General features: G+C 52.9%; 112 protein-coding genes, 3 tRNA genes and 1 CRISPR repeat array. Of the genes, 24 read left to right on the top strand and 91 right to left on the bottom strand.

The window, feature by feature from the left end:
• Positions 1–314 (top strand): hypothetical protein (locus HPY52_10965; protein ID NPV80779.1); only part of this gene is annotated, 314 nt, incomplete at its 5' end.
• Positions 315–351: 37 nt separating this feature from the next.
• Positions 352–2,543: direct repeats of the CRISPR family, unit length 37 nt; unit sequence ATTTCAATCCCCTCGTCATCGGGTCAAGGACTGCAAC.
• 543 nt (positions 2,544–3,086) lie between these two features.
• Here HPY52_10965 and cas4a read toward each other — a convergent pair.
• From cas4a to HPY52_10905, 12 genes are all read right to left on the bottom strand, one after another.
• Positions 3,087–4,004: a type I-A CRISPR-associated protein Cas4/Csa1 gene (gene cas4a / locus HPY52_10960; protein NPV80778.1), complete on the bottom strand. Its 918-nt coding sequence runs from the start codon at positions 4,002–4,004 to the stop codon at positions 3,087–3,089.
• An 18-nt stretch (positions 4,005–4,022) separates the two neighbouring features.
• Positions 4,023–4,628, bottom strand: coding sequence for a CRISPR-associated protein Cas4 (cas4, locus tag HPY52_10955; protein NPV80777.1), 606 nt, complete (start codon positions 4,626–4,628; stop codon positions 4,023–4,025).
• Between the two features lie 9 nt (positions 4,629–4,637).
• A complete protein-coding gene (cas2, locus tag HPY52_10950; GenBank protein ID NPV80776.1) occupies positions 4,638–4,970 on the bottom strand; it encodes a CRISPR-associated endonuclease Cas2 in 333 nt (110 codons plus the stop codon).
• Between the two features lie 35 nt (positions 4,971–5,005).
• Positions 5,006–6,040: a CRISPR-associated endonuclease Cas1 gene (gene cas1, locus HPY52_10945; GenBank protein ID NPV80775.1), complete on the bottom strand. Its 1,035-nt coding sequence runs from the start codon at positions 6,038–6,040 to the stop codon at positions 5,006–5,008.
• A 52-nt stretch (positions 6,041–6,092) separates the two neighbouring features.
• On the bottom strand, positions 6,093–6,884 hold the full coding sequence (locus tag HPY52_10940; protein ID NPV80774.1) for a hypothetical protein: 792 nt from the start codon (positions 6,882–6,884) through the stop codon (positions 6,093–6,095).
• A gap of 11 nt (positions 6,885–6,895) precedes the next feature.
• Entirely contained in the window at positions 6,896–7,894 is a 999-nt protein-coding gene (gene cas7d / locus HPY52_10935) for a type I-D CRISPR-associated protein Cas7/Csc2 (GenBank protein ID NPV80773.1), read from the bottom strand.
• A gap of 2 nt (positions 7,895–7,896) precedes the next feature.
• Positions 7,897–8,592 carry a hypothetical protein gene (locus tag HPY52_10930; GenBank protein ID NPV80772.1) on the bottom strand — a complete coding sequence of 232 codons (696 nt, stop codon included), beginning with the start codon at positions 8,590–8,592 and terminating at the stop codon, positions 7,897–7,899.
• A 1-nt stretch (position 8,593) separates the two neighbouring features.
• A complete protein-coding gene (locus tag HPY52_10925; GenBank protein NPV80771.1) occupies positions 8,594–10,729 on the bottom strand; it encodes a hypothetical protein in 2,136 nt (711 codons plus the stop codon).
• Positions 10,729–11,496, bottom strand: coding sequence for a hypothetical protein (locus tag HPY52_10920; protein NPV80770.1), 768 nt, complete (start codon positions 11,494–11,496; stop codon positions 10,729–10,731). The genes HPY52_10925 and HPY52_10920 overlap by 1 nt, the downstream gene beginning before the upstream one ends.
• On the bottom strand, positions 11,477–14,224 hold the full coding sequence (locus HPY52_10915; GenBank protein ID NPV80769.1) for a DEAD/DEAH box helicase: 2,748 nt from the start codon (positions 14,222–14,224) through the stop codon (positions 11,477–11,479). The genes HPY52_10920 and HPY52_10915 overlap by 20 nt, the downstream gene beginning before the upstream one ends.
• A 104-nt stretch (positions 14,225–14,328) precedes the next feature.
• Positions 14,329–15,546 (bottom strand): CRISPR system precrRNA processing endoribonuclease RAMP protein Cas6, encoded by a 1,218-nt coding sequence (cas6, locus tag HPY52_10910; GenBank protein NPV80768.1) that lies wholly within the window; start codon positions 15,544–15,546, stop codon positions 14,329–14,331.
• Positions 15,533–15,709, bottom strand: a complete 177-nt coding sequence (locus tag HPY52_10905) for a hypothetical protein (protein ID NPV80767.1) — start codon at positions 15,707–15,709, stop codon at positions 15,533–15,535. The genes cas6 and HPY52_10905 overlap by 14 nt, the downstream gene beginning before the upstream one ends.
• A gap of 576 nt (positions 15,710–16,285) precedes the next feature.
• Here HPY52_10905 and HPY52_10900 point away from each other — a divergent pair.
• Together HPY52_10900 and HPY52_10895 are read left to right on the top strand one after the other, a co-directional pair.
• Complete coding sequence (locus HPY52_10900; GenBank protein ID NPV80766.1) at positions 16,286–16,999, top strand: hypothetical protein; 714 nt, start codon at positions 16,286–16,288, stop codon at positions 16,997–16,999.
• A 193-nt stretch (positions 17,000–17,192) separates the two neighbouring features.
• Positions 17,193–17,345 (top strand): hypothetical protein, encoded by a 153-nt coding sequence (locus tag HPY52_10895; GenBank protein NPV80765.1) that lies wholly within the window; start codon positions 17,193–17,195, stop codon positions 17,343–17,345.
• 272 nt (positions 17,346–17,617) lie between these two features.
• Here the strand turns inward: HPY52_10895 and HPY52_10890 are convergent, their stop codons facing one another.
• From HPY52_10890 to HPY52_10875, 4 genes are all read right to left on the bottom strand, one after another.
• Positions 17,618–18,175 (bottom strand): adenine phosphoribosyltransferase, encoded by a 558-nt coding sequence (locus HPY52_10890; protein ID NPV80764.1) that lies wholly within the window; start codon positions 18,173–18,175, stop codon positions 17,618–17,620.
• Between the two features lie 135 nt (positions 18,176–18,310).
• Entirely contained in the window at positions 18,311–19,393 is a 1,083-nt protein-coding gene (locus HPY52_10885) for an NCS2 family permease (protein NPV80763.1), read from the bottom strand.
• Complete coding sequence (locus HPY52_10880) at positions 19,393–19,761, bottom strand: hypothetical protein (protein NPV80762.1); 369 nt, start codon at positions 19,759–19,761, stop codon at positions 19,393–19,395. The genes HPY52_10885 and HPY52_10880 overlap by 1 nt, the downstream gene beginning before the upstream one ends.
• Before the next feature lie 4 nt (positions 19,762–19,765).
• Positions 19,766–20,152 carry a helix-turn-helix transcriptional regulator gene (locus HPY52_10875; protein ID NPV80761.1) on the bottom strand — a complete coding sequence of 129 codons (387 nt, stop codon included), beginning with the start codon at positions 20,150–20,152 and terminating at the stop codon, positions 19,766–19,768.
• 190 nt (positions 20,153–20,342) lie between these two features.
• Between HPY52_10875 and HPY52_10870 the strand changes: the two genes are divergently transcribed.
• Positions 20,343–20,534 (top strand): hypothetical protein, encoded by a 192-nt coding sequence (locus tag HPY52_10870; protein NPV80760.1) that lies wholly within the window; start codon positions 20,343–20,345, stop codon positions 20,532–20,534.
• Between the two features lie 463 nt (positions 20,535–20,997).
• On the opposite strand, the gene HPY52_10865 is transcribed toward HPY52_10870, so the two are convergent.
• The 7 genes from HPY52_10865 to HPY52_10835 form a co-directional block, all read right to left on the bottom strand.
• The gene (locus HPY52_10865) at positions 20,998–21,672 is read right to left on the bottom strand and encodes a hypothetical protein (protein NPV80759.1); all 675 of its coding nucleotides are present in this window, start codon (positions 21,670–21,672) and stop codon (positions 20,998–21,000) included.
• 9 nt (positions 21,673–21,681) lie between these two features.
• On the bottom strand, positions 21,682–21,966 hold the full coding sequence (locus tag HPY52_10860) for a hypothetical protein (GenBank protein NPV80758.1): 285 nt from the start codon (positions 21,964–21,966) through the stop codon (positions 21,682–21,684).
• Between the two features lie 13 nt (positions 21,967–21,979).
• Entirely contained in the window at positions 21,980–22,477 is a 498-nt protein-coding gene (locus HPY52_10855) for a hypothetical protein (GenBank protein ID NPV80757.1), read from the bottom strand.
• 13 nt (positions 22,478–22,490) lie between these two features.
• On the bottom strand, positions 22,491–22,739 hold the full coding sequence (locus HPY52_10850; protein NPV80756.1) for a hemolysin XhlA family protein: 249 nt from the start codon (positions 22,737–22,739) through the stop codon (positions 22,491–22,493).
• A 90-nt stretch (positions 22,740–22,829) separates the two neighbouring features.
• A complete protein-coding gene (locus HPY52_10845) occupies positions 22,830–23,420 on the bottom strand; it encodes a hypothetical protein (GenBank protein NPV80755.1) in 591 nt (196 codons plus the stop codon).
• On the bottom strand, positions 23,417–23,623 hold the full coding sequence (locus tag HPY52_10840; GenBank protein NPV80754.1) for a hypothetical protein: 207 nt from the start codon (positions 23,621–23,623) through the stop codon (positions 23,417–23,419). The genes HPY52_10845 and HPY52_10840 overlap by 4 nt, the downstream gene beginning before the upstream one ends.
• 16 nt (positions 23,624–23,639) lie before the next feature.
• Positions 23,640–26,927: a hypothetical protein gene (locus HPY52_10835; protein NPV80753.1), complete on the bottom strand. Its 3,288-nt coding sequence runs from the start codon at positions 26,925–26,927 to the stop codon at positions 23,640–23,642.
• A 73-nt stretch (positions 26,928–27,000) separates the two neighbouring features.
• Between HPY52_10835 and HPY52_10830 the strand changes: the two genes are divergently transcribed.
• Positions 27,001–27,183, top strand: coding sequence for a hypothetical protein (locus HPY52_10830; GenBank protein NPV80752.1), 183 nt, complete (start codon positions 27,001–27,003; stop codon positions 27,181–27,183).
• Positions 27,184–27,229: 46 nt separating this feature from the next.
• Here the strand turns inward: HPY52_10830 and HPY52_10825 are convergent, their stop codons facing one another.
• The 53 genes from HPY52_10825 to HPY52_10565 all read right to left on the bottom strand — a co-directional run bounded on the left by HPY52_10825 (position 27,230) and on the right by HPY52_10565 (position 60,928).
• Positions 27,230–27,508, bottom strand: coding sequence for a hypothetical protein (locus HPY52_10825; protein NPV80751.1), 279 nt, complete (start codon positions 27,506–27,508; stop codon positions 27,230–27,232).
• The gene (locus tag HPY52_10820) at positions 27,499–28,593 is read right to left on the bottom strand and encodes a hypothetical protein (GenBank protein NPV80750.1); all 1,095 of its coding nucleotides are present in this window, start codon (positions 28,591–28,593) and stop codon (positions 27,499–27,501) included. The genes HPY52_10825 and HPY52_10820 overlap by 10 nt, the downstream gene beginning before the upstream one ends.
• A 98-nt stretch (positions 28,594–28,691) precedes the next feature.
• Entirely contained in the window at positions 28,692–29,783 is a 1,092-nt protein-coding gene (locus HPY52_10815) for a hypothetical protein (protein ID NPV80749.1), read from the bottom strand.
• Entirely contained in the window at positions 29,783–36,133 is a 6,351-nt protein-coding gene (locus tag HPY52_10810) for a phage tail tape measure protein (protein ID NPV80748.1), read from the bottom strand. Before HPY52_10810 ends, HPY52_10815 begins: the two co-directional genes overlap by 1 nt.
• A 27-nt stretch (positions 36,134–36,160) precedes the next feature.
• Positions 36,161–36,418 carry a hypothetical protein gene (locus tag HPY52_10805; GenBank protein ID NPV80747.1) on the bottom strand — a complete coding sequence of 86 codons (258 nt, stop codon included), beginning with the start codon at positions 36,416–36,418 and terminating at the stop codon, positions 36,161–36,163.
• Complete coding sequence (locus HPY52_10800; protein NPV80746.1) at positions 36,384–36,836, bottom strand: hypothetical protein; 453 nt, start codon at positions 36,834–36,836, stop codon at positions 36,384–36,386. The genes HPY52_10805 and HPY52_10800 overlap by 35 nt, the downstream gene beginning before the upstream one ends.
• Before the next feature lie 22 nt (positions 36,837–36,858).
• Positions 36,859–37,443: a hypothetical protein gene (locus tag HPY52_10795; GenBank protein ID NPV80745.1), complete on the bottom strand. Its 585-nt coding sequence runs from the start codon at positions 37,441–37,443 to the stop codon at positions 36,859–36,861.
• Between the two features lie 6 nt (positions 37,444–37,449).
• Complete coding sequence (locus HPY52_10790) at positions 37,450–37,839, bottom strand: hypothetical protein (protein ID NPV80744.1); 390 nt, start codon at positions 37,837–37,839, stop codon at positions 37,450–37,452.
• On the bottom strand, positions 37,836–38,171 hold the full coding sequence (locus tag HPY52_10785; protein NPV80743.1) for a hypothetical protein: 336 nt from the start codon (positions 38,169–38,171) through the stop codon (positions 37,836–37,838). The genes HPY52_10790 and HPY52_10785 overlap by 4 nt, the downstream gene beginning before the upstream one ends.
• 1 nt (position 38,172) lies before the next feature.
• Positions 38,173–38,538, bottom strand: a complete 366-nt coding sequence (locus tag HPY52_10780) for a head-tail adaptor protein (protein ID NPV80742.1) — start codon at positions 38,536–38,538, stop codon at positions 38,173–38,175.
• A complete protein-coding gene (locus HPY52_10775) occupies positions 38,539–38,892 on the bottom strand; it encodes a hypothetical protein (GenBank protein NPV80741.1) in 354 nt (117 codons plus the stop codon).
• 16 nt (positions 38,893–38,908) lie between these two features.
• Positions 38,909–39,235, bottom strand: a complete 327-nt coding sequence (locus HPY52_10770; protein ID NPV80740.1) for a hypothetical protein — start codon at positions 39,233–39,235, stop codon at positions 38,909–38,911.
• 5 nt (positions 39,236–39,240) lie between these two features.
• A complete protein-coding gene (locus tag HPY52_10765) occupies positions 39,241–39,501 on the bottom strand; it encodes a hypothetical protein (GenBank protein NPV80739.1) in 261 nt (86 codons plus the stop codon).
• Between the two features lie 18 nt (positions 39,502–39,519).
• Positions 39,520–40,542, bottom strand: coding sequence for an aspartate ammonia-lyase (locus HPY52_10760; GenBank protein NPV80738.1), 1,023 nt, complete (start codon positions 40,540–40,542; stop codon positions 39,520–39,522).
• Between the two features lie 22 nt (positions 40,543–40,564).
• Entirely contained in the window at positions 40,565–40,993 is a 429-nt protein-coding gene (locus tag HPY52_10755) for a DUF2190 family protein (GenBank protein NPV80737.1), read from the bottom strand.
• A 14-nt stretch (positions 40,994–41,007) separates the two neighbouring features.
• Positions 41,008–42,486: a hypothetical protein gene (locus HPY52_10750; GenBank protein ID NPV80736.1), complete on the bottom strand. Its 1,479-nt coding sequence runs from the start codon at positions 42,484–42,486 to the stop codon at positions 41,008–41,010.
• 69 nt (positions 42,487–42,555) lie between these two features.
• Positions 42,556–42,939, bottom strand: coding sequence for a hypothetical protein (locus tag HPY52_10745; protein ID NPV80735.1), 384 nt, complete (start codon positions 42,937–42,939; stop codon positions 42,556–42,558).
• A 2-nt stretch (positions 42,940–42,941) separates the two neighbouring features.
• Positions 42,942–43,157 carry a hypothetical protein gene (locus HPY52_10740; GenBank protein ID NPV80734.1) on the bottom strand — a complete coding sequence of 72 codons (216 nt, stop codon included), beginning with the start codon at positions 43,155–43,157 and terminating at the stop codon, positions 42,942–42,944.
• Between the two features lie 12 nt (positions 43,158–43,169).
• Positions 43,170–44,183, bottom strand: a complete 1,014-nt coding sequence (locus HPY52_10735) for a hypothetical protein (GenBank protein ID NPV80733.1) — start codon at positions 44,181–44,183, stop codon at positions 43,170–43,172.
• On the bottom strand, positions 44,131–45,024 hold the full coding sequence (locus HPY52_10730) for a hypothetical protein (GenBank protein NPV80732.1): 894 nt from the start codon (positions 45,022–45,024) through the stop codon (positions 44,131–44,133). Before HPY52_10730 ends, HPY52_10735 begins: the two co-directional genes overlap by 53 nt.
• A 2-nt stretch (positions 45,025–45,026) precedes the next feature.
• Complete coding sequence (locus tag HPY52_10725) at positions 45,027–46,559, bottom strand: phage portal protein (GenBank protein ID NPV80731.1); 1,533 nt, start codon at positions 46,557–46,559, stop codon at positions 45,027–45,029.
• Complete coding sequence (locus HPY52_10720; GenBank protein NPV80730.1) at positions 46,537–46,854, bottom strand: hypothetical protein; 318 nt, start codon at positions 46,852–46,854, stop codon at positions 46,537–46,539. The genes HPY52_10725 and HPY52_10720 overlap by 23 nt, the downstream gene beginning before the upstream one ends.
• A gap of 10 nt (positions 46,855–46,864) precedes the next feature.
• Entirely contained in the window at positions 46,865–48,124 is a 1,260-nt protein-coding gene (locus HPY52_10715; protein ID NPV80729.1) for a PBSX family phage terminase large subunit, read from the bottom strand.
• A 34-nt stretch (positions 48,125–48,158) separates the two neighbouring features.
• Positions 48,159–48,587 (bottom strand): hypothetical protein, encoded by a 429-nt coding sequence (locus HPY52_10710; protein NPV80728.1) that lies wholly within the window; start codon positions 48,585–48,587, stop codon positions 48,159–48,161.
• A 254-nt stretch (positions 48,588–48,841) separates the two neighbouring features.
• Complete coding sequence (locus HPY52_10705; GenBank protein NPV80727.1) at positions 48,842–49,150, bottom strand: hypothetical protein; 309 nt, start codon at positions 49,148–49,150, stop codon at positions 48,842–48,844.
• Entirely contained in the window at positions 49,147–49,365 is a 219-nt protein-coding gene (locus HPY52_10700; protein ID NPV80726.1) for a hypothetical protein, read from the bottom strand. Before HPY52_10700 ends, HPY52_10705 begins: the two co-directional genes overlap by 4 nt.
• Positions 49,362–49,583 carry a hypothetical protein gene (locus HPY52_10695; protein ID NPV80725.1) on the bottom strand — a complete coding sequence of 74 codons (222 nt, stop codon included), beginning with the start codon at positions 49,581–49,583 and terminating at the stop codon, positions 49,362–49,364. The genes HPY52_10700 and HPY52_10695 overlap by 4 nt, the downstream gene beginning before the upstream one ends.
• A gap of 10 nt (positions 49,584–49,593) precedes the next feature.
• A complete protein-coding gene (locus HPY52_10690) occupies positions 49,594–49,899 on the bottom strand; it encodes a hypothetical protein (protein NPV80724.1) in 306 nt (101 codons plus the stop codon).
• Positions 49,900–49,984: 85 nt separating this feature from the next.
• Positions 49,985–50,155: a DUF2292 domain-containing protein gene (locus HPY52_10685; protein ID NPV80723.1), complete on the bottom strand. Its 171-nt coding sequence runs from the start codon at positions 50,153–50,155 to the stop codon at positions 49,985–49,987.
• Positions 50,156–50,271: 116 nt separating this feature from the next.
• Positions 50,272–50,766 carry a DUF1599 domain-containing protein gene (locus tag HPY52_10680; GenBank protein ID NPV80722.1) on the bottom strand — a complete coding sequence of 165 codons (495 nt, stop codon included), beginning with the start codon at positions 50,764–50,766 and terminating at the stop codon, positions 50,272–50,274.
• A 42-nt stretch (positions 50,767–50,808) separates the two neighbouring features.
• Positions 50,809–51,072 (bottom strand): hypothetical protein, encoded by a 264-nt coding sequence (locus HPY52_10675; GenBank protein NPV80721.1) that lies wholly within the window; start codon positions 51,070–51,072, stop codon positions 50,809–50,811.
• 1 nt (position 51,073) lies between these two features.
• Positions 51,074–51,688, bottom strand: a complete 615-nt coding sequence (locus HPY52_10670) for a hypothetical protein (GenBank protein ID NPV80720.1) — start codon at positions 51,686–51,688, stop codon at positions 51,074–51,076.
• Positions 51,689–51,884: 196 nt separating this feature from the next.
• Positions 51,885–52,184 (bottom strand): hypothetical protein, encoded by a 300-nt coding sequence (locus tag HPY52_10665; protein NPV80719.1) that lies wholly within the window; start codon positions 52,182–52,184, stop codon positions 51,885–51,887.
• Positions 52,159–52,377, bottom strand: coding sequence for a hypothetical protein (locus HPY52_10660; GenBank protein ID NPV80718.1), 219 nt, complete (start codon positions 52,375–52,377; stop codon positions 52,159–52,161). Before HPY52_10660 ends, HPY52_10665 begins: the two co-directional genes overlap by 26 nt.
• Positions 52,374–52,739 (bottom strand): hypothetical protein, encoded by a 366-nt coding sequence (locus HPY52_10655; GenBank protein ID NPV80717.1) that lies wholly within the window; start codon positions 52,737–52,739, stop codon positions 52,374–52,376. Before HPY52_10655 ends, HPY52_10660 begins: the two co-directional genes overlap by 4 nt.
• The gene (locus tag HPY52_10650) at positions 52,736–53,050 is read right to left on the bottom strand and encodes an ASCH domain-containing protein (protein NPV80716.1); all 315 of its coding nucleotides are present in this window, start codon (positions 53,048–53,050) and stop codon (positions 52,736–52,738) included. The genes HPY52_10655 and HPY52_10650 overlap by 4 nt, the downstream gene beginning before the upstream one ends.
• On the bottom strand, positions 53,047–53,277 hold the full coding sequence (locus tag HPY52_10645) for a hypothetical protein (protein ID NPV80715.1): 231 nt from the start codon (positions 53,275–53,277) through the stop codon (positions 53,047–53,049). The genes HPY52_10650 and HPY52_10645 overlap by 4 nt, the downstream gene beginning before the upstream one ends.
• On the bottom strand, positions 53,252–53,512 hold the full coding sequence (locus HPY52_10640) for a hypothetical protein (GenBank protein ID NPV80714.1): 261 nt from the start codon (positions 53,510–53,512) through the stop codon (positions 53,252–53,254). Before HPY52_10640 ends, HPY52_10645 begins: the two co-directional genes overlap by 26 nt.
• The gene (locus tag HPY52_10635; GenBank protein NPV80713.1) at positions 53,475–53,708 is read right to left on the bottom strand and encodes a YgiT-type zinc finger protein; all 234 of its coding nucleotides are present in this window, start codon (positions 53,706–53,708) and stop codon (positions 53,475–53,477) included. The genes HPY52_10640 and HPY52_10635 overlap by 38 nt, the downstream gene beginning before the upstream one ends.
• Positions 53,708–53,929: a hypothetical protein gene (locus HPY52_10630; protein ID NPV80712.1), complete on the bottom strand. Its 222-nt coding sequence runs from the start codon at positions 53,927–53,929 to the stop codon at positions 53,708–53,710. The genes HPY52_10635 and HPY52_10630 overlap by 1 nt, the downstream gene beginning before the upstream one ends.
• Positions 53,929–54,084 carry a hypothetical protein gene (locus HPY52_10625; GenBank protein ID NPV80711.1) on the bottom strand — a complete coding sequence of 52 codons (156 nt, stop codon included), beginning with the start codon at positions 54,082–54,084 and terminating at the stop codon, positions 53,929–53,931. Before HPY52_10625 ends, HPY52_10630 begins: the two co-directional genes overlap by 1 nt.
• A 2-nt stretch (positions 54,085–54,086) precedes the next feature.
• Positions 54,087–54,920 carry an ATP-binding protein gene (locus HPY52_10620; GenBank protein ID NPV80710.1) on the bottom strand — a complete coding sequence of 278 codons (834 nt, stop codon included), beginning with the start codon at positions 54,918–54,920 and terminating at the stop codon, positions 54,087–54,089.
• Positions 54,850–55,734 (bottom strand): hypothetical protein, encoded by an 885-nt coding sequence (locus tag HPY52_10615; GenBank protein NPV80709.1) that lies wholly within the window; start codon positions 55,732–55,734, stop codon positions 54,850–54,852. Before HPY52_10615 ends, HPY52_10620 begins: the two co-directional genes overlap by 71 nt.
• A 6-nt stretch (positions 55,735–55,740) precedes the next feature.
• Positions 55,741–56,151 (bottom strand): LysM peptidoglycan-binding domain-containing protein, encoded by a 411-nt coding sequence (locus tag HPY52_10610; GenBank protein ID NPV80708.1) that lies wholly within the window; start codon positions 56,149–56,151, stop codon positions 55,741–55,743.
• On the bottom strand, positions 56,148–57,044 hold the full coding sequence (locus tag HPY52_10605) for a radical SAM protein (GenBank protein NPV80707.1): 897 nt from the start codon (positions 57,042–57,044) through the stop codon (positions 56,148–56,150). The genes HPY52_10610 and HPY52_10605 overlap by 4 nt, the downstream gene beginning before the upstream one ends.
• A gap of 2 nt (positions 57,045–57,046) precedes the next feature.
• Positions 57,047–57,280 carry a hypothetical protein gene (locus HPY52_10600; protein NPV80706.1) on the bottom strand — a complete coding sequence of 78 codons (234 nt, stop codon included), beginning with the start codon at positions 57,278–57,280 and terminating at the stop codon, positions 57,047–57,049.
• Positions 57,273–57,878 carry an RNA methyltransferase gene (locus tag HPY52_10595; protein ID NPV80705.1) on the bottom strand — a complete coding sequence of 202 codons (606 nt, stop codon included), beginning with the start codon at positions 57,876–57,878 and terminating at the stop codon, positions 57,273–57,275. Before HPY52_10595 ends, HPY52_10600 begins: the two co-directional genes overlap by 8 nt.
• Positions 57,879–58,010: 132 nt before the next feature.
• Complete coding sequence (locus tag HPY52_10590; GenBank protein NPV80704.1) at positions 58,011–58,817, bottom strand: hypothetical protein; 807 nt, start codon at positions 58,815–58,817, stop codon at positions 58,011–58,013.
• 1 nt (position 58,818) lies between these two features.
• On the bottom strand, positions 58,819–59,853 hold the full coding sequence (locus HPY52_10585; protein NPV80703.1) for a hypothetical protein: 1,035 nt from the start codon (positions 59,851–59,853) through the stop codon (positions 58,819–58,821).
• Between the two features lie 192 nt (positions 59,854–60,045).
• Entirely contained in the window at positions 60,046–60,261 is a 216-nt protein-coding gene (locus HPY52_10580) for a hypothetical protein (GenBank protein ID NPV80702.1), read from the bottom strand.
• Positions 60,236–60,433 carry a hypothetical protein gene (locus HPY52_10575; GenBank protein NPV80701.1) on the bottom strand — a complete coding sequence of 66 codons (198 nt, stop codon included), beginning with the start codon at positions 60,431–60,433 and terminating at the stop codon, positions 60,236–60,238. Before HPY52_10575 ends, HPY52_10580 begins: the two co-directional genes overlap by 26 nt.
• 104 nt (positions 60,434–60,537) lie before the next feature.
• Positions 60,538–60,741 (bottom strand): hypothetical protein, encoded by a 204-nt coding sequence (locus HPY52_10570; GenBank protein ID NPV80700.1) that lies wholly within the window; start codon positions 60,739–60,741, stop codon positions 60,538–60,540.
• Positions 60,698–60,928: a helix-turn-helix domain-containing protein gene (locus HPY52_10565; protein NPV80699.1), complete on the bottom strand. Its 231-nt coding sequence runs from the start codon at positions 60,926–60,928 to the stop codon at positions 60,698–60,700. Before HPY52_10565 ends, HPY52_10570 begins: the two co-directional genes overlap by 44 nt.
• Before the next feature lie 87 nt (positions 60,929–61,015).
• Between HPY52_10565 and HPY52_10560 the strand changes: the two genes are divergently transcribed.
• Positions 61,016–61,204, top strand: a complete 189-nt coding sequence (locus HPY52_10560) for a hypothetical protein (GenBank protein NPV80698.1) — start codon at positions 61,016–61,018, stop codon at positions 61,202–61,204.
• Positions 61,205–61,221: 17 nt separating this feature from the next.
• Here the strand turns inward: HPY52_10560 and HPY52_10555 are convergent, their stop codons facing one another.
• The 3 genes from HPY52_10555 to HPY52_10545 form a co-directional block, all read right to left on the bottom strand.
• On the bottom strand, positions 61,222–61,488 hold the full coding sequence (locus tag HPY52_10555; protein NPV80697.1) for a hypothetical protein: 267 nt from the start codon (positions 61,486–61,488) through the stop codon (positions 61,222–61,224).
• A 49-nt stretch (positions 61,489–61,537) separates the two neighbouring features.
• Positions 61,538–62,077 carry a helix-turn-helix transcriptional regulator gene (locus tag HPY52_10550; protein ID NPV80696.1) on the bottom strand — a complete coding sequence of 180 codons (540 nt, stop codon included), beginning with the start codon at positions 62,075–62,077 and terminating at the stop codon, positions 61,538–61,540.
• A 105-nt stretch (positions 62,078–62,182) separates the two neighbouring features.
• Positions 62,183–62,374 carry a helix-turn-helix transcriptional regulator gene (locus tag HPY52_10545; GenBank protein NPV80695.1) on the bottom strand — a complete coding sequence of 64 codons (192 nt, stop codon included), beginning with the start codon at positions 62,372–62,374 and terminating at the stop codon, positions 62,183–62,185.
• 110 nt (positions 62,375–62,484) lie between these two features.
• Between HPY52_10545 and HPY52_10540 the strand changes: the two genes are divergently transcribed.
• Positions 62,485–62,793 carry a helix-turn-helix transcriptional regulator gene (locus HPY52_10540; protein NPV80694.1) on the top strand — a complete coding sequence of 103 codons (309 nt, stop codon included), beginning with the start codon at positions 62,485–62,487 and terminating at the stop codon, positions 62,791–62,793.
• 23 nt (positions 62,794–62,816) lie between these two features.
• A complete protein-coding gene (locus HPY52_10535; GenBank protein ID NPV80693.1) occupies positions 62,817–62,954 on the top strand; it encodes a hypothetical protein in 138 nt (45 codons plus the stop codon).
• A 1-nt stretch (position 62,955) separates the two neighbouring features.
• Here the strand turns inward: HPY52_10535 and HPY52_10530 are convergent, their stop codons facing one another.
• The gene (locus HPY52_10530) at positions 62,956–63,180 is read right to left on the bottom strand and encodes a hypothetical protein (GenBank protein NPV80692.1); all 225 of its coding nucleotides are present in this window, start codon (positions 63,178–63,180) and stop codon (positions 62,956–62,958) included.
• Positions 63,181–63,343: 163 nt separating this feature from the next.
• Between HPY52_10530 and HPY52_10525 the strand changes: the two genes are divergently transcribed.
• Complete coding sequence (locus HPY52_10525) at positions 63,344–63,643, top strand: hypothetical protein (GenBank protein ID NPV80691.1); 300 nt, start codon at positions 63,344–63,346, stop codon at positions 63,641–63,643.
• Positions 63,644–63,819: 176 nt separating this feature from the next.
• Here HPY52_10525 and HPY52_10520 read toward each other — a convergent pair whose 3' ends face one another.
• The gene (locus HPY52_10520; protein NPV80690.1) at positions 63,820–64,107 is read right to left on the bottom strand and encodes a helix-turn-helix transcriptional regulator; all 288 of its coding nucleotides are present in this window, start codon (positions 64,105–64,107) and stop codon (positions 63,820–63,822) included.
• 153 nt (positions 64,108–64,260) lie between these two features.
• On the opposite strand from HPY52_10520, the gene HPY52_10515 reads away from it, so the two are divergent.
• The 9 genes from HPY52_10515 to HPY52_10475 all read left to right on the top strand — a co-directional run bounded on the left by HPY52_10515 (position 64,261) and on the right by HPY52_10475 (position 69,565).
• Complete coding sequence (locus HPY52_10515) at positions 64,261–64,692, top strand: helix-turn-helix domain-containing protein (protein NPV80689.1); 432 nt, start codon at positions 64,261–64,263, stop codon at positions 64,690–64,692.
• 30 nt (positions 64,693–64,722) lie between these two features.
• On the top strand, positions 64,723–64,974 hold the full coding sequence (locus tag HPY52_10510) for a hypothetical protein (protein NPV80688.1): 252 nt from the start codon (positions 64,723–64,725) through the stop codon (positions 64,972–64,974).
• Entirely contained in the window at positions 64,946–65,221 is a 276-nt protein-coding gene (locus tag HPY52_10505; GenBank protein ID NPV80687.1) for a type II toxin-antitoxin system RelE/ParE family toxin, read from the top strand. Before HPY52_10510 ends, HPY52_10505 begins: the two co-directional genes overlap by 29 nt.
• Positions 65,222–65,307: 86 nt before the next feature.
• Entirely contained in the window at positions 65,308–65,538 is a 231-nt protein-coding gene (locus HPY52_10500; protein NPV80686.1) for a type II toxin-antitoxin system HicB family antitoxin, read from the top strand.
• Positions 65,535–65,762: a type II toxin-antitoxin system HicA family toxin gene (locus HPY52_10495; GenBank protein ID NPV80685.1), complete on the top strand. Its 228-nt coding sequence runs from the start codon at positions 65,535–65,537 to the stop codon at positions 65,760–65,762. Before HPY52_10500 ends, HPY52_10495 begins: the two co-directional genes overlap by 4 nt.
• Before the next feature lie 31 nt (positions 65,763–65,793).
• A complete protein-coding gene (locus HPY52_10490) occupies positions 65,794–66,216 on the top strand; it encodes an ImmA/IrrE family metallo-endopeptidase (GenBank protein NPV80684.1) in 423 nt (140 codons plus the stop codon).
• Positions 66,217–66,293: 77 nt separating this feature from the next.
• Complete coding sequence (locus HPY52_10485) at positions 66,294–66,785, top strand: hypothetical protein (GenBank protein NPV80683.1); 492 nt, start codon at positions 66,294–66,296, stop codon at positions 66,783–66,785.
• 264 nt (positions 66,786–67,049) lie between these two features.
• Positions 67,050–67,538, top strand: coding sequence for a hypothetical protein (locus HPY52_10480; GenBank protein NPV80682.1), 489 nt, complete (start codon positions 67,050–67,052; stop codon positions 67,536–67,538).
• Positions 67,535–69,565 carry a hypothetical protein gene (locus HPY52_10475; protein NPV80681.1) on the top strand — a complete coding sequence of 677 codons (2,031 nt, stop codon included), beginning with the start codon at positions 67,535–67,537 and terminating at the stop codon, positions 69,563–69,565. Before HPY52_10480 ends, HPY52_10475 begins: the two co-directional genes overlap by 4 nt.
• A 1-nt stretch (position 69,566) precedes the next feature.
• On the opposite strand, the gene HPY52_10470 is transcribed toward HPY52_10475, so the two are convergent.
• Complete coding sequence (locus HPY52_10470; protein NPV80680.1) at positions 69,567–69,962, bottom strand: hypothetical protein; 396 nt, start codon at positions 69,960–69,962, stop codon at positions 69,567–69,569.
• A gap of 282 nt (positions 69,963–70,244) precedes the next feature.
• Between HPY52_10470 and HPY52_10465 the strand changes: the two genes are divergently transcribed.
• Positions 70,245–71,405, top strand: coding sequence for a site-specific integrase (locus tag HPY52_10465; GenBank protein NPV80679.1), 1,161 nt, complete (start codon positions 70,245–70,247; stop codon positions 71,403–71,405).
• Positions 71,406–71,498: 93 nt separating this feature from the next.
• Here HPY52_10465 and HPY52_10460 read toward each other — a convergent pair.
• The 3 genes from HPY52_10460 to HPY52_10450 form a co-directional block, all read right to left on the bottom strand.
• Positions 71,499–71,573 (bottom strand) — tRNA-Thr (locus HPY52_10460).
• Between the two features lie 35 nt (positions 71,574–71,608).
• A tRNA-Glu gene (locus HPY52_10455) sits at positions 71,609–71,684 on the bottom strand.
• A gap of 5 nt (positions 71,685–71,689) precedes the next feature.
• Positions 71,690–71,765: transfer RNA gene (locus tag HPY52_10450), tRNA-Lys, on the bottom strand.
• A 325-nt stretch (positions 71,766–72,090) separates the two neighbouring features.
• Here HPY52_10450 and corA point away from each other — a divergent pair.
• Both corA and HPY52_10440 read left to right on the top strand, forming a co-directional pair.
• On the top strand, positions 72,091–73,197 hold the full coding sequence (corA, locus tag HPY52_10445) for a magnesium/cobalt transporter CorA (GenBank protein ID NPV80678.1): 1,107 nt from the start codon (positions 72,091–72,093) through the stop codon (positions 73,195–73,197).
• A 199-nt stretch (positions 73,198–73,396) separates the two neighbouring features.
• On the top strand, positions 73,397–74,899 hold the full coding sequence (locus tag HPY52_10440) for a hypothetical protein (protein ID NPV80677.1): 1,503 nt from the start codon (positions 73,397–73,399) through the stop codon (positions 74,897–74,899).
• Between the two features lie 128 nt (positions 74,900–75,027).
• Here HPY52_10440 and HPY52_10435 read toward each other — a convergent pair whose 3' ends face one another.
• The 5 genes from HPY52_10435 to HPY52_10415 all read right to left on the bottom strand — a co-directional run bounded on the left by HPY52_10435 (position 75,028) and on the right by HPY52_10415 (position 80,620).
• Positions 75,028–76,410, bottom strand: a complete 1,383-nt coding sequence (locus HPY52_10435; protein ID NPV80676.1) for an HD domain-containing protein — start codon at positions 76,408–76,410, stop codon at positions 75,028–75,030.
• 76 nt (positions 76,411–76,486) lie between these two features.
• Positions 76,487–77,788, bottom strand: coding sequence for an MBL fold metallo-hydrolase (locus HPY52_10430; GenBank protein NPV80675.1), 1,302 nt, complete (start codon positions 77,786–77,788; stop codon positions 76,487–76,489).
• 45 nt (positions 77,789–77,833) lie between these two features.
• Positions 77,834–78,118 carry a hypothetical protein gene (locus tag HPY52_10425; GenBank protein NPV80674.1) on the bottom strand — a complete coding sequence of 95 codons (285 nt, stop codon included), beginning with the start codon at positions 78,116–78,118 and terminating at the stop codon, positions 77,834–77,836.
• 65 nt (positions 78,119–78,183) lie between these two features.
• Complete coding sequence (locus tag HPY52_10420; GenBank protein NPV80673.1) at positions 78,184–78,435, bottom strand: nucleotidyltransferase domain-containing protein; 252 nt, start codon at positions 78,433–78,435, stop codon at positions 78,184–78,186.
• 415 nt (positions 78,436–78,850) lie between these two features.
• Positions 78,851–80,620 carry an FAD-dependent oxidoreductase gene (locus tag HPY52_10415; protein NPV80672.1) on the bottom strand — a complete coding sequence of 590 codons (1,770 nt, stop codon included), beginning with the start codon at positions 80,618–80,620 and terminating at the stop codon, positions 78,851–78,853.
• Positions 80,621–80,961: 341 nt separating this feature from the next.
• Here HPY52_10415 and HPY52_10410 point away from each other — a divergent pair, with 341 nt between their 5' ends.
• From HPY52_10410 to HPY52_10400, 3 genes are all read left to right on the top strand, one after another.
• Positions 80,962–81,504 (top strand): hypothetical protein, encoded by a 543-nt coding sequence (locus tag HPY52_10410; protein ID NPV80671.1) that lies wholly within the window; start codon positions 80,962–80,964, stop codon positions 81,502–81,504.
• 135 nt (positions 81,505–81,639) lie between these two features.
• Positions 81,640–85,710, top strand: coding sequence for a hypothetical protein (locus HPY52_10405; protein NPV80670.1), 4,071 nt, complete (start codon positions 81,640–81,642; stop codon positions 85,708–85,710).
• A gap of 116 nt (positions 85,711–85,826) precedes the next feature.
• Positions 85,827–86,927 (top strand): hypothetical protein, encoded by a 1,101-nt coding sequence (locus HPY52_10400; GenBank protein NPV80669.1) that lies wholly within the window; start codon positions 85,827–85,829, stop codon positions 86,925–86,927.
• Positions 86,928–86,972: 45 nt separating this feature from the next.
• On the opposite strand, the gene HPY52_10395 is transcribed toward HPY52_10400, so the two are convergent.
• Positions 86,973–87,413: a hypothetical protein gene (locus HPY52_10395; GenBank protein NPV80668.1), complete on the bottom strand. Its 441-nt coding sequence runs from the start codon at positions 87,411–87,413 to the stop codon at positions 86,973–86,975.
• Between the last annotated feature and the right edge of the window lie 23 nt (positions 87,414–87,436).

Raw genomic sequence — 87,436 nt, 5'->3', positions numbered from 1 at the left:
GGAAAGTGGACGAGTCGATAGACAGACTGCGTACTCTACTGCCCGAGCCGCGGAATCCGGAGCGGTTTGAGGAGTTGCTCTCGTATCTTGAGGCGAGGAAGCCAGCCATAAAGGACTATAATACACGGAGGATAAACCGCGAATATAACGGAAATGGCGTTGTAGAGAAAGCAAATGACATTTTGGTAGCGAGGCGCCAGAAGGGGGCTGGGATGAGTTGGTCCATAGAAGGTTCAAATACCCTTTGCGCTTTGACTACTCTTTGGCATAACGGTGAATGGAATGGTTACTGGACCCGTCAAGCGGCCGCTTAATGACCGGTCATCCCAGACCTTATGCGTGCTAAGAAAAATTTCAATCCCCTCGTCATCGGGTCAAGGACTGCAACATATAGCTGATCCCGCTCCGAACTCCCTACGGGTAAGGATTTCAATCCCCTCGTCATCGGGTCAAGGACTGCAACTAACTGCCCTCGTACAGCCTCCACCGCCTTGGGGAGGATTTCAATCCCCTCGTCATCGGGTCAAGGACTGCAACGAACGCGCAGGCACTCGCGCCACATATCCACGTTGTATTTCAATCCCCTCGTCATCGGGTCAAGGACTGCAACAACCGCAAGGAAGTGGGGAATGACCCTAAGCTCCGGCATTTCAATCCCCTCGTCATCGGGTCAAGGACTGCAACTTTTGGCGGCGCTCAGAAGTGAGGCGGCGGGACACTACATTTCAATCCCCTCGTCATCGGGTCAAGGACTGCAACCAACATGGATAGCGATATCGGAAAGCCATGTAGTACATATTTCAATCCCCTCGTCATCGGGTCAAGGACTGCAACCAGCCTTATTCCTATCTCGCCGCCATCAGAATCAGGGAATTTCAATCCCCTCGTCATCGGGTCAAGGACTGCAACGAGGATCGTAAGGCGTTGATAGTGCCGCTGCGGGAAGCATTTCAATCCCCTCGTCATCGGGTCAAGGACTGCAACGTTGTATATCTCCCATTCAGACTTGCCTCTGTAGGGACATTTCAATCCCCTCGTCATCGGGTCAAGGACTGCAACCGGCCTTATTCCTATCTCGCCGCCATCAGAATCAGGGAATTTCAATCCCCTCGTCATCGGGTCAAGGACTGCAACTCTTTCGCGATCGTATCTTCGGATGGGCTTCGTTTCGATTTCAATCCCCTCGTCATCGGGTCAAGGACTGCAACTTGAAATATCGCGCCTTGCATGTCACTCCGTCCAATTATTTCAATCCCCTCGTCATCGGGTCAAGGACTGCAACCAAGAAAGCCCTGGGATTGTGACAGACCGCCATATGCAATTTCAATCCCCTCGTCATCGGGTCAAGGACTGCAACTGGACATCTCTTTTTACCGAGGCAATGACATAGAGTTAATTTCAATCCCCTCGTCATCGGGTCAAGGACTGCAACACTTGATCGGTCCTAGCTGGCTGGGGCTGAGGATAAAATTTCAATCCCCTCGTCATCGGGTCAAGGACTGCAACCGCCATAGCTTTAAATATCCTCGGCAGCGCAGGGGAATTTCAATCCCCTCGTCATCGGGTCAAGGACTGCAACATGAGGAATCTCCCCACGCATTACCTGTTGATAGCATTTCAATCCCCTCGTCATCGGGTCAAGGACTGCAACTGAGCCGCGCCACTCATACCAACATCGAGGAGCAGCAGAATTTCAATCCCCTCGTCATCGGGTCAAGGACTGCAACTCATCGAGTCATTGGTCTATTTACTGGGGCTAGGAAAGATTTCAATCCCCTCGTCATCGGGTCAAGGACTGCAACATCGTGCCGGAGATTATCCAATCCGGCCCGGAGCGATTTCAATCCCCTCGTCATCGGGTCAAGGACTGCAACCGGTTAAATTAGCCGGGGAATTGCAGGAGAGGTTGACTATTTCAATCCCCTCGTCATCGGGTCAAGGACTGCAACCATCAATCCAGGTCTGGGTGTCTTCCTTCCATGCTATTTCAATCCCCTCGTCATCGGGTCAAGGACTGCAACAGAATGCTGAGATCGTACTATCGGCAACGATTGATAATTTCAATCCCCTCGTCATCGGGTCAAGGACTGCAACTCCTCCCGAAGGATACTGCCGACATCTACGAGGAAATTTCAATCCCCTCGTCATCGGGTCAAGGACTGCAACGTTTCCCGTGATATTATGGTATTGGGCAGAATTGACAAATTTCAATCCCCTCGTCATCGGGTCAAGGACTGCAACTTGTAATAATGCCGGCGCAGATGAATAACCTCCGAGTAATTTCAATCCCCTCGTCATCGGGTCAAGGACTGCAACCCGGCGCTGTATGGGGTTGGGAAAGCACAGTTGGCGGCATTTCAATCCCCTCGTCATCGGGTCAAGGACTGCAACACGCATCTCAAAATCGCAATAGTCTCCGACACTCAACTATTTCAATCCCCTCGTCATCGGGTCAAGGACTGCAACTCCCCTTAACAGGTAGTGCAATGCTTCGGCGATAATAATAATTTCAATCCCCTCGTCATCGGGTCAAGGACTGCAACCGACCTCGGTGCCTCGGTGCGCCTCGCACCATTATTGCGTTTCGCCTTCTTCCAATCATAGCTGCCCGTCTCCTCTATGTCAAAATCGGTTTTCGGGATAAAAACCCCGGGGATTTTAACATTTGAATACCTCTCCCCTGCTCCTTGTGTCACAAGGGATTGGGACACATTCTCCATATATTGCTATGGATGCGCTGAGTGTCATTCAGTACGAAATCAGAGGGATTTTAGCATATTTGATACAGATATTACCATACAATACACTATGATATACTACTGAATTTACATATTCTACTTTGAGCGGGATTCTCCTCCACAATTGCAGGTATTTGTACAAGATATCACACCATTAGAGCCGGCAGTCTCAGCCAATTCCATTAAACCGTATGAACCCGCACCACGCGAGGACCATAGTCCACCCCCGATACCCGCCCTTTAACTATCGTCTGGTGAAGGCGGCGATACCACTTATAATTATAAGCCCATCCGCGCTCCACAACAATGATGGTAAGGGTGTCACAACGTAAATGCCTGCATGAGCAATTATTTACAGTGCTTTCTAAATGGACAGGCTGGGTAGCAGTCCTTCGCGACGCCGGGGTCAATTTCTTCATAAATCATGCGTGCTTTTTGGTCACGTTCCTCCATGAACCGTTGGCGAAGTTCGTCATCAATAATATGGATGTCCTTTGACACCGTAATACGGTCACCATTGAAATTGAGGTAAACGACACATCCCAGATTGACAGGGTATTCATAAAGGGACTCCATTACAAGTGCATACCCGGCTGTCCCAAGCTTATGGAATTGTCTAGGTTCACCATATTTCAAATCCATGATCATTGGCTCAGGCAAAACAAATGCGTCCGCGCTGAGCATCTGGCTTAATCCCAGGAAAGAGCCATCAAGTCTCTGCTCGATCATCACCGGGATGGCGGTGGCAACAAGGGAATCTTCCTTGATGTAAGGTTGCTTTGCCACAGTATCCTGGATCCGGGTAGAGAGCCGGGCAACCTCAAACTCATGTATAGTGCTGACCCGACGTTCGAGCTCGGTACAATCCTCAGTCGAGAGATCGTGCTTGCGTCTTTCGACAATGCCTTGGGGAGGCTCTGGAAGCTCTTTTAGAATCTGACGCAGATTATCTACACCATGTAGATATATCAGACGTTTAGCCCTTACGAGGATGCTCGCAAGAGTCTCATGGAAGGCTGAGCCCATGATCATGTCCTTGTTTGGTGCAGCACGCAGGTGCTGAATCCGCCGGAGGTAGATATCCCGGCCTGTGGAACAATATTTACCGGCGATCTCGTAGACGGCAAGAGGTATATCATACACTGGTTCGAGCGGCGGCTGATGCCAATTCCAGCCGCGCAATTCTTGGGCGATTTCAAGTGACCTTGACTTAGGAAGAATACCCTTGAGGAGTCTCTGGCGCTCCTCATCGGTCAGAAAATACATCCATCTCACCTCGCAGTTTCACTCAATGTCGTTACAAAACCGGCGAAACTCACAGTCCACGCATTTCTTTTTTTGGCGGGCTCGGTGAGGCATCTGCTCGCGTTTGATCATCTCCCGAATAGAGGCGAGAATCTCACGGACAAATTTGCGCATATTCGGCGTGAAGTCTATCGGGTAGGCGATCCTATCCTCACTCACATACACGAACCCTGCCCGCACCGGCTTCCCTACAGTATCCTCCAGGAGCATTGCATAGGCCATGAGCTGGTACTTATGATTCAGTTCAGGGGGACGGCGGGTATATTTGAACTCTACGGGGTAATAGGCGTTTCCCTGTACCAGGAGCATGTCTAGGACCCCTGAGAGCGCCAGCCTCTCGGAACTTAGGTTGACATGGAATCTTCGCTCAGCGTCATCCGTGAGCTCGTACGCGCGGAACGTGCGCCGCTTTTCTAGCCGGTCGAGCTCGATGTGCTCTTCCTTACCGTACTCCATCTTACGGGTGACTTTCTTTTCGATTGGCAGGAGATAAGAGAAGTACACGACTCTCGGACAGTAGACGAATTGTTTTACGTCGGTCACGCGCAGTTGAAGTTGCCCGGGCCTTTCAAGCTCAGATAACACGGCAGGTGATCACTCTTCCTTTTGTTTCTCGTCAGGTCTATCTTTGCACTTCCGACGCTTTCGTGACTTGCTGTCGGCCCCAATCCTCTCGTCTTCTTTTCGGACTTCTATGATGACGCGCAAGCCCAGGTCTTTTTCACATACCGGAAAAATTTGGATATTTCCTGCCCGTCTGCCGAGGACTTTTTTCAGCCTGGCCTCAAGTTCCTCACGACGATTATGATTAATGTCTCCAAGGAATGCACTCCACTGGATCCGGTCAAGGCCATAGTCCATGCACGCCTCGGCAATCTTGTTGCGGATCTTTGTGCTTGGGATATCGTAAATCACCAGGGTGTTCAGGACTGACCCCCCTCTGGTGGAGATATTTTGTAGGCCTACCAGCGTCCAATGAATGGCTTATAGTCCGTCTCGCCTCTAAGATAACTGGCGATCCGGCGGGCCTGAAGCTGAATGATGGTTTTCAGCTTGTGCTGCTTCCCACGATATGTTTCCTTTGCCTCGAGTCGTTCCTGGATGTTTTCGATGAGCTTTCTCCTGATCTGGTCCGTAAGCAGGCCTTCCTGCAACTTGATTGTCGATCCTCGATTTACGAGACTCACCACGGTGCGGTCCACGACTCGCTGGCGAAACTCCTCGACGAGATCCAGGCAGAGGCTGGGCTTGCCGGGGCGGTCGGTATGGATGAATCCGGCAAAGGGCTCGAGACCGGCGAGCACAATAGCTCCCCATACGGTCGAGTAGAGGATACCGTACCCATAGTTGAGTAACGAATTGAAAGGGTCGTTGGCCCCACGGTGCTCTCGAGTCTCGAACTCGATATTACTTGCCAGTAGTTTTTTAATACCGCCCCAGTAAATCGCCCCGGCACGGCCCTCAACGGACAGGAGCTGCTCTCGCACGTCATCCACACATTTGCCGTCGATGGTTTCAAGTTCTTTCACCATGTCGGCTATCTGGTTTTCCATATTGGATAGCACATCAAACGTCTCGCAGTTTTCAGATTTCCGGTATCTTGCGAAGTAATGAAGTAGGCCCTGCTGATTGCGGAGCTTGCCTTCGATGAAAGCCTTCGCTAGCCTTAATCCGCGCTTTTCATAATAAGCCAGGAGTTGTTCACGGCGCGTGATCACGGTCCCGGACAGGCCCGGTGAAGTTAACTTTGCGTAGGGTTTCCCCGAAAATGTCAAAAAATCGATTTGGATACCGTGCTCCATACACTCCTGGATGACGTCAGCAGAGATGGAGATTCCGGAACCACTGATTATGAGAGATTGGAGGTTGTGGAATGGGACCTGCTCGATAATCTCCTTACCTTGTTTGATGATCAGTCTTTCGCTTTTCTTCCCGACGAAAGCTCCGAAGTCTGAGATAATAATCTGACCGGAACTCGATCCTGACTCTGCTGGCATAGGCTTCAATACCCCCCGGACATGTGCAACGGTCTAATGTAATCTACGGTACCTAGGGCCGGTTCGCGTCCCATAGAGTTCGTGGCAGCGGTGTGCTGTTGAGATAGAACTCTGGCAATATGAGTTCCCCGAAAGGCAAACCGTCGTAAAACTTCCAGCACGGCACAGAATCGCGGGTCTCGCCCTGGAGGAGAATATATCGGGCCGTTACGGCCAGCACGCTGAAACTCGCGAACCTTTGAGAATCGGCAGGGGGAAGTTCAAGGTAGGGCACATTGCATTTTTCATTCGTTCGTTGTCCATCCACTATATTCCCCATACTGACGATCTGAAACATGGTGCGTTTCTTGCCCAGGAGGAAGACCTGACCACGGATGTATCCTTCAAGTTCTGTGCGGGACGGAGAAAGTGCCCAGGTAAACAACCGGTGGTCCGGTAGTACTCCTTCGATAGTTCCATAGGTCGGGACGAAATAAGGCCGCCCATTGGCTCCGGTGCTTGGATAGCCCTCGTCTACGACATTGAAGTAGTGACTATCCACCGCTTGATGTGACTTGCCAAGTACCTGGAGGCCTTCGTCTACGAACAGGCCAGGGGTGAACCATACAGGCATGCGACTTACATCATAATCGCAGTGGAAATAATCCCTCCCAAGACCCTTGGCCGCGTCGAGGGTCAGGTCTACATATCTATCTGTGTGACGCCATGTCGCTCCTCGGGTCAGACCGGCATGCAGGGCCTCGCTCGTGACGAATATGTGCGTATGATACTGCGAGCCAAAATCTGAACTCACATGGGTAAACCGACCGCAGTTGCGGAGCAGTAGCGCTCTAGCATAGAGCATCAACAATCACCTCATCTGGTGCCCCTTCTCCGTGGTTCCCTATCCCTAGGCGGAACGCTTAATGCAGCGATGTAGGCTTTAAATTCCTCATTGAGCCTGCTACCCAATTCATCAATGTCGGTTCCAAATAGGGTCACTGGTTTGTCAATCGCAGCTTCGAACTTGAGCCTATCTTGAACATTGGATAGGTTACCTTCGTCCAGCCAGACAAGCATATCAAGGATCGAAAAGAGGGGGTACCCAGTTGATACGGCTATAAAATCTGTAGTAAACTTTCCATGGTTCGCTGAATACTTCCCATAGCCGTGCTGATCTGCGAGCTTGACAGCAGCCAGATAACCTGCTATATCTAGTAAAGCTGGGCTTTCGATGATGGTTATAAATGGGAAATGGGTGCCAGTCTTGACATACTCATAACGATGGAAGGACGCCTCACCTCGCTCGACGCTTAGGTCCTCGCCTACCGTGTTGCCTATTGCCATTTGCTCTGGTGATTCGTCGCTCTGAATGCACTCAGTGGCATCTTCAATAGAAAATGTGTCGAAATAGCGTACCCTCGAGAAAGTCGCGCCTTTACCGGTCTCAAGGCCGCCAAAGAGGGAGCAATTCCAGCACGCAATACATAGACCATCCGGGATGGTGCATTCCTTGCCGAACTTCTCAGAGAAGAATTCGCCCCATTTGGCGCCGGTTTCTGCCTCCGTCATCTCGCGAAACAATGCCATATGGGCCCGCCGTTCGATTCCTTTCAGCTTGCGGCCAATGAACTCGGCGCGCTTTTTACCCAGCAAGTCAATCTTGTCCACATAAGTTTCATTAGAATATCCTGCGTGCGAGACCGGGAGAAAGCGGCTCGCCGCAATCTTTACGCCAACAATCGTCACGACCTGTCTGGTATAAATCGCCTGGGCAATTTTTGTTGTTTTATTCCCCTTGGTGATTTCCCGCGGCAGCAGGGTATCGACGCCAACCAGCTGCTCAGCAAACCGGTCTATTCTCTCGTCTGCCATGGTTATTCCTCCTCAGCCTTTTCATAGTTTTCGATTTGAGCTCCCGCCTCTGATGAAACAGGCGCCTGTTCACCGGTTAGTACCTTGTGGTAATACCTGGCCCCGGCCATCACATTTCTCTTTACATCGTTGATAATTGTTTTCCAATCGTCGGCATATGCGGTCATCAGGTTCGCGACTGCCGGCTCGACCGATTGTTGAAAATCGGTGTCAAGAAGCTGCTCCAACTCTACCTTTGCAGCTTGCCTTGTCTCTCCATCTCTCGCGTCAACAAATCTCTTAAACCTGCTTAGGACCTCTGGTTCGCCCCTATGTTTTAGGCAATATGCATTAGCCAGCACCCTGCGAGGGTAAAGATACTGGAATAATCTTGCATATAGACTGGTGGAGAGATGTTGGATATTTGACTTCTTTGCAAATGCCTCGCCATGGGCAAGCATCCACTGCCTTAAGGCTTCGATTTCAAGATAATACTCGTCCTTATATGCGGTTTCGCGGAGGATACGGCTTTCCCACTCCTTGAAACCTGCCTCTACGTCGTTGTACCGCTGGATGCACCCAAAAAGTAGACGCGGATATTTCTCGAATTCATTTGGTTTCGCCGATAAACGGCGGGGGAGCAAATCCAGGTTGTCAAGCAATCGGAATAACCGAGGACAAAAGTCATCAATGACTTCGCGGTCAACCTGCATCGCCACTTTATTTCACCTCCTGAAGTCTCCAGAGCTTGTTGATGAACTTTGCATATTCTGTCATGTTATATGCGCCCCAATCCTGCCGGTAGTTTCCCGGGAGCCGTTTGTACGATCCTTTCGTCTGCCCTAGTACCGGGCTATCTCGCATCACCTCCGCAAAAGTGGCTAATGGATCTTCGAGCAGTCTCTCGGCAAGCACCACCTTTCGAACAAACCCCTCGCTTCCACGCTGGTGGACAAGTTTCCAGGCCAATTGGGTGACGACCTCATATTCATCATGTACCTGCGCAATATCAATTGGTTCATTTCGGACGTAGAACGTGTCGCGCCGGAATGCATCGAGACTGAGCGTCGGGAGCGACTGGTAATAAAATGGACCGTCACAGCCGCATAGCTCTCGCAGAAATGACAGGAGCACGGTCACGGTGATACGGCTATTGGAAAATCGGCGCTGCGCGAAATCGTGTTCCTTGGCATCGCGTGGCGCGCGGATCTGAGGGAGCACAAAGAGTATCATTCGATAGCCGTCAATTCCCAGCCCCAACACATGCCTTTCCACTCTGGTCTCCGAAATTTGCAGATTGGCCATTATATCGAGAAAACAATTTTCAGCGGGAACAAGCGACCCGCCCATTTCCTTCAGCCATGGGAAACTATGTGTTATGTCTTGTTCGGCATTGGCAAGGTTGGCCTGCACCACTTCCAGATCGGACTTCTTGGAAGCGAGCTCTTCTGCCAGCTTTGACCTTCTCGCGGCATCTCGTTCATGGTCCATTTTCTCAGCCAGCGCCTGAACCTGCCTTACGTTCTCTCGTCTTATCTGTTCTATGTCACGGTGTCGCCGTATCAGATCCCAGAGTTGGTCGATCCGGGAGGCCAGGAGCTGTATTTCATCATTGGTATGCATGCCATAATGAAAAATGAGGTTATAGGTCTTTGGAACCTGCGGCAGCTTGCCACCTGCCGATACCATCTCGGTGCCCAGCAGCTTTTGAGCGAGGTATGAATATAGCGCGCACCTTGGGCATACTTTTGCTGCCTGATGTCGGACACTTTGGTTGTTGAACTTGAATGAGTTGAGGCCCATTGTCACGTACCGATCCTCGACAAGAGCCTCTGCTATGTTGCATAGCCGGCAGGGTACCCGCTTTGCGACGGTTATTCGTCGAAATAGATGGTATCCAAGCTGGATGTCGGCAAGGAGCAAATCAACATAATCATGTGCCGGCAGGGCTATGAATTTTTCCTTCTTATGTAAGAACCCCATAAACCATTTGCCCGAGCCACTATCAATACTTGTCGCGAAGGAGTCCAGTAGCCCCGAGAGCAGGGCTCTTAATTCCTGCCTGCTATACCTTTCAGTGTCGATGCTTTCCTTTATAGCGGCCTTGGTAACCTCAGGAATATTGAATGCTCGCCTTACCTCATCCGCCTTAAGCAACCCATCGTAACCGGCGTCATTTACAAGATGGTCGGCGAAATTGGGGAAGCTTTGAGCGTCACCGCTGCCGCTGCTCGTGCGACCGTAAAAAAATGCAATTGCAGCAAGTATCGTTCTGATAGAATTGGCGGATTGATCTCCTGTCAGCAGCTTCCGTACCTGCTCGCGAACCGCCTTTTCGAGATTAGGCGCAAGGAAATGTGGTATAGCATATACAGGGAATGGCTCAAAGTCGCTCTTACGAAAAGTAAACATGCGGCCCAGGTCTCCATAGATCCCCTGCGACTCGCTGGGGGCGCCGAAGAATAGATCCGGCAAGCTGCGCTCTACCTCGGCGCGCAGCGCGCCTGCAAGCTCTTCTATGCCGCCTGTGGTGCGCGCCAGGAAGTAGTAATTCTCGAGGTCGTTTGCCACCAGCTCCATGTGGCCCAGATTTCTCTCCGAGACCGCCCGCAGAAACGCCTTACTCAAGAATGCATTAAAGAGAATATTCCCGAGGAAAGTCTCCTCTCGTTGGACGACACCTGAGAAGAGCCGGATAAACAGCAAACGCTCGCCGGTCGGCATGGGCTTCTCCCAATATGTGGACCGACTGGTTATGCTGCGGGCAACCTCTTCAGGTGAAACGATATCTCTTACTCCCAACTTCTTGACAGCATTTTCCGCCTGACTCAGGATAATATCGCCAATATCGTCCATTATGTTAGCCCTCCCGCTAATAAAGTGAGTATATCATGCAGGCCTCCGGTGCGTGGTTCATACTCCTGAATGCTGCGCTCAACCACCTGATCCGCTCCTTCCCGGAGCAAGAGATCCACCAATTCCCTCAGAGAATGAGCCTTATTGATGATTTCATCGGCATCGTCAATCTGTCGCTCATGGCAAAAGGAGGCAAGCAGATCCGAAATCATCACCAGACCGCCCATTGGGTGATAGTCGAAAAGTAGGTCCGCCAATGTAATGCGGGCCACTTCGCCATAGTTGAACACCGTCCATTCGCGACGGATACGTCGGACTATTTGATCGTCCCGCTTCTCGAAGGAGATATAGAATAATCCGTGGTGTGTGACCGCGAATGCAAACACCTCGTTGAGGTCAATCGTCGACGTGAAACGGTACCCAAAAATAGCGCGCAGATGGTCTTTCACTTCCTCTTCCGTTTCGATGATCAGCGATTCAAAGTCGAGGGTACTCGCTTCATGCTTTACTCGCTTTGAGGGTAACGGTTGCCCGCTTCGGGCAGCCTCCAACATAGCCCCGAATGCAGGGTCGAGTTTACCCACATCGTGCATGAATATCGCGAACAGGATCTGGTCGCGTTTCTGGCTTGGGAACCAATCGGGCGCAAATCGGCTGTCGGTAAGCACCCGGCATGCGATCCTCGCGGAAGCCATGGAATGATCATAGAGTGTTTGGCCTCCATGCGCCGACTTGCCCAGCATACCCTTAAACTTTTCGACCAACATGATTCACCAACTCCCTGTATGCGGCAAAGCATGCACCTGTGGCGTTTTCCAGGATGACCATGCCTCCTGGCATGCCGGCCCCCGAGGCGTATTTGAGTTGGTTCCAATCGTAATACAATTCCTCCCAATCTGCCACTCTCGTTTCCTCTAGAAGACGGCGCGTCTCGTCCGCATTGGTCCAGCCAAATAAGAAGAGGTAAGTTTGATTCGGAATGAATACCGGGTCCTGATCGCTGTTCCGCACTGGCATAAGATCCTGTATTTCACGGTCGACGCGGGATAGATAAACATCGCCATAAAGGAGCATGAAGTTGCCGGGATGTGTCTTGTTCCAAGCGCCGACCCGGCCAAAGTACGCGAGCATTTTCTCCAGATAAGTCCAGCCCACTGCGGGTTGTGAGAGAACGCAAACATTGGACCCTTCCAATACGAAAAGATACTTACTCGCCTTAAGAGTCTCTTCCAGGTCCACTAATATATCAGACGACGCCGGCTTGAAAATCAATGAAGTAAACCAGGTCTTTGCCCGCGCCGCCAAAAATGGCGAATCAGAAGGACGGAGATCTTCATCGTTTATGTAGCGGAGTAGATAAAACGCGTCCTTGGCGACCCCATCTCGGAGCGCAATCTGTGGCATAGTGCCTCGTAGCCCAAAACTGAGCTCAATGTCTGCTGCGCGCACCTTTTCGGCAATTGGCCTGACCTTCAAGAATTCTGCCATTTCATTAAGCCTCCGGCCGGTCCGCCCCAGCTGCTCATTGACAAGGTAGTGGCTTGCGTCAAGAAGCTGCGAACCATCCGTGTAGTTTCGTTGGGGGAAAACTTCTCTGATCTTAGAGGAGAATCTTTCTCTATCCATACTTGTCCCGTCAAGAGGGCTGAGGATGGAATATGAATCACCATCCACCAGCGTGATCACCTTGCTGGCATCTTCATGCCGTCCAACTCGCCCGAAGCGCTGGAGGAAAGAGCTACTCTCACATTCCTCAGTGATGAGCGTATCTGCATAAAAGTCAACGCCCACTTCGACGGCTGACGTAGATATCAACACCGCCTGCTCCAGATCCCTGAATACATCTATCAGGCCCGTGCGCGCCTGCTTCGCCATACTACCTGAATAAACGATGACGGGGATGCCTGCATCTTTCCATACCCCGATGTGCCGGCATTCTACATCAAGTTCACCCGATTGCAGACCTTGTGCGGCGGCACGCCGTATTGCCTCTGCGGCTTCGGTCCCTACCGCTTGATCAAGCCAGCGCAAATATACGGGGCGGTGGCTCATGCCACGCACAGGGACTTGCGCTGGGTCAGCTTTCATTTCAAGAACCAATCGTTTTACCATGAGAAATGCCAGGTTTTTATCGATACCTACGGATACAAATGCATCCCCCAATTCTTTGAACTCAGGCGCCTCGCAGTGAATGGGATCCTGCTGAATGCCGCTTATCTTATCTCCGGTGTCAGCAAGCCACTGGTCTATGATGGTCTGCTGTTCCTTGATGTCTGTTGCGGCTTCCAGCTCTCTACGTACTACGGCGATTATGCGACAAGGCAAAGGACGGTTGTTCAGCAGGGACTCGCAGGTCTCACCCGGGCGCTGGGCACGTTCCCAAAGTGCCCTCTTGATGCGCCAACACTGCCGTTCTAGTGCCTCCATAGCGTGCGCAACCAGATCCTGGAGCGGGACTTCCAGGTGTGTTCCGCCAGGGACATCCGCGAGAACCACATCCTCCTCTTTAAATAGCCGCTGGCCCAGCTCATTCATGAGCTGTCTGTCAGCGCCGATCCTGTCCAGCCATGCGCTGAGAGCACCGAGAGGAAGCTTTCCAAACCTCAGCTTGTGTTGAACCGGTATCGCGGCGGTGTCTTCGACCTTATACTTCTCAAACAATTGGTGTGCTGTGCGAGCAGAGTTGCACACGACGAGCACTTTCTTCCCGCCCTCCACGAGCGCCTCGTCGACCGTATGCGCCAAATCTTGCGCACGTTCACGGCGACCGCTCACACGGAATTCAACCTGCACATCACCGCATTTTGACTTTCCTACGATGGGATGTGCGTCGTTGAGCCGCTCTAGACCTTCTGTGGGAGTTGCTGTAAGAATATGCAACCTCGGCGATTTACCTAGGTTACCCGCCAGGAACCTTATGCGCTTCCATAGATGCTCAAAATTCCTCAACATTAGCCCGTTGAAGAGGTGAGCCTCATCCAGGACGAACTCGTCGACCTGGCACAGGCCATATATGAGCAAGCCGCTATACTTGATATTCCTCCGAAAGAACCAGTATATCTCGTCAGGTGTCGCCAGGATCACTGGTTTGATAAGTGCCGCTATCAACCGGGAGCGGCTCATGCCGCCGCGCAGCTCGCCAGCTTCTAGCCCTGATATTTCCGCGAGGCTATCCATGACGCGCCGCTGGTCTTCAAGCAGGGCGACCGTCGGATACATGAAAAGCGCGTGGCGAATCTCGCTAGCCTTGAGCTTGGCGAAAAGAGGCACAGCGACGGCCAGAGTCTTCCCCGAGGCGGTCCCGGCGATGAGGCGAACTTCCTGGTCCTTCTCTATACGTTCAAACACCGAGGCTTGATGCTCGAAAGGGCATAGGGCCTGACCGTATTCCTTGGAAGCATATGCTTGGAACAGCGCGAGAGATCTCGACGGGATGCGCTCCGCGGGTTTTGGCGCAGTGTTGGTTACGCATATGTTTATGGTATTTGTGGGCATCGGCGATCTCCCCCTGTATTCTTTCCCCTGGTGATATCACTATTGATGATATCACCATGTCGCGACACACGATAAATGTCGCTGCCCGGCGATGATGGCTGGATTTAGCCATTGGCTGCCTGTGGAGAATGGGACATAACGGCGAGTTGACCAAGTCCGAAAGTCGCTCCCTTCCCCGCGTGAACATACTGCCCGAGAACAAGCCACGGTAGGAAGAGTACCACGGAGCCCATATCCTTGAACTCATAAACCGCAGTACCGACAATCCCGCCTAGTTTCATCCGGGCATCCTGCCTGCTTGAGTACCTCTCCCAGTCAACCCAGTGCGTGTCATGTGCTACCAGGTGGACCCCCTCCGCGCGGGAGATAAATCCGCGAAAGTCTATGTCCAGCCTGGTCTCGTGATGGAAGTAGAGAAGTGATGAGATCCGCCGGAGCAAGCTGCGGACCAAGATATGAAACTCCGGGCGATCCTCGAACCCCCCCTGGAACTTCAGACGTGTCATGGTCTGAAATACAACCATTACGCGGGGGGCCATTACATGGGGGCCGCTATTGGAAATAGTAGGATCACCGTGGGCCAGCTGTCGTCCGGTATCTCCGGAGATATGTGTCAGGAGCGCGGTTGCGGTCTCCTGGATGTCGTCCCAGCTAATGACTGTATCACGGGTATAGACCTTGTTCTCCTGGCCGTCGAATATGAGCGGGCCGTGGGCTGCATCGAGGCGCCTCTCAATAGTGGTCGACGATAAGCTGCCGGATTCATCGCGGTCATCCACGGCAGCCGCCAGTGGCGGGCTGGCAAGGCTATTGAGGCTCCTTCCTATAGTAGAATAAATCCGTGCCAGTCGAAATCTTCCTCGACCCCGCCCGATCCCCGTCCTCCCAAATTCCTGGAAGGCCACGATAAAATAGGGGAGAAACTCGATTCCTCGACCGATGAGGACCAGCCCGAAAGGAATCTCCTCACCCGGGGCGAATTCCCGTTTTCGAGTTTGAGGCGGCTCCAGGACAAAGGGATGAGGCACATGCTCGAATTTTTTCAATACCTCTGATCCTTCAGGTGGCGCGGTCTCGAAAACATAAGCATATGGACATGCAGGCTTGAGTACACATGTCCGGCAATCGCTTTTCCGAGCTGAACAGGAGACATTTCTGAATGCCGCTCCAAACCCGCCTCTCAATGTGGAGCCCTTATAATCGGGCAAGGAGAGGGTCTCAAGAGCTTCAATGACAAACTCATACCTGGCAACCCTGAAACCCTCGATACCCCTGGCCGGGATGGTTTCAGGAAAAGCTGACTCATAATCACATGTGTTCATGGGCCCCATCCCTTTCGTGATAGCTTGCGCTATACTCTCTTGATGCACTTTGCTGTACCCATTCCGGCACAAGCGTCAGGCCAGTCGCGTCGGTCGCCACAAATTTCCGCCGCTTCGTCCGGCGTATTTCCACCCGCCGCGACGCTTTACCACACTCAATCAACCGTGTCACCCCCTCGTCATCGGGTCAAAATCGGGTCAAAAAACATGTATCGCCATTTCTTTACATAAACAATTAACATTTTCAGTCCCGTTTTCTGCCGGTCTAACATAGCGGGCTGAAGATCTGTCTTCCGTCCGCGAAGATATAAAAATCAATACTTTCCTTGTTAGTTGTTAATGTAATAATTTTATCATATTATCTTTTCTGTTGTCAATATTTTCCCTCGAATGCCGGCTTCTACCATCAAACCAAGATCAAGAAGCTTTCGTAGGCATATCTGGAGGCCTTAAGGAGAAAGCCGGGGCTCCTTACTGACTGGCCAGAAAGAGGAAGCATCCAAGCAGAGAATGTATCCTTGCGGGGCGCATCCTTACAGGGTCCTCTTGTATTTCCCCGGGCAGTGTTCCATAATTGTACCATACTGATGAGTGTTGAAGCAGCCTAACCGAGGAGACGCGGAAGTAAGGGAACCCGAACGGCGGAGTCAAGCGCCTTTCTCACCTTCGGCAGGGGCTAGAGATATGACCAGGATACGCTCGGTCTTTCCACGAAGTCTTATTCTGCGGGGGATGCATAATGAAGGATGTCATTCAAGAGGCACTTTCGAAGGGGCTGCTCGATGATTTCGGCGAGCATGATTACCATCTAGGTACCATGCTGAGGGGCATCGCGTTTTTGCGCCAGGGCGCCTTGCTGCCCGGGATTTGTGATCTCAATGAAGTTCCCAGGTGGAGACGGCAGGAGATCAAGCTGGTAAAGGAGCTTGTTCCATCCGATATTCTGCTCAATGCATTTGCGGATGAGTATCACCATTCCTTCAGCCATCCCCCCGGTGGGAAGTATGTTCCGCAGGGCTTCATGTGGGGAGTGCTCCTTGGCGAGCGGATGACCGAGGTCTATGACTATTATGAAAAAGTAGATGAATTCTATGCACGCGTGGTCGGGACCAGATATGACGACCGTCCGAAGAATATCAAGACTCTCAAGGTGGGTGATGAAGTATATTTGCTGCATGAGACGGTTAATCCGTACGATCCCAACGCCATCCGGGTCATCACCACCGCAAGTAAGGATTTGGGCTACCTCCGGCGAACGCTGGCAGAGATGCTGGCGCCAAGAATGGATGAGGGGATGCATATCAGTGCGCGCGTCACGGTCATCTTGGATAGGAACCGCGGTGGGGATTGTGATGATCCATGGGTGTATTTAAGACTAAAGCTATATGATAGCTGTCGCGTTCCACGTCCCCCGGGACTCACAGCGCTGGTCGAATCCGGTACCGGGAGATGACGGTAGTCTCCGAAGATGTCCCACGGATGTTCTATGCACGAATGTTCTATCAATGAAAGGGAGCCCATATTAGGAGGGCCTGCATTGGTTCATGGCATTGGCCTGGCCTTGGTTCATTGACAGGCCGTCTTCTTTCTGGTAGAATAAGGATGGCAATATGGAAATTTGATGGATATGAGCGAGCGGGGTGATTATGGTGAAGGACCTGGATGTTGTGAAACCGGACGTTGTGAAAGAAGTAGTGAAGGACCCGGATGCGCCAAAGAACCCGGAGATGGACATGCAGGGAGCTTGCTACTGTCCAGGTCTACCCGTCAGGCACAACGCTTGTAAGTCCCCTGCTTGACGGCTTTGAGCTAGAGATGGATTGGGTTTTCCGCTAGGAGCCTTAGGGAGGAGCCTGAGGGCGGCCTAGCTAGATATGGCCACCCTATACCCCATACCCTATACCCGATACTCCATACCCCATGATCGCCCAGGTCCCGCCCATATTCGCGAAGTGGAAGAAGGTCTCTGTCCGCGCCTTTGTTGGCCGCTTCCGAGACCCATTCCTGATGGACGGCCAGTGGGTGAAGTGATGGCCGCTCAGTGGGTGGCGCCCGGCGGCGGCATGGTCTACTACTTACTAAAGGTCGGCAGTTCCCCCAGGTATATAAGGTCCCCCACATACTCGTTCCCTTCCTTGAGAACGCAGGCCCGGCAAATTACATCCCCGCCGGCCTTTTGGATAAGCTCTTCCACTCCTTTCAGGCTTCCACCCGTTGATACTACATCATCCACGACGGCCACCCGTCTCCCCCGTATCAGCTCCACATCCGGACCGTCCAGCACGAGCCGCTGGGCTCCCTTTGTAGTTATCGATGCCACCTCGACCCAAAGAGGGTTTTCCATGTAGGCTTTCAGGCTCTTACGGCAGACAATATATCTCTTGTGAGCCATGAAGGTGGCCAGAACCTGCAACAATGGGACTACTTTGGCTTCCGGTCCTACCATTATGTCGAAGTCGAATGCGGAAAGCCTGGCTGCAAGGCTTCCCGCGCATATATTGACGAGCTGGACGTCTCCCAGCATCACAAAGGATGCTATCCATAGATTGTCGCCTACTTTGACTATTGGAAGCCGTCGCTTCAAACCGCATATCTCAAGATCATAGTATTTCTGCCCGGTATACAGCATTTCCTTTGGTTTCACCTCGTCAACTTTGATTCAGGCTACTGTTTTTGGCCATAGCTTCCGGCTACGGCCTCTGGTCACAGATTTTATTCTACAGTTGCATCTTATTACTTCTTATGGCTACGCTTCTTCTTATAGCTACATCAGGCCCGCCAGAATAAAGAGGCCTCTTAAGACCAGCCCTGCCACCATGCCCGAGAATGGATCAAACTTGGCCGTCACTACCGTCGTCAGGCCCAGCACAGCCGCCATAGGGCTCTGAAGCTCCACCCCGTTAAACGCCAGCTGCATATTAACGGGCAAGGTGACAATGGCGCCCAGAACCAGAAGAAAGCCGGCGATGCTCGCCCTCGGCACGTAATGGCCGATCCTAGGCAGGAGTCGCAAGAGCAGGATGACAGCAAAAATCCCCATCATGAGGACGCCGGCAAGCAGCGGATGCGGGGCGTCGGCAGTCGCCGAGATTATGCTCTCGACGGGCGAGCCCCCGAAGAGCGAGGACGCCATATCTGCAAGGGAGGAGTAAATGGAGAGGTGGTCCACATTAACGTAGGCGTCGGCCAGCTGGCCTGTTAATTTGCCGAATGTAATGTTGGCCCCGATATTGAGCATTGACAGGGCCAGCGCCCCTCTTATTACCGTTGGATTCTCCCAAAAACGCCATATGAGGGGCTGAAGCTTGATCCTTTCTCTACTCTCGTCATGCTGGACGGGTTCAAATTTAACAAAACGTCCAACCAGGCTGCTTATAACCACAGACCATACGATGGTGTGAACCAGGCTTCTCGTTGCCACCCAGACCAGGATAGCTATAGTCACCGAGACTACACCTATCGTGCGATCCGTCATCCCCATATCGATCGCGACGAACGCTAGCATGATGCCAACCCCTGCCATCATGGCGTTGGTTATCTGCGGTCCTATAAGGTGAACTATGGTCTCAAGAAGGCCAAAGCTACCTAGCAGCGCCATGATTATGCCTTCAAGAAAGATGGCGGTGAGCCTTTCTGGCATATCCTTCCCTATTCGCCCGGCAATGGTGATGGTCTCGGCCTGGAAGGAGATTGGCGCTACAGAGTGAAAAACGATGACACCCACCATCCCCACGATAAAAGCCAGTGCGCTGGGCATTGCGGCAAACCCGAAGCTTAGCGCCAGGAGCCCCTGTGGAATTCCATTTAGCACTACACCCAGTGCTGCAAGGACGTCGTTGAAAGACATTACGTTGACACCTCCGGATAATCTATTAATAGTGAGGAGAAGGGACCGCAACCATGGCGAATGTTAAATGGCGTATCAAAAAGAAATGTTCGACTCTCGATCTCAAAATCCTTCCACCCGAAGGGAGGCAATGGGCGGGAATAGGATATGCATAGCTCACGGCTATCGCGCTTCCCGGTCATGAGCGGTGAAAATGATCGGGCGTTTAGTTCGATTATGACCCCGAAGTGCGCGCCTGCCCTTACGAGTTCTTCCATATCCACAGGATAGGCCGGGTTGCACGGGTGCACGATCATATTAACGTGAGGATTCAGCTCGCGGTGGGGAACTGCCGTGAGTCCACTTCTTCGGGTAAGCGGATTTGACATTGAGTCAAGATTGAGTCTTTTCGGGGAAATAGTGTTTTATGAGCCTGATGAAATCCCTCACAAGATATATTCTCTGCGGGCTGCAGTCGTAAAGGAGAAGTGTCACTTCATCTATCAGGCGGCTTTTGGACGGCACCCCCTCGATTTCATCGATGACTCCGATTATACTGGTAGCCGGAACCTCAAGGGCATCGGCGAGGCGCTTGAGCACGTCCAGGCTCGGGATCCGCTCGCCCGATTCAATTTTTGCTATGTAAGTAGGATGACACTGGGCCCGTTGAGCGAGTTCCTCTTGCTTCAGGTGCTGCTCCTGGCGCAACTCGCGCAGGCGCATCCCAACTTTCTGTTTCATTCCCTCCGCATAATTATCCTTCGTATAGTCATTCTTCATGTCTCTTTTCCTCTTTTCCGGACGAAGGGGTACATTGTAAGCGTGATACGATCTAACACTTGATTCGAAATGTAGTACTAATATTGTCTTCGGCCCAACTGGAGCTTATTTTAGCCCACTCACCTGGAAAGAGATTAATCTGGCCCATATTATTTTCCCGAGAATTGCGATTATCGATGCTTATGACGTTATGACTCATGGGCGCCCACATAGGAAGGCGGTCAGCGAGAAAGAGGCTCTTGAGGAAATCATGAGGGGTGCTGGCTCGCAGTTCGATTCAGAGATGGTGAAGGTGTTCGAGGGAATAATATCAGAGCGGAAGCCATCAGATTTTAAAGTCTCCCGCCGGGAAGTCCCCGTCCATATTAAGAAACAAGACTGATTCTGTTCGCTGTCGGAGTAGCTCCGGCAGTTTCTATGATTTTCTATAATATTTTATATACATTATAATATTTTGAAATACGAAACCTCATTTCTAAGGTTAGGAATATATGGGAACAGAAGCAGATCAATCCCGATTATAAGACGTTCCTGTAGCATTACTGTCAATAAGCTCTGTACTGCACTCTTGGTTCCTTCAACTCTTTGAAATAATTGGAGCCGACAATGGGACTTGAACCCATAACCTGCGCATTACGAATGCGAAAGAGTATTCCTGTGGAGTTTGGTTGAATCTGGTAGGTTCAGATTTCATACGATTTTCTGGTCTTTTCTTAGTGCCTTTTGGGGTACAATTTGGCCTCATCGTATAGATTTGGGCACCGATTCGGCACCGGTGCCCTTACCCTTCTAGAACCGGAACCGCACCTCTCAATTAAAAAGCCCGGGCCGAAGCCCGGACAGTATTAGAATCCTATTTGCAGAGCAATGAGGGCCCCTGGGCGAATTGTCCCAGGCGTATCGCCGGGCTGCACGATCCCGCCGACAACCACTCCGAGATTTTTCCCGCCACTGAGTTTCAGAATAATCTCGTGCTGCTTGTTGATTACATCCTGTAGCTGCCTCTCCCTCTCCAGTCCCCGGGTGACGGCGGCCTCAGTTTCCTCCCGGAGCCGCTTCTCGGTCTCATACGCTTGTTTGTAACCGTCGGCGATAGAGATAGCCTCCTCGAGATCGGCTTTAAGCTCCGTGATCTTATCAAGGGCCGCGAAATAGAGTTTAGCGAGGGAAGCATAGTCTGTGGGCAAGGAAGGTTCCTCAGCCCTAACTGGGCCGCATAGACTTAGGAATAACAGTCCAATTAAGACGAATGGCAGCATTCCATGCTTCTTTTTCAGTCTCTCTAATCGTTTATCCAGCCCCTCGACCTTGGCGGCATTCGCCGCCGCCTCCCGGAGACGCTGCCGCTGTCTCTCCGCCTCGACCGCACTGTCTACCTCCAGCTTGTCCGCCTCAGATTTTGCCTTCTGGGCCTCTTTTACGACGCGTCTGGACTGATTATTCCAGCCCAGCCAAATGGCTCCTACGGCCGCCAAGAGGCCCAGGAGCCACCGCCATGATTTCCGAAACCAAGTTATCATGTTGTCACCTCATTTCGTGCCGGTCTTGCCGAGCACCGTAGTTTTGGTCAGGCTATATGCCCCCATGGCCATGGTCGCCCAGCTGAGAACCTTGGCTACAAACAGCCCTGGTGATATCCACGCCTCAGTAATGACCACTACGGCGATGCCAGCCACCAGCGTCACCAGGACAGGGATCAGGGGAACCAATCTACGTGGCACTCTGGGGCCCAGGGCCCTTTTTACGATCTCTGAGATAGCTATTATGCCGGCTATTAAATACGTGTCAGTAGCAGTCAATTTTAATGCCTCCATGCTTCTCTCCTCCTCATGAGTAAGCCCTGGTCATCCAGCCCCGTTCAAAGCGGGCCAATTTCGGATTTCGTTTGATTAACGTCCTGTAATGGTTAGCCTGCTCGCACCGCAGCGCCCCCAAGACCAACTCCGGGTTCGCCTGATTTACTGCCTGGATGGTCTGCGGGCCCATTATCCCGTCAACGACTACATGCCGCTGCCCCGCCGTGTGTAGCGCCAGCTGGAGCAGACGGATGCCAGTGCGGGCCCCGACATTGACGCAGGTATCAAGCACCTTCCCCGCTACCCGGTCATCCTGGATCTCATTCAGCCGGAGCCGAAGCCACCAGTCGCGGTAGTAGATATCCTTCGCCTGATCGATTGTCAGGCCCTGAATGTCCAGGTGAGGGTATGACCTTTTCGAGATCCCATACCGGGTCTCTTTTCCAGGATCGACCGGATCGTTTACATAACCTCCCTCGTGAGCGAGTACGGTCTCGACAATCTTGTTAAACCTTTCTCTACCGGTCATTTAATCACCCCATTCAATGGGCAATAAATTTCAGCCAAAACCCTAAGATCGCCAAGATCACGGTTATGAGTGTTCCTAGCGTATATCGCGTTGCCCACTTTTGGCCTTCCTTGATTTCCTCGATATCGCTTTTTATACTTCCGATCTCGACGACATTGGCCGCCTGGCTTTGCTCCAGACGGCCAACTCTTTCCTCAACCATGTCCTGTCGTTTTTCCAGCCGATCCACGCGATCCTTAAGAGGCTTGATGGCTTCTTCCATATGACACCGCCCCTTTCCCGAGTACATCGAGTACATAAAGAAGCCGCCCGGAGGCGGCTAAATTTGCTATTATATCGTTTGTACTCGCATCTACCAGGTAGCACTAAATCCTACGAAAGGCCCCTGGTACCATGCATCCATCGGCCAATATCTATAGCCCGCTGTGATTGTGGCATGGTCCGTAATCCGCCATCCCAAGCTGCCTTTGAAGTCAGCTCCATCCTGTGATATCCCGGCTCGGCCTTTGAGCTCAAACTGCCCAAATCCTGAAGCAATCTCAAGAGCCCCAAAAGGCCGTATATAACTTTCGTCTTTGATCGTAACTGTGACCAGAGCCCATTCTCCCTTTTCTTCATCCCATTGCTTTATTACTCCCGTTTGCTTGTGGCTTATGTTTCGAACCCCAGCCTCTATCCCTAATACTCCAATACCATGCCGGTATGCCAACTCGGTCGCCCACTGGCTTACATCTATAGGTTGAATGGATATATCCGGTCCTGGAGATGGAATTGTATGGTTATCCCCGAACAGCAAGAATGAGAAACAGGCCCAGTCCATCTCTACTTCCATAGGATGGCGCTCGCCAAGGCCATAGAAAAATTGGCCTTCTCCAGCCCATGCCGGCATAGCCATCGTGAGACACAGAACCAAAACGATTATCGCAATGATAGAACTTTTCATGAGTTGCCCTCCTTTCTTTTGGAATTATTCTCCTCTCTTGTTTGATCTCCTGCTATCCTTTGCCGGATCTGATGTCGATAGAGCTCTTCAAGATAGAGATATTCATGATGGACCAATTCCAGGGCCATATCCAGCGTTAGCCCTTGAATTTCCGTCTTTCCATCTATCGAGATTCTGATGTATCCGACATTATCTTCTGCCATCATAGTGCCCCTCCCTTTATGCTGATACATCTACTTTCACTATGAGCACCGCTGCGATTCTCCCCAACCGCGTGCTTGTGAATTTTATGCGCTTCCATCCGGTCCCGGTGAATTTACTCGTTAGATCAAGTTCGGTGCAGAGAGTATATGGCGTAGTAGTATCCGGAGCAGCCGCAAGGCTCTGCCCCGCATCATAGCCGGCACCATTGTCGCAGTAAAGCTTAACGCCAGCTGGCGTCGTATCCTCGTATATCCCAAACTCCAGCCCATGGCCATGGCTAAGATTAATTGTGTGGTTATGTGCACCTGCGGACTGAATCCCAACCGTGACAGTATGCGAATGTGCCGATATAGCACCAGCTGAACCGGTGCTCTTGCTGGTCGTCGTGGTAGAAATGCCATGATAATGGTCGCCAGCTGAACTGGTCCCGTTGGCTCGATCATACCCATGGTAGTGGCTGGGATCTCCGCCATAAGACGTATAGGCGTAAAAATTATATGTCACTCCATGGCTATGGCTTCCTGCGCTACCAGTCGATGAGCTAGGTATGGTGTCCTCGAAGCTATGAGTATGCGCGCTTACTGCCCCAGCCGCAGAGGTAGTGAGGGTAGTACCCATCAATGAATCTACCCCATGCGAATGGTCTCCGACAGAACTAGTTGGCGAACCGAAAATCTCAAAAAGAAGAGCGGCCTTGGAATATGCTCTATATCTCAATCCACGAGCAGATAGCTTAATACTCACTATCCCCGTAGTCTCGGACGGTATGTAAAAATCACACTCAAAGGGTTTTGAGGAATCCAGAGAATCCAGGTAATTGTAGGGCATAACATTCCGGATCTCATAATACATCTGGGCGTGGATAGACCGCACAGCCAAATCCTGCTCGCCTGTCTGACTGGGGACGGCCCCTGGGCTAGGATCGGACCACTGGCTTGGATTCATGCTGGTATCTATGGCGCAGTATCGGTAACTATAGCACTTACTATATTCGACATTCACGTCCTGCCACGTCTCGGCCCGGACCAGACCACCAGGAACATCAGCCCATGCACCCCAGGCCGGGTTAGTTGGCACCTTCCAGACACCATTGGCCGCATCCCATTCAGCTGGCGCCTCCCTACGCTGAATTTTATACACAGCGAGGTCCAGGTCATCAGATCCTGGCAGCACCACGCTTAGGAGCTTCTTCCCAATGAGCACTGTGGGCGGGTTGCTCGGAATGTTGGGCGGCGTCGCGTCCGGGGTAGTATCGACATATACGGATCCGGACCAGGGACTCATATTCCCAGTTTTATCGGCAGCGGCTATTTGATAGTAGTAGCGCGTGTGATCTTTGAGGCCCTGGGTATCCACATATGAGGTTGTGCCTGCTGGGACAGCAGCGACAATGCTCCAGTTGATCTGATCCTCCGAGCGCCGCAGGTAATACTCCTTCAAGTCTTCCTCGGTATTGGCGTTCCAGGAGGCGATCACCCGGACGATGATGATATTCGCGGTGGTAATAACGGTATCTGATGCAAGGTTAAGTCCTGTCGGTGTAGCTGGTGGCAGGAGATCAAGATCCCCTGGCGGCACATTCGAGACCGTCGCTGACACCACCGCGCTCGGAGCACTCATCATCCTGCCCTTCACCGCATAAACCCGATAGTAATGTGTAGTCCCTACGGCCAACTGGGAATGCAAGTAGCTCGTGCTCGTCGGCCTGTCCAGTACATTCCACGTGGCTCCATCCGTCGAGTGTTCGACGATGAAATAGTCACCCTCCCCACGCCAAGTGACCAGGATGTAGGTATACCCTCCAGTGGCCCGCACATCCACAGGAGCTGCCGGCGGGATTCCACTTGAGCCCGGTTTAGGGATTCGGCCCTTGACGATCCGCTCGATGATGTTGTCAAGGGTTGTATTCAACCCAAGGGTCACGTCCTCGCCCGACGTATCACACTTGCGCTCCTCGTCGAGAATCCGGGCCGTGGTGACTATCCCACGGAGAGGATCCACTACAGTTACCGTGTCATAGATCCCAAAGTCCTCCAGCTCCCATACCGGGACGCGAGACGCCACGAATTCCTCCTTCGGCCAAGCGTGCTCCTGAAGATACTTATTACCGGCGGCGATGAGCTTATCCATGGTATCGGCCTGCGAGTCCTCGAGGACGCCGGGATGCTCGCCGAATGCGGCTACACTATCGGCATCCGTGAGGACCGTCTGCAACTGCGCAGGGCCCTCCCCCGCACCCAGGCATAGCACAACGTTCTCCAGCTCGTCAGCATTATCCTGGAGCCGCTGAATGTCCATGGTGCTGGTTCGGCGGAGCACCACGTTCTTCACGCTCCCCAGGGTCTGGGCGAAATGCAGCCGCTTAGCCCCGTCTACAGCGAACTCGTAGCCATATTCCTCGCACCAGGTTTGCAGAATACGGAGGGCGTTCTCGCGATTAAATGTATAGCCCTGCAACGTCACCCCTGTCGAGGTCGGAATACTTCCCTCGCTCACCGGCCCCGGCACCCGGGCTATCACTTCAACACCGTTCAGAATCGGGGTGTAGCCTGTGGGAACGCCGTTTGGATCTTTGCTCGTCGTATCATCAGTGTAAAGGTGTAATTTTACCTGAATGAACCGGTCATTCCCGGTTAGGGCCACGCCATCCTCAGCCGGGAATACCGAAGCCAGCTCGGGACTCCATGCGCTCCAGGTTACGCCGTCCGGCGAGGTCCGGAATTGTGCCCGGATTCGGACGGCCTCGCCTACGTCTTCGGCCCAGCGAAGGAGATCATACCGCGTAATGGCCCCAAAGTCGAACTGGACGGTAATGTAGCCATGCGGGTAGTAAGCCCCATTAGCGTCTTTCGCGAGGACCACCTTCCCCGGCCAGGTCGTTAGGTCGACGTTCCACTTCTCGATAGCGGCGTTCCAGTCGCTGGCCGTGTTCGCCACCTGGGTCTTGAATCCAAGCAGCAGATCCCGTACCGCGTCGGCCAGGTCCATCCCGTTCCACCGCTTCCAGGCACGAGGTACGATGATCCGACGCAAGAGGGCCTCATTGGTAATGCACTCAATACGGTAGGGGTTCGCGGTGAAATCCCTGGCCGTGATATAACCGGCCGCCTTCTCCACTCCGTCCCGGTAGAGGATGCAGTGCCGCGCCGCCTGGAGGTCGCCAACAGACTCATCGTCAGCAAGGACCCCAAAAGAAAAGCCGGTGGCTTGGTTGGCTCGCCGGCGGTACTCGGGAGATATGGGTTCTAGCATTGCTATGCGATTGTCGTTGGCATCGAAAAGCTCAACTGTGTATCGAGCCATGGGATCACCTCAAAGGAAAATTCCCTGCGATTGGAGAATAATATGCCATCTATTCTATAAGGAGGTGGCATCTATGAGTAAAACCTTTGACGAATTGGCTACAGAAATTACCATCGCTTGGATAAGTAGCTTTGGCAATGCCGCGAATGGGAATGCGGCTTTTATCCTCCAATACGTTACCGAAGATAAAGTAAGCCAATTCTATAAAACCGTCTATCGTGCGCTCATTGAAGCATCAAGACACCATGAGAAATAGGCATAGAGGGGCCAATATGGCCCCTCCTGAGTTTCGCTAAATCTCTCTATGGTTGAATGATCCCCTGCGCCGCCCAAGCATCAAAATGGCGATGCCAGCCAGTTTCGTCATTTGGGTCTTGCGCTTTGAGCGCACTGGCTGTCGGCGGCGCGTCGGCACCACCAAAGTGCTCCATGAACCAGGAGATGGGCGCAATCACGGATGTGGATTCCCCGTCGGTGGTTTTAGATGAGAATTCAAACGCATCCTCCTTGCTGAAGTCCTGGCGCATCCATCCATCTGGTATCACTCGGAAGGTTGCGCGCACCCACTCGTCTAGTCGCATCCAAGGCTCACCTCCATGAAGCAGGCGATGTTTTGCGCAGTGGCTGACCAGTTCTTGATGCTAACCACGCCGCCTCCGCGCAACGGAAGTTGGCGCTTCATCCCGAAGCTATATTTGTTGTTGGTGGTGTCATACACGAAGTTTTTGAAGAAGTCGTTTTCTCCGTTAGCATAGACGGCCAGGTTGTTCGGCGTCACGACCTGAATAGTGGTGCCATTAGCCGTCGGGACGACGTACTCGTAGTTTGTGGAGCCGTCCGGTGCGTAGGTCTTGATGCGGATCGATGCTATGGAGCTATCTGTGCCCACCGTCAGCGCCTCAAGCTCGAAGGGTCCCATGATGTCGAGGATTGTCTCTTCCGTGTTGGCTGCTAGCGAGCCATACCTGTTCTTGCTGATGTTGCCGAACGTCACCGTCTCGCCGGGTGCGGATGTTCCAGCGAGCTGAGTAGTGACGGTTGTCGATGCCCCAGTGTTCTTGCTCTTCGCCTGCACCTTGAGATGTGTCAGGAAGATCTTGAGACCAATCCAAAACGTCTTAGCGCTTCCAATCTCGATGCCACGGTAAATTGTGAGCGGATACGTGGCCCCGCCGTCTACAGAACCGAGAATAGCTATGACGGCTGGATTCGCGCCCGTATTGCGGATAACGAGCGTTTTGGCCCCCTGTTTGCCCGCCAAGTCATAAACGGCGGCATCGCCGTAGCTGTCGGTGGTTGTGTAAGGAGAGCTTGAAGCATAACTCCCATTTAGCGAAAATGAACCCCCATCAATGGGCCTGGCTACAGGGAGGGCCCTGGATACTACCGTCACCGCCCCGGAGACATAATCGGAAATAGGCGTCCGGAGGAATTGTATACCACCTAATTCCGCCCGATATATTCCAGGAGCCGTGGCAGAGAAAACCTTGTTACCATTGGAATCTAGCACGCCAATAGGAACGTAATTGATGCCGTCTACCGACCCTTGAAAATTTACTTTCGCGTTGAATGTCCCGCTTATCTGTATGGCCGCAGAGCCATAGCCATCGACGTTAGCGGCTACACCGTTACCATTGGCAGTTGCCGCATTCTGATGTGTGGTCACCAGGGGCATGTTGCCCCGGTAAGCCTGCCAGTTCGCCCCGTCATATACCTGAGGAATGGGGTTGCCTTGGCTGTCTCGCAAAATCGGAGGGAAAGGCATCAATACCACCTCGCTCTAAAAAGAATTGAAATGCCCATTAACTGATTTTCATCCTCTACCTCAATCTGATTTACGCCCGGTGCCAAGGGGAACCCATTTATCAGATATCCCTCGTTGACGCTATTGATTACCGGCACCGCACCGCTGAATATTCCTTGAAGAGCCTCGCTGACAAAATAGCCTGCCAGGAAGCCTAGCTTGTATATCTCATATGTGCTCGTGGCATCCGGGGTTGTATCCCAGGCCGTCGCCATAGTTGCGACCTTTGTTGTCCCGTTATATCCGATGATCTTCCGGTATTGACCTGCCCCAGTACCACCCGTTATCTTGATGATTTTATCCACATAGTAGCCATCCTGGCTCGATGCGGTAGCCGCCAATGTGATATAGTCGGATCCTCCGCCTTGGGCTGTGCCCGAGTGCTCAATATTGTTTGAGAGTTTGACGGCATTGTGCCTGGCGGCGTCCAATATTAGCACTTCGCCTGCCGCAAGCACCCCAGTATATTTCACCGCTAGCCCTGTAGTGTAATTTGTGAGTTGCGGGTTCTGCACATTTAACGCGCCGGACGTTTTGCCATACAGCCAGATGACCGGCTCCGCCTGGGCTCCCCCCGAATTTGTGACGTTCAGCATCGTCACCGGCGGTGTGAATGTCACTGGGTTAATCTCAAGCTGGGTGAGTTGGTCGGCATAGAGAAACGGATCCCCGGCCTCAAGTGTAATCGACAAGGTGAAGACCCGACCCAGGAAATACCCCACCCTGTAGCTGTGATCCACGCTCTTCGCATAAACCAGCATGTATTTGTCATCATTCTCATGCCGATACAACTTGAGGGGGTTCGCCCTGTGGACGAACCCCACCACCATCTCGCGTATTGCGTCTGCATCGTCTTTGTCCACTCCAGCCATCATCCCGCTTACCCGGATGGTCCGGGAATTGAGGGAGGCCATCGGCATATCTATGATTCGCCCATGACGGCCCTGGATCTTGATCCCCGGCAGATCCATTTCCGAGGGCCAGCCCTCGACCGCCATCTCATCCGGGAGCAGCATTGTTTCACCCTTCGCATTCACAAGTTTCACTTGCACTATGCACCACTCCCCAGTGTAGCCAGCTCGGCCCGCCTGGACAGCGAGGCCATGAGCCGGTCGAATTCCTCCTTGCTGTTGATACTCGCATTTATGGTCATGTTCTCGATGTTATATTGATTGATTACAGCTGCTGTCCCGCGCTCTACTGCGGAATTTATCCCCACGAAGGCAAGAAATGCGTCCCGCATCTCATAGATGGCCTTCTCGATCGCCATCGCATAAACCGGAAGGCTATCCAGCACCGTAAGCGGCCTCAGGAGCTCGACCAGGAGGTCCCGGGTGGGACCGGTGATTTCTGATATCTGAGTGCCCTGCTTCCCTCCAGATTCAGATGGAGTTTCCGGTTCCTCTATCCCTTCCTCCTCCCGCCAGGTCGGCTTTATGGTTGGAATATGCACCCCGAGCCAACCCAGAGCCCAATTAATCACTGAAGTTATCGCATTCCAAATCCCGACTACAATATCCGCCACCCAACGGAATACCTGGCCAACGGCTTTGAAAATGGGAATCAGAAATTGGGCCAATATCTTAACTAAGGGCACCAGAGGGGCTATGAGCTCCCCAAACATGTCAGCTACGGCTTGGATAATAGGGTTTAAGGCATCCAGAAGCGCGGCAAAGGCTCTGCTCTTAGTGATAAGCTCCATGAACACATCTGACAACCCACGCCAGATGCCGCCCTCCTTATAACCCTTCTGGAAGGTCTGGATCATCCTCCCGAAGTCACCGAGGGCATTTAGGAACGATTCACCGAGCCGCGCAGCCCAGCCTTTACTCTTATCATAGATGAGGTTATCTACCTCCTGAAGCGCCGCTTTGACGGCCAGGACGTAGACCTCCCATTCCTCACCCATGGCTTCATACTTCTTCAGCTGAGCCTCGAGGGTTTCGCGGATGGCCTTGAGTTCGTCCAGCTTCGCCTCCTTGACAAGATCCATGAGGGCGCCGTAGTAGTTCTGGGCCGCGGTGGCCCGCTTCTCTATGCTCCACTGGCTCTTCTCGGCGATCTCTTGCTCATGGGCTATTTGCTCCTGGAGGCTAACCAGGCCGAGCTTCTTCCGGAATTCATACTCAGCTTCGGCGGCATCACGGCGGATCTTCTCGCCATGGGCCACGGCCCAGGCGATGATTTCACTCTCGGTCCAGCCAGCCTTGCGGAGGGCCGCGATCTTCTGCTCCAGGGAAAGCATATACGCTTCTTCATCCTGCCCCCGAAGCTCGGCAAGCTCCTGCGCCACCTCGCGCTCATGCTCAAGACGGGCATCAGCAAGCTCCTTGTCCTTCTCGGCCCGTTCCTGGCTGAGTTGGTAAAGCCGCATGTTGAGCTCAGTTTGGATAGCCTCGATAGCCTTGGCGGCATCGCTCTCAGCACCGACCTTGGCAATTACAATCGCACGGATGGCATCAAGAGTCTCCTGGGCTTTCTGGACCTCTTCCTCATTCATCCGGTCGATGGCGCCGATCCGGGTCTTGAGGGCCTTTTCGGTTTCCTCCTCGACCCGCTCATTGTACCAGGCGTCGACGAGGGCCTGATCCTTAACGGCAGCCTCCTTCTCTTTCCGCTGTTGGTCGAGGCTTTCCAATGCGACAAGGAGACTATCTTTTGTCCGAGAGTCTACATAGCTGGCCATTTCATCAGTTGTGGTCTGCACTTTCTGATTAAGGTCTGCCAGGGCCTTGTCTATTACCTGCACCGCAAGCTGGCCCGCAAGGCCTATATTCGCATAAGACTCACGCCACTCTTGCAGCATCGCAATTGCCGCCTGGACATTGGTCTTCGCGACCTCCTGGGCCTGGGCAACCCGGTCCCGTGCCGCGTCTTCATGGACCTTGGCGGCATCCTGGGCGATCTTCACTAGGATCTTCTGCCGCTCTGCCTCAGTTTTGGCGTTTGCAAGGAGCTTCGCGCCATCCTCGACGATCTTGTTCAGCCGGGCCTCATAGGATGTCGCTATTTCAGCATCAATCTGCTCTATTGTCTTGGCCCAGTCCTGCTCCCGCTTGGACAAAATCTTGAGGGCCTCGTCAATCTTTTTGATTGCCCCTTCCCCAAGATAGCCCATCCCGGCGTACTTCGCCCGCTCTGCCTCCAGTATTCGTTTTGCGGACTCAATATGCACCGTCTCCAGGTCACCGAGGCTATCGATCACGGCCTGGGCAGCCTTCTCATTCTCGGCCTTTGTGACCTCTGTGAGTTCGCGCTCATAAGCAAGCCATGCCGATGACCATTTATCCCCGGCGGATTCAAGGGCGGCCATGCGGTCAGACAGGTGCTTCTTATATTGCTCGACAGAGATCTGCCCTCGCTGGTATTCTTGTTGTAGCCTAGCGTCTTCGCGCCTCTGGGCTTCCTCTGCATCTTTCTCCTCCTGTGTTTTCACTTTCTCGAGAGCTTGATTGATCTTTTCCAGAGCTGCTGTGTATTTTGTCGCAGCGTCCTCTCCGAGAGGCCCCATCTTTTTGACCTCGTCATAGAGGGCACCAAGGGCCTGCTTTGCGGCCTCCAGCCCCGCACGGTCAACCGGCATAACCCCGATGGCTTCCGTCACCTTGGCTTCGGCTATCTCGGCCTGCTGGCGTTTGAGGAGCCTGAATTCTTCAGAACGGAGCCGTTTCCACTCGTCGGACCCTTCCTTCTCGGCGGCGAGCCATTTCCTCACCCGATCTATCTGCTCTTGAGTCGTCAACTCCCCTCGTTCGACCTGATCCTCATACCGGTTGCGCTCGATCCGGCGTAGTTCCTCCAGAGCCGCCTTAATGACCTCTACAGCGGCCTTGCCTTTCTCGCCCATAGCGGCATAGGCAAGCTGTTCAGCAAGCAACCTCTCGCGGGCAGAATCTACCTCAACGGCAGTTAAGTCCCCCAGACCAGCCACGAATTCTTCAGCGGTGCGCCTATTGATATCCGATTCCACTTGGGCAAGTTCACGCTGAATGGCGATCCACTCAGAGCCATATTTTTCTACGGCGGCGAGCCGGGCCTCCAAGAATGCCTTGTAGTCAGCGGCAGACTTCTGCCCCTGCTCATATTCCCACCGCGCCTGAGTGATCCCAAGCTCCTCCTGGTGCTTGGTGAGCTTATCTATCTGCCCGTTGATCTCCTCGAGCGCCCGGGCATATTCCTTCGCCGCATCCTCTCCTTGCACCCCCAAGGCGACAGCAGCATCATACGCCTGGCCTAACTCAGTCCGCCATGCCTTTAGCTGGTCAAGACCAGCCTCGTCAATTGGGCCGAGTCCTTTAATCCGCGCCTGGGCGGCCTCAAGGTTGACTTTCTTCTGAAGCTCCAGTTCCTCCAGCTTGAGCCTCCGCCATTCGGTGGAGCCCTCGGTCTCCGTTGCTAGCCATGCCTGGATCTGGGCAAGCTGCTCCTTGGTGGAGAGGGCGCCCATCTGCACAAGGAACCGGAATCGATCTTCTTCATCCTGGCGAATTTGTTTGTTCAGGTCAAGTTTCGCCTGGGCAACGGCGGCCTCGGCAAGCTCAATACCTTTCCCGGCCTTGCGGGCAGCCTCAAGCTCGGCCTCGCGTTTCTTTAATTCCTCGCGCAGGAGGTCGGCCTTGGTTTTCTTACCGGACTCCAAATAGTAGGTATTCCAGGCATCCTCGACTTTTTTGCGATACTCAAGGTCCTCCTCTTGCTTTCGTTTTTCCCAAAGCCGGAGTTCCTCTTCGAGTTTCTTATACTCTTCGTCTTTCAGGTTCTTATCTTTCAGCAATCGGTTTAAGTAATCGATATGATTCTGTGCATCAAAGTCATATAGCTGGGCATAGAATTGATATTCGTCATATGCATCCCGGACTTTCTTCTGGCGTAGCTCCTCCCGGAGGCCAGCCAATTGCATCTCGAGCTGCCTTTGTTCTTCGATGCTGGCACGGCGGTAGGCATCCGTCTGTTGAATAGCTTCAAGCTCTTTGACCTGCTCCTCAATTCCCAGACCCTCAACAGACACCCGATATCTGAGAGTCGCCATGGCCTTGGCAAGTTCGCTTTGTCCTTCGTCGACCTTCTCTTTGATGCGCTGATAGCCCGATTTTACCTCCACACTCGCAGCAGCAGCAGCCTTCAGCCAGTCCCCTCCGAATTGGGCGATAGATTCGTTGATCACATTAAGCAAGTCCCGTGCTCGCTGTTCGGCCCAGGACTTTACCGCTACGTCCTCGGACTTTAACCCAGCACCGATGTCGGCCCATGCCCTCTGGAGATCCCCGAAAGCACCCTTGCCGAGGGCCTTCACCTTCTTGCCAAACGCCTCGAATTCGGATAACTCCTCCTTCGTCACTTCTTTGATCTTCTTCGTGGGAGAAGGAGCAACCGGCGGCAAAGAGACAGCTTCGCTTGGTCTGGCCCCAGGCTTAGTCGTGAGAAAGTCCTGCAATTGTTGTTGGGCGTTCTTGAGTTCCAGAATCCCAGTCTTTGCCTTATAGAGTGCCGAAGATAGCTCTGAGAAGGTGCCATACAGCTTGTTATATGCCTGTTCCGCAACCGCAAATTGAGTCGCGGGCGGAGTGAAGGCATCAAATATCCCCTTAGCTATCGCAGCCTGGAGAATCTGCTCTCGTTGCGCGTCCGAGGTGGCCCGGCTCATCGCCAGGACAACCTCCCGCATCTTGTAATAGCGCGGGGCAATTTCGTCTAGCTGAGCCTTCACTTTATTGAACTGCGGTTCTAATAGCTTGACCTGTTCCTCCAGCCCGGGAAGCTCATACTTCACCCGCATAGCAGCCATCTCTAGTTGTTCTTTGCGGAGTTGCCAGAGTTCGTCTCTCACTCGTTTCGCGGCATCGGCATTCCCTATAAGGGCCTTCCCCATGTTGTCATAGCCCGTCACAGCCTGGGGGGCTAGCTGGACTATCTTGTCTATCACCTGACGGAGGCGCTCATGCTCCTGCTGGGATTTATCGGGTTTACCTTGGAGTTCCTCATACTCCTTTATGAGCCGGTCTAGCTCCTCGGCCTGCTTGCCGTAGGTGTCACCCTGTTTCGTAGCCTCGTCTACGGCCCGGCGCACGGAGTTAATCTGCCTCTCTATCGCGCCGTCAACATCCCTACTTGTCCGCACCCAGGCGGCTATTGCCGCCACCACCGCGCCAATAGCGAGGGCTAGCCCAGTGGGGCCAGTAAGAATCCCTATCAGCGAGCCTAGCCCAGCAAGGACGGGGCCAATGGAGGCCGCATACATCCCAAACATGATAGCCGCCTCTTTCACCGGCCCAGGCAGGTTACTAAAAGCCTCCACAAAAGGCCGGATACCTTCGATCCCTGCCGTCAGCATCGGCATCAATTCAGCCCCAAAAGACCGGGCAAGAGCAGATAGCTCATTCTTGAATATCTGCACCGCGTGCCCGCTTGTCTGGGCCTGTTTTTCGAATGCTTTATCAGTGGCGCCCAGAGAGGTCCGCATGACATCGAGGTCGTCCTTGAACAATTGCATTTCCTGGCGACCTAACCCCAAGACTCCCTTTAGGGCTCGGACGTTCGGAAAGAGGGCAGAGAGGGCCTCGATATTGCCTCCTGTTGCCTTGTAGACCTGCTGGAGCGATTCATACAGGCCCTTTGAGGCCAGCGAGGCCGCGCTGAATTCTATCCCCAGTTGCTTTGCGAGCTTAACGGCCTCATCGCTGGGGTCTATGAATGTCAGTATAGCCTGGTTGATAGCGGTCACGGCCTCAGGGGTCCTGACACCGACCTTTGTAAGGGTTGAAATTGCAGCCGATAGCTCCTCGAATGATACCCCCGCTGTCGAAGCCGTGCTCACCACGTCACCGATATTCTGAGCCAGCTCAGGGAACGTCGTCTTGCCGCGTTCCACCGTCTTGAACATAATATCAGAGACGGCTCCGGCATTTTCAGCAGCCATGCCGTAGGCGTTGAGCACCGAGGTGATCGCATCCACGGAGGTAAAAGTATCGGACAGCCCTGCGGCGGCAGCCTTCGCCGATACCTCCAGGACGCCCATGGCCTTTTCCGCAGGGATAGAAGCGGAGATGACCTGGTAGAGTCCGTCCGCAAGCTGCTTAGCTGTCTGGGGGAGCTCGAGGCTTAGGGCTTCAACCTGTCTGCTCATCGCGGCTATGCTGTCCTTGCCCGTATCGACAATAGTCCAGACATTAGCCATGGAGGTCTCAAAGTCCATACTCGTCTTAGCCGCTATCCCGCCAAGTAGCGAAAGAGGGGCTGTCACGCCAAGAGAGAGGGAACGGCCCACTTGAGAGAAAGATTCCCCGATAGCCTTGAACCGGGCGTTGATATTCCGGTCAAAAGCCTCGACCTGCCGGGTAGCATCCTGCATCCCTCTCGTAAGCCCCGCATAATTGAGGCCAACCTCAGCCCAAATTGTCCCCATACTTCCCCACGGCATGCCCATCACCTACTACAGCTTGTATTTCCCGCTCTGCTTGAACTGCTCTTGCTGTTGTTTGAGCCAGTCGAGTGATACCGGGCCTTTTGCCACCGGCTCCCGATCCCCCGTCCCGGCTTTACCCTTGATCTCGCGCTCTGCCTCCTTCCGCGCCTCCTCGCGCATATGAATCAGCATGTGCGCGCAGGCTTCGTCGAGACAGAACGCTTCATATGTCCCCAGTTCTGGCAAGTAGTCACTTGGCCTTGCCCCGAACTCCTTCGCCGTCACCGCCAGGCGCAATAAGATATTCTTGTCGCGCGCGAAAAAGCTCCAGGGCTTTTAAGCCCTGCTGTGTATAGAGGAATATCGCAGTCCGTTGAAGGTCGGTTAGATATTCCGCCACCTCATCATAGGCCGGCTCCACGAGAACAGCCTTACAGATAGCATTCAGCATCTCGATGAACTGCTTGAATTCCTCCGGCGTGGAGTCGGTCATGGGATTGAACTCCCCGCCCTTGGAGATGATCTTGTAGACGATTGGCAAAAGCTCGTTCGGGATAACCCCCTGTTGGACCAGCGCCAAAAGCGAGGCCCGGCGGACCTTCGCGTTGAAGACCTCGCCGGGCTCCCAGCCAGGCAGGGGGATGACCTGGCAGGCTTTGTTTCTGATCTCGTCTATGGACATTACCCTGAGTTCATCACTCATAACACTTTATCCCCCTCATCTGTTACGCGGGCAGGTTGGCTACCTTATCAATCGTAAATGCGGGTTTACTTTGTGCTTTGTTCTCCCGAGACTTGATGGTGTAGCTAGGCACAGCGAAGTTGCGATCCTGCTGAGCGAATGTCGGGATGCGGCCCTTCGCATTCCAGAGGGTTACCTTGACGTAGCCCACCACGTCAGAGGAGTCCTGAGACCCCTCCGCATACTCCGCCGCGTAAATCTCCGCCTTAAATGGCAGCCTCGGATTAGCCTTCTCCTGAGCAACAGTATTGGGGATGTAGCCCGTATAGTTCGGCGGAGTGCCCACTAGCGTTCCGCCACCGATCATAGCCATGGCCTCAAAATCGAGGACGGCATCCTGGAACGTGGCGTTCATCCCGACAAGGACGTCATCGTCTTCAACCGTCGCGACAAGCCCATCTCCGCCTCGGAGCTCCTGCCGGGAGCCCTCGATGATCTGCGGATCGAAGCTAACCTGTTGGGGAGTAGTCACTCGGACAACCTTAGCACCTGTTTTATCAGACCCATCTTGGTTAAGCTCCGTAAGCACCAAGAGCCTAACACCATAGGTCGGCCCAACACTTGCCATCTTCTATCAACCTCCTAACGGAATTGTGAAATCAATGCGCTTTGCTAGTGCCTGCAATACGTCATCATGGAAGTCTCGTCCGTCCTGGTTCCACTCGATCAGAAAGTCCCGACCGTCTTCAGTTGTAAGGACTTTGCCTGTGCCGTTTGGGCCAGACAGGAGCGCCTTGATCTCTGCGACCGCCGCATCCACCAGGAGATAGCTCCCCGGCTGAAAGTAGACCCAGATCGTCACATCCTGGAACACGCCTCGCCGGTTGAACGGGCTCCGGGGCCTCTCGCCGAAGAGAATTACCCCATATGGTTTCGGAGTTGAGGCATCGGCCTGGTAGGGCTGCTTCCATGTCTTCACGCTCTGGCAATTCGCCGTGAGGTATTGATATAGGGCTTTTCTCACCTGCGAATCACCTCTTGAGCATCCCTGATGAACTCGGGGGCGTTGTGTTTAGCTACAGGCTCAAGGATCGCATACTTCTGGCTATGAGCGAGTTCAAGGTAAGGCCCATAATCCATGCTGTGCGCTATCCGGACCCGGAGAGCATCGCTTTCCTCCATGGCTTCACCGAAAAGCCCTTGTCGTGCATGTCCAGTCCGGTCAGTCCAGGGGGCCTCTTGTTTCGCCTCGCCCTCCATCTTGGCCCCGTAGTGCTGCCCAAGCGCAAAAAGAGCGGCCTTTGTCCGCCGTTCCCACTCCTGCATGTTTGCTATGACTTTATCTGCTCCCGGCATATTAGCTCACCTCTTCAAGGTCGACGTGGAGAGCTATTACATCGCCTCCTGTTGCAACCTGGTCGATATCTCGAATCCGGAAGCTCCGGCCCTGCGCTGTGAACACGTCGCCTAGCTGAATATCCGCATCCCACCTGGCGAGCATTCCCCACCTTTGAATCTGCATCTGCACGGCCTCGGTTGCGATCTCCTTTGACTGCGAATACGTGCCCATGAATACCCGCACAGTTTGAACCGGGAGCATTATCTCCTGCCGGATCGTGCCCCCGGCCCCGTCGTCTGCCTCGACTATCCGCTTGATCCAGATATCCGTGGGGTTGCGCTGAATCTGTCTCTCCACGTTCCGCCGCGCGATCGCTGGATTCATCTACAGCACCTCCGGCAGGGTGAGCTTAAGTATCACGCTGCCGACCTGCGCCTCTGCCATAGCTGCGTATTTATCGGCCATCTTGAGGGCATACTCCTGGCGTTCCTTCAGCGAGGTGAGGCGTTCAGTCTCCTGTCCGAGGGTCATCTGATCCACGTCGCCCATCTCAGCCTGATACATCCCGGCTTTCATCGTCCAACCAGCAGACGCGGCCTCGAAGATGCTATCGGCTTCCAGGAGCAGCTCGTCCAGGTCGGCGTCGGTGAATCGGGTATCCGTTTCTGTCCCTCCAGCGGGGATTTTCTCATCAAGGAGCTTGCGGAGCCTGGCCCGGAGATTCTCATCTGGGGTCATGCTATATCACCCCCGCTTAAACCTGTACCGCTGCCACCGTTACCGAGGCGACCGCCGAATATGCCACCTCGACCTGGCCGCTCGCGTTGTTAAATCGGTTCGGATCAAGCGGCCCAATCCATTTCTCGCCGGAGGCTCCGACACTCACCGTAATGTCATGGTCAAAACCCTGGTCGCATTGCTTCTGGCTGTTCACTGTTACTGTAACAGCCGACGCCGAGCCATTCTTCACGACCAGGAACGTCCGCCCGTTGTTGGCGAACTTGTCCCCGGCTGCATCAGCGGCCCCGTAAGTCGGAGTCACCCCAGCGCTTGCAAGTTTCTGTACAGTCAAAACCGCCATCTATCTCACCTCTTCCGCTTATTGGCTTTCGGCTTTTCCGGCTCTGCCGTCTCCGACTCACCCGCAATGATCTCCTGGACGACCTCAGGAGCGGGATTCATGACCATCCGCGGCTTGAAGTACTCGCAGGTATGCTCAGATGCCGCTCCCTCGTTCGTCCATCGCCGTCTCGGGGAGTTCGGGTAGCATGCCATCGTCACCGCTATCCCGGAAAGATTAGCGCCCGGCTCCCATGGGAACCAGGCGCAGTCTATACACCGTGCCATCTGTTATCACCATCCCATCTAGGCGAGTGCCACTTCCTGAATATTCTCAGTGGGGGCACAAAAGACGCCTCTCCAGAAATCACCCACGATTTGGCTCTCCACCAACCTGGTGATGTCGCCCATGGTGGCGTTGATCTGGAGATCCTGCTTGACCAACTCCTTGAAGCCGCGCTTCGGCCGGATAAAATAGCACTTACCAGCGGTTACACCCGAGTAGGTGTAGGCCTTCTTCCCTACCTGCGTCTGCCATCCGTCGTAGTAGATGATGTCGGAGATGCCGGAAACAGGCGGGTAGGTCGTACCGTTCACCTGACCGCCCCGTAGGGCCTGCTCGATGTCAGGACGATCCGCGCCAGACGCTAGAAGCACCGTCGCCGGCCGCTTTGCCACAGCGGTATCTGCCAGGGCTTTGACCAAGGTCTTGTAAATCCGCAGCCACCTGGGATCTGCAACGTCGCCCTGAAATGCCGTCTTGTTGCCCGCAGGATACACGAACGACAGAATCGGCCCCAGGTGCATGTCATTCAGCTTGGCGTTATATGCCTCACCGAATGCCCGGTTGAGCACCTCCAGGTTGAATACCTGATTGAATATCTCCATCTCCTTGGTATATTCGAACCCAGCCGCATACCCAAGAATCGCCACCGTCGGACCCTGTTCGGCCTGAAGGGAACCGAACTTAACTTCCTCACCCTCAAGGTGCTCGGTAAAGATGACAGTCCCATACTGAGCCCACTTGGCCTCCAAGAGCTTGGGGAAATTGGCATCCTGCATCCGCTCGTAGATAGGAGGATAGAGCACCGGCACCTGCTCCCGGCCAAGTTCCACGTCCAGAACGACCTTCTGCACGAGTTCCTTACGCGAGGCCTCCGATATCAGCATCTCGCCGATCGGCTTGTCGAGGTCGAAGGCTTCCATCTCGCCGTTGACTATCTTCTTGGTGACTTCGTAAACCTTGCCGTTCAAAACGAAAGGCACCTTCGTTTCAAAGGTGCCCTGTCGCCGCGCGGCTTTCAATTCGTCAATAGACCATACCTTCACTTATATCGCCTCCACGGATTTATTAAGCATGAGCCTGAATCTGCGGCCCGAGGATGAACCAGATCACGTTGTTGGCATCCTTCGCCGCCGTCACCCGCCCGACTGGCCGGTTCTGCGGGTTTCCGCTAGCGTCATTGTTGGGCACCGTGGTGAGCAGCTTATTTACCGCATCCCAGTAAATCTTGTCGCCCTTATTGAATGCATCGGCTAAAGTGATCTGATCCGTCTCATACTCGGCCTGCTCGATGTTCAGGGTAATTTGTGCCGTCTCTCCGGCCCCGGTCGTCACCGACTGCATCGCGAACCCGAAAAACCCATCAAGGAGATAGAGCTTCCCGGCCTCTATGGTGGTGTTCTGTGGAACCGTAACCTTTACGCTCTTACCATCGCTGATCTTCGCCCTCGCCGCATTGTAAACGGTCGAGGGAACCGGCTGTCCAGTAAATGCCATCTGTCAATCCCTCCTTACAGCGTTACCCGCTTGATTTTGAGATTCTGGGGAGTATTGCCACCGCCGCCAGAGCCACCGGTCCCAGGCGGAATGTCGATGTGGAGTTTAGAAAGCATATCCTTCACCGCCTGATCCTTGAGCAGATTGTCAATCTCCCCGGCGATCTGCTCCTTGGTGGCGTTGTCTGCTACGTGCAGCATCTTGCTGATTAGCCCTTGCGCCATCTCGCCAGTGACCTTCTCTTTGATGGTGTCGGCCACAAGCTTATCATGCTCTGCCCTCCGCTGAGCTTCGACAGCTTTCCGGGCCTCCTCTGCAACCTTGACAACGTCCATCTCGCCGGTGACTCCAAGGGCCTGCTTGACCTTAGCCATAGTCTCCATCGAGTTCTCTGCCACTTTCAGCCAGTCAGGAGCAATCTCACCGGCTATCTCCTGCACCTTCCATCCCATTTCGCCCACCACCTGGCTAAGGGTAACCTCTCTACTAGCCAGCATGGTCTTTAGCTGTGCAACAAGCTCCTTCCACGTCATTGGTTTTTGCCCACCTCCCGATATGATCTCGTCCATTTCGCCGACCGCGACGACCGCCGTCTGCATTCCGGCCCGGCCCAAGGGGGTCCAGTCGATGCTCAGCGGCTGGTAGTCTATCACTCGCGTCTCGCCAGCGGTCTGCTCCAGTTTGGGGATGCCAAAAATGCTGACGGTCCGAACTGTCTTCGCCTTGATCCAACGCTTCAGGTCCGAGGCGGCTTTGTCGATCACACCCCTGAAATATGCCTTGCCGTCCTTCCAAAGGGCCCCCACCCAGTGCGTCACCGGGACCGGAAACTCATGATCCACATCCTCGGGCTTCTGGTGGCCCAGAAAACCTGGCAATCCCTGATTCATCACCTCGCCGACGATCCTTTGCAAGGCCTGGGGAGTATAGTTCCAGCCTCGCTTGCTCCGGCCAGCCGGAATCTCGACGACCACTTCCATTGGCTCCGGGTCCCCCGCCTTAAGTGCAGCCAGGTCCGCCCATGGCGCCAGCGGTACATCCTCGACCCGCATCTCGCCGGACACCACAGCCATGACCGCCGACATCTCGCCGACCAGGCTCTCCGGTGCCGGCATCTCAAGCTCCCGGTAATGTCTGAGCAGGTGTCGTCTCGCCTGAGCTTTTTGCTCTGGCGTTGCGCTTACCTCGCTACGGGCTCCTGCAAGAGCCGCGGCAGCCGCGATTAGCCCGCCCCGATTGAGGATTACGGTTCCATCCTCCCGGACCTCGTGATGGGGGAGCTTGCAATCGGCCTGAGTTAGATCCTTGTTTATGTCGGCGCCCACAATAGCGTAAACCTCGCGGACGGCTTCAGCGACTCCTTCAGCGCCCTCCTCAATGCCTTGTTTGAGCAGCTGCCATATCCGGCTTTTGTCTATGTCTCCCCACGCAGCATTCGATACTGACTTAGATATCTTGAATACTTTTGGCACAGTCTCACCTCCTTTGGGCATAAGAAAACCGCCTCAGCCCTTTGCCTTGGCGGTTACTTCTTGTTACTGAATTGCCCTGTTCTCAAGTCCCTAGCTATCAGCTTCTGGTTCGCCGGGTTTACCTCCAGCCTCTTCACCGGAGGCGGCTGTCTCACTGGTGGCTGCGCCGGTTTCAGCCTTGACTCTTCGTTCATTCTCCTTCGCCTCCAGATAACCAATAAGCTTCTGGGCCTTCTCGGCCAGGCGTTCAAGATTCCTCAGTTTACGAATTTGTGCCCTCGTCAGCTTCCCTGTAGATTCTCCTGTGCGCAGAATGGCCAGATAAGAAACAAGCTGGCCAAAATAGACCAGCTTACCCTCCTTGCGGTAATCGGGCAAAGCGTCCCAGACCTCGGCGGCCTCGACAAGGTAGTCGAGGAGCCGATAGGATGCGCGAATCCACTTATCATAATAAAGACTACAAATATCTCCCATGGCTACAGTTTGATCTGACGGGCATCCAGCCAGTGCTTGAAATCCTTTTCGTTCTTCGCTTCAAATTGGATTCCATGATCTCCTGGATAAGGATCCCTATGCAACGACCTTCCAAAAATAATGTCATCCGGGATTTTGTCGGGGAAGGCTTTACACTTAAGTCCTTCCCTCTCTAGGTGCTTACAGACCATGCAGATTGGAGCTCCGCCTATGGTCATGGCTGTTCCTCCTCATTTGATCCCGAGCATTCTCTTAAGCTTCTTAAGCTCCTCTATGATCATTTCGCGCTCATCTTGAGGTGCATTCATAACCCAAGTGAAATCACCCCGCCATTTCGAGGGATCGGCCACAACTTTAAGCAACGTCTTCATCTTCTTTGCAATGGCGTATTTCCCTTCGCTGTGATACATTGCGCTGAAGGTTTCAGCCCATGCCTCATGTTCATCCTCACAGGCATATCTAGATATGCTGGATAGTCTTTTACCGTATTGTGTCTCCCAAAGCCGGACTGTATCCTCAACCAGGCCAAAACCGTCTGCAGAAACATATCTCGTGAACGCCTGTTTGCTCTCCAATAGCCAACTCCTGACACAGTGGCCGAACTCGTGCGTCACTACTGACTCAATACTGTTGCAATTGTATGGGTGAAACGATGATTGCTCACATATTGTAAGGTCACTTTGGAACTTCACTATGTCGCTGTAATAAGTAGGGTTTAATCCTATATATGAGCCATCTCGAGCTGCATGCGCCCATGTATTTGGGTCCCATTGGAATCCCGGCCTCGGAGTATTGGCCCCTCTGTGTGTCCCGACATATTTGAGCTTCGCTGCCACCTCCGGGTATTCCTTTGCCAGCTTGTGAAACTGACTTATGGTCGGGTTGATTGCTTCGATTGATGCCCCCTCAAAATCCCATTCAATATGCGGATATGTCGCCTTCGCCCACTCTGCGGCTTCATCAACCGATTGAAAACCGCTCTTGGGCAACTTCCCAGGTTTCCATCTTGAGGTGACCTTTGCCGCCTTGGGCGCCGACTTGATGACTATCGGACTTGGCAACAATCCTCTGTAAGTCTCATTGTACCATTTCTCCAGGTCAGGTTCAAGCGCCGGATCATCGTGCCAGCGCTTCAGCCTCTCGACAAACTCTTTTGTATCCTCTGTTATCGGGACTGTAAAACAAAGGCAGTTAGGGATGGGGGAGGATTGGCTCCTCCCCCGCTGGATAACCTCCTGGTCCAAGATTATATAAGTCCGCTGAGGCTAGATCGTCGCATATATCTTGCATGGGGTGGCTGGCTGAGAGCATCCAGCGCACACCCCGATAGCTCGGATTCACCCGGCCGGCCGCATACGTTCCCTCCATAAAGGCCATGGACATCTCAGTCCGTGCAAGCCGCAGGGCCTCATACGAAAGATTCCCTGGCACCCGCTTCCCCATCCGCTGCATCATGTTTACGTAATCGCGGCTTGGGGTCCCCGTCTTGAGATATCGCTCGACTTCCCTGGCCGTCTTGACGGCATCCTGACCTCTGGCAACCGCACTCTGGACTATATCACGGATTGAGGTTCGCACATTCTCCCCGGCCTGCCAGATACGATCCGAGAGCCTCAGCCCTTTTCGGGTCCGGGCCCAGATGGCTTCGGTCGCCACCTTGTTGACATCGCCAAATCCCCGCTGGAGCTTCAAGAAATCCAGATCGGCCCCGGCCTCCTGGAGGGCCCTCAATAACTGCTGTTGCAATGGCCGTGCCCCCGCCTCAATGGCCTGGGGCAAGTCTTGTTGTAACTGCCTGGTGATCGCCTGGCTAATCCTATCCGCTTCCGCCCTGAGCGACTTCTCCAATGCTGCCAGGTGCGCCCTCGTGAGGGGGCCTATCGTCGGCTTGAGATGCTTGATCTCGTCGGCCACCCGGTCCGCGGCATCAAGGTATATCTTTCGGAGGGCTGGTTCCTGGCGAAGCCTCAACCGGAGGAATTCACTTCTAGCCTCTAGTATGTAGCGGGCAAATGCTTCGTCATGCTCGTTCTTGATTCGGAGGATATTCTTCCAAAGCATATCCTCCAGGCGCTTCTCGGCCATGTTTACTCACCCGCATTCCCAAGGGCCTTATCTATTAGCTGTTGTTCAGTGCCGGCCAATTCTCCGTCCTCAAGCCTGGCTTGCAGAATCCGGGTCTTGATTATGCGCTCTCTTTCGCCTGGCACTTCGGGATCATCGCTGATATAGTCGTTCATGGTCTCAACGTACTGCGCCAGGAACTGTGCGGCCGCATCCAGGCTAATGAACCCGCCCTGAAGCGCCGTATTGAGCGCCTGCGTCACCTGGTTCAGCTCCTCGGCGACGTCCTTGCCGTCCCGAGGATCAATGTCATCCCATAGCAGCGTGGTCGCGTAAGTCGAGAATCGCTTGCCTTCCGCCTGCGCGGTCATGGCAAGCACGATCCGGGCGAGCTTCTGCCAGGCTTCGGTAAAGTGCTCTCGCTTGCGGGCGATACGCCTCACCAGGATCGGCATCTGCTCTTTAACAGAGCTGAGACTTGACGGCGTATGCACTCCAAAGGCGAATTCCGGAGTCTCCGAGGTATCAACAATACAGTAGAATAAGAGCTTCAATAACGGCTCCGTGGACCCGATAGCGCTTTGGACCTCTATGAACTGCGCGTCCTCCTCGTCCATAAAGATGAGGAGCTCATGCCCGTCAAGGTTAATGGCCCCGCCGTCCTCGGTGAATTTTTTCGGGTCTATGATGCCGAAGTTGTTTGCCAGGAATCTTGCCACGTCTTTAAGTTTAAGCTTCAGTCTCGGGGTATTGTGAAGACGCGCTCCCTGGATTCCAGAAAGCAAAACATCATGGTACGCCTTCAGAAATGGCTCAATGGCCTCCAGGTCGCTCCGCCCGAATTCCTCCGTCTCGTCGCCCTCATTGCGAAAATGCACAATAGGGATAAATCCCCAGGGATTGCGCTCCTCCCCCGGCGTCACACCAGGCGGAATGTCACCGTCCACCTGAATCAGCCTGCGCTCCCTACTTATCCGCTGGGTGATGATAGCCCGATGCTGATAGTTTCGCTCGTCCAGCCATACATGCTCTGATTTGAGCACATACTCCTGGACCGACCTGGTGAGCGGATGTCGAATAATCTGAATGACCTGCTCCGGTGGAATGATATTGTAAACGAGGCGCGTTTTAGCCTCTGGGTATAACGCCTTGTCTTCGGTCTCCTCCCTGGTAACCCAAACGAAGCAGTCCCCATCTCGGAGAGTATTTCGATGAGTCTGCTGCATCCGGGAGGTATTGGCGCCGAAGAAGTCATCCAGCACGGCCTGGGCGTCCTCATCCTCAGAGCGGAATTGCGGTACACCCATGAACCCCACGGTCGTGTTGATGACGGGCTTGGCAAACCCGGCGCCGAGCTTGTAGTTATCATCAACATTCTCATATAGCGCCCTGGCCTTGGCATAATCCACCCGGCTGCTGTCTAGCCGGTAGGGCTTAGCGTAAGTGGCGCCCACGATCCGCCAACCCAGGGAGCTGGTTAGGCTATCGCGTAGTTTGCTGATTTCGCCCACGGCCCACTTGAGCCAACGGGGGCTATTTCGCCTTGTCTTCGCCATCCTCATCACCGCCTGCGAGGAGATTATTCTCCTTCAAAACCATGTAAAGGCCGTTGGATAATTGGCTTATTTGTTTCTCTGATAGATCTAGGCACATAAACATAGTAACTGCGTGAAGAATCTCATGCAGTAGTGTTTCTTCGGCTTTACTGCCCGTCAATGCCCTTTCGATCCTGATTATCCCGGCCTGGTGATCGCATTGGCCTATCAACTCTCGTTCGTATCTGTCGACGATCTCGGGCCGTTCAATGATATAAACAAAGGGCCCGATCTTGACCTTATCCGGTATTTTCATAGTTGCCTCCTTAGCTATGCACCTTCAGGCCCCGCAAGATCGCAAGAGCCGCAGGGTCGAACCTACCGCTTACCCCGAACGAATAAACTGCATATCTCATAGCGTCCATGCCGTGGTCGTTTAGTTTGATGGGTTCCTCTTTCACGTTTTTATCGCCCTTCTGTTTAGGGTATTGATAACCTTGGATTTCCTCCAGAGTGCAGGTGGGCTTCTTAGCGTCAACTAGAGCCGGATCCTGCTCCACTAGGGCGCCCCGGAAAAAGTAAAGGCCGGGCTTCCCCCGCTCGTCTAGCTGGAGCCTTTTATAAACAGCCTGGATCCCAGGGCTTACGTCCTTGATGGCCGCCACAGTGGGAATCCCATGGGCCTCCAAGGTGGCCCTATCTTCCGCGTCGTGATCAGCGTATGTGGTAATATAATACTCCCCTTGGCTCAGCCTTACGATGTCACGAGCGTGGTCCTCTACCAGCCGGTGGCTGTAGTAAATCTCCCGGTATAGATACCACTCATCATCTGGGCTGATAGCCCACCACTGGCACACGAACGGGTTTGAATAGCCAAAGTCAATACTCCGTACCTTTGGCCATCCTTGCCACCCGGCCGGCATGGTATCAACGACGTGAACTAGCGGGTCAAAGCAATCATAAACCAGGCCCTCGAAGTCCACCCACTTGCCGAGAACGAACCGGTCCCTGTAACGCCCCGTAAGGGTCTGGATCTTTGCCACATAGTCGGGCGGCAGGTAGGGGTTTTCTAGCGCATTGCTCTCCACAACATCAGTGATCGGTCGCCCATCCTGCAGTTTTGGTCGATCCTCGTAAAACCTCCGGTAACACCAATGCCCCTGGTGAGCCGGATTCGTGGCCGCGAACAGCTGATGGAATGGCACCGTCCCCAATCGAATACGGCCACCCAACATTGTCCAATCTTCTTCGGTCAATTCGATAACCTCATCCGCGCCGCAGGCCCCAAGGTTAAGGGATTGAATTTTGAGAGGATCATCTAGACCAAAAAAGTAAATCTGGCTGCCGTTTTTGAGTGTCAAAAGGTGATCGGTCTTGTTCCACTTCCGAATATGGTCTGGCGGGCAAACCTCCTCGAAAAACGTCCGCATTGTGGTTTGTTTTAGGGCGTTAAACGTTTTTCGGCAAATCCCCACAAAGTTACCGGGATATCGCAAGCATAAAAAAAGAGCCTTCTCGCAAAGGATCCGACTCTTCCCCGCACCCCAGGCTCCCGAGTAGAGGAGTTCTGGAGCTGTAGACTCCATGAAACGGCGCTGGCCCGGTAAACACTCCAGCCTATTAACCTTCCGGGTAGGCGTCATCGTCGAAGTCATAAAGTTTCACCGTCAACTCATTTTCCGGGACCCCCGCGCCGCTATATTTCAACTTGGTATCTATAGTCTGGCGCAACTCCTTAGCCACGACCAGCTTATCGTTAATCTCCATCTCGCCAGCCTTAAACCACCCCAACTCTTGAGCAATAAGCTCGTCCAGAATATCTAGATCTCGTGGGACTGTGGCCTTAATCTTTTCTTGCACCAAGGCTTTGGTCTGTTCAGCCCGCTCCTGTCGGACATCTTTGATGTATCGAGCCACTGCGACATAGCTAATATCCACGCCATATTCTCGCTTTAGCTTTTCAGATATCTGCCGGCTGGTCATGGTGGTCGCCATTTCCAGGACCACCTCGGAGAGTCCATTCTGATCGATTTTGTTTGGCCTGGCCACTGCGACCACCCCCGTTTCGTTACGTTAAATCGTGTTACGTAATACGTAACATGTAATCCCCATTAGGCGCCGGGGCCCCGCGGAGCAGGTAAGGAGGCAAATCCGCCCCGGCGGTCTGAATACGCCCCGTTGTCGCTAAACAAAAAAGCGGCCTCCGCCGCTCGTTCTCACGATACCCCATTTTGAGACAAAAAAAGACGCACCACCTGTCATCAGATTAGCAGCTTAAAAAAGAATTGTCAATACCCTAGCGTCTAAATTCCCACACTTCGCATATACCACGGCTTCCACCACGATTTTTTATTACGCCCCCGATATCTGCCGCTCTTACGGCTTCCACCCCTCTTGTAAGGTATCTTCAAAGGAGAGGTGTCATCCTCATAGCATTCCCGGGCTTCGATGCTCTCCCTTTGTTCGATCGCCCTATCCGCACGTCGAGATAATCCTCGCTTGAATTCTTCCCAACCGCACCGAGGGCATCTAACCCATCCTGGAACGATCACGTCAAGCGTGGCCGCACACTCAGGGCACCAGGACCTGAGCTCATCAACCGTGATGTTCATTCCTCCGAGTCGTCCTCCTCTTCTATCGGGATAATGCCATCGCCTGCATCCCAACCAGCAATCTCACGTATCTCCCTGAAAGCAACAGCCCGCAACTCCCGAGGTCTCTTGAGCCTGTCTCCTAGCCGGACGAGCTTATGTTTCCAGTCGATATCCAAGATTGACCACTCAGTTCCATCGCGAAGTATAACTCGGTGACCTGTGCAGATACTCATCCCCGCCTCACCTGCCTCAGCGCCCCGCCCCGAGACCTCCGGTAAGCGGGAGCCCGCATCATCGCAGCATAATCCTCGTGCTCTGCTAATCCAAGCCAAGCCTGCGCATCGGCGAGCAATAAATCGCGTCCCCAGGCCCAATCTAAAAGCCTCAACCGGATCAAAGCTACTATGACTAAGGGGTTCTTGTCCCAAAGATATCCAAGTATTGTGATCATGTCGCGCCTCCTAATATCGCGTCTGTTTCATCGCGCCCCGGACGCGCTGATATGCGGGTGCGCGCATAAGCTCCTTGATTTCTTTCTCTTTCCTTGCACTGACTATCTCTTCATGTTTCAGCAGGTCATCCAGACTTGCATAGTCGAGCCCGCATCGTCGATTAACGCATTGCCATCGGCCCTCGACCTGCCCCGACCAGACAAGCGTCCGCCACCCGCAGCGGGGACAGGTATAAAGCATGACGGCCTGGCCCTCGCCCAATATCTCTCGTTCGCGCCTAGCTAAGGTAAGGGACTCAAAATCTAACGGTTTCATCCTGTCACCCCCGATAAAGCGAAAGCGGGAGCCACTCTCTCGAGCAACTCCCGCGCGTTCTTCGCTCTGGGATATCGCTATTTCATTATTGCGCTTTTTCCAAGTCTATACTTCGTCTGACTTCCAAAATCCTTCGGGGTTGTCCGTCCCGCATGGTTATTGTGATGTCGCCATATTTCGTTTCCCGGAGGTAGTCAAGCAAAATCTTTTCCCGCTCCGTTACCTCGACGACTATGACCTTTTGTTTTTGCTCCAACTGGGACACCCCCTTAATCATAGCATTATTTCCCAGACTGCGCAAATCCAGAATTCTCCTGTTCTTTTAATCGTACCACGCGGCGAACGGTAACGGGCGCCGGCCCTGCCTCCACCCTAGCTTGCCTGTATATCCTCACTCAGCGGTAACGTGAATATCCCCCGCCGCAGCATTTGCGCTATAATCGCATAGTTTGCGATGTCCCACCAGGAGTCCTCAATACTCTCATTCTGCGGCTCCTTGTCCTTGCTTAGCAGATTCCTTAGCCGCGCCACCTTGTCATTGAGCCTGACTAGCACGCCGAACTCCCCGAATGCCGTGATATTCTCGTGTCCGTAATCTCGTTGCTTCTTGATCATAAGTTCCCGCAATTCGGCTATAATAGCATCGAAAGCATCCTCGAATGTTGCAGGGGCCTTCACCGCATGGCCCTGATCCGCCGCCACGCTGTCGGGGCCTGCGGGATTTTCTAAATCAGCCGCTGGGGGTCCAAATTCTACACCGTCGAATCTGAAATATCTGTGGCAATGCACACAATGATAGGATCCACTAGGCAATTTTTCAAAAAACTCTCCAATTCCGCACACCGGACATTTTGTTAATCCGCTCATCCCTTCGCCTCCCCATAATCAACCTTATAGCACCTCCAGCACCTAAACCTTTTCTCCGACCTTTTGCGTATCTCTAAACCTGCATACTTGATCGCAGTTTGGACACCACTTCATTGTCTCCATCCGCCCATTTGAATCGGCAAGCTGAGATTTGAACTCCAGCTCCGTCCCGCAGTCCATGCAATAAGTCGTCTCAACTTTTTCTAGCTTCTCAACCATTAGCGTTAGGCCGTCCCGAATAGCCTCTATTTGCCTTCTCAAATGACCAACGCCACCAAGTTTGATAGTAATTACATAGTCTCCCATGTTAATCACCTCCTCCCGCAGGCGCCACCACATGGCACCTCCAGCACCTTGGCTCATATCGCACGCTGCCGTCGTCGAGTACTATCTGTGGCTCGTCCCACCGCGCAGGAGTCCCATCGAGGTGTAAACGTTGGGTCACATCTGCCCGTCCTCCGCAGACAGCGCATCTGGCAAACATATCAATGCGCACGTCCGCGATTTCCCGGAGTTCCCAGGTAGTAGAAAATTCGTATCGCTTGAAATCATAATCCAATCCCGCGCAAATCACCGTCCAGCCCCATTCACGAGCGGCACGTTTGATGATGGGAACGGCCTCGGGAGGGAAGAACTGGACCTCGTCAATGCCTACAGCAACCTTACTTGTGCCATAAATCTCTTTTAAATCAATAAATTCTCCCTCTAGATCACAGATGGGCACAACGATTCTCTTTTCGCCATCATGCGATTTCGCCATTATGTTGCCACCCTCAAACACTATTGTAGGCGTCAATATTGAAGGCACTCTGATGTAAGGAACATTATATCCTTCCTTTTCCCGCCAATCCAACCGTCTGCAAAGTTCTGTCGTCTTACCCGCGAACATCGGCCCCGTGATAAGCTCTATCCTGCCGGCCACAATAAACCCTCCTAATCCTGATATGTGTTATACCACCCAGGGTATCGGGGGATATTACCCCCTATCTAAACTGGCCATATTTTTTCTGCGGCATTTATCTTGCCCTATAACAAGAGATTTTTTTCGATACATAAATCTATCTACCCCATATTCGATCTCTCAAAATAGACCCCTTTCTGTGCAATTTTGACCCATTTTAAGAGGACAGTCTACCCCGATTTTTCAGCTCGACGAGTTTCTCTATCGGCAACACGATCAGCCAGCCTTTATAATCAGCCCTAATTGCCAGCCAGTCCCGCCCCTCTAGCCACTGATACAACTGCTTGAACCCGTCCCGCCGGCGCTTTACCTCTCCAGTCCCAAGGCCGGGGACCACCACGTCCCCGGCATAGTCTCCGCCGGCAGCACCGGACAGGGGTACTCTCGAGCCCCCAAGGAGCCGGGCGAGCTCGCGCTCTGCACCAAATCCCTTACGCCGTGGCGCCTTCCCTGGCATCATCCTTGGCCTCCTTGATTTGGCTTATACTCATATACGCCCCGCACTTTTGGATAGTCACTTCGCGCCGCACAAATACGTCCTGCAGATCGTCAACATCACGTAGAAAAGGGCAAATCTTAATGTGCACACAATCGCCGCATTGAGATTGCTCGAGGTTAACGACTGCATAATCGTTCGCGAAAAATTTCATGCTGCCACCTCCAATTTTCTCCATTCCTTCACTATAGCAATTACCCGATCCATGTATATAGGACTTCCATTCTTTTCCTTTGGTTTCTTCCCACCAAATCCGATCTCAACAGCTGTGTAGTACCGCGTCGAGGGACCGTGTATATTCAATATCGTGTGCTGTAATATCACCCAATCACCTTTCCGTATGGGGGTATTCCCCGGTAGAGCAAGGCCGACCCAAACAGAACCGTCATCGTCTTTCTTGAGCGCCAATTTGCAGGCTCCGCATATACAATTAACGACAAGAGCAAATACGAAATCGCCCTCAAATGGTATCACTTTATTGCAGTTAGGATGTGGACAAGAGATCATCAACTTCACGATCCCACCACCTCAAAATCAATCGCCCAGACCATCTCGTCAGGCACCCATCGCCCATAGATCCGCTCAAACACTTTCCGATACTCCTCTACCGACCCATACCCCTCGCGTCTTGCGTCCTCCTCGCTGATATCCCCTAACCGCTCCTGCCTGACCGCGAGGATTTTAATGCGTGCAAACGGCTTCGCATAGTAATTCAACCGCGCCTGATGTATTGATCCTACGTTCCAACGTTTCTTTCCCACTCGCCGCGTTTGTGTCTTTCGACCTGCCAATATTGGCTCTACATGCTCAGGCTTAAAAAGGATCACGCCGCCACCCCCAATATCCGCTCCAGGTCCACGCCTTTGGACCGCATAATCTCGCCGATCGTCACATGCCAAGGCTCACGGTGTTCATGGGGTGCAAATATCCGTTCCCCTCTCGCCCTCCATGCCTGATAGTCACTCTGCGGCAGCCCCCGATCCAGAAGATCGATATACGCCACTACGAGATACGCCGCCGCCTTGATCTCATCCCAGCTCAGCCTTCTGCCCATTCCGCGCACCTCCTACATTGCCATTTGCATTCCCCGCCTTCGGCAACCGAAACAGCACACGCATACCGCAGCCCTTCCCCTTAGCGATATAACCCTGCTTCCGCTCTAGTAACCCCTCACTTGCCATGCGGCCCGCAACCTCTGCCAGCCCCTTGGGTAGCGTATGCCATTCTCCGTCCGCCAAATAGTCTAGGACTCTATTTCTTTTCACGATGGCACCTAGACGTTTCCGCATCAGTCCGTCCCTCCGACTTTCTTTTGGCCTCGTTCAGCATGTAACGAGCATCTTCAGGCTCGTACACTTCTTCCCCGCATTTCAGACACACCCACGCTTCGATGTCGGGGAAAACGTATCTGTCCTTGCCTTTCCATGTCAATTCAACATCCCTCAGTCGCTTGACCATCTCCGCGCCGCAAACATAGCACTTCATCAATCCGTTCCCCCATACCCATAATCATCCAGCCAATCTTCTGGCCAATCTTCTTCATCTGCTTCGATAAAATAATCACAAGCATACCAATCCGGACAAACGCTTTTGAATTTAACCTCTGGGCACATGCAATTGCCTAAATCATCGTTACCATCAATATCGTCATCATAATCATCCCAATCAAAATAGCTACATTCACCACACCGTCTTACCTCAACCATCAATCCGTCCCCCCGACCTTGATCTCCTCGTCGTCCTCGTGCCCGTTCAGTATCCTCCGCACTATACACTCTGCCATCATGTCTAGATCATCTTCATAGACCCTGTAATCAATCAGTCCTTGACGAATCCGCTCAAGCAGCTCCCTTTTGGTCATGATTATGCTTCCCTCCTCAGTCGTGCCCGGGCTTGCTCCTTCCGATAGCTCGCGGCCATATTCGCAACAAAGATGCTAGTCTCAGCAATCCGATCAAATGCTCGTTCTCCAATATGAGTTTCTAACTCCTTTGGAGTCCTAAAGTTTCCAGTGATGATAATTGGCCTCTTCCACCAATAACGGCCATCTATGATGCTATATAACCGCTCCTCAACCTTCTCCGTCCATTTTTCAGCGCCAATGTCGTCCAGGACCACCAAATCGGCTTCAATAAGGCTATTGATTATCTCTGACTCACTCTCTTTCTCATTTCCCCGATAGGTTGCATTGATCCTGTACATCAACTGAGTCACCGACTGAAAGACTGCGGGATATCCCCGCGTTATAACCGCATTTATGCAAGCTGCCGCTAGGTGAGACTTCCCATTCCCTGGAGGGCCGAAAAGCACAAGTCCTTCTCCCGTATGTAATTGTTCAGGCCATGCCTCTATATATTTGCGAACCATTTCATATGCTTTCTCTGTCCCCGGTCGCATGATCCAGTTATCAATTGTGCACTCGCCGAACCGAGGTCCAAGATCGCTCGTTGAAAAAAGCCTCTCAATCTGTTGACGCCTATTGCGTTGTTGGCATTCTTCTTTGAGCCTTTCCAACTCCTCAATTCGGCACTTGCAGGCGGGGTAGACAATATGCCCAAACTGCTCAAACATAACTTTTACAGGCTTAATTTCCCGCCCGCATTTTTCACAAATATGGACTTCCAGATCATCGTACGACAAAGTCTGAATAATCGTCTTCGCCTTGAGGATATCCCCTATGCTTTTGACTTCGTCCACCGTTTATCACCTCCAATGGCCGATAATCATCCTCCCACCCCTTGGCGTTTAGCCAGGTCGCAGGGTAAGGGATATATCGCCCACCCTCCTTGCGCCACTCCTCGGATGTCTTGGCCCGCTCAATGGCAGCCAACATAGTCTCCACGAGCTGCTCGTCCGGCTGGAGCTTGGCCCACGCCTTTTCGGCTTGGCCCTTTGAACGTTTCTTTGGATAAGCTGTCCAGAATTGCTCGAAGAGCTTATCATCCGCCGGGGTCTTGGCCCGCTTTCGCTGCTCGCCCGGTTGCTTCTCTTGTTCAAGGGGATCTTTAGGAGGTTGCTCAGGCGCGCCGCCAGGCGGCGCGTACGTACTTCCTGTACCTGTTACTGTTCCTGTACCTGTTCCTGGTTGACGTAACCGTTGCTGCAACCGTTCAACCAAGGGTTTCACAAACTGTTTCTCACATTGTTCTAAAACAGCTAGAAAATCTTGAAATAGCTGGGTTTGCGGAATCTCTTCTAGTTTCTCTATAGCGCTTTTAACTTGATTTGGGTTTTCCAAAGGATTGTGCTTGAGGTAATTTTGGATGAACACTACATGAGCATCAGCGTCATATTTAACTCGCCCTGTTTGTAGCAGTTCCTGTAACCCTTTATGGAACCGTTTCTCATCCCATCCCAAGTCAAAGCAAGCATAAGGCAAAGGGAGAAAATAGAAACCTATAATGTTACGATGGGGAGATGTTAAGAAATAAAGCATCAGATAGCGCGCGTCGTCCGAAACTGCACGCATTTTTTCGTCTTGCCAAAACCTGCTTTCCACTCGTGTATACATTACTTATTACTCCCCCACCGCCAATTGCATCTTCTGTTTTCGTCCAACCCCATATAACGCCGGATCGGGTATCCAAAGCACCTGCCCTGGCCTGATTACTGGTCCGTCCGGCCCCTCCAATTTGCTCGCCCGCCTAATAGCCCACACCATACGGCCCGTATGCTGACCCGGATATAGCTTTGCCGCGATGGTCCATATGCTGTGATCGTCCCATTGAACGATATATGGGACACACTCGTACTCCTGCGTTGGCCAGTGCCACTCCCGTACATCGAGTAATCGCAGGGCCAGGGGGGAGTCCCCAGCCCCCGGGGGAGGGTGGGGTGGATATGGCTGGATACAGCTAACGTAGATTCCAATGCAGGTTAATATTGCCAGAATTAAAGAGTAAAATTTTTTGCGACGCCGGCGGGTCATGCAGGGTCACTCCTTCCCCATTGAGAATCACGATACCTATTCCAGGGCACGCTCTTGAACACCGCTTTATGATTCACCCACCGCGCGAATGCCCTTTGGTAGGGGTCGCGCCGGTTATATGGCATCACGAACGGGTCCACCCCCATGCCCCGAAGAGTCTCTACTCTGTATAGATCCTCCTCCCATACCGTGTCGAATCCAATGAGAACATAGAACATTACATCATGCAGCGATATGTGGCGTTTCAATACCTCTATCCCCCGCCGGATCGCTGCCTCATCATTCATCTTGTCCCACGCGAAATGAATCCTCTTCCAGAGGCGTACCTTCGCGAGAAGCTCGGCCTGCTCGTCATTGATTAATCGTGCGTCGAGGCCCTGCGAGAAATCGACGGCCACTTTTGTCTCAATAAACTGCCTCATCACACATTCGAAATGCTCCCAAGGCGCCGCCGTCAGATTATTATCAAGAAGGATCACCTTGCGCTGACCATGCCAAAAGGACTTGAGATCTCCGACCACCCGAAGGCGGCCCTCCTTCTGCGGCACTATGCAGAATGGACAGTGGCGTACACAGCCCCGCGTCGTGAATCCGATAGCGAAATCACATTTTGGATAGAGCGAATAATCGGGAAAGGATTGTTCGGCCTCCAGTGGTAGAATCACGTCAAGGTTATAACCAGTTCCACCCTTGAAAACGTGGGCTGGTAGATACGGAAAGTCCGGTGTGGTGGTGAACACCTTAGAGGCATATATAACATCATATCGGCTACCCTCAAGGGCGTTAAACCATTCGACGCTGTCACCATGCGCCTTGTGCCAAGCTGATAACTTCATGAGCGCCAAATTCGGCCACTTTCCGTCTACCTGAATTAGCCCGACGCGCTGGGTCATGCCTAGCCACCACCTTCCTGTTCCGGTATCTCAGTCAGCCCGAGCCGGCTCAATTGCTCGGCTAAAGATATGAGCCATTGGCTGAATTCAGCAGCCTGCCTCTCGTCGGGGAACCCTGCTATCACCGTAAATGCTGATCCATCTTGGCGATATAGCTGAATTCGTTTCATCCCCGGTATCGGGCCGATCATATATGTTGCGCCTTGAAATGTGACTCCTCCCCAAGGGCTATCCATCCTGCTCACCGCCTTCTTGGGCTTCCCGCCATTTTGCGATAGCCTCGGCTAGTGCATCATAGTAGGGATCGGCACCCTTGTTGATAGGAATCTGTGCTGCGAATTCCGCTACAGCTTCGGCCTTCCGCAGCACCGCGACTTGGGCCTCTAGCTCCTTTATTCTCTCGCTGGCATCGGTAATCCAACCTTCAAGCTCCCTTACCCGCGCTTCGCATATCTCCAAGTCTTTCACTGGCAACTGAATCAATGCATGACATCTATCACGCGCTTCTTCACTTAGCCCTTCATCCTCCGCTCCCAGTAGGTAGCACGCCCGCTCCGGGTGAACGAAATTCCTGAGCATAATCGCTCTATCGTCTATCTCGATGCCGATCAGTTTGCAGTCGTAAGGCAAGTGCTCGTATAGATCATCTAGGGTCTGGAAATGATACAGGGGTATGTGTCTGAAAGCCTTAACAGTATCACTCTTCTGCCTTTCATACCTTTTGCCGATGGTGAATATGAAACTGGCGCCGAAAATCATTGCGCTCCTGTATAGTGTGCCGATGTTCTGTTTCGCCTTCGTGTGCTCGATTCCGATTCCAAAGTACCCGCGCATCACATACCCCCCTTTCGGGGCCGCCCTCGCAAGTTCCCAGGATCGCCAAGGGGGACCTTTTCACCCCTTTCATTTCATGTTTTTTGCCACAATATATTGGTGGGCGGCCCTGCGTTTTACTATGCTGTGCGGCTACTCAGCCGCAACGGTTTGGTCTTCTGTGACTTCCTTTTCCTCGTTTTTCTTAGCTTCAAGCAACATGTCGCATAGCTCGTTGTATTCGTCGATGGTCAGGTCCTTGCTGCTCTCCTTGCCGAACATGTCATACATGAGCTTTTTCATTGAGTCTGCGTCTGCTCGGGCCTCTTTGGAGATCGCGTATAACCTCTTCAGCTGTGCTTCTGTGGGCTTTCGCTCACTATTTGCAGGCTTACTAGAGTGTATATCGGGGATATTCATGTTGGGCGTGACCTTCGTGTATCTGCCCTCTTGTTTTGCCATGGTGATAATCGCCTGCTTCAAATCCTCGCGTAGGAGTCTCATCTTCGCGTTCCTAGCGGCCTTGCTAACGGCCTGTTCATACGCAAACTTATTTACCGCTCCGCCAGGATGACGCTTAGGTTGCCGTTTTACCCCAAAGACTACATCCAGGAGAGTTTCCTTTGTCTCGCCTGTCTGCTGGTTGGTCTGGATAGCAAAACGCCCGGCCTTGACATGAGCTACAAATTCATCAGGAGTTTCCAAGACGTTGAGTTCTAGTTCGCGTAATACTTCGCCTTGTTTCGCCATTTCACGGACTACCGCGTCAACTCCGGCTTTCGATAGGCCGCAGACTATTTGACTGTCCTGCTTGAATTCATATACTAAAGCCTTCACGGTCTGGCCCTGAAGTTCTGCTATTATAGCCTCGTCGTCCAAGCTATCCATCGCAACAAATGGATCCCATTGAGTTACACCTTGGGGCTTACGCGCAAGGGCTTTTTCTTCAGGCATCGCCATTTCAGCACACCTCCTCGATCTTTAGTTGTTCGTAGGTGTCAACCTTGACCAGCTTGGCTAGCACATCGGCAGGCAGCTCTTTCCGCGCTAGCTGGGTATCGAATCTCTCCTGCCTGCGCTCTACCTTCTGCGCTATCCACCGGCCTGCCATAACGGGCCTGTCCTTGATGGAGGCAAGGAGTCTAGCTTTTAGCTCCTCCCGTGCCTTTTCCAGGTCGCTGATTTCTTCGCCTAGAGTCTGGTACTGCTCCACCACATCTGCGAGGCTATCATCCACGATAGCCTTCGCTTTGGGCTTCGCGTAGTCGGGCCAGCAGAGTTTTGTGTATGGACAGTATGGGGGTCTGCATTGCCAATCTTCTAGGGGATTGAATTGGGGATGAATCTCTATTTTTTCTTGAATCTTGTAACATAACTCATTTAAGCAAGCTAACTGAACTTCAACAAAATAGGGGTCATATGTAATTTTCTCGTAGGTATGATCCCACAGCCGATTCTTGGGAGTTTCTTTATCGCGGGCTACAAGGTAAGCTTGACGTATTGTCCATCCTCTGCATATGCCATGTAGATATAGCTGAACCTGTGTGTAATATTGGGGATGCGACATCTTGACGCCCTTCTCACGTAGTTCCTGGAAGGCCCTATGTGAGAGGCATTTCGCTTCGAGTAAACTTGCTGGTTCTTCAAGATTATTAGGATTGATAACGATAGCGTCGATGTGCCCCACGAGTCTTCCCCAATCAAGCTCAATGGTTACCTCACGTTGTTGTTCCGCTATCGTATACGGCCCGCCCGGCAAGCGTTCCGCCGCCCACTCCAAAATGCTAGCCTCGTGTATCTTGCCCTCTTCAAACGCCCGAAGAGTATACTCGGTTGGCGGCGCGCCTTCCACTCCCCATGCTTCGAGCTGGAGCCTGCGGGGACAGGCCCCAGCAGAACTGATGCGGATTATCATTTCCTTCTTGTCAACGATTTCCACGGCCATCTCACTCACCCCTTTGCTCAGCCCTGCGTTTATCCAAGAGAAATTGAGCATATTCGATGTGTTGAGCCAATCTTCTACAGAATTCCTCCGCAGGCACTGAACAGTCCGCTTTTTCGAACTCGGGATATTTGCCCAGGATTAGGGTTGGGTCGTTTGGTCCCTTTAGCCTACAAGAGAAAACCAGCTCTCCATCTTCATTGTCAATATGGTGACCACGAGCAAACGGACATGTTACGATGCATTTCATTCATCCTCACCCGCCGTCACGTATTCGGCTCCTAGCACATCGAAGAGATAGTCGGTTTGGCACTTTAGATCGTCGTGGATATACTCGTCGCCCAGTCGAATGCACTCTTCGCCTTTGTAGATATCGCCGCCACATACTGCACAGGTTGTGGCAATCTTCTCGGGCTCCGGCTCGTACCATTCCGGGCTATGCGATACCGACGTTTGCAACATCGTCTCCCACCTCCTCAGCCATCAATGCTGGGTATGGGTGCTTAATCTTTGCTATGATACTGTGAAAACTTTGATCCAGTAGCAAATCTATTAAGTCGAGCGCCGTCATCTTATCCGCTATCCCTAGCTGTATAATCCTCTGCCTGATATACTCGAGTTCCAATTTATCCACGCCCTCATCCCTCCTTGACACCCCAGCACCGGCGTGATATGCTGAAGGTGTGTATGGATTTTCTTTTTCGGGGCTGAGGTAGAGCCAATACCTCAGCCCTTTCTCTATGCCGCCTCATCGGGTCTCACCACTCTCAGCGGCCTCGTGTCGCCGGACGCCATCCTGAGCACCCGCTGGAATTCCCGGACGGTGCCGACATAACGGACAGCCTTCTGCCATCGAAACTGTTTTAGATCGTCATAAAACTGCCGTGCCCTAGTTGTCTTAATACCCAGCCGCCGAAGTCGAAGGATTTGATCTCTCGTCACTTCCGTTTTTGCACCTCCTCTCCAGCCATTGTTCCAGCGCCTTCCTCGGTACTATTTTCCGCCGCCCGATTTTGACGTGCGGTAGCTGTCCTTGCCGGATTAGCTCGTATACTTGCCACTCGCTCACCTGGAGCTCGTGAGCTACATCCTTAACCGTGAGGGCGAGCGGCGATTCCTTTCCCTTCATGCCAGCACCTTCTTTTGGCAGGATTTTCATGCGTAATATCGAATCAGTCCTCCAGGCACCGGGCTCCCCAGCAAGGAGGCTGATATCGTGTCCAAGCCGAGCAGGTCTCGAAATGAAAACGGTCGTTTCCGCAAGAAGCGCAGTGACACGCACCAGAAAACCTTAGAGCAGGTTTATGATGGCAGCATCCCTGACGGCCGTAGCGATCGTCACCTGAAGACCATCCTCCAGAAGGAGGATGCTCCATCCCTGTCCCAGTTGCTGAAGAAGGATTAACCGTGTGGCCCGGTGCCTTAAATCTTCCTGTCGGGGATTTCTACTTCCCCGATTTTTTCAATGCGCTCGACCCATCCAGCCGGAATTACTATGTAGTCATGCTTGTTTTCGCCCGGCTCAAGGGCATAATTCTGAAGGATAGCGATACATCGTTTTGTCCTCTTTAGCAAGAACCCACATGAATATTGCGGAGTCAGGACATCTTCAAAATGCTTGGGGAACTCGCAACTGTCTGCTCGACACGCATCACGCCATCTCACCACCACAACGGGGAGCTTTATCATGCACTGATCTCCTCCACGACTGTGAGAGCGAGGGGCGAATCGTTCCTGCTCATGCCGATGCCTCCTCGTCCTCTTCGGTGATATAGCCCCGCGCCCGGAATTTGGCTAGCTGGCGATGCCTAACTGCAACCATGTCAATGCCATATGCCTCGCACCATGCTGCCAGCGCCATCGCAGCCGCTGGAATGAGATCCGCAACCTGATCCATCGCGCGCTCTAGGGTTCGGCGTTCATCCGGGGACAAATCGCCGGGCCGGAGCTTGTTTACGAGGCTTAGATTTTCCAACGCTCCAATCGCTTCCCTCGCTTCGGCCAGGATAACGGCCAGCTCGCTTACCGGGTGCCTATCCACCCTATCCAGCCAAGGTGGAACGAGAATATTGACCGGGCATTCCTGGCACGCGGTCATGGCGAGTCGGGGGCTCTTGAGCACTTTTGCAGCCCGAGCTGTAATGTCGATTGGTATTGGACGCACCCCGAGCTCGTAGCAGCGCAGACTGGATTCACTCGTCCCGCACTTCCGCGCTAATTGTGCCTGGGTTAATCCGGCCCGCTCCCGCTCTTCTCTCAAAACCGCCGAGGTTTGCATGCTTTTCACCTCCTGTTAGGCTCCCTTGCCTGCGCCTTCGATGTTAGACTGTAATTGAGGTATGGCTCCATCGCGTTTCATGCGCTCCGTGCTGCACCTTGAAAACTAAATCTTGTCATCTAGGAGTTCGCTTACCGGAACTCCAAGGGCCGCGGCGAGCTTGTCTAAAGTGCGTACTGTTGGGCTCTTCTGACCTGTCTCGATGTAATGGATTGAAGCCTGAGCCACACCTGCGGCTTTTGCAAGCTCTTGTTGTGAGAGTCTACGCTGTTCTCGTAACGCCTTAATCTTGTTCATGAGTTATCACCTTTTCGATTACATTATATCAGTAATTTGATAGAAGTCAATAACTTTTTTGATTCCCCCCATGGTAAAATCAGTATAGTAATTACTGGCAGGTGTTCCACTTGGATTTCGGCATCCGAATAAAGGAACTCCGAGAAGCTGCTGGGTTAAGTCAAAACGAATTAGCACGTCGGGCTGGAATCGCCCAGTCCGGTTTAAGCTATCTCGAAACAGGGGCAAAGAGCCCGAGCATCGACACCCTTTTGCGAATCTGCGATGCTTTAGGGGTTTCGCTGAGCCAATTTGTTGGACAGGAACCCGATCAGATATCTGAGGATCTGCACCAACTTATCCGCGAAGCTAAGGATCTCACCCCGGCTCAGCGAAAGGCTCTTACGGAATTCATCAGGACCCTTAAGGCTGCTAAGTAGAGTTTTCAAGGAGCGTGGACCAAATGGCCAACAAGAAACAGACCAGTCGCAGGGTCGCCAAGAAAGCCTCAAAGATCTTGAGGGATGATCGCTTCAGCGATGATTCAAAGTCCGTCGCCGGAAGCGCCCTCGCACAAACCAAGAAAAGTAAAGGCAAATAGGCTAGAACTCATAGGACACGATAAATTCCGTATTTACAAACACAGTTTTCTTGCCATCCAGAATCTTGAGGAAGCCGCCTTCCTGGACGGCTGCATCTATGTCAGTTTCGACCTCGATATTGTCGAAGTAGTCGCCATTAGCTAGGCACAAACGGCGTATATGTCGAGCTGCTGAGTCTTTAAGCCTTTCGAATGTTTGTATTCGCCCGGAATTGGTCTCAGTCATGGTAGTGCCTCCTCAGTCGGTTCCCGTTATGTCTAGGGTCGCCGCGTGGTCGGCGGGGAAATCAACCTATAAAGGAGCATTTTAATGATCTCTTATTCCAAATGCCCGCTTTGTGGCGGAACCTTAGTTATCTCTTACGCTGAATCCAGACCAATTTCGTAGAATGGAGGTAGTTGCTATGTGCGACTCACATGGACCAAGGTTAAGTGACACTAGAGAGCTTTTTGAAACCGAGCACCTTGACGAAGCTAATCGGTATATAAAGCAGGGCTGGGTCCTCCTTGATATATACAAGACAACCTATGACTACCAGATTGCGCCGAATGACATCACAATGCACTATGTCCTAGCCTGGATGAAAAGTGATGAACCGGTGCATCCTGAACCACCTAAATCTAAATGGGACTTCTTGGTTATACGCGATGAGCCTGAACCTACTAAACCAAACACAGAAGATAAGTGAAACCATTCTTGCTGCTATACGTGTCGAGTAGCTTCCAGCCGTTCCTTAGTCTCTCGTTCGCTTCGTTGATGTCGGTCGTCTCAAAGAGTTCCTTTACCTGCAGCAGTAATGGTATTGGCATTGATGCTCACTTCCTTTCCTAAGGCTAAGCCTGAGATACGCTTAAGGTGATGGAATCAGTCCGTGCCCGTCATGTCCAGGGATGCGGCGTGCTCGTCGGATGCGTTACGTCCCATAGATGGCAACGTTTCGTTGGGTTTGTTGCCAAAAAATAAGTCGGGGAATAGTTCTGAGGCTGGCAAGCCAAACAGCGCTTCCATCGCCAAGGCTAAAGGTAATCTTGGATTTCTCGCCCCCTGCTCAATCATGCCATAAAAACTTGGCGTGATACCAAGCTTATCGGCTGTTTGGGCCTGTGTCCATCCCCGACTTTTTCTGGCTTTAATCAAACGAAGTCGCTTCATAATTTGGTGGCTCCTTCCGTTAGACACAACGTTGCGTTGTGTCCTAATTGAATTATAGAACACAACTTTATGTTGTGTCAACCCCTAAAACAACTTTTTGTTGTTGATATTTTATACCCAACACCATGTGGTATACTGTTGGTGGTGAAGATAATGCCCACATCTAATAAACGAGGGACATTTGCCGAAAGGCTCCGCGCATTACGAGAGAAAAAAGAGGTCACCCAAAAAGAAGTGGGTGACCTTGTAGGCGTTACTGATGCCGCAGTTGGCATGTGGGAGCAGGGGAAACGACTGCCGGACGCAGAGACAATTGCCCGTCTTGCTGACTTCTTCGGGGTTACCGTTGACTATTTGGTAGGGCGGGTAGATGATCCTGCGTCGCACGACCCCTCCACTCCCCCCTGGTGGTATCGCGACACCCCACCTACGGACGTCGAGCTGGAGGAGTTCCTCAAGACCGCCAACGTCCACTTCGATGGAGCGCCCCTCACAGATGAGGACAAAGAAGATATTATGACCTACTTGAAGGTGAAATGGGAACGGGAGCGAAGAAAGAGGGAAAAGAATGATAATACCAAATAACAGTCCTTTCAGTAGGAAGGAGGTACTCCTATGGAGTTGCCCATCGAAAAGGTTGCCAAGGAATTTTCGGCCTTACCCTCTGGAGATAAATTAGAGTTCCTCAAGAGAATTGTTATAGCCCCGCCGGGCGAATGGATCGAGTTAGACGGGAAATTCCACTTCGTCCCCGAAGGCCCTCCGGCCACAGAGGAAGAAGAAAAGGCTTTCGAGCAGGCGAATGCAGAGATAGATGCCGGCCGGGGGGTAACATTGCATGAACTCAAGAGAACCCTCAAAATTTAATATAATCCTTGATAAGCAGGCAGCCAAGTATCTCGAAAGACTTGAAACCAGATGGCAAAGAAAAATCATTAATATCCTGGAAAATATGGCTTCTAACCCATTCGGAGGCGATATTGAGACAATCAAAGGGAAACCCGGCTACTACCGTCGCAGGGTGGGGCGCTATCGCCTGAAATTTACCATCTTGATAGAGAAGAGAGAAATACGAATCCTGGAATTTGGTCCCAAAGGAGACTTTGATTATTAGTTAAGCCTGGGAGAGAGGGTTAATTGCGATGTCGACCGTAGCATACATATAATAAGGGCACAGCCAAGCGAAAAGAGGTCTGCCCGATGGAAGAATTGAAATATACTGTCATTCTTGAAGCGGATGAAAATGGTTGCTATATAGCTACTGTGCCCGCACTTAAAGGATGTCATTCTTTCGGACGGACACGCGAAGAAGCCTTGCAGCGAGTCCGCGAGGCTATACAACTTTATCTAGAATGCCTAGCAGAAGACGATCGTCCTTTCCCACCGGATATAGAGGTTGACGCTCTTAATGTTAAGATAGAGACAGCATGAGCAAACTTCCCCGAGATTTGCCTCCAGAGGATGTTATCGCCGCGTTGAAAAGAGCCGGCTTATACGTCCGGCGCACTAAAGGAAGCCATGTGATAATGCAGAGAGACGAACCGTTTGCCTGGACCATTATTCCGATACATGACAAAATCCCGGTAGGCCTGCTACGCCAAATCCTCAATGATGTCCAGATATCCACTGAAGAGTTCATTAGACTATTAAAATAGCGCCTTAGTTTTGGACAAGCAGGTGGCTTATATGGACTACATAAGGCAGACCGTGGAATGCATTGTTCAAGAGCATGACACCCGCGACCCCTACCGTCTCGCTCAAGCTATGGGGATTGACGTGGATGAGTTCCCCTTCCAAAGAATCAAAGGCCTCATAATTGAACTTGTCAACCGAACCGTTATAGTTCTCAATTCAAACCTTCCAGATTGGTATAAGCGGCTGGTTTTGGCTCACGAACTGGGACATCGTCAACTGTCACCGCAAGGCGCTGGGTACTTCTTCATTTCAGAATGCACCTTTATGGAGTCTAAAGTAGAATATGAGGCCAACCGGTTCGCGGTTGAATTACTCGCTGGCGATCAAAAACCCGAGATTGATGAGACCCTGGAGCAGTTTGCCGGCAGGGTGGGGGTGCCGGTGGAGATGATGCGGTATAGGGTAATCCGATGAAAGAACTGGGGTTGCCGACTTTTTATTAAATCTGGGAGTAGGTCCAATGAAGTTATTATTAGATGGAGGATGGGCATATGGATCGCCATTGTCAAATTGCCACATCAGTGTTTATACTGCTAATCGTTTTCGCAGGTGCAATACAAGGGGCTGAAATTAAATATGGCTCTACTCCTGACGGCAAAGTAACTGGTGAATGCATACGCCATGCAAAACCTTTGGCATGGGTCCTGGAAGTTTGGATAACTAACTTTTCAGACCAAGATTTGGACTTGAGTAATGCTCACTTCTGGTGTTTTGATTCCAAAAGGAACGAGATAACTGTCCTGGCCCCGGGCGAACTAAGCAATATGTGGAAGGCCGGTGAAAATCAAGGCAATTATTACCACGAATTTTTCGAAGGATTAACTTCCGATTCTTTTGGACCACATAAACCCATTTTGCCTGGCACTACCACTCGAGTCCTTTATATGGTGGATTGGCCTACTCCTGAGGAAGTAGTTCTGGAGATCCCCGGGCATGGCAAGCTCTGGATAAAGGTTCAGGAGAGAGAAACCTCACAAGATTAGCAAAGAGAAATGATTATAGATTCGGATAAAAACAATTGCGGATAACCCTTCGCCGCCGCGGCGCCTGCTCTCCTCCGTCCCTTCTGTTAGTCGTTCCCGGCGCGGCGGGGAGGAGATCTGGTTACCCGACTATATTCAACATCTACCATCAGGCTTGCCATCAGAGCCATATGTTTCTTGCAGAGCGGGCAAGTTTGACTTGTTATGGAGGAGAGTGCTGTGTTCCATTATAGCCTCTATCGAAGAATATCACGGAATGTATCATTGGCCTTGCTTGTCTTTGTTGGGCTACTAATTATTTTTCTTACTACCTCTTTCCTTCTCTTTGCTGAGGAGAAACAAACAACCATAGTGAATAATGCGCGTACATCATTGGATATGAATAACCTTTCGCTAGAGTTGGTGCGTCTAAACGAGAAGATAGATTCGCTAGACAACCGACTCAAGATGCAAGAATCTTTCTTTCAATCGTCTGTAAAGCGCGTTGAAACAACAACACATGCTATTGAGGTTTTTATTGCGATAGTTGGACTTCTTACGGCATTTTTTGGAGTAAAGGCACTCAGAATATGGGCGAGTTCTGAAATGGAAAAGAGATTTGAAAAAGGGATTATGGACTATATTGATAGGGTGGCAAAACCCATTATTGAAGGAGAATTGCAGTCTCTTAGAGAGAATAAAACTGAGATGCTAGAGCAATATAGGAAAGCTCTGGATGAGTTTTATGATGCTATAAGGAGGCCGCGGCAATGACTGCTTCCAGGAAGATTCAAAGCATATTATCTCAATGTTTTTTCTTTGTGGACCCGAGGGCAAAGCTCTCCAGAAAGGAATTACAAGAGTGGTTAGTAGAATTGGCACTTTACCAGGCTACAAAACCACTCGATGCTGACGATATTGCCACCTCTATCTTTACTAAAGTACTACCCGTAGATGAGAATCCGTTTAAGGCAAGATGGACAAAAGATGCCTGTGATAGACTTCGGGAAAAGGGACGCATCAACTCAATAACAGATCGCGAGGAGATGCACCTCTTTATTCTATCAGACCAACGCAGGACGCAGCTTGATATAACTAAACGTAGACTTGATGATACCATAAAACAGTTTGAAGAGTTGGTGAAGAGGGCTTATAGAGCGGAGGTAAAGGACAATATTTTTCCCATGGAACAGGAAAGAGCTATAATTGAAGCTACGCATCTTATGGTCCAAGATATCTTCGTGCAAAATGCAATTCGGCTTGCTTTTTTAATAGACTCGTCTTCTGGGAAGAGATATTTCAAAGATAACTACGAAGAGATAACAGGGAATAAGTTTCTTTTAGAACGGCTAGATTCCATATTTGGAGGAAAAGACCTTCGGGTTCCAAGGATTAGCCATGCAATTATAGAAACCCTTCTTTCAGGGGATCCTACCGTTCAACAGTATCTCACTATATGTCACCATAAGGTCCTTTACTCCCATCTTCTCGATATAGATCCTTCTCTTCAGAAGTACCAGAGTGAGCTGTTAAAACAGCGAACTATAATACTAGATGGCAACGTGATAATTGCCATGATGTTTAGAAAACATCCTAGACATACTGTCGTTCAAAATCTATTTGAGGATGCGCAAAGACTAGACATGAAATTGGGAGTTTTCACATGGACTATCCAAGAAGTAAAGCACTACATTGACGGGGTAAAGAAGGATCTGCTAAATTTTGAAGAAACCATTCGTGACCAACGGAAATCAAAACGTATTGCACATATCCTAGAAGAACTCCTTGAAATTAAGGGTCCACCATCTGCTATCGATATGCCCTTCCTCGATTCATACTTTGCTGGCTTTGAACCAAGGTATTGGCTGGAAGAGAGAAATATTATGATTTATGAAGGAAACCCACCTTATGAGGAAGATAGGTTAAGTGAAGTAAAGTCTATCTTATACGAACACAAACTTAGAAGGTATGGTAGTAAAGAAACTCCTCATCCTAACGTCATAGAGCATGATGCTCTATGTCTCTTAGAAATAAGCGAACTCCGGCAGGAAACAGATGGAGACACAATGGGACCCCGCATCTGGTTTCTTACTCTTGACATGGCTCTCGCGTCCGCGGAACGCGAAATGGTACTACATCGTAAGCTTTATCCTCTTCCCTGTTCCCTTAGAGTCAACGACTTCATTGAGGAGTTAATGGCTTATGAGGCCCCTCAAATGCCGATTGAGAAATATCATTCTTATATTGGCCTCTTAGTTGAATCCTGGATAGCCGCAATTGATTTTGATGAAGAGATCAACTCAGAAGAACTTCTATCTATCGTAAATAATCCAGCACTCCCGGCCTCTCAGATGCTGGAATCTAGCGAGGAAAAGGCGGAATATCAAGCTAGGACATTTGTGGAATCTCGCTTTTTCCAATCTTTGATAAACCCCTGCGCTCAGCAAGACAAATATGGACAGTTTCAAGAGTTGAATATGATGCTAGATCAGGTAAGAAGAGCTCGGGAAAAAGAGGTTAAGCAACGCATATCCATTGAGCTTGACACGATATTGCAGGAGAAAATCGACAGATTGGAACAGGTTTTCTCAGAAGAGCTTTCTAGAGAACGACAAGAACGACAAGAAATAATGGCAAACATGGAAGAATTAGGACGCCAGAATTCTAAACTTCAAGTTCAACTTACGGAATCTAATAATCAAAATAGAAGGTTGAGATTGTCTTTGTTTATCATACTGGCTTTGTTCATCCTTATAGGAGGACCTATGCTATGGTTCTTTATGCGGCCTATTCTACGTTGACTCAGTCATGTTCTAAGGCTAGGGATTCATAGTCAGAAGTGATACATGAATCTTCTAGTTCTTCCATTGTCTTGGAGGCAATATACTCTAACTCATGTAAAGACATATTGGGTGGACTGATTCCACCCTCGAACATAACCTTGGCTACCTCTTGCGCGATTTGCCTACGTCGGATTTCGCTATTCTTAATGGACTCAAGCGCTGCCTTAGCTATTGCTGTAAAGTCTACATCATCTCTAATGGATACGCGTTCAGTATATTCATTGAGAAATCGGATGCTCTCATTATCCCATAATCGTGTGCATGCATAAAGCACGAAGCTTTGTGCAGCCTCGGGAGATAAAGGTAAATTCAGTTTGCGGATAGATGAGCATACTTTATCTATCTTATTCATCACAGGATTTCGGTACCCCCTGTTGAATTCTTTCATAGTTTAAATTCCTGTATTACCATTCCCTATTAAGATATCGTCATAATCTCGGTCGTCATTAATAATGTGCCCTATTATAATATGCTCTTCAACAGAAAAGCTACTCAGATTTTATGGAGGCCATCGTTCACCAGTATATCTAAAACGGAGCGCCCCTTATTTTTGAACTAAAGTTATATAATTTTCCATTTTTGTCGGCAACAGGAATTAATTAATACGTTAACAGTTTGACCAAAGGAGAGTTCCTTTATGCGCGGTCACCTAGAGAAACGCTATGACTCATCCTGGACTATCATAATCGAGGCCGGGCGTGATCCCGCGACCGGCAAGCGTAAGAGGATAGTGCGCAGTTTCAAAGGTAACAAGCGGGACGCCGAGAAAGAGATGGTCCGGCTCATCAATGAACTAGAGAAAGGCATCTACGTTGAACCCTCCAATATGTCCCTGGCCGAATGGTTATATCAGTGGCTGGACACGCGCAAAAGGTCTCTTAGTCCTAAAACCCGGAGACGTTATAACGATTGCATAAAGCGGATCGTCCAAAAGCTCGGCCAGGTGCAGATTGACAAACTACGTCCCTATCATATACAGCAGTTCTATACCGAACTGAGCGACCCTCCGGGTGATGAAGAGCCCCTTGCGCCGGCGACAGTGCACTATCATCATGCCGTGCTCCATAGGGCCCTCAAGGATGCCGTGAAGCTACAGATCATACAGTCTAATCCGGCATCCGGCCTGGAACTGCCCAAGCTTCCCAAAACAAGGGTAAAGCCCTTGACGCAAAAGGAAATCAACGCCCTGTTAGAAGATGCCCAAAAGACCCAATACTACATTCCTATCCTGTTGGCCGTCACCTGCGGCTTGAGAAGAGGAGAGATATTCGGGCTCCGATGGCAAGATGTGGACCTGGACCGGGGTATCTTGATTGTAAACCAGGTGCTAGGTTATACCCCTGAGGATGGGCTCTATTTCAAAGAGCCAAAAACCGAGGAAAGCCGGGCGACGATCACCTTGCCCAAGCTCACTGTCGAAGCCCTGAAGCAATACCGCATAGAGCAGAACAAGAGAAGGCTCAGGAAAGGGGACCAGTGGGCTGATCTTGACCTGATATGCGACCGGGGCGACGGCCTCCCTCACCACCCGGACTCGATCACCTCCTGGTTCCCGGAGTGGATGGCGTCTAGGGGTATAACGGGCGAGACCTTCCACGGCCTCCGCCACGCCCACGCCAGCTGGCTCATAGACTTGGGTTTGCACCCCAAGATGATACAGGAGCGTATGCGACATAAGGACATCTCGACCACTATGATGATCTATGGCCATCTGATGCCTGGCCGGGACCAGCAGGCAGCCGGGAAAATCCAGGAAGCAATCGAGGGAAAGAAACAGCGCAAGAAGGCTGGTAAATAATAACACGGCACCGGTTCGGCACCGGGTACCTGCGCATGTTTCGTAGACAAAAAATAGTAGGCACCGCAAATGCCCGCGGTGCCTATGAAATTTTGGAGCCGACAATGGGACTTGAACCCATAACCTGCGCATTACGAATGCGCTGCTCTGCCATTGAGCTATGTCGGCCTAAAGGAATTTAATTTGTATGGAATTTAGATAAATGGCGCTCCCAGCGGAATTCGAATCCGCGTCGCCGCCTTGAAAGGGCGGTGTCCTAGGCCCCTAGACGATGGGAGCGCATTTGGTGAGCCATCGGGGATTCGAACCCCGGACACCCGGATTAAAAGTCCGGTGCTCTACCTACTGAGCTAATGGCCCGCGTTTCGAGGGCCAATATACCAGCTTGGGCTCGGGAATTCCCGCCCGCGGCCGGTGACAAAAATATGATAGCATAACTCATGGCCTTTTGCAAGGGCCATAGATGACTTCCATAGAATTACAGAGTGTTAGGGCGTTATAGAATTTGAAATCATATTGAGAAACCGGCTAAGAAATTTCCTCGAGTCACAGTTGCGTTATTCTACAGATAGTGCGATTATACTTATTAGAGATTTAGAGACAGCATGGGATGGCATGCCAGGAGACAGCATGAGATAACGTGCCAGACTCAGACTAAGGTGGTAAGGTAATGAGGTGACTAGGGGTGCTTCGAATTCTATTACCCGGCACGGAAGAGAAGGAAGAGAAAGAGACGCTTCGCGGACTGGAGCCAGGGGCTGTAAAGGCTCGAATTGCAGAGAGCTTAGCAAAGCAGGAATTTCTCTGGGTGGACCTTGAAACGCCGGCCCCGGATGAAGTAGAGCTCCTGAGCAGCGTCTTCAATTTCCATCCTCTAGCTATTGAAGACTGCCTGCATCGCCTCCAGCGGCCAAAGGTGGACGAATATCCCGGTTACCTTTTCCTGGTCCTTCATGCTGTCGGCCCGGATGCCCGCGGCCACGGGCAGCAACGGCAGCAGGAACGCGGAAAGCAGCAGGAATATGGAAAGCAACAGGACCGGGGAAATCAGCGGGAACGAGGGAATCGGGAGCGGCAGGCGCCCGGGGCCGGGGGACGTCTCTTCCGGGTTGCCGAGTTTGATATCTTCGTAGGCGCTAATTTCATAGTAACATTCCACTGGGACAAGCTCGAGTTCGTGGCCAAACTCCATGAAGAGTATAGGGCATCGCAGCAGCTCATGGAGAAGGGAATAGGGTTCCTCCTCCAGCAAATACTCGGGCGCCTCGTAGATGAATACTTTCCCCTCCTGGATAGGATTGAGGATCGGCTGGAGGCGATTGAAAACAGGATCTTTCTTTCACCAAGTCAGGAGCTACTTTCGGAGGCGTTTGTGCTCCGCCGGGGGATCCTGCGGGTCAGAAAATCCCTGTCCCCGCAGCGCGAAGTCCTGAGCGCTATCCTCCGCCGTGACCAGCCGTTCATGCGGCCTGTTGACCGCGCCTATTTCATGGATGTCTACGACCACGTGCTTAGGCTTTTCGATCTCGTTGACAACCATCATGACCTGCTTTCCGCCGCCCTGGATGCATACCTTTCGAGCATTTCCAACCGTATGAATGAGATCATGAAGGTTTTAACCATCATAACCACGATCATGATGCCGCTTTCGGTTATCGCAGGTATCTACGGCATGAATTTTGAGTATATGCCCGAACTTCGTCTCCGCTATGGCTATCCAGCTGCGCTGGGGCTGATGGCGCTGGTGAGTGCGGGGATGATCTGGTTTTTCAGGCGAAAGAAATGGCTATGATTCGCGAGGGAATTGGCTATGATTTGAGAAGCAAGTGGCCATGATTTGTTATAATTTTATTTTTAGCGCTCCGGCTCTCTGGCAGGATTTCATGAAAAGACTATAGAAGGAGAATTAAGGGGAATCATAGAAGCCGGCAGGCTTCAAAATTATAATGCTCAAAATAATGCCTAAGAAGAAGAACAGGAGGGTAAGAGAGATGAGATCTACACCAATTGGAATTGTCATGATGAATGACGAGCGGCCGCACGTATACAGTCAGAATAGCGCGGAAAACATGCGGGTCTTGCACGCATGGGCGGACATCATTCGAGCGAATCTCAAGAATCTGGACGGCACCACGCCCGAGGTCGTCGTCGGCTCCGAGACCATTACCAGCGTTCGCGTGGCACAAAAGGTGGGCGAGGAGCTCTCGCGAGCCAATGTGAAGCAGGTAATCATGTGTTACAATGTCTGGAACTTCCCCTTCCTGGTCTGGCCGTTTATAAACTCCGTGGGGCGGGATATACCCATTTTGAGCCTGTCCAACAATAACGGGGCCTTCCCGGGCAATGTAGGCCTCCTGGCCACGGACGGCGCGCTCCGGCAGGCGGGCGTGCGCACCCACCGGATCGTGGGCGAGATGAATGATCCAAAGACGCAGGCCAAGGTGGTCGACTGGCTCAGAGCCAGCGAGGCGCTGACCACCATGCAAAATGAGGTTTATGGCTGCTATGGCGGCCACTCGATGGGCATGGAGACGGGGTATTTCCATCTAGTCCCGACGCTGAAGCACCTGGGCGCCACGGTCAGCCAGATCGACCAGTTGCTCCTCGTCAAGACCATGGAGAAGGTTGATGAGACTGAGGTGGAGAAGGGCTTCAGGTGGTTCACCGAGCTTCTGGGCGACAGGATTCGCTATGACGGCAAGATGTTGACCCCGGAGACCCTGAAGACTCAGATCAGGCTCTATATAGCCATGCGAATGGTCAACGAGGAGAAGGGGTTCGATTTCTGCGGGCTCAAGGGCCAGCGTGAGCTGACAGAGTATGTGTGCCTTGGCGATATACCCGAGATGCTCATGAACGACCCTTATGACTGGAACGGCCCCAAGGAGCCGATGGTCTGCGCCACTGAGGCGGATTCGTATGCCGCCGTGACTATGCAAATGATGAAGTATATCAGCGGCGGCCTGCCAACCCTCTTCATGGATGTCCGCCTGTATCACCCCGACCTCGATATATGGGACTGGTGCAACTCGGGCAACCATTCGAGCTACTATGCGGCGCTGAGCATGGACCCGAGGGAGAACTTCAAGAAGATCACCTTCCATCCGGCCCTTGAGTTCTATTTCAAAGCCGGTGGGGCCTCGATGGAATATGATGCAGCTCCGGCGAAGATGACCTTTGCCAGGCTTGGCGTGTGGGACGATAAACCCTATATGGTCATCATGTCCGGCGAGAGCGTGGAGCTGCCGGCTGACGTGCGGAAGAAGCTCAACTCCGAGACGGACCCGACATGGCCGCACGTGCATGCGCGGCTTGACGCCTCGTTTGAGGAGTTTTTGAATGTCTTCCCGTGTAATCACGTGCTCGGCGTGGTTGGTGACCGCGTGCGGGCTCTGACCTACCTGTGCGAGATAGCGGGCATTACGCCGGTAATTCTGGGCCCTCGTGGTAGAGAGCGCCTGGCGCCGGTGTGGGAGCGGGTCGCAGTAAAGTAGCTAAATTCTAGAATAGTCAGGGATGGAATGGACAGAACACCTGGAGCATAACTAAAACATAGATAGAGCGCCCATGGCAAACTCCCGTGGCCGCTGGTGTGGATCAGGCGGCTGGTGCGGTCTCTGAGTCAACGCCCGGCAGTGGCACTAGCACTAGCACGGCTTAGCTCAAAAGCCACGCCAGCCGCCTCCACCACCTGCGGGTCGAACTGCGTGCCTGCGTTCCGGCGCAGGAGGTCGAGGGCTTCCCGCCAGGACATAACCTTTTGATACGGCCGCCCAGAGGTTACAGCATCCAGCGTATCGGCCACAGCCAGGATGCGCGCCCCCAGCGGTATATCATCGCCCTTCAGGCCATCCGGGTAGCCTTTGCCATCATAGCGTTCGTGATGGTAGCCTGCAATGTGGGCGATTTCTCCAAGGCCCTTTATCGAACCGATAATCTCCAGCGTAAGTTTGGGGTGTCTCCTGATGATCTCGAGCTCACCTGCAGTCAGCTTCCCGCTCTTATCGAGAACGGATCGCGGCACTGACACCTTTCCTGTGTCATGAAGGAGCCCGGCCGCCTCAAGCTTCCGCAGCTCCGAGGGCTTGAACCCCATCGCCTTTCCGATGTGGACTGCGTATTCGGCCACCCGCTCCGAGTGGCCGGCGGTATATTGATGCTTAGCATCGATGACCTTGGCGAAGATGGATAGGACCAGGCGGCCCGGGTTTTGCCTGCACTTTGGGATTATAGGCGGGATGCGGCTCCTAATGTCGCCCATAAGCTCCTTCAACCCGTCCTCGTTCAGTAGATGTTGAAATAGAGAATTGGAGGAGGAGCTCGGGTCGTTTGGGGAGCCAATTCCGGTGGATTCCACGAGGAGCTCGTAGATAGGCCTGGAGAACTCCGAGCCCACCTCGAGCTCAAAAGTCGCAGCTATATGATTCCTGAGAGTGGAGATCGAAGAGACGCCGTAGGGATTGAAGATGGGGGTGGCTGGCATTCCGCTGACGTGGATTCCGGTATACGCCCTGAATATCAGATCTAGGCTGTCGGCGGCGCGCAGTACCTGGCTTTCCTGCGAGATCTCCCGCTCGCGCTTTCCGGCGGGGTAGCCCTTGCCATCCCAATACTCGTGATGTTCCAGGATCATCTTGGCCGCGCCCTCGAGCCCCGGCACCTCCTGGACGATGGCGGCACCGCGTGCGGGGTGCTGGAGAATCTCGGGCACGGATAGCTGGGCTTCGAGCGTAGGATAGTGAACTACGTGATCCGGGAGCCCCATTGCCCCTATATCATGGAGCAGACCGCCGTAAAACACCTCCGGCAGGAGCCCGGTCCCGAGTTTTTCTGCTGCCAGGGCTGCGATAGCCGCAACCCTCCACCCGTGATAAAGCTTCCTATCCTCCTCCACGTCGAGGACCATTGACAGGGCTGAGACTATATCGGAAAACAACTCATCGCTGCATTCGAGAGGCTCATTCGCGCCTGCCGCCGCCGCCAGTGCTGCCGGTGTTGCTTCCATACAACCAGAAGGCCCCCTTTTGCTACGGTTATCCCGCTATCCCGGTACCATGCTATTCCGGTACCCTATTATCCCGTTATTCTGTTATCCCATTATTCTGTTGCCCCGTTATTCCATTATTCCGTTGTGATGCTTGGCCCGTTGCCATGCCTACTGCGGCGTTCATACGTACCGCTCGTGCCTGTCTCGCGACCTTTCGCCCGAGTTCGCGGCAGCTCTCGAGCTCCTCCGGGGAAGGGACCCACTTCACGCCCAATCCAGGCTCCACAAGCTCTATACCTGCAGCGCGGAGCCTTTCCTCTATGACCTCCACCGCCCCGCCGCTCCAGCCATATGAGCCGAAGGCCATCCCGATCTTCTTGACGGGTTTCAAGCCGCGCACCTCATCAAGAAAGGAGCTTACCGTCGGGAGCACACCCCTGTTTATGGTCGAACATCCCACGACCAGTGCCCTGGCTGTAAGCAATTCGGTGATGATGTCGCTCTCGTCGGCTCCAAAAAGCCTGTAAAGCCTGGCATCGACGCCCTCATCGATCGCACCTTGGAGGATGGCCTTCGCCATCTTTTCCGTGCCGCCCCACATGGTTTCGTAGACCACGAGCATCTCCGGCGCAGCGGAACCTACCGGCTTCCCCTCTGCCCACTTTGCATAGGCATTGATAATCCTTCCCGGGTCCTTTCGCCATATGATCCCATGGCTAGGTGCGATCATATTTACCGGGATTTTCATATCCTGGAGTTCCTTCAGCTTCCGCAGGACAAGGACGCTAAATGGCATGAGGATGTTGGCGTAATACTTGGCCGCCTCCCTCATCAGCTCATGCTCGTCCACCTCATCGTCAAACCGTCCCGTCGTCGCTATGTGCTGCCCAAACGCGTCGTTGGGCATGAGGATGCCGTCTTCTTTTACGTAAGTGAACATGCTATCGGGCCAGTGGAGCATCGGCGCCTCGATGAAGGAGAGGGTGCGCCTGCCCAGCTTGAGCTCTTGTCCAGTCTTTACGGGGTGGAAGTCCCAGCCGGACGCAGGAGCGTAGTGTTTCTTAAACTCGTCGACACCCTTCAGGCTACAGAAAATCTGGGCGTTGGGGATGATACTCATAAGCCTCGGAAGGGCGCCTGAATGATCCACCTCGACGTGATTTGCTATCACGTAATCTATCCTGGCCGGGTCTATCACATCGCTTATATTACTGATCAATTCGTCGGTGAATGGGGTGAACACCGTGTCCACAAGCGCCGTCTTTTCGTCGACAATGAGATAGGAGTTATATGTTACGCCATGGTGCGTAGAATAGGCGGGTCCATGGAAGTGTCGAATATTCCAGTCGACCGCACCGACCCAGTATATTCCCTCAGTTAGCTTGACTGTTGACATGTTGACATGACCTCTTTTCTGCCTATCTTTCTGGATATATTTCTCTTATATGTGCCATGATCTCATTGGTGCCATATATGCAAAGAGTGCAAAAAGGATCAGGACCAGTATGAGAATCCACCAGGCGACCCCGCGGTGGCCGCAGCCGGAGAGGAGGGAGAGCCCGTAAAGGATCAGCAGGACAGGCCAGTATGTCGCGAGCAGGTCCCAAATGTTCACGGTGATCAGGCCATAATTATTGAGCAGGAGGACGATACCGATAACTATCAGGAAGAGGGGGAATACCGGGCTTCTGCCGCCGCATGTCACTAGTCTCACAACCTTTACCATATGTTGAAGAAACCCATCTTCTACATTCGGCTTCTCATTAAATCTCGCCCATCACAAGTTGCCGATCATTGTGAGAGATCCTTCCCTTCCTGGAGAATCCGCTGTCTAAATTCGGGGTCGGCATCCTCAAGGACAACCAGATCCACATTAAATACACTCATCCGGTGTAGTTTAGATAAGATGCGCCAATATGTAGACCAATCAATGCCTTCCACTGCCAAGTCGATATCGCTTCGAGGGGTAAATCGATCACTCCTGGTCAGTGAACCAAAGAGTACTACCTTGCTAGCACCAGCCTCGGTCAGGAAGGAGGCCATCTTTTTTGCATCCTCCCTCGCCCTTTGGCGTGCTCTTTCGGACTGTTTGGCCCATAGCTGCGCCCTGCTTCTTAAGCCTTCGACATAAGGCTTGACATCCAACTTAGCCCCCCAGACGTGCGATCGCCCTCGCCATTCTAAGCATACGGGCACGCGTCCGGATCTCGCACAATCTCACACAATATTGACTGGTACTCATCCACATCATAGCATTTATGCTGGCATAAGGCAATAGGTGCCCGCCGCCTGCGTGGCCTCCCGGTGGCCTTCTATACGTAGCGTAGGTATACGTAGGTATAGATGTAGCGTAGGTATAAATAGCGTGGGTATAGGTAAGCAGTATCACAGTATGTGTTTACATAGCTCGTGTTTATATAGCTCGGCGTCAGACTACATGGCCAGACTACATGGCGCGTTAGGATTTCTTCGCCTCGCGGTCGCGCATCACAGCCTGGTAGGTCCGCCACCCCCCGCTCAGGTTTTTGACATGTTTAAATCCGTGCTGCATCAGAATCCTGCACGCCAGGTATGCCCGTAGCCCCACCTGGCAATACACGACGATGTCCTTATCCCTGGGAAGCTCCTGCAGCCGCCCGCGCAGCTGGTCGAGGGGGATGTTGACTGAGCCCTCTATAACCCCCATCTGGCATTCAAAAGGCTCGCGCACATCCAGCAGCAATGTGCGATCCCTGTCCAGGCCTTCGATTTCATTGCAGTGAATGATGTCCACATCTCCATTCAGGATATTGCCCGCCACATAGCCCGCCATATTGACGGGGTCCTTGGCCGAGGAATACGGCGGCGCGTATGCAAGCTCGAGTTCCTGGAGGTCGAAGACGCTCTTGCCAAATCGGATGGCCGTCGCCAGCACATCGATCCTCTTGTCGACGCCGTCGCGCCCAACCGCCTGGGCGCCCAGGAGCAGGCCATCGGGGGCGAAGACGATCTTGAGCGATATCGGGACGCCGCCGGGATAGTATCCTGCATGGGACGCCGGGTGGATGATAGAGCTGATGCATGGCCTCCCTAGCTCTCTAAGGGTCTTTTCGTTGCCCCCCGTGGTCGCCACGACCAGGTCGAAGACCTTGACGATCGCCGTGCCCTGGGTCCCGGCATATTTCTGCTTCCTGCCGCAGATATTATCCGCCACGATGCGCCCTTGCTTATTCGCGGGGCCGGCCAGGGGTATCGGTATGCGTCGCCCGGTCGTGAAATCGGTGACCTCGATAGCGTCGCCTATTGCATATATATCAGGGTCGGATGTCTCGAGGTACTCGTTAACCGCGATCCCCCCGCGTTCGCCGATCTCGAGGCCTGCATCCTTCGCGAGGGTTACGTCGGGTCTGACCCCGATCGCCAGGATCACCATGTCCGTCTCGATTCGCCTTCCACTGCACAGCTCGACGATGGTCTTGTTATTCACCGCGGCCCTTGTCCCGGCGCCGCCATCTCCATCTCCATCCCCATCCTTCTCCCTATCTTCGTTCCCGTTCCCGCTGCCGTTTCCATAGTCATCATTTTTTATATAAAACCCCTTGACCCCGTCTCCGAGGTAGAGTTTTACATCTTTATCCCTGAGATAATTATGAACAATGGCAGCCATTTCAGGATCCAGGCTGAGCATCACCTGGGGCGCCATTTCAACAATGGAAACTTCGATTCCCTGATTATATAGGTTTTCCGCCGCCTCCAGGCCTATGAAGCCCCCGCCCACAACAACGGCCGTCCCGGGCTTCCTGGAATCGATGAAATCTTTGATGCGGTCGGTATCGGGGATATCGCGGAGCGTGAATATAGTTGGCAGGTCTATGCCAGGGAACCCGGGCTTGATGGGCCGTGCGCCAGGGGAGAGGACGAGCTTATCGTAGGCTTCATAATATTCCCTTCCCGTTTTATGATCCTTGACGCGCACGCGCTTTTGCGCCCGGTCAATGCCAGTGACCTCGTTTTGGGTCCTGATATCGATATTGAAGCGAGCCTTCATCGTCTCCGGGGTCTGGACGAGGAGCTTCTTGCGGTCCTTTATAACCCCGCCGATGTAGTAGGGGAGTCCGCAGTTGGCATATGATATGTAGCCCCCCTTTTCAAACACGATGATCTCGGCTTCCTCGTCGATCCTCCGAAGCCGCGCCGCTGCGCTCGCGCCTCCCGCGACGCCCCCGACTATAAGCACCTTTCTTGCCATAATCCTGCCCCGCCCTATCGCCCCATCGCAGTCATATTACGGGTGTCTCACAACACGCCTCCTGCCTCCTGTGGCGGGCTCGAGCCTCCTTGTCTCTCTATTTAAGGGGTCAAATCAAGGGGACGAACTGAACTAACTGAGCTATATACATTATACAGGCGGGACCGGTTCAATACAAGTTTTAATATAAGGTCCAAGCGGAGTGGCCCAGACTTTATCTTATATCTTAATTCTGCGATGTCTCATAGAATCTCCCATAATATATAATGCACGAGTTGAGATAGATTTAAAAAAGTTTTGTATATCTTTACGCAAGTCAGCCGGACCTCGTATCCGCGTGGCTGGAGGCCCTGTGCAGGCAGGAGATAAGGAGGATCCACGAATTCGTGGACCATTCGCTCTCGCCGGTGGTGCTTGTCTATTCCGATATAGCCTTTAAGACGTCGACGCTCTTTTCCCCGGCTTTCCTCCGCAAGGAATTCTTCCCGAGGATGAAGAGGGTTGTAGATGCCTGGCACGAGCACGGCGTCAAGTGCATCTTTCACTCAGATGGGAACCTCATGGGCGTCCTAGACGATCTCGTGGCCACAGGTGTTGATGGCTTGAACCCGCTCGAACCGCTTGCTGGCATGGATCTCAAGACAGTCCGTGAGCGTTACCCCGATCTTATTTTGATGGGGAATATCGACTGCAGTGAGCTCCTTCCGCGCGGAACAGTGGCTGAAGTGGAGGCTGCAGTGAGAAAGGCCATCGATGATGTGGCTGGTTCGGGAGGCTATATACTCTCATCCAGCAGCGAACTCCACCCCGGGTGCAAGACGGAGAACTGCATCGCGATGATCGAGACGGGAAAGGCATATGGAAGGTATCCCCGAGAGGCTTAGATGAAACGTAGGGGGGAGAGGGATTGAAAGAAGGGGAATTAGGCCCGGACCTAGAACAAGTAATATGTCTTGGAATATGTCTGGGAGTTTGCTAGATTTTGAATTTGCCAGATTTTGAGACCAGGAGGGTATATCATGTCTTTGGCGAACGAGCTAAGATCCACTTCTGTCAAACCATCCCATGAATACGGTCCAACCGCCTTTTGGTTCATAAACAATGACATGAATCCCGGCGACCTGAGCTGGTCCCTACAGGAGCAGCGCGAAAAGGGCTTCGCGGGGGTATTCATGCACCCGCGTACGGGCCTCGAGGTCGAGTACCTCTCCGGGGCCTTCTGGGAGGGGATTCGCCATGCCATAAAAGAGGCTTCGCGCCTCGGCATGAAGGCGTGGATGTATGATGAGTATAACTGGCCGAGCGGGCCCGTCGGCGGGCGCCTGTTGCGCGAACACCCCGAATACCGGGAGGTGTTTCTCGATTACCGGGTTTACCGGGTGGGGGCCGGCGAGACGTTAAGGGCGAGCCTCCCCGAGGGAACTCACCCCCTTGCAGCCACCGCCATCTCTGCCTTTCCCCCTGCCCGCGTCACAGCTACAGGGGTAGCTCATGATCAATTGGGGCCCCTGGGTCAATATGAGCCTCATGATGAGGATAAGCCTCATAGTGAGGGTCAAACTGTAATTTCTGGCGTGGTAGACCTGGCCGGTTATATAGACTTGACTGGTTACATAGGGCCGGATAATACCCTCACCTGGACTGCGCCGGGGCGGGTGCGAACCGCACCGGAGCAGGCGCAGGCCGCGTGGGATGTTGTTGTCTTCTTCACCGGGACCAGCGACGACCAGTTCTTCTGCACGGCGAATGCGCCCTGGACCAGGGCCGAGCGGGGCTACCTCGACCTTATGAATCCAGAGGCGGTATCAAAATTCCTGGAGCTGACCCATGAGGAATACGCGAAGCGCTTCGGCGAGCACTTTGGAAAGACCATCCCCGGCGTTTTTACCGACGAACCCGGCCATTACAAGGGCATGCCCTGGACGGGGAGGTTCCTTGATGAGTTCCGGAGACGGAAAGGCTACGACCTGCGGCCGCACCTCTACAAGCTCGCCCTTCCTGCCGGGGATTATGTCCGGATTCGCTGCGATTACCATGAAGTCGCCACCTCGCTCTATATCGAGGCTTTCTACAGGCAGGTAAGGCTCTGGTGCGAGGAGCACGGCCTGGAGCTCACCGGCCATCCCATCTGGGAGGAGGATTTATTCTTGATGCCCGTGGCGCACGGCAGCATCGCTTCTGTGTGGCGCGAGATGCATATGCCCGGGATCGACTATCTAGGGGATGCCGGACCGTATGATAAATCCAACGCCTATGAAACGAAGAACCTCGCACCTAAGCTCCTGGCGAGCCTTGCCCACCAGCTCGGGAAGAAGCGGATCTTGTGTGAGATATTCGGCGGGAACGGCTGGGCGACTGACCTGGCGGGGTATAAGAAGGTGGTCAACTGGGCCCTGGCCACCGGCATAGACTTCTTTAACCCGCACGCGGTCCACGTATCGTTGAAGGGCCTTCGTAAGAGGGACTTCCCGGCAAGCCATTTTGTCCAGCAGCCCTGGTGGGAGCATTACGAGCGCCTTTCCTCCTATATCGCGCGTGGCTCCTATATTAACACCCACACGGAACACGTGGCCGATATAGCCGTGCTTTTCCCCACATTTACGCTCTGGGCTGAGCATACCCTGCACGATAAGGCGCCCTTTATGCGGCAGGTGAAGCGCGCCATTATCGACCTGGCTGATGCCCTGCCGCGGATCCAGAGGGATTATGATTTTATTTTTGACGAGATGCTATTGGAGGCGTTTTCTTCCGGGGATGGCGGCGATCCGAGTCACCCTGAGGCAGGGCAGTTAGACCAGGTAGCAAGGGATTTCGTTGTACGCGTGAAAGTTGACCCGGGTGCGAAGGTGGACCCGGCTGGCGCTGGCACTGGTACTGGCGGTGGCACCGGCACTGGCACGGGGGCTGGCACAGGTGTTGATAAGGGCACAGGGGTTGCCGGCCCGGCCCTTGTGGTTGGCAAGGAATCCTTCCACGCGGTGATCATCCCGCCCGCATCGACGATATCGCGGGAGACTGCGAGGCTCCTCAGGGAGTTCTATGACGCTGGGGGCACCGTCATCGCCATCGGCGCTGTGCCTGTGAATTCGCCACGTCAGGCGCTGGATCCTGAGGTGGTGGAGGCCATGCGGGGTATCTTCGGTTTCGAGGCCGCGGCGGCGACGGGCGAAGGCGCGGGCGTGGGCGGGAGCATGAGGGCGGCGAATCCGGATGCTCACGATTCCCGGGGACCCCGTATCCGGCAGGGCGCAGGCGGCGGGAAGGCAGTGTGGATTCCATTGCCGGTCTTACCGCAGGGCAGCGGGGATTATGCCGGTCATGCTGGTAAAGGATGCGCTGATGTTGCAGCTGATGTTGGAGGATTTCGTGCCTGGCTCAAGGCAACCCTGGGGGACATCCTGGGACGCTTTCTACCGCCTGATCTTGTGGTTGAAAACCTCGCTACACCAGGAAAGCCCGGCGCGCCTGGCGTGAACAGGGATCTAAATGGGGATCTAATGTATTCGCACCGCAGGGCAGGGGATCTCGATCTCTATTTCGTCGCAAATCTGGAGAACTGTCGACAGGATGTCGCCCTCAGATTCGGGGCGGGCGTAAAGGGTGCAAGTGGCCAGGATTTAGTGACAGGGAACGGTGGTGGTAGTATGATAGGGGATGGTAGCGGCAGCAGCCATGGCTCCGGCCCTAGCCCTGGTCATAGCCATAATAATGGCCACGTGGAGGTATGGGACCCGTCGAGCGGTGAGATATTTGCGGTCCCGGCGGGCCGGGATGGCTCTATCCCCTTCAGCTTCGAGCCGTATGAGGCGTTCTATTTTGTCTTGGACCGGGCCGGAACCGGAGCCGCCGGTCGCGGGCAAGGCCAGAGCCAGGAACAAGAACAGGAGCAGGGAAATGAGGCGAGCGGACATACACCGGCAGAGGGGCGGGGCGCGGGTGCCGGGGTGGCCGGCGAGCCCGTCGTGCTCCGCGACGAGTGGGATATAAGGCTCGAGAAGCCCAATATGCTTCTTCTCGAGCCCTGGACGGTCCGGGTTGGCGGCGATGATGAGGATAGCCGGGGCCAGGGCCAGGAGGACGGCAGTGCTGAGACCTGCGAGATACTCGTTAGCCGCTATGAATCCCTCGAGGAGCTGGCGAAGTCATGGCACACCGGCGATGAATCCGGGGTTGGTGAGAGCGCTCACCGGAAGAGGCACAGGGAGATGGACTATTTACTGGATGAAGCATCAATGATACCGCCGGGCGCCTATTATACAGCAAGCGCCGGGTTCAACCTGGAGGATTACCCGGGTGAGGACCTGGTGCTGGTCTATGAGGACTTGGGGGAGCCGGTAAGGATTGAGGTCAACGGGCAGAACATAACCGGCGAGGCAGAACCCATCTTTGTCTGGGATAGATGCAATCGCGCTATAAAACTAGGTGTATATGTGCGGCAGGGCTTCAATGAGGTTAAAATCCGCGCACGAATGCCCGCATGGCCCTCGCAGAGGCCTAATAAGCATGGGCTCGAGCCTGTTGTCCTCCTGGGGGATTTCATGGTAAGAGTCGAGGATGTAGGCCATGGGGATGCAGGCCCTGGTGACGCGGGGCCTCAGGGCGCGGAACCACATGAAGGCACGGGGCCGAGTGAGAGTGTGGGACTGTATACAGGCAGGACGCTGGTGAAGACGGCGAGCTCGATGAGATCTGGTTCATGGACGGAGAATGGGCTTCCAAATTACGTCGGAGCCGTGCTCTATCGCCAGAGGTTTGTGCTGCCGGAAGCCTGGTTTGAACGTTGGCGCGGCCGTAGATCTGATGGGCGTGAAAAAGGATGTGGGTCTGATGAGCATGAAAAATATGAGCTTTTCCTTGAATTCGAGGACGTGAAGTCGACCGCCGAGGTGACCCTGAACGGCCATAAGCTGCCGCCTCTCATCTGGCCGCCCTACCGCGTCAACATCAGCGAGGCAGCCAGGGTGGGAGAGAACGAGGTGGAGATAAGGGTGACGAACACCATCGCTAACCTCCTGGCAACGCCGCGTCCGGCCGGGATCCTTGGCGCGGTGAAAGTCGTTCCTTATAGGAAATGGGATGCATCGATATAGAAGGCATAGATATAGAAGGCGTTGATACAGGATGCATCGATATAGGAGATGGGATGGGAGGTGTAGATTATACCATGGTGGCAAGTCTTGCAGCGTGGCCGAGAGCTCTGGGTTCCATGAGTCCGCGAGAGCGCGTCCTTGCCGCGCTCGGCAGGCGAAAGCCTGATAAGGTCCCGAGGGAGATAAGCTACGGTGCGTTTACTCCGGCTCTGATGGAGGTATTCCGCGAGAAGACGGGGGCTGATGATCCTGCGGAATACTTTGATTTCGAGGTGCGGCCCGTAGCCTTTCGGCCAACCCGGGTAACGCGCCAGGTCCCTCCCGAGGTGGCCGGGCTGTCAGGAGGAGGAAAGGGGGAAGGAGAGGGAGAGGGAGAAGTAACTATTGATGAATGGGGCGTAGCGTTTAGGAAGGGTTCATCATATCATTTTGTCAGGCTCATTCATCACCCCCTCGGGCGCGCACAAACTGTTTCGGATGTGGAGGAATTCATGTTCCCGGATTTCATGGAGCCATACCGCCACGAGCATTTTGACACCGAGGTCAAACGGTGGCACGACCGAGGGTATGCCGTGATGGGCGAGCTTTACCAGACGATTTTCGAGATCGCCTGGTTCTTGCGGGGCATGGAGAACCTTCTCGTAGACTTCATGGTAAACCCGGATATTGCAGCTGCGCTCCTGGATAGGCTCACAGAGCTCCGGTGCCGGCAGGCGGTCCGCTATGCAGAGGCTGGGGTGGATATCTTGCGGCTCGGGGACGACATCGCCTCCCAGAGGGGGCTTGTAATGAGCCCCGAAACCTGGCGAAGGTGGCTGAAGCCTCGCCTCGGAAAGGTGATCGCGGCGGCGAGAGGTGTCAATCCTGGAATACATGTGTTTTACCACTGTGATGGCGATCCGACAGTGATAATACCGGAGCTTATAGAGGTCGGCGTGGATGTCCTCAACCCTGTCCAGCCTGAGTGTATGGACCCGGCGCGCGTGAAAATGGAATATGGGGACCGGCTTGCCTTCTGGGGCACAATCGGGACCCAGTCAACCATGCCGTTTGGCACCCCTGACGAGGTGCGCAGGGTCGTCAAGGAACGGGTGGAGGTGGTGGGGAAGGGCGGGGGCCTCCTGCTCGCGCCGACTCACATCCTCGAGCCCGAGGTGCCGTGGGAGAATATACTTGCATTCTTTGAGGCTATTGAGGAATACGGGTGGTATCGGTGACGCCGCTGGTCATCTGATCATTATCTATAATCTATAATCTATGATCTATAACTCCCAGCTCTCCCCATCTGCATACATGATCTTATGCTGGTTGAGGAGTTCTAGTGCATTATCATCAAATCCGCTTGTGCTGTAGAAGATGTAGTACCCTTTTACCCCAAGCTCCCGCGCAGTCTCCTTTACCTTGAGGAACTCCTCGACCTCGCTTTGGCCTGCCTTCCTGCCGTGAGCCTTCACATTGATTAGAAGGTCCTGTCCATCCTCGAGACTCCTCGCCCATATGTCTATCTCGTGCTCCCTACCGCCCTCGAGGTTTATCCTGCTGGACTTAACCTCCCGGTACGAGGTGAATTCGGCGCCCTCCTGGTAATTATACACCTTATCCCTGAGGCGGGCACCCTCCTTCCTGTACTCCTCAAACCTCAGGTAGCGCATTAAGAGGTATTCCAGGATGTGACCCTTGTGATAGCTATCCCGGCCCTTCACCTTCCGAAGCTCCCGCTTTAGTT

The sequence above is a fragment of the Bacillota bacterium genome (assembly GCA_013178415.1).
Lineage (GTDB): Bacteria > Bacillota > SHA-98 > Ch115 > Ch115 > Ch115.
Note: the sequence above shows the minus strand (reverse complement) of the source record. Positions and strands in the feature narration are given on the sequence as shown.

Coding starts and splice junctions, on each gene's coding strand:
- cas4a (NPV80778.1), bottom strand. CDS start 4,004: ATGTATTTTCTGACCGATGAGGAGCGCCAGAGACTCCTCAAGGGTATT.
- cas1 (NPV80775.1), bottom strand. CDS start 6,040: ATGCCAGCAGAGTCAGGATCGAGTTCCGGTCAGATTATTATCTCAGAC.
- HPY52_10940 (NPV80774.1), bottom strand. CDS start 6,884: ATGCTCTATGCTAGAGCGCTACTGCTCCGCAACTGCGGTCGGTTTACC.
- cas7d (NPV80773.1), bottom strand. CDS start 7,894: ATGGCAGACGAGAGAATAGACCGGTTTGCTGAGCAGCTGGTTGGCGTC.
- HPY52_10925 (NPV80771.1), bottom strand. CDS start 10,729: ATGGACGATATTGGCGATATTATCCTGAGTCAGGCGGAAAATGCTGTC.
- HPY52_10920 (NPV80770.1), bottom strand. CDS start 11,496: ATGTTGGTCGAAAAGTTTAAGGGTATGCTGGGCAAGTCGGCGCATGGA.
- HPY52_10915 (NPV80769.1), bottom strand. CDS start 14,224: ATGCCCACAAATACCATAAACATATGCGTAACCAACACTGCGCCAAAA.
- cas6 (NPV80768.1), bottom strand. CDS start 15,546: ATGAACACATGTGATTATGAGTCAGCTTTTCCTGAAACCATCCCGGCC.
- HPY52_10900 (NPV80766.1), top strand. CDS start 16,286: ATGAAGGATGTCATTCAAGAGGCACTTTCGAAGGGGCTGCTCGATGAT.
- HPY52_10895 (NPV80765.1), top strand. CDS start 17,193: ATGGTGAAGGACCTGGATGTTGTGAAACCGGACGTTGTGAAAGAAGTA.
- HPY52_10890 (NPV80764.1), bottom strand. CDS start 18,175: ATGCTGTATACCGGGCAGAAATACTATGATCTTGAGATATGCGGTTTG.
- HPY52_10885 (NPV80763.1), bottom strand. CDS start 19,393: ATGTCTTTCAACGACGTCCTTGCAGCACTGGGTGTAGTGCTAAATGGA.
- HPY52_10880 (NPV80762.1), bottom strand. CDS start 19,761: ATGTCAAATCCGCTTACCCGAAGAAGTGGACTCACGGCAGTTCCCCAC.
- HPY52_10875 (NPV80761.1), bottom strand. CDS start 20,152: ATGAAGAATGACTATACGAAGGATAATTATGCGGAGGGAATGAAACAG.
- HPY52_10870 (NPV80760.1), top strand. CDS start 20,343: ATGACTCATGGGCGCCCACATAGGAAGGCGGTCAGCGAGAAAGAGGCT.
- HPY52_10865 (NPV80759.1), bottom strand. CDS start 21,672: ATGATAACTTGGTTTCGGAAATCATGGCGGTGGCTCCTGGGCCTCTTG.
- HPY52_10860 (NPV80758.1), bottom strand. CDS start 21,966: ATGGAGGCATTAAAATTGACTGCTACTGACACGTATTTAATAGCCGGC.
- HPY52_10855 (NPV80757.1), bottom strand. CDS start 22,477: ATGACCGGTAGAGAAAGGTTTAACAAGATTGTCGAGACCGTACTCGCT.
- HPY52_10850 (NPV80756.1), bottom strand. CDS start 22,739: ATGGAAGAAGCCATCAAGCCTCTTAAGGATCGCGTGGATCGGCTGGAA.
- HPY52_10845 (NPV80755.1), bottom strand. CDS start 23,420: ATGAAAAGTTCTATCATTGCGATAATCGTTTTGGTTCTGTGTCTCACG.
- HPY52_10840 (NPV80754.1), bottom strand. CDS start 23,623: ATGGCAGAAGATAATGTCGGATACATCAGAATCTCGATAGATGGAAAG.
- HPY52_10835 (NPV80753.1), bottom strand. CDS start 26,927: ATGGCTCGATACACAGTTGAGCTTTTCGATGCCAACGACAATCGCATA.
- HPY52_10830 (NPV80752.1), top strand. CDS start 27,001: ATGAGTAAAACCTTTGACGAATTGGCTACAGAAATTACCATCGCTTGG.
- HPY52_10825 (NPV80751.1), bottom strand. CDS start 27,508: ATGCGACTAGACGAGTGGGTGCGCGCAACCTTCCGAGTGATACCAGAT.
- HPY52_10810 (NPV80748.1), bottom strand. CDS start 36,133: ATGGGGACAATTTGGGCTGAGGTTGGCCTCAATTATGCGGGGCTTACG.
- HPY52_10800 (NPV80746.1), bottom strand. CDS start 36,836: ATGAGTGATGAACTCAGGGTAATGTCCATAGACGAGATCAGAAACAAA.
- HPY52_10795 (NPV80745.1), bottom strand. CDS start 37,443: ATGGCAAGTGTTGGGCCGACCTATGGTGTTAGGCTCTTGGTGCTTACG.
- HPY52_10785 (NPV80743.1), bottom strand. CDS start 38,171: ATGCCGGGAGCAGATAAAGTCATAGCAAACATGCAGGAGTGGGAACGG.
- HPY52_10780 (NPV80742.1), bottom strand. CDS start 38,538: ATGAATCCAGCGATCGCGCGGCGGAACGTGGAGAGACAGATTCAGCGC.
- HPY52_10775 (NPV80741.1), bottom strand. CDS start 38,892: ATGACCCCAGATGAGAATCTCCGGGCCAGGCTCCGCAAGCTCCTTGAT.
- HPY52_10770 (NPV80740.1), bottom strand. CDS start 39,235: ATGGCGGTTTTGACTGTACAGAAACTTGCAAGCGCTGGGGTGACTCCG.
- HPY52_10765 (NPV80739.1), bottom strand. CDS start 39,501: ATGGCACGGTGTATAGACTGCGCCTGGTTCCCATGGGAGCCGGGCGCT.
- HPY52_10755 (NPV80737.1), bottom strand. CDS start 40,993: ATGGCATTTACTGGACAGCCGGTTCCCTCGACCGTTTACAATGCGGCG.
- HPY52_10750 (NPV80736.1), bottom strand. CDS start 42,486: ATGCCCAAAGGAGGTGAGACTGTGCCAAAAGTATTCAAGATATCTAAG.
- HPY52_10745 (NPV80735.1), bottom strand. CDS start 42,939: ATGGGAGATATTTGTAGTCTTTATTATGATAAGTGGATTCGCGCATCC.
- HPY52_10740 (NPV80734.1), bottom strand. CDS start 43,157: ATGACCATAGGCGGAGCTCCAATCTGCATGGTCTGTAAGCACCTAGAG.
- HPY52_10730 (NPV80732.1), bottom strand. CDS start 45,024: ATGGCCGAGAAGCGCCTGGAGGATATGCTTTGGAAGAATATCCTCCGA.
- HPY52_10725 (NPV80731.1), bottom strand. CDS start 46,559: ATGGCGAAGACAAGGCGAAATAGCCCCCGTTGGCTCAAGTGGGCCGTG.
- HPY52_10720 (NPV80730.1), bottom strand. CDS start 46,854: ATGAAAATACCGGATAAGGTCAAGATCGGGCCCTTTGTTTATATCATT.
- HPY52_10715 (NPV80729.1), bottom strand. CDS start 48,124: ATGGAGTCTACAGCTCCAGAACTCCTCTACTCGGGAGCCTGGGGTGCG.
- HPY52_10705 (NPV80727.1), bottom strand. CDS start 49,150: ATGAACATCACGGTTGATGAGCTCAGGTCCTGGTGCCCTGAGTGTGCG.
- HPY52_10700 (NPV80726.1), bottom strand. CDS start 49,365: ATGAGTATCTGCACAGGTCACCGAGTTATACTTCGCGATGGAACTGAG.
- HPY52_10695 (NPV80725.1), bottom strand. CDS start 49,583: ATGATCACAATACTTGGATATCTTTGGGACAAGAACCCCTTAGTCATA.
- HPY52_10690 (NPV80724.1), bottom strand. CDS start 49,899: ATGAAACCGTTAGATTTTGAGTCCCTTACCTTAGCTAGGCGCGAACGA.
- HPY52_10680 (NPV80722.1), bottom strand. CDS start 50,766: ATGAGCGGATTAACAAAATGTCCGGTGTGCGGAATTGGAGAGTTTTTT.
- HPY52_10675 (NPV80721.1), bottom strand. CDS start 51,072: ATGGGAGACTATGTAATTACTATCAAACTTGGTGGCGTTGGTCATTTG.
- HPY52_10665 (NPV80719.1), bottom strand. CDS start 52,184: ATGCCAGGGAAGGCGCCACGGCGTAAGGGATTTGGTGCAGAGCGCGAG.
- HPY52_10660 (NPV80718.1), bottom strand. CDS start 52,377: ATGAAATTTTTCGCGAACGATTATGCAGTCGTTAACCTCGAGCAATCT.
- HPY52_10645 (NPV80715.1), bottom strand. CDS start 53,277: ATGGGCAGAAGGCTGAGCTGGGATGAGATCAAGGCGGCGGCGTATCTC.
- HPY52_10640 (NPV80714.1), bottom strand. CDS start 53,512: ATGCGGAAACGTCTAGGTGCCATCGTGAAAAGAAATAGAGTCCTAGAC.
- HPY52_10635 (NPV80713.1), bottom strand. CDS start 53,708: ATGAAGTGCTATGTTTGCGGCGCGGAGATGGTCAAGCGACTGAGGGAT.
- HPY52_10630 (NPV80712.1), bottom strand. CDS start 53,929: ATGGTTGAGGTAAGACGGTGTGGTGAATGTAGCTATTTTGATTGGGAT.
- HPY52_10625 (NPV80711.1), bottom strand. CDS start 54,084: ATGACCAAAAGGGAGCTGCTTGAGCGGATTCGTCAAGGACTGATTGAT.
- HPY52_10615 (NPV80709.1), bottom strand. CDS start 55,734: ATGTATACACGAGTGGAAAGCAGGTTTTGGCAAGACGAAAAAATGCGT.
- HPY52_10610 (NPV80708.1), bottom strand. CDS start 56,151: ATGACCCGCCGGCGTCGCAAAAAATTTTACTCTTTAATTCTGGCAATA.
- HPY52_10605 (NPV80707.1), bottom strand. CDS start 57,044: ATGACCCAGCGCGTCGGGCTAATTCAGGTAGACGGAAAGTGGCCGAAT.
- HPY52_10600 (NPV80706.1), bottom strand. CDS start 57,280: ATGGATAGCCCTTGGGGAGGAGTCACATTTCAAGGCGCAACATATATG.
- HPY52_10595 (NPV80705.1), bottom strand. CDS start 57,878: ATGCGCGGGTACTTTGGAATCGGAATCGAGCACACGAAGGCGAAACAG.
- HPY52_10590 (NPV80704.1), bottom strand. CDS start 58,817: ATGGCGATGCCTGAAGAAAAAGCCCTTGCGCGTAAGCCCCAAGGTGTA.
- HPY52_10585 (NPV80703.1), bottom strand. CDS start 59,853: ATGCTCAATTTCTCTTGGATAAACGCAGGGCTGAGCAAAGGGGTGAGT.
- HPY52_10580 (NPV80702.1), bottom strand. CDS start 60,261: ATGTTGCAAACGTCGGTATCGCATAGCCCGGAATGGTACGAGCCGGAG.
- HPY52_10565 (NPV80699.1), bottom strand. CDS start 60,928: ATGAAGGGAAAGGAATCGCCGCTCGCCCTCACGGTTAAGGATGTAGCT.
- HPY52_10555 (NPV80697.1), bottom strand. CDS start 61,488: ATGATAAAGCTCCCCGTTGTGGTGGTGAGATGGCGTGATGCGTGTCGA.
- HPY52_10550 (NPV80696.1), bottom strand. CDS start 62,077: ATGCAAACCTCGGCGGTTTTGAGAGAAGAGCGGGAGCGGGCCGGATTA.
- HPY52_10545 (NPV80695.1), bottom strand. CDS start 62,374: ATGAACAAGATTAAGGCGTTACGAGAACAGCGTAGACTCTCACAACAA.
- HPY52_10535 (NPV80693.1), top strand. CDS start 62,817: ATGGCCAACAAGAAACAGACCAGTCGCAGGGTCGCCAAGAAAGCCTCA.
- HPY52_10530 (NPV80692.1), bottom strand. CDS start 63,180: ATGACTGAGACCAATTCCGGGCGAATACAAACATTCGAAAGGCTTAAA.
- HPY52_10525 (NPV80691.1), top strand. CDS start 63,344: ATGGAGGTAGTTGCTATGTGCGACTCACATGGACCAAGGTTAAGTGAC.
- HPY52_10520 (NPV80690.1), bottom strand. CDS start 64,107: ATGAAGCGACTTCGTTTGATTAAAGCCAGAAAAAGTCGGGGATGGACA.
- HPY52_10515 (NPV80689.1), top strand. CDS start 64,261: ATGCCCACATCTAATAAACGAGGGACATTTGCCGAAAGGCTCCGCGCA.
- HPY52_10510 (NPV80688.1), top strand. CDS start 64,723: ATGGAGTTGCCCATCGAAAAGGTTGCCAAGGAATTTTCGGCCTTACCC.
- HPY52_10505 (NPV80687.1), top strand. CDS start 64,946: ATGAACTCAAGAGAACCCTCAAAATTTAATATAATCCTTGATAAGCAG.
- HPY52_10500 (NPV80686.1), top strand. CDS start 65,308: ATGGAAGAATTGAAATATACTGTCATTCTTGAAGCGGATGAAAATGGT.
- HPY52_10495 (NPV80685.1), top strand. CDS start 65,535: ATGAGCAAACTTCCCCGAGATTTGCCTCCAGAGGATGTTATCGCCGCG.
- HPY52_10490 (NPV80684.1), top strand. CDS start 65,794: ATGGACTACATAAGGCAGACCGTGGAATGCATTGTTCAAGAGCATGAC.
- HPY52_10485 (NPV80683.1), top strand. CDS start 66,294: ATGGATCGCCATTGTCAAATTGCCACATCAGTGTTTATACTGCTAATC.
- HPY52_10475 (NPV80681.1), top strand. CDS start 67,535: ATGACTGCTTCCAGGAAGATTCAAAGCATATTATCTCAATGTTTTTTC.
- HPY52_10465 (NPV80679.1), top strand. CDS start 70,245: ATGCGCGGTCACCTAGAGAAACGCTATGACTCATCCTGGACTATCATA.
- HPY52_10440 (NPV80677.1), top strand. CDS start 73,397: ATGAGATCTACACCAATTGGAATTGTCATGATGAATGACGAGCGGCCG.
- HPY52_10435 (NPV80676.1), bottom strand. CDS start 76,410: ATGGAAGCAACACCGGCAGCACTGGCGGCGGCGGCAGGCGCGAATGAG.
- HPY52_10430 (NPV80675.1), bottom strand. CDS start 77,788: ATGTCAACAGTCAAGCTAACTGAGGGAATATACTGGGTCGGTGCGGTC.
- HPY52_10425 (NPV80674.1), bottom strand. CDS start 78,118: ATGGTAAAGGTTGTGAGACTAGTGACATGCGGCGGCAGAAGCCCGGTA.
- HPY52_10420 (NPV80673.1), bottom strand. CDS start 78,435: ATGGCCTCCTTCCTGACCGAGGCTGGTGCTAGCAAGGTAGTACTCTTT.
- HPY52_10415 (NPV80672.1), bottom strand. CDS start 80,620: ATGGCAAGAAAGGTGCTTATAGTCGGGGGCGTCGCGGGAGGCGCGAGC.
- HPY52_10405 (NPV80670.1), top strand. CDS start 81,640: ATGTCTTTGGCGAACGAGCTAAGATCCACTTCTGTCAAACCATCCCAT.
- HPY52_10400 (NPV80669.1), top strand. CDS start 85,827: ATGAGTCCGCGAGAGCGCGTCCTTGCCGCGCTCGGCAGGCGAAAGCCT.